Consider the following 115,343-nt stretch of genomic DNA (forward strand, 5'->3'; position numbering starts at 1 on the left):
CTTGATAACCCGAAGGTTTTCACCTTCATTCACCGCTGGTAACGCTTGGCGTCCCCGGCAGCGGATGCGTACTTTACGGATTCRCTGCCGGCTTGGCAAGGCCTTTTTGAAATTTAGCGGAAAAAGTTTCAGCTTTGCGGTTTGGCTTTGCGCATTACCGCATAGATAGGGCCCGAGAGCACATAGGCACCAAACAGTAAAAGCAGCATTACAGATGGTTCAACCGAAATCATGACAAACCCCAACACAACGGCCAGCAGCACTACAAAGGGCACAGGCTTCTTGAAGTCGAGATCTTTAAAGCTGTAATAACGGATATTGCTGACCATCAGAATGCCTGCTGCCGCCACTACTACCAACATCAGCAACTTGAAACCAAACGCATCGGCATCAAAGCTATGAAAGGTCCAAACGCTAGCGGCCACCAACGCTGCTGCTGATGGACTAGGCAGACCGATAAACCACTTCTTATCGACACTGCCGATCTGCACGTTGAATCGCGCTAAGCGCAGCGCCGCACAGGCGACATATAAAAACGCCACTACCCAGCCTGTTTTACCAATATCCTGAAGTATCCAGGTAAAGGCTACCAGGGCAGGCGCCATACCAAAGGAAATCATATCGGCCAGGCTATCGTACTCAGCCCCAAAAGCGCTCTGAGTATTGGTCATGCGCGCAACACGACCATCCAGGCCGTCTAGCACCATGGCAATAAAGATAGCAACCGCGGCAGATGTAAATTCGCCGTTAATGCCAGCGACGACGGCAAAGAAACCCGAGAATAAAGCAGACGTCGTAAACAGATTGGGCAGCAGATAGATCCCTTTACGCCGAATCTTCTTCCCATCCTCCAAGGCTTCTTCGACGACTTCTGTATCACGTAAGAAAGCAGCAGCCAGATCCTCATTACCCACCTTGTGATGGTCGTCCTGATTTTCCGGCAAAGGAGATGTGGCGTGCGCTTGATCGCGAGCGTCCTGAGTCATAGATGTCATCCGTTTGATATGAAATCACATAAATAGTGAACACTTTCATTCTACACGGTGAACCTTACTCAGCCAGCCAATTACATCAGGAAGTAATAAGAGGGGTGTTGGCAGCGCCTGTAAACAAAACGGGGTGCGCCTAAGCGCACCCCGTCAGCCAACTCACTTAGTACTTAGTTCTTGGACTTATCAACCAGCTGGTTGGCCGCAATCCACGGCATCATGCCGCGCAGCTTGGCACCTACCTGCTCGATTTCGTGCTCGGCATTCAAACGGCGACGCGCCGTCATGGAAGGATAGTTGGTGTTACCTTCCTGAATGAACATTTTGGCGTACTCACCAGTTTGAATACGCTTGAGCGCATTGCGCATGGCCGCACGTGATTCATCGTTGATCACTTCAGGGCCCGTCACGTACTCGCCATACTCCGCATTGTTGGAGATGGAATAGTTCATGTTGGCGATACCGCCTTCATACATCAGATCAACAATCAGTTTGAGCTCATGCAGACACTCGAAGTAGGCCATTTCCGGGGCGTAACCAGCTTCGGTCAGCGTCTCAAAACCTGCCTTGACCAGCTCAACTGCGCCGCCACACAGCACCGCCTGCTCACCGAACAGATCGGTTTCGGTTTCATCTTTGAAGGTGGTTTCGATAATACCGCTACGGCCACCGCCAACACCGGCTGCGTAAGAAAGCGCCAGCTCTTTCGCGTTACCGGACGCATCCTGATGGATAGCGATGAGGTCAGGAATACCGCCGCCTTTAACAAACTCAGAGCGTACAGTATGGCCCGGTGCTTTCGGCGCGATCATGATTACGTCAAGATCTTTGCGCGGCTCGATCTGGTTGTAGTGGATATTGAAGCCGTGAGCGAAGGCAAGGGTGGCACCTTCTTTCAAATTCGGCTCGATTTCCTGCTCGTAGATGGCTTTCTGGTTTTCATCCGGTGCCAGAATCATGACCACGTCAGCGGTTTGGCACGCTTCAGGAACACTTGCCACTTTAAGACCCGCAGCTTCGGCCTTGGCTGCTGAAGAGGAGCCTTTACGCAGCGCAACAGTGACATCTACACCTGATTCTTTCAGGTTATTCGCATGGGCATGGCCCTGCGAGCCGTAGCCAACAATGGTAACTTTCTTGGCTTGGATCAAGGAGAGGTCACAATCTTTATCGTAATAAACGCGCATGGCGAGGCTCCAGAAAATCGTTATCGAGTTAAGTCGTATCGTAGCGTGTCAGCGCTGATGGCCATCCGCGCCGTCTTGTGCGGCGCTGGGTAAGGCGTTGACGCTGACTCTACGTCACGCAGCTCTTTGCGTAAAACGCTATATTTGCAATACAATATTTCACATATTGAAACGACGGCATTTCTATGGACTTCCGCTTACTCAAGCACTTTGTGACGCTTTCCGACACGCTTCACTTTGGCCGCGCCAGCGAGCTCAGCCACATCAGCCCTTCTACCCTTAGCCGCTCCATTCAGCAACTGGAAAGCGAGCTTGCCACCCAACTGTTTGAGCGCGATAACCGCCACGTCACGCTGACGTCCCAAGGCCTCCGCTTTCAACGTTATGCCCGCGAAACGCTGGAACAGTGGGAAATGACCAAGCGCGGCCTGACAAGCACGGCGCAGCTCAGCGGGGAAATCAGCATTTACTGCTCCGTAACGGCAAGCTACAGCTTCCTGTATGAACTGTTGAGCGATGTGCGCACGCGTCACCCCGGCATCGAGCTTAAACTGCATACCGGTGACCCTGCCGATGCGATGAAGAGGGTGATGGAAGGCGACGATGATATGGCAATTACGCCGCGCCCGCGCATCCCTCCTAACGCGCTAGCGTTTAAATCGCTGACGCGCTCGCCGCTGGTGTTTATTGCGCCCACTGAGCCCTGCGACTGGCTCCCCGCCACCCCCGAAAGCTCGACTGCCAAGCAGTGGCAACAAGTTCCCATGATACTTTCCGAGGCAGGGCTATCGCGCGAATACGCCAATACCTGGTTCAAGGCGATGGGCGTTACCCCGCGCATCTATGCCCAGGTGGCGGGTCATGAAGCGATCGTCAGCATGGTGGGTTTGAGTTTTGGCGTGGGCGTTGTGCCCAAAATTGTGCTAGATAGCAGCCCGCTGGCCAACCAGGTCAGAGTATTGAACGTAAAGCCCGAACTCCCCCACTACGATGTAGGCCTGTGCGTTCTCAACCGGCGTTTGAAAAATCCGATTATTGACGCCCTATGGACTGCCATCAGCGAGCGTTAGGCTAAACATAAAAAAGCACCGCCTCAGTGAGACGGTGCTTCAAGACTTAGCGACAAACGCAGCTACGACGTTCTTTAAAGCGACAGCACCTTGTCACCACGTGCAATCCCGGATACTCCGGTACGCGCCACTTCGAGAATACCCACCGGCGCCATGGCCTGCAGAAAAGCATCCAGCTTGGCGGCATCGCCAGTAATCTGCACTGTGTAAAGACTCGGCGTCACGTCGACGATCTGCGCACGGAAGATATCCACGGTACGCTTGACTTCGTCGCGGGCAGCACCCAGTGCTTTTACTTTAACCAGCATCAGCTCGCGCTCAATGTGGTTGCCTTCGGTCAAATCCACCAGCTTGACCACATCAATCAGCTTGTTGAGGTGCTTGGTAATCTGCTCGATGACACGATCATCGCCGATAGTCGTTACCGTCAATCGCGAAAGCGACGGGTCTTCAGTAGGCGCCACGTTAAGCGTTTCAATGTTGAAATTGCGCTGAGAAAACAGTCCGACCACACGCGACAGCGCACCCGGTTCGTTTTCCAACAGAATCGAGATGATATGTCGCATCAGGTACGCTCCGTTTTAGACAGCAGCATGTCGCGCATGGAGCCTAATGGCACCTGCATAGGATAGACGTGCTCAAAGGGGTCAACCTTCACGTCAAGGAACACAAGCTCATGCTTGTCGGCAAACGCACGTTCAAGCGCCGGCTCAAGCTCTTCCATCGTATTGACGGTAATCGCGGTAAACCCGTACGCCTCAATCAGCAGATGGAAGTCAGGAAGTGACTCCATATAAGAGTGCGCGTGGCGTGACTTGTAGTTCAGGTCCTGCCACTGACGCACCATGCCCAGCGACGCGTTATTGAGGTTGAGAATCTTGACCCCCACCCCGTACTGCTTACAGGTTGAAAGCTCCTGCATCATCATCTGGAAGCTGCCCTCCCCCGTCACGCACACTACGTCGTCGTCCGGGAAGTTCTGCTTGATACCCATGGCGGCCGGGAAGCCAAAGCCCATGGTACCCAGGCCGCCCGAGGTAATCAGACGATTGGGCTTGTCGAACTTATAGTACTGCGCGGCAAACATCTGGTGCTGGCCCACGTCAGTGGTCACAAAGGCCTCACCACGGGTTATCCGACATAGCGCCTCAACCACTTCCTGAGACTTCAGCGCCTCGCCTGGCTTTGAGGGCTCGTAAAGCTTCCCCTCACGCTCGGCACGCCAGCCGTCAATCTTCTCCCACCACTCTTTCAGCGCTTCCGGATGGGTAATAGGATGCCCCTGCACCAAGCTGATCATCTCGCTGATGACGCTGTCGGCAGGGCCCACGATAGGCACATCGGCGCGCACGGTTTTGGAGATCGAGCTGGGATCCACATCCACATGAATGATTTTCGCCGTGGGGCAAAATTTCGACGTGTTGTTGGTCACTCGGTCATCAAAGCGTGCGCCAATGGCAATGATCAGATCCGCATGGTGCATGGCCATGTTGGACTCATAAGAGCCATGCATACCCAGCCAGCCAAGGCTTTGGTAGTCGCTTTGCGGATAAGCGCCAATGCCCATCAGTGTGGTGGTAATCGGGAAGCCCAGTTTCTTGACCAGATCGGTCAGGCCTTCGCTCGCTTTGCCAGTCACCACACCACCACCGGTATAGAACACCGGACGCTTGGCCTTGAGCATCAGCTCGACAGCTTTCTTGATCTGGCCGGTATGGCCACGCGTTACCGGGTTATAGGAGCGCAGCTTGACCTTTTTCGGGTAGACGTACTCATAACGCTCGGTGGGTGCGGTCATGTCCTTGGGAATATCCACGACAACCGGGCCCGGGCGGCCTGTTGAAGCCAGGTAGAACGCCTTTTTGAGCACTTCAGGAATTTCAGACGGATGACGAATCGAGAAGCTGTGCTTCACGATTGGTCGGGTGACACCCACGATATCGGTTTCCTGGAAAGCATCTTCGCCAATCAGATGACTCATGACCTGACCGCAAAGCACCACCATGGGAATGGAGTCCATATAGGCGGTGGCAATACCGGTTACGGCATTGGTAGCCCCAGGTCCTGACGTGACCAGCACTACCCCAGGCTTGCCCGAAGCGCGGGCGTAGCCGTCGGCTGCATGCGTTGCCGCCTGCTCGTGCCGCACCAGAATGTGTTTTACCTTGTCCTGACGGAAGAGCGCATCATAAATATGCAGCGCTGCGCCGCCAGGGTAACCATAAATATATTCAACGCCCTCATCTTGCAAGAAGCGGGCGATCATATCTGCGCCGGAAAGCAGTTCCACTGTGTTTCTCCCCTAGAGGTCTCGAGTGCGATCCGCAGGACATCCTGCGGTGTCGAGTGCGACGGTATGCCGCTGCCGGCCCATGCCGGCACCTGATGCCAAACCCTGGCATACGGCCCGGTTAGGGCCTGCACTCTTTGAAAGCGCCAATCAATAACGATATAAATCAGCCGCTCTCTATCGCGGCGGATTGCCGCGTCGGGGCGTTGGCCAGGTTGAGCGGTTAGCCCAAGCCCGGAAGTCCTTCGGCGGGTAAAGGCTATCGCCTACCCATCGCGCGGGAAAAAGGGGTTACCCGTCAGGTCCGCGCCCGCAAATCAGGAACCGTTAAGATTCCATTAGCATCCAAACATGTCAACCTTCAATGGCCTATGAATGGGCAAAGATAGGCATAAGAGCAAAAAAAGCCCCGCTGGCCAGGCCAAGCGGGGCATATGGGGTCAGAATAGTTTACGCATTGAAGACAAGCTTGCCCTCTTCTGCGCTGATATGGATGGTGTCGCCCGGCAGGAACTTACCGGCCAGCAAATCCTGCGCCAAGGGGTTTTCGATACGGCTTTGAATCGCTCGCTTGAGCGGGCGTGCCCCGTACACGGGATCAAAGCCCACCACCGCGAGCTGCGCCATGGCATCATCACTGACCTCAAGGCTTAGGCTGTGCTCCGCCAGGCGCGCCTTCAGGCGCTCCAGCTGGATACCGGCAATCGCCTGAATCTGCTCTTGACCAAGCGCGTGGAAGACCACCACTTCGTCAATCCGGTTGATCAGCTCCGGGCGGAAGTGGTTACCCACTACCTCCATGACCATAGTTTTCATGGTTTCATAATCGTTATCGTCACCCCCCATGCGCTGAATGATATCCGAGCCCATGTTGGAGGTCATCACGATCACGGTATTGCGAAAATCTACCGTGCGGCCCTGACCATCGGTCAACCGACCATCCTCCAGCACCTGAAGCAGGATGTTGAACACATCCGGGTGAGCCTTTTCCACCTCATCCAGCAGCAGCACTGAATAAGGCTTACGCCGTACGGCCTCGGTTAAGTAGCCGCCCTCTTCATAGCCCACGTAGCCGGGAGGTGCACCGATCAATCGCGCCACGGAGTGCTTCTCCATGAACTCCGACATATCGATACGCACCATGGCTTCCTCGGTATCAAACAGGAAATTGGCCAGCGACTTGCAAAGCTCGGTCTTGCCCACCCCAGTTGGCCCCAAGAACAGGAACGAGCCGTTGGGCCGGTTGGGGTCGGATAACCCCGCACGCGAACGACGCACGGCATTGGCTACCGCTTCAACCGCTTCATGCTGACCAATCACCCGCTCGTGCAATGCCTCTTCCATACGTAGAAGCTTATCGCGCTCGCCTTCCAGCATCTTGGATACCGGAATACCGGTCCAGCGCGAGACGACCTCGGCGATCTCCTCTTCGGTGACGTTAGAGCGCAACAGCTGATGGCTGGTAGTATCTGTCTCGCCCTCACCGCTTTCAGCGATTTTCTTTTCAAGCTCGGGAATCTTGCCGTACTGGATTTCCGACATGCGACCCAGATCGCCCTGGCGGCGCGCCTGTTCCAGATCGATACGAGCCTGCTCAAGCTCCGCCTTGAACTGCGCCGAGCCCTGGATACTGGCCTTTTCCGCCTTCCATATCTCATCCAGGTCGGCATACTCGCGCTCAAGCTCGTGAATCTGATTATTGAGCGCTTCAAGACGTTTCTTGGTCGCCTCGTCAGTCTCCTTCTTGAGCGCTTCCCGCTCCATCTTGAGCTGGATCAGGCGGCGATCAAGGCGGTCCATCGCCTCAGGCTTGGAATCAAGCTCCATACGAATCCGCGAGGCCGCTTCATCAATCAGGTCGATTGCCTTATCGGGCAATTGCCGATCAGTGATATAGCGGGTAGAGAGCTTCGCCGCGGCAATAATCGCGGAGTCGGTGATGTCCACTCCATGGTGAACTTCATAGCGCTCTTTCAGGCCGCGTAGAATCGCCACGGTATCCTCTTCGGTCGGCTCATCAACCAGCACTTTCTGGAAGCGGCGTTCAAGAGCGGCATCCTTTTCGATATATTTGCGGTACTCATCCAGCGTGGTGGCGCCCACGCAGTGCAGCTCGCCGCGCGCCAGCGCAGGTTTCAACATATTGCCCGCATCCATGGCGCCTTCGGCCTTGCCCGCGCCCACCATGGTGTGCAGTTCATCAATGAACAAGATGACCCTACCCTCCTCCTGGGAGAGTTCCTTGAGCACTGCTTTCAGGCGTTCCTCAAACTCACCGCGGAATTTGGCCCCCGCCAACAGCGATCCCATATCCAGTGAAAGCACACGCTTCTCTTTCAACCCTTCGGGCACTTCACCGTTCACAATACGCTGGGCAAGGCCCTCCACGATGGCGGTTTTACCCACCCCGGGCTCGCCAATCAACACGGGGTTGTTCTTGGTCCGGCGCTGAAGCACCTGAATGGTGCGACGGATTTCATCGTCACGGCCGATCACCGGGTCCAGTTTCCCGTCCAGCGCTCGCTGGGTTAAATCAAGGGTGTACTTGTTGAGTGCTTCACGCTGGTCTTCGGCGTTGGCATCATCTACGCTTGCGCCGCCGCGCAGGCTGTTGATGGCAGCTTCAAGGCTTTTACGGCTAAGACCTACGTCTTTCAGCAGTTTGCTTACAGCGCCGTTCATTTCAAGCGCAGCCAGTAGTACAAGCTCACTGGCGACAAACTGATCGCCGCGCTTTTGCGCTTCCCGGTCGGTCAGGTTGAAAAGCTTGATGAAATCGCGCGATGGCTGCACTTCGCCATCGAACTGGCTGACTTTAGGCAGGTTGTCAAGCTGCTGCAACAAGCCTTCACGCAAGCGCGTGCTGCTGCCTTCGGCCTTTTCAATCAAGGCTTTGATGCCCGTATCCCGGGTATCAAGCAGGGCAAGCAGAAGATGAGAGGGTTCCAACTGATTATGGCCGCGGCCCACGGCCAGCGACTGGGCTTCGGCGATGGCCGCCTGAAGCTTGGCAGTAAACTTATCAAAACGCATAGCGCTCCTCCTGGGGTAGCCCTGCGTTCGGACGCACGGCGTGGCCCAATAACCTGTCATTTATCGTGCTAATCACGATTAGCTTGACAAGTTAAATGGCGTCAGTTCCGCCGTTTTCAAGAGGCAATGCACCCTACCGGGCTAATTGTTGATCCAGATCACGCTGGCCATGCGTCCTGTCTTGCCGCCATCACGGCGGTAGGAATAAAAGCGCGACTCGCAGGCAGTGCAAAAGTGCCCACCGCTAATATGCTCAATTCCCAATGCTTCCAGGCGAAACCGCGCCAGCCGGTAAAGGTCAGCCATATAATGACCCATCCGATAAGGGCTATGGTCAAACGCCTCGGCGGTATCCGGGTGTACGGCAACAAAGGCACCATATACCTCAGGACCTACCTCAAACTGAGCGTTGGAGATCGCCGGGCCGAGCCATACGAGAATATCGTCGGGTTCAGTATTCATGGCCGCCACAGTCGCTTCCAGCACCCCACCCGCCAGACCACGCCAGCCAGCATGGGCCACGGCTACCTGGGTACCCGCGCGGTTACAGAACATTACCGGTAGGCAGTCGGCAGTCAGCACTACGCAGGCGTAGTCGGCGGAAGTGGCGATGGCGGCGTCCGCCTCTGGCGCATCCGCCTGATAACCTTGCTGCACCCGCGCCCCATGGGTCTGGTTAAGCCATAGCAGCGGGCGTTCGTCACCTACCTCCTTTTGCATCAGACGGCGGCAGAGTGTGACGTGCTCGGGGTTGTCACCCACATGGGAAGCCGGATTGAAGGCGGCAAAATTATCCTGACTGGGGCCGGTCTCGCGTGTGGTGACAAAGGCGCGTACGCTTTTGGGCGCAGGCCAGTCAGGAATCAGAAGCGTCGGCCGTAAATCGATGGCATCACTCATTGCATGGTCTCGTTGTCTTCACGCAGATAATCCAACAACATTAGTAGATCATCAGGCAAGTCGGCATGGAATGTCAGCGTTTCGCCGCTCACCGGATGCACAAAGCTCAGTTTCCGGGCATGCAGTGCCTGGCGTGGGAATTCACGCAGAATCTCCTTGAGCGGTCCGGCCGCACCTGGCGGCAGCTTGGCGCGCCCACTGTAAAGCGGGTCACCAATCAGCGGGTAGCGGGCATGGGCCATATGCACACGAATCTGATGGGTACGCCCGGTTTCCAGCTGGCAGCGCACGTGGGTGTGCGCGCGAAAACGCTCGACCACCCGGAAGTGAGTAACGGCAGGCTTGCCTGAAGCCGTCACCGCCTGGCGCTTACGGTCCTTGGGATGGCGACCTATTGGCGCATCAATAGTGCTGCCCGAAACAGGCTTACCGATCACCACCGCATCGTACTGGCGCGAGACGCTGCGCGCCTGAAGCTGCTCAACCAGCACTGTTTGTGCCGGAATGGTCTTGGCTACCATCATCAGCCCCGTCGTATCCTTGTCCAGACGGTGAACAATACCTGCCCGGGGCACCTCGGCCAGCGCCGGATGATGATGAAGCAGCGCGTTGAGCAGAGTGCCGTCCGGGTTACCTGCCGCCGGATGCACCACCATGTTGGTGGGCTTGTTGATTACCATCACCGCATCGTCCTCAAAGACGATATCCAGCGGTATATCCTGGGCTTCAAAACGCAGGTCTTCTTCAATGGTGGCTTTTAGCTCAAGCACTTCATCGCCATGCAGCTTCGCTTTGGGTTTCACTTTCGCGCCGTCCACGGTCAGTTCGCCGGCGTTGATCCATGCTTTTAGTCGCTCGCGAGAGTAATCACTGAACAACTCCGCGGCTGCTTGGTCCAACCGCGCGCCTGCAAGTGTTGCTGGCACACGTTGCATGGCTTCAACTATCCGGGGCATGACGTAACTTCCTTTGACGACACCCGGCAATACGCGACTAGGCCTGCGTTTTGCGTCGAGGTGATTTATAGTGGGCTAACTGCGACCTATTCTACCATTTCTACTTATGGCCATCGTCGCTTTTCGGTGATTGAGGCTTGTTTGCAACGAGGATGATGATGCGCGTTTTTTCTGCTGCCAACCGCTTTGGTGCCCTTGCGTTGAGCCTTGCCCTTTTGGCAGGCTGCGCCAGTAACGACACAGCTCCTGAAGACGAAGACGAGTTTTCCGGGGTACAGGAGCGTGAACTTTACGAGCTGGCGCGCACTGCGCTAGACAGCAACCGCTATCCGATTGCAATTGAGCGTCTCGAAGCGCTGGATACGCGCTACCCGTTTGGCCCTCACGCCGAGCAAGCACAACTGGAGCTTATCTACGCTTACTACGAAAATAGCGACTGGGAAAAAGCTCGGGCAGCAGCCAGCCGGTTTATTCGCCTGCATCCCGACCATCCTCAAGCCGATTACGCCTACTACCTGCGCGGCCTTTCCGCCTGGCAGGCAGGTCGTTTCAGCCTTGAACGCCTGCGCTTGATCGATATTTCCAAGCGCGACCTGGGTGCCTCACGGGATGCCTACAATGACTTCCGCGAGCTGATCCAGCGCTTCCCCCAGAGCGATTATGCCCCGGATGCCCAGCAGCGCATCGTTTATCTGCGCGACCTACTGGCCCGCCATGAGCTTCATGTTGCGGACTACTACCTGCGCCGGGGCGCTTATCTGGCGGCTGTCGAACGGGGCCGCTGGGTAGTGGAACACTACCCTGAGTCCAGCGCTACCCGTGATGCTCTGGCCACCATGATTGAAGGCTATCAAGGTCTAGGCATGGATGACCGGGCAGGTGAAGTACTTGCCGTACTGCGTGAAAACGCCCCTGACCATGAGCAGCTTCAGGGTGGCCGTTTTGTACCCAAGCACCTGGACTGAATAATTAATCGATTGGCAATAAAGCTGACGTCCTAACCGATTAAGTTATACAACTTTTGTTCTCCTTAAAAACCACGCCGAGGCGTGGTTTTTGTCTTTATGGCACAACCCTCTGCTTTAAGAAAACATAAGTTTCGTATAATTTAAACAAACTATCTATCCAATAGTTGTACAAATAAACTCCTGAGACTAATATTGCGGCCGACTACCATAAAAATGCGCCGCTACGGTGCCTAAGGGACTCTAAGATGCTGTCATTGGACGCTCGTTTTACTGGCACCAAAATAAGTACTCGCCTCGCATTTGCCTTCTCCACCCTACTGGCACTGCTGATCGTTTTAACCGCTGTCGGTATCTACCAAGTCAACCAAATCGACCGTGGCCTCACCGCAATCAACGATATCAATGGAGCCAAGCAGAGTTTCGCTGTAGACATGCGGGGAAGTGTTCATGACCGAGCCATTACCTTACGCGATATTGTCATTACCGCGGGGAACGGCAACCTCGATGCCCTGCGTGCTGACATTGATCGCTTACAGGAAAGTTACCAGAACGCCACGACGGGCATGCAGGGCGTTATCCAGCAATACTCAACCACACCGCAGGAACAGAATCTGCTGAACCATATCGCAAGCCAGGCGGAGATGGTCAGAGCACTTACCCTACAGGTGTTTGATGCCCGTGATACCGGCGACTATGAACTCGCCCAAACACTAATGCTTGAACAGGCCGGGCCCGCCTATAGAGAATGGTTAAACCGCATTAACCAGTTTATTGACTTGCAAGGCCAGATTAATAATGTCAGTACAGCACAGGCGCGTGCTACCGCTTCAGGCTTTCAAATGCTGATGCTGGGTTTAACGCTCTTTGCATTGGTGGTTGGCGGCGTTATCGCGATGTTTTTATCCCGCCAGCTGTTACGCGAGCTCGGCGCTGAGCCTCATGATGTAAAAACGTTTGCAGAAGCAGTTGGGCGTGGCGAGCTAACGACAAAGGGCCAGCTCAAAAAAGGCGATAATCGTAGCATTATGGCGTCTCAGGTAGAGATGGCTCGTCAGTTACAAACTATCGTTACCCAGGTTCGTGCTTCGGCAGAAGCCGTCGCTGCCAACAGCGAGCAGATTGCCGAGGGCAATAACGATTTGTCGTCGCGCACCGAACAGCAGGCCAGCGCCCTTGCGGAAACAGCTTCGGCCATGGAGCAGCTCAACAGCACAGTAAAACTCAACGCGGAAAACTCCGAGCAGGCAAGCCAGGAGGCGCAGAGCGCTTCACAGATTGCCACTAAAGGCGGTGAAGCAGTGCATCAAGTGGTGGGTACCATGAATGAGCTGAACCAGAGCTCTCAGGAAATCGCGGGCATTACCTCGACCATTGATTCCATTGCCTTCCAAACCAACATTCTGGCACTCAACGCCTCCGTTGAAGCAGCCCGAGCAGGCGAGCACGGCCGGGGCTTCGCCGTGGTGGCCGAAGAGGTGCGCAACCTTGCCCAGCGCAGTGCGGAGGCCGCGCGCGAAATCAATCAGCTGATCGCCAGCAACCTAGAGCGCGTCAAGCACGGCAACCAGCGTGCCGAAGAGGCGAGTAAATCCACCGAAGAGATCGTGGCGGCCATTGATCGCGTCACCACCATCATGCAGGAGATCAGCCATGCCAGCGCCGAGCAGAGCGCCGGCGTGCAGGAAGTTGGCCAAGCAGTTACCGAAATGGATCAGGTGACCCAGCAAAACGCGGCGCTGGTGGGGCAAAGCGCCAAATCCGCCGCTAACCTGCGCGAAAATGCCCGTCAGCTGCTGCAGATGATGGAAGCATTTAAGTTACCCCAGGCCGTTCAAGGCGCCCAGCGTGCGTCCGCACACAACATGGCACCCGCCCTCGCTAGCCCTAAGGCACGCCCGATGGCGACAAGCCCTACCCAGCATCAGCCGGAGCCCGAGTGGGAAAGCTTCTAAACCATAACCGCTACCCGCTGCGATAAAAAAGGCTCCTGAGTTCAGGAGCCTTTTGCGCTGGGCCTAGCTTAATACCTAGTCACCCGGCTGCCAGCCGTTAACGATCGGGTAGCGGCGGTCGCGTCCAAAGCCCCGGGGCGTTACCCGAACCCCCACGGGTGCCTGACGCCGCTTGTATTCACAGCGATCGACCAGTTTGACCACCTTGTAGACATCCTCAGAATCAAAGCCTGCAGCAATGATAGCCTCCGCGCTCATATCACCTTCGATATAGCTCATCAGAATCGCATCCAGCACGTCGTAATCAGGCAGCGAGTCGCTGTCCTGCTGCCCAGGGGCAAGTTCTGCGCTGGGTGGGCGCTCAATCACCCGTTCAGGAATCGCTGGCGACTGGGTATTACGCCACAGGGCTAATCGGTATACCCAGGTTTTATACACATCCTTGAGGGCGTTGTAACCGCCCACCATGTCGCCGTAAAGCGTGGCGTAGCCCACCGCCATTTCACTCTTGTTGCCCGTGGTCAGCACCATCAGGCCCTTCTTATTGGAAAGCGCCATCAGCAGCACACCACGACAGCGTGACTGCAGGTTCTCTTCGGTGGTATCACGCTCAGTGCCGGCAAAACTTTCCGAAAGTGTCGCCATAAACGCATCCACCATGGGCTCGATGGGCATCACCTCGTAATGCACGCCAAGCATTTCGGCCTGCTGGGCGGCATCCTGTTTTGAGATATCGGCGGTATAATGATACGGCATCATCACTGCCTGAACCCGCTGCGGCCCTAGGGCGTCTACGGCAATCGCCAATGAAAGAGCGGAGTCGATACCCCCCGAAAGTCCTAGCACCACGCCATCAAAGCCGCTCTTGTTGACGTAATCGCGCACGCCGGTGACCAGCGCGCAGTAAAGACTTTCTTCAGGCTCTACATCCGGCTCGATCTCTCCGTCCTGCGGCTCCCAAATGGCCGCACTGGTTTGTAGCAGCTGTACCGGCATCAGACCCGCCTGCCAGTAAGGCGCCAGCACCTTGAGCTGCCCTTTGGCGTCCACGCATTTAGAGCCGCCGTCAAACACCAGCTCATCCTGCCCGCCGATGGTATTCACATACACGATCGGCCGGTCGACCTCGAGCGCGCGCAGCTCTAGCAGCCGTAGTCGCTCGCCGGGCTTGTCCTGATGATAGGGCGAAGCGTTGAGGCTGATCAGCACCTCGGCCCCGGCCGCTTTGGCCGCTTTTACCGGCGCGCCTTCCCACAGGTCTTCACAAATCAAAAGCCCAAGCCTGGCGCCCTTATGCTCGTAAACCAGCGGCTCGGTGCCCGGTGTGAAGTAGCGCTGCTCATCAAACACCTGATAGTTAGGGAGCGCCTGCTTGGCGTACTCCGCCTCCCATTGGCCGTTGTACAACACGCCTGCCAGGTTATAGCGCTTGCCTTCGCGCACGCCGGGGTAGCCGATGATTACCAGTACATCGCGGGCGACCTTTTCGGCCATCTTGGCTCGCGCTTCGCGTAGCCGTGCTTCCATGGAGGCACGTAGCAATAAATCTTCCGGCGGATACCCTGATAAAAAGAGCTCAGGGAAGATAACGATATCCGCCCCATGCTCAATGCGCGCTTCGCGCACGGCTTCAATAGCACGCGCCGCATTGCCGGGAATATCCCCGACAAGCGGATCAAGTTGGGCCATTACCAGCGTTAAATCTTGCATGGGCGTTAAAATCTCTTGAGAATCTTTAGAATATTGTTAACTGCATCGATGCATTGTCCCGCAAGGGCCGCCTGCTGGCAAAGCCCGCACTCGCATTGACCGCTTTCATCTCCGTACCGGAGGGTCTACAAGGATGAACCTTTTGATCATTCGCCTGATTATTTTTGCCGTGGTGTTTTACGCTGGTTTAAAGCTTTACGGCATGTACCGCCAGCACAAGCTGGCCCGCGACGCCGAACACGAGACATTAAACCGCCACGATGGCGGTCAGATGGTGCGCTGCCGCTGGTGCGATGTTCACGTGCCGGAAAGTGAGGCGTTGCGCGACCACGAACAGTGGTTCTGCTCCAGCGCCCACCGCGATCGCTACGTTCAGGAGCAGGCAGACAAGAACAGCGGCGCCTAGACGCGGCTCATCCGCCTGAAGGTTCCAGCCGTTCAGGCGTGGGCCAGAACGGCGCGGGGTCTATCAACGGCTCCCGGTTAAGTAACTGGTCTGCCAGTAGATGGGTGGAAGCTGGCGCCAGCACCAGCCCATTGCGATAGTGTCCCGCGTTGATAAACACGTTGGGCATTCCTGGCAGCGCGCCGATAAACGGAAGGCCTTCCGGCGAACCGGGCCGCAGCCCCGCCCAGTGGTAGGCAACCGGGCACTCCTTAAGGGCGGGCACGATACGTTCTGCACTGTGTTTTAAAGAGGCCAGCGCCTCCTCATCGGTGGTTTTATCGAATCCGGCCTCTTCGAGTGTCGAGCCTACCAGCAGCAAGCCATCGCCTCTGGGAATAACGTAGCGGCCATCTTTCAAGACGACGCGTTGCACCAGCCCAGGCGGCGCTTGATAGGCAATCATCTGTCCTTTCACCGGGCGCACCGGTACACGCACACCAAGCGTGGCCAGAAGCCTGGCAGTCCAGGCGCCCCCGCAAACGACCACCCGCGCGGCCAAAAGCGCACCTTGGGAGGTATTCACCCCGGTGACGGCGTCTTCGCGCTTTACAAAGCCATACACCTCACACTGCTCACGAAGCGTAACCGTGGGCATGGCCAAGAGCCTGGCTCGCAGCGCCTGACCAAGACGTGGGTTGCGTATGCTGCCAAGCGTAGGCATCCATAGCGCGTTTTCATGGGCAATGGCGACATCAGACTCTTTCTGCTGAACGAAGTCAGCGCCCACGCGCACCAGCGGCTTGCCCATCTGGCGAGCCCAGCTAAGCGCCCTCTCCTCGTCATCGACATTCAAGTACAAAAGCCCTTTCTGACGGTACTCGGGATCGATGCCCGTTTCTTCAAGCAGACGCAGCGCAAGCGTGGGATAGGCGCCTTCCGACCAGCGTGACAGTTGCGAAATAGGCGGCGCATAACGCCACGGATAAAGCGGTGATACAATGCCTCCACCCGCCCAGGAGGCCTCTTTCCCGCAGGTGCCACGTTCAACAAGAGTAACCTGCTGCCCGGCATCGGCTAACTGCAGAGCGGTCATCATACCGATAACACCGCCGCCAATAATTAGAAAATCGCTCACTCAGATTGCCTGCTCTGGCTTACTTGATGGCCGGCACACGGCCGGAGTCGGACACAGAGCATAGCGAGGAGAGTGGGCAGGTCAAGCGACCGGGAGAATGCATGATCAAACGACCCTTTGTTCTGAAACCTTCCGCCAAGGGGTTTACCCTGCTTGAACTGCTGATAGTACTGATATTGGTAGGAGTATTGGCCGTGTGGGGCGTGCCGAGTTTCAATGCGCTAGGTGAGCGCACCGCTGTTACCAGTGAGATCAACCGTCTGCAGTCCGCACTTTCGCTGGCACGCAGCACGGCCATTACTCACCAGAAAGCCATCACACTATGCCCGGCCAACCTGGACCGTACGGCCTGCACAGGTGATTGGAGCAGCGAGCTGATGATTGTAAGCGCCGACAAGCTTCGAGGGATCAATGAACACGAGGTAGTACGGCTGTTTCCAGCCACTGCGGTGAAGGTGACCAAAAACGGCCATGACCGTATCCGATATACCCCGCTTGGCCATGCCACGGGGTTCAACAGCACGTTCTCTATCTGCCCTGCCAGCACACAGGACATCGTCAACGGGGCCAGCCTGGTGCTCAGTACGCTTGGCCGGGCCCGCGTTGAGAAGCAGCCTGCCAGTTGTTAGCGGCAGGCGCTTATCGTTTCCAGAGTGGCTTGATCAGGCAATGCCATCCAGATAGCGCTCGGCATCGAGTGCGGCCATACAGCCACTGCCCGCCGAGGTAATCGCTTGGCGATAGATATGATCCATCACGTCGCCACAGGCAAATACGCCAGGCACGCTGGTCGCGGTGGCGTTCCCTTCAAGCCCCGAGTTCACCTTGATATAGCCATCGTTCATGGTCAGCTGGCCTTCAAAGATACCGGTGTTGGGGCTATGGCCAATAGCGATAAACAGCCCCGGAGCGTGTAGCTCCTTGGTGCTACCATCAAGCGTTGACCTCAGGCGCACACCGGTGACACCGGTGTTATCGCCCAGCACCTCGTCGATTTCCTGAAACCACTCAAGCGCCATGGTGCCCGCCGCCACTTTTTCAAACAGCCTGTCCTGCAGGATCTTTTCTGCCCGCAGCGAATCGCGACGATGAACCAGCGTTACCTTGGACGCGATATTGGAAAGATACAGCGCCTCTTCCACCGCCGTATTGCCACCCCCGACCACGATAACTTCCTGGTTACGGTAGAAGAAGCCATCGCAGGTGGCGCAGGCTGAAACGCCCTGGCCCATGAACTGCTGCTCAGTCGGCAGGCCGAGATAGCGGGCGCTGGCGCCGGTTGCCACGATCAGGGCATCACAGGTATAGGTACCGCTGTCGCCCTTCAAGGTAAACGGCTTTTCTCTCAGGCTAACCTCGTTGATATGGTCAAACAGCACTTCGGTATTGAAGCGCTCGGCGTGGGCTTTCATGCGCTCCATCAGCTCAGGGCCCTGTACGCCCTCGGCATCGCCTGGCCAGTTATCAACGTCTGTCGTGGTGGTTAGCTGCCCACCCGCCTGCATTCCGGTAATCAGCAGCGGCTTCAAGTTGGCCCGTGCTGCATAGACGGCCGCTGTGTATCCCGCAGGACCGGAACCCAGAATAATCAAACGTTCATGACGTGTTTCCATGACACCACCTTGTAAATGTCTAGCTGATAAAGTCGCACTAACGAACTACGCGTACTAGCGACCGACGAGTCGCCAAGAGTCTGCCTGAAATGGCGCCAAGTACAAGCTATTGCAAGGGTTAACCTTCGCTATTAGGCGAAGACACCTTGAAACGGCCTTTATAAACACGCATGTACTACTACTATGTAGATCATACTAAAAGGAAAACAGTGACCGTCGCGCTGCGTTAACGACTCGCAATTCAGAGGAGAAAGGCATGAGCCACACACCCGATACGCTCCAGACGTTAGATGTAGGTAGCAAACAGTACCGCTACTACAGCCTTCCCAAGGCCGCCGATGCACTTGGCAACATCGACCGGCTTCCCAAGTCACTCAAGATTCTACTCGAAAACCAGCTGCGCTTCGCCGACGACGAAAGCGTTGAGCAGGATGATATGCAGGCACTGGTCGACTGGCAGAAAGAGGGCAAATCCAGCCGCGAGATCGGCTACCGCCCTGCCCGGGTATTAATGCAGGACTTTACCGGTGTGCCCGGCGTGGTCGATTTAGCCTCCATGCGCGCCGCGGTGGAAAAACTCGGTGAAGACCCGGCCCGCATTAATCCCCTCTCTCCGGTTGACCTGGTGATCGACCACTCGGTCATGGTCGACAAGTTTGGTAATGCCACGGCGTTTGAAGAGAACGTCGAAATCGAGATGCAACGCAACCGCGAGCGCTACGAGTTTCTGCGCTGGGGCCAACAGGCCTTTAACAACTTTAGCGTGGTGCCGCCCGGCACCGGCATCTGTCACCAAGTAAACCTTGAGTACCTGGGCCGAAGCGTTTGGACCAAAGAGGAAGATGGCGTCACGTTTGCCTACCCGGATACCCTGGTGGGCACCGATTCTCATACCACCATGATCAACGGTTTAGGCGTGCTGGGTTGGGGTGTCGGCGGCATAGAGGCGGAAGCTGCCATGCTGGGCCAGCCGGTCTCCATGCTGATTCCTGAAGTGATTGGCTTCAAGCTTACCGGCAAGCTACGCGAAGGCATCACCGCGACTGACCTAGTGCTGACTGTTACCGAAATGCTGCGTAAAAAAGGCGTGGTGGGCAAGTTTGTCGAGTTCTACGGCGACGGCCTGAAGGATTTGCCTCTTGCCGACCGTGCAACGATTGCCAACATGGCACCGGAATATGGCGCCACCTGTGGCTTCTTCCCCGTGGATGAGGAAACGCTCAACTACATGCGCCTGACCGGCCGTGAAGATGACCAGATTGCTCTGGTAGAAGCCTACAGCAAGACCCAGGGCCTATGGCGCGAGCCGGGCGATGAGCCGGTATTCAGCGACACCCTGCACCTGGACATGACCGAAGTGGAAGCAAGCCTTGCCGGCCCCAAACGCCCGCAGGACCGGGTAGCGCTAAAAGATATGGCCGCCGCCTTCGATAAGATCATGCAGGACGACGCCAAAGCACAGCCCACCGCCGAAAAAGGCAAGTTCGGCTCCGAGGGCGGTCAGGCAGCCGTAGGCATTAATCGCAGTCTTGAAGGTGATTTCAAGCACGCCGACAGCCAGAATGTCACCCTGGGTGATCAATCCTTCAGCCTTGACCCAGGTGCGGTGGTGATTGCCGCAATCACCTCGTGCACCAATACCTCCAACCCCAGCGTGATGATGGCGGCCGGCCTTCTCGCCCGCAAGGCGCGCGAAAAGGGCCTAACCACCAAGCCTTGGGTGAAGACCTCCCTGGCGCCCGGCTCCAAGGTTGTAACCGACTATCTGGCTGCCGCCAAGCTAAACGATGACCTGGACGCGCTGGGCTTTAACCTGGTGGGCTATGGTTGCACTACCTGCATCGGCAACTCAGGGCCCCTACCTGAGGCTATCGAAAAAGCCGTAAATCAGGGCGACCTGACCGTAGCCTCGGTACTTTCGGGTAACCGTAACTTCGAAGGCCGTGTTCATCCGTTGGTAAAAACCAACTGGCTCGCGTCACCCCCCCTGGTAGTCGCTTACGCCTTGGCGGGCAACGTTCAGCGCGATTTAACCAAGGATCCTTTAGGCGAGGACAGCGACGGCAACCCGGTTTACCTGAAAGATATCTGGCCTTCTCAGGCGGAAATCGCTGAAGCGGTTGAACAGGTCAATACCGAGATGTTCCGCAAGGAGTACGGTGAGGTATTCAAAGGCGACGAAACCTGGCAGGCAATCAACGTTTCTGAAAGCCAGGTTTACCAATGGCCAGAGTCCACCTACATTCAGCACCCGCCCTTCTTTGAAGGCATGGGCCGCGAACCGGATGCGATTGAGGACGTTCGCAATGCGCGCATTCTGGCCATGCTGGGCGACTCGGTTACCACCGATCACATCTCACCGGCAGGCTCCATCAAGCCCGACAGCCCCGCTGGCCGTTATCTGCAGGAGCATGGCGTCAAGCCCGTCGACTTCAACTCCTACGGCTCACGCCGCGGCAACCACGAAGTAATGATGCGCGGCACCTTCGCTAACGTGCGCATTAAAAACGAAATGCTGGAAGGTGTAGTAGGCGGCGAAACCCGCTATGTGCCAAGCGGCGAGCAGATGTCGATCTATGATGCGGCCATGAAGTACCAAGAAGCAGGTACACCGCTTGTCGTGATTGCCGGTAAAGAGTACGGCACCGGCTCCTCGCGCGACTGGGCTGCTAAGGGTACGCGGTTACTGGGCGTTCGCGCTGTGATTGCCGAGTCCTTTGAGCGTATTCACCGCTCCAACCTGATTGGCATGGGCGTGGTACCGCTTCAGTTCCCGGAAGGCGAGACGCGCGAAACGCTGAAATTAACCGGAGATGAGGAGATATCGATTGCCGGATTAAGCGATTTGAGCCCCGGCAAAACAGTCAAGGTAGTGATTAAAAACGGCGAGCAGGAACGTACCGTTGATGCCAAGTGCCGAATTGATACGCTCAATGAGCTGGCTTACTACCGCCACGGTGGTATCCTTCACTACGTGCTGCGCAAAATGATCGGCGCAGCCTAAGTAACACCAACCAATGCTTGTATGCCCCCACTTCGGTGGGGGCTTTTTTTGGCCTGCTAATTACTTGAGTAACACGACGACTTAAACGGCGCGACGGCGATAGGTACGATACACCGGTGACCAGCTCGCTTTTTCGATATCCTCGCGTAGTTTGGTCCCGCTGGTAGTCAAGGCAACGCCGTTATGCTGAGCGGTAGCCGCCACTTCAAAGGCAATCGACTGACTGATTTCACGGATCCGTGACAGTGGTGGCAACAGCGCGCCTTTGCCCTCTTTGACGATCGGCGCTTCACGCGCCAGCGCCCGTGAGGCGCTCATCAGCATCTCATCGGTTACCCGGTTAGCCTTCGCCGCAATAACGCCCAACCCAATGCCGGGGAAGATATAAGCATTGTTACACTGGGCGATCGGATAAGTACGGCCGTTATACACTACTGGGGCAAATGGGCTACCCGTTGCCACCAGCGCCTGACCGTCGGTCCAGCGAATCACGTCTTCCGGAACGGCTTCCGCCTGAGAAGTCGGGTTGGAAAGCGGCATGATAACCGGGTGCTCACAGCCCGCGTGCATGGTTTTCACTACTTGTTCGGTAAAGATACCGCGCTGTCCACACACCCCGACCAATACCGTAGGCTTCATCTGGGCGATGGTTTCTTCCAGGCCCTGACCATTCCAATCGGCGACCAAGGACGGGTCATGTGCCAGGCGGCGCTGGAAGTCACGCTGCCACTCCTGGTCTGAGGTCATCAGGCCTTCGCGATCGACAACGAATATCCGCGAGCGCGCTTCACTTTCCGTCAGGCCTTCGGCCTCCATCGCGACCACTACCTGCTCGGCAATGCCGCAGCCTGCAGAGCCGCCGCCGACAAATACTACGCGCTGCTGGGCGATGCTTTCCTCACGCGCTTGACAGGCCGCCATAAGCGTACCTACCACCACGGACGCCGTACCCTGAACATCGTCGTTGAAGCAGCACAGCTCGTTACGGTAGCGCTCAAGCAAGGGCACCGCGTTAGCCTGGGCAAAATCTTCAAACTGCAAAAGTGCGTTCGGCCAGCGGCGTTTCAGCGCCGAAATGAACTCGGCCATGAAGGCATCGTACTCCTCCTGCCCCACGCGCTTATGGCGCCAACCCATATACATGGGGTCATCCAGCAACGCCTGATTGTTGGTACCCACATCGATCATGATCGGCAGTGTATGTGCGGGGCTGATACCACCACAGGCGGTATAAAGCGCCAGCTTACCGATCGGAATACCCATCCCGCCGATGCCCTGGTCACCCAGGCCCAGAATGCGCTCGCCGTCGGTGACCACGATTACCTTGACGTTATCCTTGGTGGCGCTGCGCAGGATGTCATCCATATGCTCGCGATCCGGATAGCTGATGAATAGCCCCCGGTGGTTGCGGTAAATATTGGAGAATTCCTGACACGCCTGGCCCACCGTCGGGGTGTAAATGATCGGCAGCATCTCTTCCAGATGCTCGGATACCAGCCGGAAATACAACGTTTCGTTATCGTCTTGAATAGCTCGCAAATAAATATGACGATCCAGATCACTATGGCACTGCTGGTACTGGCGATAAGCGCGTTCTAACTGATCATCAATAGTTTCAACATTTTGCGGTAGCAGGCCAATCAGATTAAAGGCCAATCGCTCTTCTTGAGTAAACGCGCTGCCTTTGTTCAATAGCGGCATTTCAAGCAAAGAGGGACCAGCGTAAGGAATATATAAGGGGCGTTTACTCGTGGACATAGGCGCTCTCATTGATATCAATTTCTATTGCAATGCAGCAACGCTGGGCGTTGGCGGCGTTTGCCAATAATGTAACATGCTAGTACGACAAAGGTGGAAGCATCACGCTAATCGCTACAAAAACGCCCCGGCTTTTGGCCGGGGCGAAACATTAAATTGACGCGTTTGAAAAACTGTTAGCTCGTTTTGGCAACGGGCTTGCGGCCTTCCACACCATCAAAAAAGAACGGGCGAATCCTGACCCCCAGCATGTTGCCCGCAAACGCGGCCACCAGCCATACCCAGCCGTGCAGGCTACCGGAGGCGATCCCGCCAAAATAAGCCCCGATATTGCAGCCAAACGCCAACCGCGCCCCGTAACCCAGCATCAACCCTCCAATTACCGCGGCCAATACCGAACGTAGCGGAATTCTGAAGTTAGGTGCAAACCGCCCGGCCAGGTGCGCGGCAGCAAGCGCCCCAAGCATGATACCCACGTTCATGACCGTGGTGATATCGCTCCATACACTGGCCTCAAGCGCTGCGCTATTGCCCGCCGACTGCCAATAGCCCCACTGGCTGACATCGCCGCCTACCAGCTCAAAGCCCTTTGCGCCCCACAGTGCAAAGGCCGAGGTAATGCCCCACGGGCGGCCCGCCAGAGCCAGGGTGGCAAAGTTCAAAAGCGCCAGGGCAACAGCACCTGCAAGTAGCGGCCAGGGGCCTGTCAGCCAACGCTCAACGCCGTATTTTTCAACATGCGGCACCTTTTCCAGCTGACCGTGGCGACGCTTTTCCATCACCAACGTAAACGCAGCAATGGCGGCAAACAGCACCAGGCTAATCGCGATCCCGCCGCCCGTACCGGCAACATCAATCAACGAGGTCGGCTGAAAAGCGGGCAAGCTTTGCCACCAGGCAAAATGCGCGGTCCCGATCACCGAGCCAATGATGAAGAACACTAGGGTAATCAGCATGCGCGCATTACCACCGCCCGCCGTAAACAGCGTGCCCGAGGCGCAGCCACCGCCCAACTGCATGCCTATACCAAACAGAAAAGCACCGAACAGTACGGAAATCCCGATAGGCGATACAAAGCCACGGACCTCGGTACCAAACAAGGTACCTGCCCCCAGCGCGGGGAAGAACAACACAACGGCGATCGCCAGCATGACCATTTGCGCCCGCAAGCCGCGCCCACGACGCTCAGTAATAAATACCCGCCAAGCGGCGGTAAAACCAAAGGCAGCGTGATACAGCACCATTCCCAATAGACCGCCCACAATCATTAAAAGGCCGGTATTGGCTCCAAATATTACGCCAATCAATAGCGCGCCCAATACGATTGCCGCTGTCGCAATCAGCGGCACCCGATAGCTGGTGGTTACCGCCGGTGTCATCGTTGACATACATTCACCTTTTGCAATGCCAAAAGCGCCTATAAAAGGCGCTTTTGTCGGTAAGAATAATAGTTATAAGCTTAACGCTGAGTTCGATAAGCGTAAAATTATTTATGCAGCAGTGGTTATTACTTTTGGCTCTATCTACTCCGCGTCTTCCTCACGCGTCACGTAGAGACGATTAACCAGCACAAAGAGCACAACGGTTAGCGGTGCAGCTAACAGCACGCCCGCCACACCGAATAACGTGCTGGCCGCAAATAGCGAAAACAGCAGCATAGCAGGCGGTAGATGCACGGCACGCTGCTGTATCAGGGGCTGCATAATATTGCCCTCAATCTGCTGGATAATCGTATAAGCAATCAGCACAAACAGGGCTGTTTGCGGGCTTACCGTATAGGCCAGCAGCAGTGCGGGAATGGCCGCCACCAGAGGACCCAACAGCGGTACAAAATCCAGAATCCCGGCAATCAGCCCTAGGCCGAGCGGGGCAGGTACACCTAAAAGCCACATGCTGATCCCTACTAGAAGCCCGGTGACCACCATGGCAATCAGTTGCCCGCCTAACCAGAAACGCAGCGCCTTGCCGCTTTCGTCCAGCGCATCCGCCAACTTGGGCCGACTCTTGACCGGCGCAAGCAATAGCAGGCCACGCCGATACACTCCAGGTTGGGCAGCAAAGTAAACCATGCCGACAATCAATGCGAAAAAGTTGACGACGCTGCCCCCCATGGACACCACTACCATGCCCACCTGGGAAATACCATTTTCAAACAGGCTACCCGCCCGCTCAGCGGTGTTATCCAAAAGCGGCGCCAACGATGTTCCCTCAATGCGCTCCTGCAGCTGCGCCCAGGCATCGGGCAGCAAAGAGGTCAAGGCTTCCAGTTCAGAAGACACCTGCGCCCCAAACCCCCAACTGATCAGGCCCAGAACCAGTACTAACCCAATAATAACGATTAGCAGCGCAAGCCAGCGAGGCACCCCCAACCGCAGTAGCGGCGCCATACCCGTCTGCAACACACAAGCGCCCACCACCGCGCCAAAAATCAAGAGAAGCAGGCCCGCAAGCTGCCAAAGCACTAACGCCACAACACCCAGTATTAATACAATCAGCGTGTATTGTGTAAACGTCCGTTGTCGATCAGTGGAGTGCATTCACTATTCCCTTTGTAGATGCCATCGCCAAGCCCAAGGCACGCTTATAACGCGCCTAGCTTACGTGAGAAGCACTATAGAACATTAGTCCTACGCAACCGCAGGATATTCGCGTAAACCTACCGATATGTAACTTAAAACGACAAAACCCCTTCCAACTGGAAGGGGTTTTTAGTAAGTAACACTTAAAGGCCTTAAATAAAGCGCCCAAGCCCCACAGCACTACGCAGCCTGTCCATGGTAACGGCCGCTTCTTCACGCGCGCGCTGAGCGCCTTTTTGCAGCACGCTTTCGATATAGGCGGGGTCTTCCATCAACGCATTGTAACGCTCACGCGGGGCGGACAAGTGCGCGTTGAGATAGTCAAAGACCTGGTTCTTGGCATCTCCCCAGCCAATACCCGCCGCGTACTGCTCACGCATGGCCGCGGTTTCACTTTCGCTGGCAAACGCCGAGTAAATTTGAAATAGCGTACAGGTATCCGGGTCTTTGGGCTCACCTGGCTCCAATGAGTTGGTCTTGATTTTGCGCACCAGCTTCTGCAGTTTTTTCTCAGGCGAAAACAGCGGGATCGTGTTGTTATAGCTTTTAGACATCTTGCGCCCGTCCAGCCCTTTCAGCACCTCGCCTTTTTCACTGACCACAGCTTCTGGCAGAGCGAAATACTGGCCTTTATAAAGGTGATTGAAACGCCCCGCCATATCACGCGCCATTTCAATATGCTGAATCTGATCGCGCCCGACAGGCACTTTATTGGCGTTGAACATCAGAATATCGGCGGCCATCAGCACCGGATAGCCAAACAGCCCCATGGTGATCCCTTTATCAGCATCCTGATCGCCCGCCTCTTCATTCTCAGCAACAGCAGCCTTATAGGCGTGAGCCCGGTTCATCAGCCCTTTGGCGCATACACAGGAAAGCATCCAGGAAAGTTCCTGAACTTCAATCAAATCAGACTGCCGGTAAAAAATCGCGTTGTCGGTATCCAAGCCCAGCGCCAGCCAGGTGGCCGCAATTTCCAAGCGTGACTCTTGTACACGCTTGGGATCCTGGCACTTGATCAGGGCATGGTAATCCGCCAGAAAATAGAACGACTGCACGTTAGGGTCCTGGCTTGCTTCAATTGCCGGCTTGATGGCCCCAACATAGTTACCTAAGTGCGGCGTACCGGAAGTGGTAATACCTGTCAGGACGCGGGTTTTAGCAGTTTGACTCATTGTATTCAGGCTCTTGGGCAAATAATCCTATAATAACGCGCCACCTATCGCGTGGCGAATAGCATCAGTGGAAGCGGGCCAACTGCCAGTGTGATTCTGTATCCGTTTGAACAAACACCAGCTGTGCTTGGGGCTGAATGTCGGCTTGAGTATCAGCTTGCCCATGGCGGTTCACCGTAACGGCCATGCGTCTGCCATTGAGCTTCTTAACATCAACGGCAAGGCTATTTGCCCCCTGATTACCGTGGGCAGTCTCTTGATTAAACGGTAAATGGTTTAAAAGTGTTTTAAGCGTGCTCTCTCCAAGCAGCTCATGTAACTGCTTTTCTTGAAGCCGATAATGATCGCCACTGCCCAAGGATTCTGCCAACCGGGTAAAAAGGATATCCCGCTGAGCAGAGTGGCGATTACCCGCTACGGCGACTAGCAAGCTCTCCTCCACCATTTGCGTCTGTACATAGGCGCGAAAATTACCCGCCAAACGCTCATCCACCAAGGCGGACTGCATACTCGCCACACCCACCAGCAGCGCGGCAGAAAGAAGCCCCATCACAATCACCAGTGCAGCGCCCTGCTGATGCTTCATAACCCATCACCCGAGAGGGCATGGTTGGCTATCTGATCGCGCTGCATGACGCGCCATGAAAAGGAGCGCTGGCTATCGCCTGCAAACGTGAGCGTGACGCGGTGAAGCCCTGCGATACCCTGGGTATCGTTATCGAAAAGCGTAATGGACGAGCACTCATTACCGCCTTTATAAAGCCCTTCAATCAGCGGTTGGCTGTCCCGGCGCAATGCGCAGGTGGCATCGTCTACCAATGAGTCGTTGATCTCATAAAGATGCCCCTGGCCCCGGCGAATATCCCGCGTGAGCGTCTGGGCTGCAAAGATCAGCGCCTCTTGCTGACGGCTTAGCGCATCCACACGTTCAAAGGTGGTAAACGTAGTCAATAACAGCTGCCCGGCTCCCAGAATGATGACGGAGCCAATCACCATGGCGACCATCAACTCAACCAGGGTAAAACCTGCTTGCTCCCTCTGAAGCACTAGGTTTCCTCCCATGCCGGCAGAGTAAACACGTAGTCGAAGCGCTCCTCAGCATTTTCTGAGGCACGCGCTTTAACCACGATAGCAACCGTCAATTGGCAGCTGTCATTCACCACAGTACGACTGATCGTACCCACGGCGTCGCCAAGCGGCGCATGGGCATCTTCAAGCCACTGCGCTTGCCAATCACGCTCCAACGCTGCTAGGTCAATACGCCGACAGCTTTGCGCACTTGAAAGCCGCGCCCAGGCGCGCTCTTGAGCATCAATCGCCGCCAAGCTGGCCACGGAGCGTTGAAAACCGGCGGCGGCGCCCTGTAGTGACGCCAACTGCATTGCCGCAATGCCTATCAGCCCAAACGCCAACAGCGCCAGCGCGATCAACGCTTCTACCAGCGAAAACCCCGCCTGGCGCGGCATCTACCAGCAGGCCTCAGGCAAACGCTCGCCACGGCTATCAAGCGTTATGGCGCTCCCACAGCCATCATCCTGCGTCGAGGAGGCGCTTATCAGGTAGGTATGCGCTGTAATTTCTGCTGAAGAAAGGGCGTAGCGACGGTCTGGCGACTCACGCGTAATAGCACACTCATGGTAGGAAAAGGTACGGGTATGACAGCGTTCCAGCTCAGCGGCAGCTTTTAATAGCCCCGCATGGGCATCGGTACGCATGGATGATTGGATATGGCGGGTAAAGCTGGGGTACGCCATGGCAGCCAGCAGGCCAAGAATGGCCAACACCACCACCAGCTCAATCAGTGTGAAGCCGCGCTGGCTACCTATCGGGTAGCCAGCGCGTAACGGGAAGGGATAAACCAAAAATGCCAAATGAGGCTCCTGTCTCAGCCACCGCATACGTAGTGAGTATGTCGGTAACCAATACGCAGCGCATCAGCTGCTCACAATTACCTGCTCTCGAAGCTCTTTAGGCATGGAGAAGGTTATGTTCTCTTCCCGACCAAGCAGCTCTTCAGGCACAGCGGCGCCCAAGGATTGCAGCTTGGCAATCACTCCTTTTACCAGCACCTCGGGGGCGCTAGCACCGGCGGTAACGCCGATACGGCCTACACTTTCAAGCCAGGCGGCCTCAATTTGATCGGCGTTATCGATCAGGTAGGCCGGCGTGCCCATACGCTCTGATAACTCGCGCAGACGGTTGGAGTTGGAGCTATTGGGGCTTCCCACCACAAGCACCAAATCGCTGTCAGCGGCCAGCTCGCGCACCGCGTCCTGACGGTTTTGCGTGGCATAGCAAATATCGTCCTTGCGCGGCCCACTGATCTCAGGAAACTTCTCACGCAGCGCGTCAATCACCTTGGCCGTATCATCCATCGACAGCGTCGTTTGAGTGACAAAGGCAAGCCTGGAAGGATCGTTGACCACCAGATTGGTAACATCCTGCTCATCCTCCACCAGGTAGATATGCCCACCATACGAGGTATCATAGCGCCCCATGGTGCCTTCCACTTCAGGATGGCCCGCATGCCCGATCAACACACATTCATGGCCTCGCTTGGCGTAGCGCAGAACTTCCAAATGCACCTTGGTAACTAGTGGACAGGTGGCATCAAACACTTTCAGCCCACGCCTTTCGGCATCGGCTTGTACGGCTTGTGAAACGCCGTGAGCCGAGAAGATGACGATTACGTCATCAGGCACTTCATCGAGTTCTTCAACAAAGATAGCCCCGCGCTCACGCAGGGTTTCCACCACAAAGCGGTTATGCACTACTTCGTGGCGGACATAGATGGGCGGCCCAAATACATCCAGTGCCCGGTTGACGATATCGATAGCGCGATCCACGCCGGCACAAAAACCACGCGGATTGGCCAATTTGATCTGTATGGGCTGTGCTTGCGTCGATTGCATATTAGCGCCTTGATGCGTAAACGCATCGCTGATGAACAATAAACCAGAATAACTAATAAACTAGTGCGTGGTGACAGGCTTGACGTCGAGTACTTCAACCTCAAAGGTCAGCGTACGCCCTGCCAACGGATGATTGAAGTCTACTTCAACCTGGTCGCCTTCAATGGTTTTGACCACGCCGGGCAGTTCCGTTCCCGCCTTATCGGCAAATGACATGACCATTCCCGGCTCAGGCGCTTCGTCACCAAAGTCTGACCGTTTCAGCGTCTGAATATTCTGCGGGTTGTGCTGGCCAAACGCATGCTCAGGGGTTATTTGAAACGACCCGTTTTGGCCCGCGGCCATACCTTTAATGGGATGCTCAAAGCCCGGGGGCAAATTGCCATCGCCATACTGAAAGGTAGCCGGCGCCTTTTCCTTGGTTGAATCCACCACCGTGCCATCTTCAAGCTTCAAGGTGAAGTGTAGAGTCACTTCCATCCCGTCATCAATCAGGTAATCACTCATTACGCTGCTCGCTATATGGTTACGCCCTGGCTTAACACAACCAGGGCTTGGCCAGGCTTGGATCTGATAAGACCTTGCCTGACCTAAACAGTTTTAAACCGTCGTTCGATGGGCTTTTCTGCGCCGCCGGTCACCCATGATGGATTCCCAAATCAAGCCGATGGCTCCCAGGGTAATCGCGATATCCGCCACATTAAAGGCCGGGTAGTACCAGCCTGCCACATGAAACGACAGGAAATCGACCACATAACCGTGCACCAGGCGGTCATAAAGATTACCCAGCGCCCCGCCGATGATCAGCGGCAGTGAAATGGCCAGCACCTTTTCATCAGCCCTGATACGCGAAAGCCAGATGGTTAAGCCTACGCTTGCCCCAATCGCAATCAGCGCAAAGAACCAACGCTGCCAGCCAGGGTGGGCGGCCAAAAAGCTGAAAGCCGCGCCGGTGTTGTGCATTAACGTCAAATTAAAAAACGGCAGCACTTCCACCGGCTGTAGATAACCCAGCTGACTGCTGGCAATCGCCTTGGTGGCTAAATCCAGCGCGACAACGGCCACCGCCACCCACAGCCAGCGCAGCGGCTGCCGCATGGGCGGGAGCTGCGCTACTTCATCACTGCTAGACCGAGTATTAGGCATAGTAACGCGTCTCACCGTTGCCTTCCGGCAGGTTAGAAATACAGCGACCACACAGATCTGGGTGCTCAGGGTGCGTTCCTACGTCAGCACGGTGATGCCAGCAGCGTTCACATTTCTGATTCGCGCTGTCGCTAACCGCTACCTTCAGGCCTTCAAGCTCGGTACTTTCCGCGCCTTCCGCTTCGGCCAAGGGTGCCAGATACACTTCGCTGGTCAGCATGACAAAGCGTAGCTCATCACCCAGCTTGGAAAGCGTCGCGTTAAGCTCATCGCTCACATAAAGCGTCACTTCGGCAGCCAGGCTGCCCTTAATCACCTTGGCGTTACGCGCATCTTCCAGGCACTTATTAACCGCATTCTTTACTTCCAGCACCTGCTCCCAGAAGGCACGGCCCATATCGGCGCCGTCTTCCAGAGTATTCAGACCGGTGTAGTAGGTTTCCAGCAACACGCTGTCGCCATGCTCACCAGGGATGTGCTCGTAAATCTCTTCTGCCGTGAACGAAAGAATAGGCGCTACCCAGCGGGAAAGTGCCTCTACTACATGATACAGCGCGGTTTGCGCACTACGCCGCGCCAGGGAGTCCGTCTGCGTGGTGTACTGGCGATCCTTGATAACATCCAGATAGAAGCCGCCCAGCTCGCGGGCACAGAAGCCGTGCACCTGCTGGTAAACATCCAGGAAGCGATACTCTTCGTAGGCTTTATCAATACGCGCCTGCAGCTGCGCGGCACGATCCACTACCCACTGATCGAGGGCCAGCATATCGCCAAAAGCTACCGAATCCTTTTCCGGGTTGAAACCGTTCAGGTTGGATAGCAAGAAGCGTGCGGTGTTACGGATACGCCGATACACATCCGCCGTGCGCTTGAGGATTTCATCAGAAACCGCCATCTCGCCCGAGTAGTCGGTCGAGGCGACCCACAGACGTAGAATATCCGCGCCTAGCTTATCCATCACCGACTGCGGCGCTACCACGTTGCCCAGCGATTTGGACTGCTTGCGGCCCTGGGAGTCAACGGTAAAGCCGTGGGTCAGCAGCTGGCGGTATGGCGCATGGCCGTCAATTGCCGAGCCTGTCAGCAGCGACGAGTGGAACCAGCCGCGATGCTGATCGGAGCCTTCCAGATACAAATCCGCCCGCGGGCCGCTTTCGTGACCATGAGGATGCGAGCCGCGCAGCACATGGCGGTGCGTGGTGCCGGAGTCAAACCAAACATCCAGCGTATCGGTCACTTTGTCGTAATCGGCCGCTTCAGCACCCAGCAGCTCGGCAGCGTCGAGGTTAAACCAGGCGTCGATGCCCTGCTCCTCTACACGCTTGGCGACTTCTTCCATCAGCTCAACGGTGCGTGAATGCAGCTCGCCGGTTTGCTTGTGCAGGAAGAAGGGAATCGGGACGCCCCAGTTACGCTGGCGCGAGATACACCAGTCAGGGCGGTTGGCGATCATGCTATGCAGACGCGCCTGCCCCCAGGCGGGCGTAAACGCGGTCGCCTCGATACCTTTCAGGGCACGTTCCCGCAGTGTTTTGCCATCTTTACCCTGAATATCCATGCCCACGAACCACTGCGCCGTGGCCCGGTAAATAACCGGTGTCTTATGGCGCCAGCAGTGCATGTAGCTGTGCACGATGGGTTTATGCGCCATCAGCGCGCCGACTTCGGCAAGCTTTTCGATGATGTTGGGGTTGGCTTTCCAGATCATCTGGCCGCCAAAGAACGGCAGGTCATCGCCATACACACCGTTACCCTGCACCGGGTTCAGCATGTCGTCAAAGCTCATGTCGTGGGCGCGGCAGGTATTAAAGTCATCCAGACCATAAGAAGGCGCGGAGTGAACGATACCCGTGCTGCCTACTTCCGACTCCACGTAATCGGCCAGATAAACAGGTGATAAGCGATCATAAAACGGATGGCGGAAGTTGATCAGATCAAGCTTGGCGCCTTGGGTCGTCGCGATGACCTCGCCTTCTAGGCCAAAGCGCTCCAGGCAGCTTTCCACCAGCTCTTCGGCCAGCAGCAATAACCGCTCACCGGCATCTACCAGCGCGTAGGTAAACTCGGGGTGAACGTTCAGCGCCTGGTTGGCAGGGATGGTCCAGGGCGTGGTGGTCCAGATCACTACCGCAGCAGGCTTGGGTAGCTCGCTCAAGCCAAACGCGGCGGCAAGCTTGTCAGCATCTTCCACCGGAAAAGCAACATCAATCGCATCAGACTTCTTGTCCTGATACTCGACTTCCGCTTCGGCCAACGCCGAGCCACAGTCAAAGCACCAGTTAACCGGCTTCAGGCCTTTGAAGACATAACCCGCTTCGACCATATCGGCCAGAGCGCGAATCTCACCTGCCTCATTGGCGTAGTCCATGGTGCGGTAAGGATGATTCCAGTCGCCAATCACGCCTAGCCGCACAAAGTCGGCCAGCTGTGTTTCGACCTGAGCACCAGCGTACTCACGGCACAGTTCACGCGCTTTTTGCGGCGCCAGGTGCTTACCGTGGGTCGTTTCCACCTTGTGTTCGATCGGCAGACCATGACAGTCCCAGCCCGGTACGTAAGGCGCATCAAAACCTGCCAGGTTTTTCGATTTAACGATTATATCTTTTAAAATCTTATTAACGGCATGACCGATATGGATACTGCCGTTGGCGTAAGGAGGGCCATCATGCAGTACAAACAGCGGTGCGCCCGCACGCGCTTCGCGCAAGCGCTGATACAGGTTCATGTCCTGCCAGCGGGAAACGCGTCCCGGCTCCTGCTTGGGCAGCATGCCACGCATGGGAAAGTCGGTTTCTGGCAAATTTAGCGTGTGCTTATAGTCCATGGTTCGGTCAGCCGTTGTCAGCATCGGCGTCATCCGCCGAAGAAGGATCAGAAGAAGTTGTCTTGAAAACCACTGTATTAGAAAGCGGGGCCGAGGCCAGCGGTAGCGCGTTGTTACGGTCAGTCACTGCCGTCGCAAAATAGCGATGCGCCTGGCTCTGATCGCGCTCAATTTGCGCTTTTAGTGCATCAAAATTGTCGAATTTAACTTCACCCCGTAGCCGTGCACAGGGAAATACCGTCATACGCTGGCCGTAAAGATCACCCTGAAAATCAAACAGGTGAACCTCAAGGGTCGGCCGCTTGGCGCCTACCGTTGGGCGAAAGCCGATGTTGCCAACGCCCTGATAGCACTGTCCATTTTCAAGTGTTACTCCAACGGCGTACACGCCACGCAGCGTTAGCGGCTGGGGTAACAGCGGCAGGTTCGCAGTGGGCACGCCAATGGTGCGCCCCAACTGCTGGTCACGCACAACGCGCCCCGAAAGCGAGTACGCCCGCCCTAACAGGGTGGCTGCCGCCGCAAAATTGCCGCTGGCAAGCAACGTACGTACTCGCGAGCTTGAAACCCGCTCGCCTTCGACCGTGAAGGTCCGGGTATGCTCTACCCCAAAGCCGCACGTCTCACCCACTGCCGCCAGCAGCGAAAAATCGCCCTGCCGGTCACAGCCAAAGCGAAAGTCATCGCCTACCACCAGATGCTTGACGTTCAGCCCCTCGACCAGCACCTGATTAATGAATTCACGCCCAGTCAGGCTTCTCAGCGCATTGTTGAAGGGCAAGCACACCACCTGCTCCGCCCCATGCTGGCCCAGCAGGCGAACCTTTTCGCGCAGGCGCGTCAACCGCGGCGGTGCCTGATCGCCAGCGAAATACTCTCGCGGCTGGGGTTCAAACACCACGACGGTTAACGGCACGTTCAGGCGCGCGGCGTGTTCGCGACACTGCTGCAAAATTGCCTGATGGCCACGATGCACACCATCAAAATTACCAATAGTGGCAACGCAGCCGCGGGTGCTTGCTCCCAGATTGTGCAGACCTCGAATGACGCGCATGGCACCTCAGCCGTTGATAATTTGCAGCGCCCACGCTTTTTCAGGCTTGGACGAGCGTAAAAACTCCTGATTATAGCGAACCCGCCGTACTATATGTCTAACTCTGTGCATATCAACCTACAGATTTAACCCTGCATTTTGAAATGTCGTGGCCGCAAGCCAAGCGCCGCCAACCAAATAAAGTAAAGCGCGCCTCCCAAGCCGACCAGCCCTGCCACCCAACCAACCCGTTGCCACAGGTTAAATGCCAGCCACGTTTGCCACTCAGGCGACACCGCATAAAGTCCAGCCGTCATCAAAGCGCTTCCTCCCAACAGCTGTACCGCGTAACGGCCCCAGCCGGGTTGAAAGACCAGAACGCCCTGCTTGTGCAGCAAATACCCCAGCAGCCCAGCATTCAAGAACGCTGAAAGCGCAGTCGCAAGCGCCAAGCCAGCGTGGGCAAGCGGCCAGATCAAGACAAGGTTGAACACCATATTGGCCACCATGGCGATAATCCCCACCTTGACCGGCGTTTTAGTGTCCTGGCGAGCAAAAAAGCCGGGGGCCAGTACCTTGATCAGCATGAATGCCACCAAGCCAAACGCATAGGCACGCAGACTCATGGCGGCCATCTGGATATCAGTGTCGGTCATCGCGCCGTAGTGAAACAGGGTAATCAACAAAGGCTCCGCCAGCACCGCCAGTGCCAACGCGGCGGGCAAGCCAAGCAGTAACACCACGCGCAGCGCCCAATCGAGCATCGCCGCAAAGTGATCCTGAGACTGCTCGGCATGGCGTCGGGACAGCGCGGGCAAGATCACCGTACCAATCGCTATGCCGAACACGCCAAGGGGAAGCTCAACCAGGCGGTCAGAGTAATACAGCCAGGAGACGCTACCTGCCGTAAGCAGGGAAGCCAAGACGGTATCCAACAGCAGATTGATTTGCGAAACCGATACCCCGAACAGCGCAGGCGCCATCAGCTTCAAGATACGCTTGACGCCTTCATGGGCAAAATTGGGCCAGGGTGTGGGCATTAGCCCCAGACGCATTAAAAATGGCACCTGGAAAGCCAGCTGGGCCACGCCTGCAATCATGACGCCCCAGGCCAGCGCCATGGCAGGTTCATCCATCAACGGCGTCAAGAATATCGCCGCGCCAATCAGGGAGAGATTCAGCAGCACCGGCGTAAAGGCAGGCACCGCAAAACGGTTCCAAGTGTTCAGTACGCTACCCGAAAAGGCGGTTAACGAGATGAGCAGCAAATACGGAAACGTGAGGCGCAGCATATCGGCGGTCATGGCAAGCTTTTCCGGGTCACTGCCAAAACCGGGCGCAAACACCCAAATAAGCCATGGCGCGCACAGCATCGCCAAGGCGGTAATCAGCGCAAGCAAGGCGGTCAGGCTGCCCGCCACCGCGTTTAAAAGCTCGCGTATTTCCTGCTTGCTGCGCTTAGAGGAGTATTCAGAAAGCACCGGCACAAAAGCCTGGTTGAACGCCCCTTCAGCAAACAACCGACGCAGAAAGTTGGGTATTTTAAATGCCACAAAAAAAGCGTCTGCACCGTCACTGGCCCCCAACAGGGTTGCCACCACCACATCACGCACCAGCCCCATGACACGCGAAAGCATGGTCATGACGCTGACCACCAGCCCCGAGCGCATTAGCCCACGGCCAGGCGGAGCGATTGTCTCAGAGGAGGGTTGATTTGGAGGCGTGGTTGAGGTCATCGCTTGTATCCATTCACGCGGGCAGGTAATACCCAGTAACCTTCGTCAAAAACCATGTCAGGAAAAACCATCAGACACAAAAAAACCGGCCGCAGCCGGTTTTTTATGGCGCCTGCCGGCTTACGCCGCCAGAGCCTTAATACGCTTGTTCAAACGGCTTTTCAGACGCGCCGCTTTCTTCTTGGAAAGCACGTCTTTATCAGCAATACGGTCAACGACCGGCTGCATTACCTTGAACTCTTCCATCGCCTTGCCGTGGTCGCCGGTGTTGATCGCTTTGATCACACGCTTGATGTAGGTGCGGACCATGCTGCGCTGGCTGGCTTTCAGGACGCGACGAGTCTCGGCCTGGCGGGCGCGCTTGCGTGCTTGCTTGCTGTTCGCCACAGGTATCTCCTTGGAGAATAAAGGTTGCCGCTAATTCGGCAACGGATTAACTATTTGTTCGCCGCTGATATGTTCACTCATAAAGGTGCCCAACACGCGACTTCCGTAACAACCAATTGATTTGACAAGCAATTAAGCTCAATCAAATAGTGTGACCGGCAGTCAATTTAGCTGCCCGCCCACGGGTCTTGTCTGAGAGGATGGCGTAGTCTATCACGCGCAAAGCCCCCTTACTAGCGCGTCATCAAACACGCTTCAAGCTTTTTATGGCACCGTTTGCCCAGTAGGCGCGAGTATTTTACGTAAAAAGCGCTGGGTACGTGGATCTTTCGGTGCGGTAAACAGCTCGTCCGGCGGCGCCTGTTCAATGATCTGCCCTTCATCCATGAATACCACGCGGTCCGCCACGTCTCGGGCAAACTGCATTTCATGGGTGACGATAATCATGGTCTGCTGCTCAGCCGCTAGCTGCTTCATTAGATTCAAGACTTCTTCCACCCACTGAGGGTCCAGGGATGACGTCGGCTCGTCAAATAGAATCACATCGGCGTTAGCGGCCATGGCGCGACCAATACCAATACGCTGCTGCTGGCCACCGGAAAGTGCCGCTGGGTAAGCATCACTTTTATCGGCCAGACCGATGCGCTTGAGAATCTCCCTGGCGCGGGCGTGGGCCTTTTCCTTGGGCATCTTATCCACCACGATCATGCCCTCGCTGATGTTCTGAAGTGCCGTTTTATTGGCAAACAGCCCGTAATTCTGGAAAACAAACGCCGTCCTCCGTCGCAGCTTCAGGATATCCGCCCGGGTGGCGTGTTGGGCATCCACACGTAAATCACCTACGGTAATCCGGCCAGATTCGGGGCGTTCTAAAAAGTTGATGCACCGCAAAAGTGTTGATTTACCCGTGCCGGAAGGGCCAATAATGACGATGATCTCGCCCCGCTCAAGCTGTAAATCGATATCAGAAAACACGTTCTGCTTGCCAAAGCGCTTGGTAACCGCCTCAAGGGAAATCATCGTTGGTACGCCTTGTTCAGATAAACCTCCAAACGCCGCTGCCCCCAGGAGAGCAATTCCACCACCACCCAATAGATAATCGCGACCAGCAGGAAGGCTTCAAGGTACAAAAAGCTGCTGGAAGCCTCTTTTTGTGTTGCCCCCATCAGCTCGGTGACGCCCAGCGTAAAGGCCAGCGAGGTCGCCTTGATCATATCGATGAAGTAGTTCATTAATGTGGGCGTAGCCACGCGTGTCGCCTGAGGCAGAATAATGCGCCGCATTAGCTGGGATTGGGTCATGCCAATGGAGAGCGCCGCTTCCGTCTGGCTGCGGTCGATCCCTACAATCGCCGCGCGAATCGACTCGGCCATGTATGCCGAGAAATGCAGTGTCAGCCCCAGCACGGCCGCCGTGACACCGTTGATTGACACTAGCGCCTCCACCAGTTGAGGCAGGCCGTAATAGAACAGAAAAAGCTGAACCAGCAGCGGCGTACCGCGAAAAAACGAGATGAATAGCAAGGATAAGCCGTTCAACAGCGGCACACGGGACACGCGAATCACGGCCAATAGACAGGCGAGCACCAGCGCAAACAGCATGGCAATGGTGGCCATTTCAAGCGTCAGTGGCAGGTAACTCAGCAGGACCGGCAACAGATCCCACATGTATTCCAAGTTTAGCATGGCAGTTTCGCTTATAAGCAAACGGCCGTGGGTTGACCACGGCCGAGTTCAATACATAGACTTCAGGTTATAGCGTAGCGCTATTCCGGCTGCTGGGTGATATCCGTATCAAACCACTTCTCTGAAATTTCACGCAGCGTCCCGTTATCGCGAAGTTCTGCTAGCGCTGCATCGACGCGATCACGCTGAGCGTTGCCCGCTTCGTCATCACGAAACGGTAGTGCATTTTCAATCACTGTAAATGGCTGACCGGCAAGCTCCAGCGGCAGGCCACGCTCCTTGATGACCTGTGTGGCACTTACCCGGTCCATGATAAAGGCGTTGGTACGGCCTAGCGCTACGTCCTGCTCCACGTTGGATTCGTAGGTGCGGATATCAATCTCATCGGCGTTGGGTAGCTCACGCAGCAGCTGCTCATAGTTTGAACCCAGGTTAACCGCGACGGTTTTGCCGGAAAGATCTTCCACGCCGTTAATAGTGTCATTACCGGCCCGCACAACGACCTGAGCGCCGTCATATACATAGGGCGCGGTGAACACATATTTGGCTTCGCGCTCAGGGGTGATAGTGATCTGGTTGGCAATGGTATCAATGCGCCCCGAATCCAACATGCCCGCAAGGCCTGAGAAGCTCGCGGTCACGAATTCAATGTCATCCCCGGTGATCTCCCCTACCGCGTTAAGCACATCCACCTCAAAGCCCTTCAGCTCGTTGCGCTCAACAAAGGTAAACGGGAAATAGCCACCAGACATGCCGACTCGCAGGGTATCTGCCTGCGCTTGAGCGGCGGCAAAACCACTAGCGACACTTAATGAAAGCGCTGCAAGCAATGTGTTTAAACGGTGTAATCGTTTCATTTTTTGCATCCTCATCGGCAAATAGGAGCGGCCCTTCTGCTAAGGCAAAGGCAAGGCAGGCGCTAAACATCAGCGTATCCGCTATGCATACATCATAAGCACAAAAAAGAATATTAAAAATAGCTTTTATGCATCAAGGTTATTAAAAACAACCTAATACGGCACTAAGCAACATAGAGGAATACGAACAATGCCCTTGTTCACAAAGTGTAGACATAGATGAACGAGCGCGTTAGCCAGGGAGGTAATTAACCAGCCTAACCGCCGGTGATACTTTTAAATGTTTTGCGCGTGGCTGGCTGGCGTTCTTCATCGAGTATCGTGCCGCCCAAGGCAGCAAACTCTTCACTTAAGGCAACCAACTTGCCGAGCTGCACCTTATCAAAGCCGCGTTTGCGCTTGGGCTTATTGAGAATAACGCTGACCCCACCCAGCAGGTGGTCTTCTTGCTGGAATACCTCGTCTGGAGGCATCAAGCCCGGCGGGTACGCGTTGGCAATTCGTAAGGGGTTTTGCGGGGTAACGCCTGAGGCCATATAAATGTTCAGTTCTGCATCGAAGTAAGCTTCCCACTTATTCAGGACTAGCTTTATTTTCTGGTTAAGTTCGAGACCGGGCTGCTGAAACATTACATAAAATACATGTGTAGGAATTTCGTCAGGCTTGCTAACCGGCACCTCAGTGGCTTGCTCTTCTTGCTCAGGCAAATCCATGGGTGCACGTTCTTCTACAGGCTTTTCACTCGGCTGCGCGCGCGGGCACCGCTGGCGTTTTAGCGCGTTTACCCGCAACGGTTAGCCAAGAGCCATCCGGTGCGGCCAACCCTAGCACTTCTCTTTTGCTGACAAAGAAATAGCCAACGATCACCAACGTATTAAAGCTTAACCAACCTGCCGCAATGGCCAGGGTCAACGCCAACGTATGTGCGTTCATTGCTCAAGTCCCACTACTTTTTTTATAAGGCGGTAAGTATTGGCTAGATAAGAAAAAAATCAATTTTAATTAGCCTAGCAATTAGTACTATGAGGTAGTGCAAAAGAAGATCCAAAGTTCGAAGTATCAGTTACATGTGTTGAGAATTAACGACTAGTTGTCATCTTTTAGCATAGCTAGCGTATGTTCACGCTGCTGCTTGACAGCTTTATCGAGGATATCGAGAAGGTAGGCATAATCGGCAGGCATGGCTTTATCCAACCCGCGGGCTTCAGCCTGATCGATAGTTGCTTGAGTTTCTTGGATGAGTGTTTCTAGCTCAAGTATAACGCGCTCATGTTCATCAGGGCGCATAACCACCTCCTAGCAACATTTATAAATCGGTGATTTAGCTTAGAGAATAACTTCACGCTTGCTACTAGCACTTAAATAAAAACCGGCTCCAAAAGGAGCCGGTTCGTTAAGCCTTATGATGATATATTTATCTCATCTTAGCCAAAAGCTAGATTAACCCAGCAAAGACAGGACGTTTTGCGGCAGCTGGTTAGCCTGGGCTAGTACAGAAGTGCCGGCCTGTTGCAGGATCTGCGCACGAGTCATGTTGGCCACTTCCACCGCGTAGTCGGCATCTTCAATACGCGAACGGGCGGCAGAAAGGTTGGTTTCGTTAGTGCTCAGGTTAGTGATAGCAGACTCGAAGCGGTTTTGGATCGCACCAAGGTCAGAGCGCAGGGAGTCAACCTGATTCAAGGCAGCATCTAGCGCTTTAAGAGGATCTTCTGTCCGCCCTTCAGACGTTTTCAGATCAGTAGTCAGCTCACCGCTGGCCGTAATATTTAGAGTGCTACCTTTACCATCTGCTTCGGTAGTAAAAGTGCCGTCATCATTTTTATAAAGGTTAGTTGTGTAACTCGCGTCTGTGGTAACAGCAAACGTTTGGCTACTGCCATCGGCATATACTGCAGCACCGCCACTAGTAACGGAATTTTCACCAGCAATGACTACGTCTGTAGCAGTACCATCAACATCGGCTGCAGCGACAGTAATATTGTTAGTAGTGTTAGAGGCTGCTACCAGGTCAGAAGCTTTGATGCTTGCGCCTGTAACAGTTACACCACCAGCAGTATCAGTACCAGTAAAAGTAGTACCATCTTCTAATTTTAAGCTTGCATTTGAAAGGTTGTTAGTAGCATCAGTATCTAGCTTCGCCATTAAGCTATCAACAGTTGCAGCTACAGCATTTTCGCCACTATTTTGTGAAAGCTCTCCACTAGCAGTCACATAAAGATCTTTACCGTCAGCCGTTTTAATATTGCCTGAGCTATCGATGGATACATCAATTGTCTGGTTAGCGCCAAGCGAATAGGTAGCATTAACAGTACCTTCTTTCGGTACGATCGCGCCTTTGATATTACCTGAATCGCCAGTTGCAACGGCTACTCCATATGTAAAGGAGTCACTATCCTTGTCATACGTGTAACCAGGAGCAGAAGCGGCAACACCGAATGCTGTATTACCGGCAAACGTTACAGATGTATTATCCGCTAACGATGAAAGCAACTCGCTACCAGTAAGTTTCTGGTTATCAGTTGACAGTACATAGGCATGAGTATCAGTTGCAGCAGCCGTGGCGATACGACCGCCAGCTTGTGCCTTGATATCTGCTTCTGATGCTGCTTTATTTTGAACTTCTTTCCCATCCACATTGAAGCCAGCTAGCTTGAGTGTGTCTGAGTTAATTTCCTTCAGGTTTACAGTAATTGCTTCACCGTCATTAGCACCAACTTGGATCTTAAGGCCTTGATCAGAAGATAGAACCTTGACACCGTTAAAGCTTGTTTCTTCAGAAATACGGTTGATTTCATTCAAACGCTGGTCAATCTCATTCTGGATTGAGGTTAAATCATCAGAAGAGTTGGTACCGTTTTGAGACTGAACCGTCAGCTCACGAATACGCTGCAGGTTGTCATTAACCTGGTTCAGCGAGCCTTCGGCAGTTTGTGCCAAGGAAATACCATCGTTAGCGTTTCGCTGAGCAGTTGCCAGACCAGTAATCTGGGCGCTCATGCGGTTAGCGATGGCTTGACCAGCAGCATCGTCTTTGGCGCTGTTGATACGCAAGCCAGAGCTCAGACGCTCCATGGAAGTTTGCAGTGAAGACTGTGATTTGGACAGGTTGGACTGGCCAATCATGGAGGTGATGTTGGTATTGATCACTGACATGGAATGATTCCCCTTTCTAAAAGACTGGCCAGAAGGCCCGCTGTTCGACGTGTTGTGCGTCGTTATACTTATTAACGGCGCAGCGGGGGAAAGCTTTAGGGGAGTTAGTAAAAAAAAGATGTAACGTTTAGTAACGAAGGGGTTAGGGTATTTGACATGGAGGGGTGGCAGAAAGTTATCATGGTCGATGCTGGGTTTATTTATAGTGGCGTCAACTGGCCTTACCCCGGCAGCACGGTGTGCTGCTTTGCGGGTGCCTCGCGGTGCTCGTTACGCCGCACTACATGGCAACGGGCGCTATTGCTTTTTGCGGCATAGCTGGGCAATGTGGCTAAGCTGCCTGTTTTGCGTTTTACATTCATCCAATCGTTAGGAAAACCATAGTCCTCCTACGAGGTGGAAAAGGCCTATGGTTGGCTGGGCGCAGCGCTGTGGGTGCCAAGTAGTGCTCGTTATGCTGGGCTACTTGGCACCGCTGCCGCTATTACTTTTTACGGCCTAGCTGGGCATCCAGCGCGTCGAATTGCTGAGTAAGGTACGAACTCATGCTGTTCATTTGTGCCACCATGGCATCGAGCTGGCTAAACTGGGTACGGTAACGGGCGATTGTTCCTTCAATGCTTTTTTCCATGCGCGCATAGCGGTCGTCCAAGCTTTTTACGCTGTTCTCAGCGCCTGTAATAGCCCCTTTAAGTACGCCATTACTGCTGGTCATTTGCTCGATGGAGCTGCTTAATTTGCCTGCTAAACCACCATCTTTTTTATCGCCGGCAAAAAACGCACTTAGTGCTTGGGGGTTGTCGGCAATTAGCTTATCAAGCTTATCTTCCTCAACCTTTAGCGTTCCATCGCGCTGTAACGTAATGCCCAACTGACTCAGCGTAGAAAGCTCACCGCCTTCAACCCCGCTGGTTAAAGTGCTACGCAGCCGGGACTCAATCGTGCGAATTGCTCTGTCGCCCAGTAGCTCGCCTGCATTTCCGCTATTGGCATCGAAACTGGTGAGTTTGCTCATCGTGCCTTTTAAATCGTTAAACGCTTTGACAAAGCCATTGATCGTTTCACGCTGTTTTAGAGTATTGCGCTCAATATTAACCGTGCTGGTAGCTTTTTCACCTTCGGCAATGCTTAGCTCACCTAGGTTAAGCGTTACCCCTTGAATCGCGCCCTCTACCTGATTTTTAGCACTGGTAATCGTAATGCCGTTAACCGTTAAGGAGGCGTCTTTTCCCTGCTGTTTGGCGCCAACCTCTGTCGCTTCGCCGAACGGGCCTACCACCACTGCATTTTGCGCATCTACAAAGTCAAAGCTTTCGATGGATGCGTCTTTGCCAGTGGCCTTGGAACTTAGTGCCAAGCGATAGCCTTCGCCATCATTAATAATCGTGGCATTAACACCGGCGTCTTTATTCGCGTTGATCGCATCACGAATATCATTTAGCGAACTGTTGGCACCAAGCTCAATGTTGACCGACTCACCACCCCCAAAGTTTAATTTGAGCGCAGTAGCACCTTGCAAATCGAGTGGCTTGTCTTTCTCGGCAACACGGCTAGAGGCGAGCGAGCCGGATGTGGCCAGTTGGCTGACCTCCACCCGGTAGCTACCCGGCAGCGCACTTGCCGAGGCAGTAGCCTTAATGCCATCGCCACGCACATTGGCGGAAAGGCTTTGGTAAAGCTTTGGATCGTTGACCTTGGCAACCGCATCCTGGAATGCATTGAGCGAGGTTTGCAGCTGCCCGTAAGCGGAAATTTTGGCTTTCTGATCGGCTTTTTGCTGCGTAATCGGCGCTAATTTACCACGCTCGGCTTCTTGAAGCTGATCCAGTAAGCCGGTGAGATCCAACCCAGAACCTACGCCAAGTGAAGTAATCGTTGCCATGTGGTTCAGTCCTTTATAAGCGGTAGACAGAGGCAAGTAGTGATGGAACTAATTAGTTCGTTTATCGGCTGATGAAGACCAAACTTTAGCTATATTTTTTGGCTGCGACTAAAAATGCCTAGCACCTAGTACAAGGCATTTTGTAAGTCATTAAATTCGCCTATTTAATGAATCAACGTTGGTTGGCCTGTCCTAGCACTGCAAGCTGCTGGTTCAAGTAGGTACTGGCTTGGTTCATTTGCGCCACCATACCGTCCATGGCTGAAAGCTGCATGTGATAACGCTCCATGGTTTGACTGGTACAATTTTCAAAGCGCTCATTTAACGGAATAAAGTAGATTTCTGATGAGCCAAGAACACTTTCAGAACGATCGCCACCACCTACAAGACGCTCAAGTACTGATACCATTTGATTTGCCATCCATGTATTACCGCTTTTATCTAATATATTCAGAAAGATTTATATAAACAACACATTAGTTATACGTTTATTAGATACCGTATCTCATCATGTACCGCTACTTCGGCGGCTTTTGCCCGCTTTGCGTATAAATACTAAGAAGCTAATTTAAGAAACAACTAATCTTAGCCTGTATATTCTAGGCTATTAGACATGATATCTAAGTTCTATCGAGATTAATTAAGTATCAAATAGTAACCAAAGGTAAACTTAGCAAGTCTCAACCTTTCCAGCAGAGGTTTTATTTCTTCAAGTTATACGATTTACCATAAACAATAATTAACTTTTGCAATAAGTTACCTGTTAAATAATACAGAAAATGGATTTTATAAAATAAGCTGGCATAGCTTGGCGATAATCTATGACATTTATGTTAAAGCAATAAAAATTAAGAACTGCCATTGCGCATTAGACCTTGGTCTTACACCACCTATGCTCTACAATGCGCTGCAACACGCCCATTCAAGCGCCGTTTTGCAGGACGCCGTACTATGCTTTCTCAGCACTTAGATTACGCTAGCCAAGCAGCCATTCCTTCCAACGTTCAACGCAGCCTTCGTCACTGCCTGTCCTCCGCGGCGGAAATGCTTTATGACCAGGGCTACGTGCTTGAAAGTATTACGCTCGCGCAACGCGGCTTGGCTGAGCGTGAGCTTGATGCTTTGCGTACCCAGGCGCCTGAGTGGGCAGCATGTCAAGATACGCTGGAAATAAGTAACGCCGCCACTTTCAATGCGTATGGTCGCTTTGTGCTAACGCCTATGGGCCGAGAGCTGATGTTTGACATGTTTGGCCAGGGGGCGGCCGACTGCGCTTAGGTTCTGCCTGAAAAGTGCCTATGCTCGGCAATACGGCGTTAAAAATTGGCTCAGAATACTCATTTACAACGTGTAAACTCCGTTTCTTCGCCAATTTTTGCCTTGTCTTGCCTTCGCTCGCCGACTTTTCAGACAAAACCTAGAGAAGCCCTCACGTAAAAACAGACGTGCACAAAAAAGCCCACAGGTGCTGCCTGTGGGCTTTTTATTGGCGCGATTAACGCAGGCCGAGCATTGAAAGAATGAACAGTACAACGACAATCAGACCTACGATATAGATGATATTACGCATATTGGCGCTCCTTGCTAGTTTGCGTTTTGGATAAAATCAAAGGGTTGCTTACGTCTAAGTAACGCTTTCAGCCTAGCAGGCTTTTCAACTCTTTGCGTAATGCTCCTGTATTTCCCTTTTAGAAGGCAGAAAATGGCTAGGCTTGCGTGGCCGTATGTTAGCGTTATCCGAGGCGCTGGCGGTTCTCATCGAATGCTCGCTGAATTATTTTTTGCTGCTGGGTATCGATGTCTAATTCACGGCAAAGGAACGGCCATTCGGATAACGCATCAAGGGTTTGCTCAATATAGAGGTCCGGGTTCAAGTACTTGAAGGGAGCACAAACCTGTTTGAGCTTTTTACGGGTAGCCAAGCCTGCCCCACTGAAAGACGTTGTATGCTCATCTGCGTAGCCCCGAACAGGGGCGTAAGTCAGGTCGTACGCAGGGGCCAGTGTCCATCGCCCTTGATCATGCAAAAAAGCGAAGTTCTTAGCATGGTCATCGTGATTGTGGGTCAGGGCGTTGAACACCATCAACCTCGCCATGCGCTCAACGTCTTCTGCGTGGCGGGTGAACGCGCTGGTTGCTTTGAGTAAATCCAAATAGTCCAGCGATGGAGCGCTGTAATCGGCATAAAGAATGCCGCTAGCGGTCAGCATGTGAATTTTGCGATTACCGTTGCGATCAAAACGCTGAGTAGAAAAGAAACGCTCGGTTTTTGTTGAGGAATTAACCTCAATCAGCTTGCTCGCGGCCATTTTCACACCCGCCTGCTCTGCCAACACCGAGTAGGCGTACTCAATGGCTCCCGTATTCCTATGCTCGGTTGGTGCGCGGAATTTCACTAGCCAATGCTGATAGTCCGCAGGAAGCTCCTGAAAAGATGTAGTGCACTGCTTACCATCAGAAGATAACGCAACGACCACCTTGGGGTGGGCACCTGCTGGGGAACCACCAGCTAATCGCAAAGCATCCAGAGTGGTCGCGGTTTCACCTTCGTAGACAGCGTTAGCTGCTTGATAGAGTTGGGCCAGGTCAATATCACTGTCGTCCGAGGTACGTTCAATAACGGGACGATACTCCAATGCCCCCATTCCCTTGTCGGCCATATAAGCTAGCCGATCAAGAGGTGAAATATCTCTCCGGTCTTTTCCATGTTCGGCAAGGAAATAGCGATCCATGAGCAGCATTCCCCACCCATCTGGCAGTGAGTCAGCAAATGCGCCTGGTAGACCAGCAAAAAGAAGTGGATCGGGCGCCTTCTGTGGCTGGGTAGTAAAATCCATGTTCAGAGGCGATAAATTGAAGCCTTCCGCCACCCACTGAGGGTGATAGGCAAAGTAGATGCCCTGCCGGCTAGCGACCAACTCCCCTACAGGGTTACCTGCTAACAGCACCTCTACGGTGTTGATACGCTTCATTTTCGACCCCGAGCACGCCCTGTTTGCTTGATTTCTTCAAGTGATATGGGGCGCTCATGTTTGAATAGCTCGGCAATTTGGCGCGTGGTGCCCAACGCCGTGGCAATGAGCACCAGGCTATCGAGGGTTATTTGCCCACTGGATTCGAATCGTTTGATGGTTGACTCTGAAATACCTGTCATCTGCGCCAAGGTTTTACGGGAAAGGTTCTTCGCCAGCCGCGCTTCTCGTGCATTGGCACCAACCTGCTGAGACAGTTCGCCAGGGGCAAGCAAGGAGTGAGTCAGGGCCATAGGAAACCTTTAAATAATGGTCTATTTATAAACTATTATAAACTATAAACGATTATAAAATTCCAAATATGACCTTTTAATAGTTAGACACTAGGCTCCAGACCAAAACGGCTGTCTCGTTTTACTTCCAGCGGCTATCTGCTGCGGAACCTCTCCCGCTTCTAAACCTCGAACCTTTGCCACTAATACCGAAGGTGTCGTGATGCGCGCTACTGCCTTGTTTATTTCGTTTGCTGTTGTTTCCCTGTTACCCACCGTCTATGCAGCCGCTGATGCACCTTCTGCGCAGGCACTTCAAGCGTTAGATCAGCAAACCCGCCAACTACATCGCGTACACAACGTGATAGTGGCCTATGATGGCGAGATTATTCACGAGTTTCACCAAGGCGGCCAGGGTGTCGCATCGCCTGCCAATATTAAGTCGCTGTCAAAAACCGTACTGGCCGCCATTACAGGGGCTGCCATTGAAGAAGGCATTATTGAATCCACCGAGCAACCCATGGCGGCGCTTTTCGGTGAGCACTTGCCAGCAGGCCTTGACCCGCGCGTTGAGGATATTACCGTGGCGCATCTGCTTGCCCAGCAGGCAGGGCTTGAGCGTACTTCAGGCAGTAATTACGGCGCTTGGGTGGCAAGCGCCAACTGGATTAACGATGCGCTAACCCGCCCGTTCGTCGATGAGCCCGGCGGACGTATGCTCTATTCAACGGGCACAAGTCACCTGCTTTCAGCCGCACTAACCTATGCAAGCGGTGAAACCACCCACGCACTGGCACAGCGTTTGCTGGGCGAACCACTCAATATCGCCATTCCGCCCTGGCTACGCGATCCGCAAGGTATCTATTTTGGCGGCAACGACATGCAGCTTTCGCCACGCGCCTTGATTGAAGTGGGCGAGCTTTATCGCAACGATGGCGTCGTCGAAGGTAAGCGCATATTGCCCGAAGGCTGGGTGGAAGATTCATGGACACCGCGAGGCACCTCATCCTGGACAGGCGATGGCTATGGGTTCGGCTGGTTTATTACTCAGTTGGCTGAAGAGCCCGTGTATTACGGGCGCGGGTATGGCGGTCAGGCGCTGTATGTGATTCCAGAGCGTAATATAACGATGGTTATCACTTCAGATCCTACACCGCCTTCTCCGGGCGGGCAGTTTCAGCAGCAGTTAAATGAGCTGGTCATCAATTTGTTACAACCGCGCTAGCTATTCACCCTTGTGTGACTTGCCCATCAAATAAAGAGCGGCGGCAAGCGCCAGCACGGATAACGCTAGGTAGATAGCCTCCAGCGGGGTGGTAAAGCGGATATCCACCACAGCGCGGAAGAACTCGATAATGACCGCTAGAATAACTACACGGGCAATTTTATCTTTTAGCTGGTCGAGAGAGGCAACGTTAAAGGGGTGTTTGGGATAACGTGCTTCCGCCCGGTCAATCCGTGATACAAACAGCCGATAAATACCTAGCCCGAAGATCAGCAACACAATTGCGATCAGATAGATGTCGATTGCGATAATGATATCCGGCACCAGATTCTCGTGAATATCCTGGGAGCTCCCCACCAAGTAGTAGTGGATCACATCGCCAACGACCTTGAGGATATCCAGGGTACCCACCACAAACAGCGCCAGTGAGCCTAACAGGCTAGGTACAATCGCCAGCAGTACCAGAAATCGCGAGTTCCAGAGCGCAGCTTCAATACGCCGTTCCCAAGCCGACTGCTCATCCGGCGTTTTAGGTGGGGGTGTGGTTAACGGGTCAGACATTGCACCATTCCTGCCTTGGCCAATACATCATGAGCGCGCCTATATGCGTTATAAAAGATACATAAGCATCGCCACAAACGTGGCTGCGGTAATCAGAAAGCCTAGCGAAAGCACCAGCCCATCGCGTGCGACAAGCCCCAACCCAAACAGAGTGAGCGCGAGACCCGCGCCGTTGGCAGTAAAAGGAATAAATTCCATGGGAGGCATGGCCAGCGCGACTAGCAGGCAAGCAAGCGCCGTTGCGCGAATGCCCACATAGCCGGTCATCCACTTAAAGCGGGTGCCCAGTAGGCCATCTACCCACTTGGCGGGCTTTCTCATGGCGTGAATAGCTTTATCGAACCGCTTGCGGGATACCGAACGATTCAACATCCATTTAGGTAGCCAGAACGTTTTTCTGCCAGCCAGTAGCTGCGTTGACACCAAAAGCACCAGCAGCGCCATCAGGGTGGGCATACCGGGTATATCGCCAATCACCGGAGCCAGGGTGATGAGTCCGGCAATTAATAAAAGCGGCCCAAAGGAGCGGTGCCCTACGGCGTCCACGATATCTTCAACGCTTACCTTGGGCGCACCATGCTGCATCTGCTCCATCTTCTCAAGCAGCTCAGTTAGATTGGTTGCCTCAGTTGGTTCACTCATGCGCCTCTCGGTATTCCTTTACCTGTAGTTTGGTGCGAATAAAATCCCCGTGACTGACGTAAAGCAGATCCGCCAAGCGCCGGATACGGTGCTCCTCAAGCGGGTCCACGCTGCCATCGGCCCAAGCCAGTTGCCACATTAGCGCCACCAACTCACAGCGCTGTGCATAACTGTAGTGTTCTTTTACCAAACTGACGAACTGGTAGTGATCTACCGCCTCCTCCACCTCTGCTTCGGCAAGCGCCATGAGTTCTTCAACTTCACGCTCGCTCAGCCGGTAGCGGGCGAGGAGCATTTGACGTAACGCCGTGCGTTCTGCATCACTTGCATCATAGTCAGCGCGTATCACTTCGCAAAGCAGTGCCGCAGTGGCCAGTTCAAGAGTAAGCGTATGATTTTCGCGCCGCTCGGGCTCGGCCAGGGCACGTTGAAAGAAGTGGGTAATCGCATCCAGCATGAGGTTCCCCTGATGATACGTGTATTTGAACATTCGACGGCAAACAGCCTACTAAGTGCCGCCGCCATCGCCCACTACCCACTTTTATGCCTTTCACTACTCACACTTCACGACTTACGTTTGGCAAGCTGCTCTTTTAACTGTTTGGGCACCTGCTTGATGATCAGCCGGTCCTGGCCTTCGTCATACTCAATGCTGGAACCTAAAAGGTGCGAGTCAAAGCTGATGGATACGCCGCCGGCCCGCCCAGTAAACCGGCGAAATTGACTGATGGTACGCTTGTCCGGTGGGATTTCGTCAGCCAATCCGTAATCGATGTTACGGATATGCTCATAAAACGCCTTGGGCTGCTGCTCATCTACCAGTTCTGAGAGTGTTTCCAGGGTCATGGGCTCGCCCCGGCGCAGCTGCCCGTTGGCGTAATCCACCAGTGTGTCGGTTTTTTCGCGGCTGGCGTCTTCGTCAAGGTCCTCTTTCTCAACATAGTCGCTAAACGCTTTTAGCAGCGTGCGGGTCTCATGAGGGGCGTCAATGCCCTCCTCCATACCCAATAACACCGTCATGCCCTCGGCAAGCTTTTTGCCTCCACGATCTTTCAAAAAAGACACGTACTGGGTGCCAGGCGTTTCACTCTGCCATTGGGTCAGGTTGATACGGGCAGCGAGCGTCAACTGGCTGGTATTCAACTGCGCGGCGGGCACGGCTTGGTGGTCTTCGTTAATGCCAATGCCTTCACGCTGATGCACCAGGGCGATAAACAGGGTTTCGGTATCGCCTTGGCGAATATGCGCCAGCAACAAATAGCCACTTACCGAAAGCTGCGCCTGCAACTCGCGGGCCAGCCGCTCGGCAATGGCCGTAGAAAGCTGGGTAAAATCCTGCGTGCCTGCCATATAGTCACGCAGCCAGGCAAGCAAGGGGCCGGCTTGGTCGCCCTCTTCAGCAAAGCTTCCCCAGCCTTTGGCCTTGGTGTTGTATGTGTCATTCAACGTATTAACCAAGCTCGCCATGACCGGGTCATCGCTTTGGGCAGGTGCGGGCGCTGCGGTCAGCGTTAAGCGCTCACCATCAAGCGACGGGTCCAGGCGATGAACAATACTATGCAGTAGCGGCATAAGGGGGTATCAGCTCCAAACGTTAAAACATGAAGAACACCGGTTACGGCTTCAGGCGATAGCCGGTACGGAATATCCAGGCAATGGTGACAAGGCTCGCGACGAGAAACAGCGAAATCATGGCCACACTCGCCGCAACGCTTACATCGCTGATGCCGTAGAAACTCCACCGAAAGCCACTGACCAGATACACCACGGGGTTGGCAAGCGTGACGGTCTGCCAGAAGGGGGGCAGCATATCAATCGAGTAGAAGCTGCCGCCGAGAAAGGTGAGCGGCGTAATCACCAGCAGCGGTACCAGCTGGAGCTTGTCAAAACCATCCGCCCAGATACCGATAATAAATCCGAGCAAGCTGAAGGTGACGGCCGTCAGCACCAGGAACGTCAGCATCCAGAATGGGTGGGCGATCTCCAGCGGCACAAAGAAGCTTGAGGTGGCGAGAATGATCAGCCCCAGAAGGATCGACTTGGATGCCGCCGCCCCCACATAGCCAATCACCACTTCAAGATACGAAATGGGCGCTGACAATATCTCATAGATACTCCCCGAGAACTTGGGAAAGAAGATGCCGAACGAGGCATTGGAAACACTCTGGGTCAGCAGCATCAACATGATCAACCCCGGCACGATAAAGGCGCCGTAGCTTACCCCACCAATCTCACTGATGCGCGAGCCAATGGCGGCGCCGAATACCACAAAGTAGAGTGAGGTGGAGATGACCGGCGAGACGATGCTTTGCAACATGGTGCGTCGCGTACGCGCCATTTCCGCCATATAGATGGCGCGAACAGGGTAAAGATTCATGCGCGCTCCTTGACCAAATCGACAAAAATATCTTCAAGCGAACTCTGCCGCGTATGCAGGTCTTTAAAGGTGATACCTTCACGCTCAAGAGTAGCCAACAGCGCAGGAATGCCATGGCCTTCTTCTTCCTGCTGGCCATCATAGGTATACACCAACTCATGGCCATTGGCCGCCAGGCTCAGCGCTTCATGCTGCAGGGTACCGGGCAACTTGGTGAGCGGCGTCTGTAACTGCAGGGTTAGCTGTTTGCTACCCAGCTTTTGCATCAGTGCCGCCTTCTCTTCCACCAGCACGATTTCACCGCGGTTGATCACGCCGATACGGTCAGCCATTTCCTCAGCTTCTTCAATATAGTGGGTAGTAAGAATAATCGTGACACCGCTTTCGCGAAGCCCACGCACCACTTCCCACATATCCCGGCGAAGCTCAACATCCACACCCGCCGTTGGCTCGTCCAGAAACAAGATGCGCGGTTCGTGGGAAAGCGCCTTGGCGATCAGCACACGGCGCTTCATGCCGCCAGAAAGGGTCATCAAACGGTTATGGCGCTTATCCCATAGCGCCAGGGACTTCAGTACCTTTTCGATATGGGCTGGATCGGGCGCTTTGCCAAACAGGCCGCGGCTAAAGCTGACCGTGTTCCATACTGTTTCAAAGGCTTCGTTAGTCAGTTCCTGGGGTACCAGACCAATACGTTCCCGCGCCTGGCGATAGTCACTTACACTATCAAAGCCATCAATCAGTACTTGGCCCTGGGTCGGGTTCACCAACCCACACACCACGCTGATCAACGTGGTTTTACCTGCACCATTAGGCCCCAGCAGGGCGAATATTTCGCCACGCTGAATGGTTAAATCCACATGGGTAAGCGCCTGAAAGCCACCTTGGTAGGTTTTATTCAGGCCGGTAATCGAAATAATCGGATCGTTCAAGGCGTACTCCTTACACCACAGTGTAAAAGCCGCGACGTGTGAGCAGTTTTTACGCGAGACCACGCAGTTAAAGCGAAAAATAAGCCGTGCACGCCTTATGGCGATGCACGGCTATAGAAACACTAACCGCTTAGCCGCGGTCAGTGATTTCGAGCAGGTGGTAGCCAAACTGCGTTTTTACCGGGCCGTGTACTTGATTCAGTTCACCGCTGAAAACGACTTTATCGAACTCAGGCACCATCTGGCCGGGGCCAAAGCTACCTAGATCACCGCCTTGACGACCAGACGGGCAGCTTGAGTGCTGCTTGGCCACTTCGGCAAAATCACGGCCGTTTTCGATTTCCTGTTTAAGGGCTAAGCACTGCTCTTCACTGTTAACCAGAATGTGACGGGCGCTGGCACGTGCCATAACAAACTCCTTCATTTAACCATCATAGTGGGCCATTAGTTTACCACGCCCGCGTATGGGTTGTGGTGTCAGCCGAGATCAAGGCGCGCCAAGCGCACCGCTGTAACGCAGCGCCTCACCCACCCGAGCCAGGGCGCGTTCGTGATCGCTTACGGCGAGCGGGCCACGGCTACAGGTCACGATGACCCAAGGGCCAGCACGGGTATTTTTGTCGTCACGCGTCGCGATGCCAGCATCACAGCTACGCCGGTGTTGTGTACCGGTTTTATGCGCGAAGTTGACCGCATCGCCCATGCCCGCCTTTAAACGCTGTTCACCCGAATGGGTTCGCTGCATGACGTCCAGCAATGCTTGGCGCTGATCGGCGTTTAGACCGCTCTGCGTCCCGTTATACAAACTGGCCAGCAGGTCACCGTAAGCTCGCAGCGTGCCTACGTTTTCACCGGTGGCTTCATAAGCATCAAATGCGTAATCATAATCAGGCTGCAGGAGTGCTGATGAGTTAACGCCCAACAAACGGGCAAGTGCAGAGGGGCGCTGGTTCAGTCGGTGCTGGCGCAAGGCGATAAAATCCATACCGCTTAACGCTCGGGCATTCGGGTGCAATTGCCCATAAACGCCTTGGCGGACGCCCACTAACCGGGTAATCGGGCCGATATCCTCAGGCCGACCGCCATTTGCCGCCACCATGGCGTGGGCTCGGGTATTAACGGCATCAAGCCCTACCCGATTAATCAACATATCCGACGCCGTGTTATCGCTGATGGTAATCATCTGCTCCAGCAGGTAACGAATCGAGATCGGCGTGCCGGGGTCGTGCCAGTTCACCGGCCCAGCGCCGTCCACAAAATCGCTACGTGAAAGCGTTATACGCTCATCCAGGGTCAGCATGCCCGCCTGACGCTCGGCGAGCACTTGCGCCGCGATAGGCACCTTCACCAGCGAGGCGAGATACCAAGGCGTATCTGCCTGCCACGAATACGCCTCTCCCGTGGCCAGGTTTTGCACATAGACCCCAAGCTCGCCTTTAAAGACCTCTTCGATGGCGGCCATGCGGGCGTTTAAATCGCCTTGCCAAGTGCTCTGCTTATCGACTTCGTAGTACCAGTTGGCCTCGTACCCGTTAACATCGTCCCCATTAACATGGGCGCTCAGCGCCAGCAAAAATGTCAAACCGACTAGCCAGCGTTGTAGTAATCGCAACAAAAATCTCCTATTAACGGTGTGCGGAAATCCAGCGGGTTAACCAGATCCAGAAGGCGGCGCCAAGAATTAACACGCCACCAATGCCAAGCGCCTGTGGATAGGTGTACATGCCCTCACCCTGCAGGAGAAAACGCAGCACCAGAAAAATCATCACAATATGGAAAATAAACGCTTTAAGCGCATCGCTACCGACCACGGTAAGCGGCAATAGTGTCTTGGCGGCCAGTGCGCCACCTGCCAGGGCCAACCCCAGCAGCACAAGCGCGCCGCCAACGCTGAACAGCATGAACTCAAGGCCGGGCGGGTGTTTGCCAGCGTTATTGGCAACGGCAAGCATGGCGGCATAGGCATCCCCCTCGGTAAAGGCGACGCCATAAAAGGCAGCAATCATTAGCGCGCCTATCCCCAACAGCACTAGTACCAAACGGCGGCGTAATGGGGGCGTAAAGTAGCAGCGTAGCAGGGCTTCACCGATCAATAGCCCAATAAGAATCAGCGGTGCCCGGCTAATCTGGCCCCAGGCATAATGGTCCTGGTGATCTACCAGGAACGCTTTCAAAATGTCATTTCCGCCAAAGGTAAATCCCTGCAGCCAAGCAGCGAGCCCTGCCAATCCTGCAATCACGGCAAGACGACTCCAGAGAGGCGCCCGCGCCCAGAGCGGCAGGATTAACGGTACCCAAAGTAGTGCGATGGCATAGAACCCGAGGATCTCCACCCAAATGGCAAAACGCCCGTAAAGCAACGTATTAACAATATCAGCGGGGGCACTGAAGGGCAGCATTTCGATAATGACTAACGCCTTGTACCAGAACCAGACCTCTAGCGCGCGAAGCCACAGTTTCAAGCGCCGTTTGGGCCACCCATCCGTTTGCGTATGAGAAAGAAAAGCCACCGCCAGCGCGATGCCAAACACTAAAATGAACAACGACGAGGAGAATTTAGTTAAAAAATGCACGGGCACCATGCCCCAGTCGGGCACGTTTCGAATACCCACCAATCCGCTTACCGAGTGACTTACAATCATCAGGCCAATGGCGATACCACGGGCCAGGTCAATAGCCTCGATGCGCCCTTCGGCTTTGGGTAGCTGCGGTGTTTCCTTCCAGTTCACCACGATAAAGGCGTCCTTATTGTCGTTACGGATCAGGTGATTAATCACGTTTAACAATAGCCTATAAACCAGCCGCCTCTAAGCGGTCTTTAAACGCAAAAATGCCCCGCAATTGGCGGGGCATTTTGTGGCTCATCCTTGAGCCGAAAAAAGAGTCATTCCTTTAGCGGGCGGTATTACCACTGATTATCGCTGTCGGAATCCGTATCAGTGTCATACTCCTGCTCTTCTTCCTCTTCTTCATAAGTGAATTCTTGCTCTTCCTCTTCGTACTCAGTGGTTACATCTTGATCGCGCTCAGTATCGTAAGAGTTGAAGCTGCCTTGTTCATCCTGCATCGTCTCTTCTTGCGGCATGGGTTCTTGCTCGGTGCCACTTTCCATTTCAGCAAAAGCGAGCGGACTTGCCATCAGACCAAAAGATACGCCTAAAATACCTAGTTTTTTCAGAGCTTCCATTTTCATGTCGTGCCTCCTAAGTAATACGCTTTCTGTTACTTGATAAATTTAAATAAGAAACATCTAGCTAAGAACCATTCATCTTCCTAATGCTGCGTGCATCTCCCTGATGCTGTGTTCTTGATCTGAGTATTGCAGCAGGCATACCAACTCATGCCAGAAAAAGACAAAGTCTTTTTTATACAAAAGCTTAAATACAATAAATTAATACCAACTTATTAAATTCCCCTCTACTCACCTTTAGACTTTCTGGTTACCTTTGGCACATGAGCCCCGTTTGGTCGTGTCAACGGGGCGTCTAAGCCAAGATTTCTCAAACCGGCATCGTATTCATGCCTTGATAGCAGCTTTCAGCGAGCCACAGCACCTTTTAATGTGAGTGGCGCGGCACTTCAGCCCCACGACACCCCACCAGAAAATCGAAGTCGCAGCCCTCATCCGCTTGCAGCACCCGCTCGATATAGAGCTGGCGGTAACCGCCCTGGCTGGCGATTAACGTTGATGCAGCGGTGGGGTCGCTCTCGGCTAAGCGCGCGGCAAGTTCGGTATCGCTGATGTCCAGGTGCAGCCGACCATTGGCACAGTCGAGCTCAATCATGTCACCATTACGTACTGCAGCCAGTGGCCCGCCCGCTGCCGCTTCCGGAGCCACATGCAGCACCACGGTGCCATAGGCGGTACCGCTCATCCGCGCATCGGAAATACGTACCATGTCGGTAATCCCTTGAGCGAGGATTTTGGGTGGCAGGCCCATATTGCCGACTTCCGCCATGCCGTGATAACCGCGCGGTCCGCAGTGCTTCATGACCAGAATATCGTTGGCTTCAACGTCTAGGTCTGGATCGTTGATGCGTGCCTTGTAATCGTCGAAGTCCTCAAATACCACCGCACGGCCACGGTGCTGCATCAGCTCGGCACTGGCCGCCGAGGGTTTGAGCACCGCTCCGTTAGGAGCAAGATTGCCGCGCAGCACGCAGATACCACCGTCTTCGCGCAGCGGATTATCCAGTGGTCTAATCACCTCGTCATTATAAAGCGGTGCGTCTTTGACGTTTTCCCAAAGGGTTTTGCCGTTAACGGTTAACGCATCTTTAAAGGGCAGACGATCCGCATCACCCAACCGTTTCAGCACGGCGGGCAGACCACCCGCGTAGTAGAACTCTTCCATCAAAAAACGCCCCGAGGGCTGAAGATCCACTACCGTAGGGGTGCCGCGCCCTACCCGACTCCAGTCGTCCAACGACAGATCCACACCAATCCGCCCGGCAATCGCCTTGAGATGAATCACCGCGTTGGTGGAGCCGCCAATCGCGGCGTTGGTGCGGATGGCGTTATCAAAGGCTTCCTTGGTAAGGATTTTGGAGAGTCTTAGGTCTTCATGGACCATCTCGACAATCCGGTTGCCCGACAGGTGCGCAAGTACGTAGCGGCGCGAATCCACCGCTGGGATTGCGGCGTTATGAGGCAGCGAGGTACCCAAGGACTCCGCCATGCAAGCCATGGTTGAGGCGGTGCCCATGGTGTTGCAGGTACCCGCAGAGCGCGACATGCCCGCCTCGGCGGCCATAAAGTCGTGCAGTGAGATTTCCCCTGCCTTGACCTGTTCCGAAAGTTGCCACACCACCGTACCCGAACCAATATCCTTGCCCTTGTGCTTGCCGTTGAGCATCGGCCCACCGGTAACCACAATGGTGGGAATATCGCAGCTCGCCGCGCCCATCAGCAGTGCCGGGGTGGTCTTGTCACAGCCGACCAGTAGCACCACTGCATCAATCGGGTTACCGCGAATGGCTTCTTCTACATCCATGCTCGCCAGGTTGCGAGTAAACATCGCAGTCGGGCGCAGGTTCGATTCACCATTTGAGAACACAGGGAATTCGACTGGATAACCGCCCGCCTCCAATACACCTTTCTTCACATGCTCGGCCAGCTTTCGAAAGTGCGCGTTGCAAGGCGTCAGTTCTGACCAGGTATTGCAAATCCCGATGATCGGCTTACCCTGAAACTCATGATCAGGAATGCCTTGGTTTTTCATCCAACTGCGGTACATAAAGCCGTTCTTGTCGGCAGTACCGAACCACTGGGCAGAGCGAAGCGGACGCTTGAGATCGGACATGGGGTAGTCTCCGTAAAAAACGACAAGGTGTGGAAAAGGAGATAAAGGCGTAATCGTTAAGCCCGCTGACGACGGGTCTGTTTCCAGCGATCAAACATCACCGCTAGCAGTAGAATCGCGCCCCGCACCAGGTACTGGTAAAAGGTGGGTACGTTAAGCAGGCCCATGGCGTTTTGTACGCAGCCCATGATCAGCACCCCGACCACCACGCCGGTAATAGTGGCAACGCCACCCGATAGCGCGACCCCGCCCAGCACACAGGCAGAGATGACGGCAAGCTCCAGCCCCATGGAGGTATTGGGGTCGCCAAGCCCCATGCGCGATGCCAATAGCACGCCAACGACACCTGCCACCACGCCCTGAAGGCCGAACACAATAATCTTGAGGCGGCGGACATTAACCCCCGCAAGCGAAGCGGCTTCCGAATTACCGCCGGTGGCCAGTACATTGCGCCCAAAGGCAGTCATATTGAGCACCACACCAAAGACCACAAAACAGACCAGCATGGTCCACACCGGCAGCGTCAGGCCTAGAAAGGAGGCGCTGCCCAGGTCAAAGAAACCCGGCACGGTAATCATCACCGCGTCACCTCCGGACGTGATATAGGCAAGCCCGCGCACAAACTCCATTGCGGCCAATGTCGCAATCAGCGAGTTAATGCCAAACTTGGCAATGACCAGGCCGTTAAAAACCCCTACCGCGCCACCGGCAACAATGCCGCCCATCACGCCAATGAACACGCTACCGGTGCTGGTTGTCACTATCGCTGCCACCACGCCTGCAAAGGCCACCGTGGAGGCCACCGAGAGATCCACTTCGCCCAGTGCCAGCACCAGCATCATGGTGGTCGCCAGGCTGCCGATCAGGGTGATCGACAGCAGTAGACCGACCATATTCCGCCCCGTCAGAAAACCGGGGATGAACACGGCTAGCGCTACAAATAACAGTAGAAAAATGGCGATCAGTCCCGAGGTATCCAACAGCGTGCGCAGCGGCTTTATAAGCCCCTGGCGTCCTGCCGGACGCGTAGGCGTTGGTACATCGCCGTCGTAGGAGGTTGCTTTGTTCGTTGTCATTGTTGATGTCCTGAAAAGTCAGCTTACGCTGGCAACGCCAGCCCCAACAGTCGCTCAGGCGTGGCAGAATCACGCGACACTATGTCCACCAGTTCACCATCACGCATGACGGCGATGCGATCACAGATGGAACTCACCTCAGCCAGATCACTGGAGATCACCACCACGCTTTTCCCCTGTTCGGCCAGTTCGTAGAGCAGCGCGTAAATATCCCTCCGCGCGCCCACATCAATCCCACGCGTCGGCTCATCCATCACGAACAGGTCAATCTCCTCAGCGAGCCAACGGGCCAGAATCACCTTCTGTTGATTCCCCCCCGAAAGCTTGCCGATCGGCGTGCGGTGGCCGGGCGTTTTAACGCTGAGTTGCTGAATATAGGCTTCTGCATTGCGCCGTTCACGGCCTGGATGGCGAAAGGCGCCCCAGCGTTTAAAAAAGCGCCGACAGCTGATATTGAGGTTGTCAGCCACGCTCGCCACCGGAAAGATACCTTGGGATTTACGGTCCTCAGGGCACATGGCAATTCCCGCACGGATTGCCTCGGCCGGGCTTTTAAAACGTCGTGGTTCGCCCTTAAAGTGAACGCTGCCCGCCTTGGGGGCCTCGACCCCGCACACCAGCCGTAGCAGCTCGCTGCGCCCAGCGCCCACTAACCCAAACAGCCCAAAGACCTCACCGCGCTTGACGGAGAAGCTCACCGGCGCCTTGAGACCACGACCCTGAATCCCCTCCACATTCAAGACCACATCGCCCTGCTCACGCGTGCGGTACCCGTAAACATCGTCGATATCGCGGCCCACCATTTCACTGACGAGCAGGTCGTGATTCAACGCCGACATATCCTCATGGGTGCGAATACGCTGGCCGTCACGGAAGATAGTGACCGCATCGCACATCTCAAATACTTCTTCCATGCGATGGGTGACATAGAGCACCACCCGCCCTTCATCACGCAGCCGCTTGACGATGCGTTTAAGCTGGCGAATTTCCTGAATGGAGAGGCTACTGGTGGGTTCATCAAAGGCGATCACCTTGGCATCGCGCAGCAGCGCCCGGCCAATTTCGATCATCTGCTGCTGGCCGATAGAGAGTTCACGCACCTTGGTTGAGGGGTGGATAGCCCCCTCGCCCAGGTCAGCCAGTATCGCCAGCGCTTTCTGCTTTAACTGGCGGCGATCAATAAACCCTTTGCGCGTCGGCAGTTGGCCCAACAGCAGGTTCTCGGCCACCGACATGTTGGGCGAGAGGGTCAACTCCTGGTAGATAATGGCAATCCCTTCACTCAGCGCTTCCCTGGCGTTACTGAACACATGGCGCTGCCCGTTGATCCACAGCGCCCCTTCGGCAACCCGGTTAACACCGCTAAGCACCTTGAGCAGGGTAGACTTACCTGCGCCGTTCTCGCCCATCAGGGCATGGACCTGCCCGGCATGGGCGGCGAAGCTCACCTTATCCAGCGCACGCACGCCGGGGAAGACGACGCTAATCGTATCGAAACGTAGATAGGCATCAGACATGCGTAAGCACCCCAGTAGATAGTCCGTGACAGACCGCTGTTAAAGGCCTAGTTCTTCACGTACTTCTTCCCAGTTATCGCGCGTCATTAACGTACCGGTCGTTTCAGTGTTGGCGGATGGTTCCTGATCCTCGGCTATCCAGCGATAAAGATCTTCTGCCGTCTGACGACCGTGCATGGTGGAACTGACCGCAACGGTGCCGTGAAAGCCGGTAGGGTTATTTCTGGAAAACTCGGCAAACGCCGCGCCCGAACCGTTGATCCCCACGCCGATGACATCTTCCGCCGCCAGACCGTACTGTTCAGTTGCCCTAACACCACCGAGCACACTTTCTTCGTTAAGGGCATAAATGACCCAATGCTCGTACCCTCCACGCTGGGAAAGCACTGGCGATGCGGCCGAGAATGCTCCGTTGGTGTCGGTACTCTGCTGAGGTGCGTCGAAAATATTCTCTTCCGGGAAGCCTGATGCGAGCAGCGCTTGGGTGGCACCGTCTGTACGCTCTACGGCCGTCGGCAGCTCGTTGTTGGTAATACGCAGCGCGCCGACGTCCTGAGGATCCCAGCCACGCGCCTCCATTTCAGCGGCAATCGCTTCGCCTACCTGCTGGCCGATTTTGGTGCCCGACATACCCAGGTGCGGTACGCCTTCCATCGGTTCTCCGCTGGAGGTCACAAACTGATCATCCACAGTGATCACTTTCATGCCGTACTGCTCGGCACGGTTCATAATGGCAGGGCCCAAGCGTACATCGGGCGGGCAAATGACAAACCCTTGAGCACCTTGCGCATAGAGATTATCAATTGCACTAAGCACTTCCTGGCCGTCTTCTCCGCCTAAACGAACCACTTGAAAACCAAGTTCTTCACCTGCCTCGGTGGCCGCGCGCTGCTCGTTGATAAACCACGCTTGCTCCGGTTTTTTGACGATAAAGCCGATCTTCACGTCGTCACTTTGTGCCTGCACTGAACCTAGCGAAGCCAACATGATTGCGCTACCCAGCGCTAAACGCGTGAAAGTGGTTACGATACCCATTGTTGTGCTCCTAACGTTCTAGAGATTGTTAATGTTATTGTTGAAATCAGAGTCTGGTTTCGATCAGGCGTATGGGCTAAGTGTCCATTTCGTCCTGGGCAGAAAAGCGGAAGATCGTTCGTGAACGGTAAGTCTCTCCTGGCTCTAAAATCGTGCTGGGAAAGGTGTCCTGGTTGGGCGAGTCGGGGAAGTGCTGGGTTTCCAGCGCAAACCCGGAGCGCTGCGGGTAGGCTTGACCACTTTTACCGGTCAGGTCGCCGGTCAAGAAATTACCCGAATAGAACTGAATGCCTGGCTCGGTAGTTTCGATTTCCAGCATCCGTCCGCTTTGCGGCTCCCATACTTTGGCCGCTATCACTAGATCACCTTGTTCGGCGTCATCTCGGTTAAGCGCAAAGTTATGGTCGTAGCCTCCACCGAAAGAGAGCTGCTCGTTGTCCTGCTCAACCCGCTCGCCAATCGGTGTTGCCTGGGTAAAATCGAACGGCGTACCTTCAACTGGTTGCAGCTCTCCCGTCGGAATCAAGGATTCACTGACCGGTGTAAAGGCATCGGCGTTGAGCATAAGCTGATGATCAAGAATGGAGTCGCTTCCCTCACCCTTGAGATTGAAGTAGCTATGCTGGGTAAGGTTGATGGGCGTTGCCTTATCGGTCTCAGCGCGGTAATCGAAGATCAAGGCATCGTCATCGGTCAAAGTGTAGGTCACTTCAGTTTCCAGGCGACCGGGGTAACCCTCTTCGCCATCTTCGCTGGTATAGCGCAGCACAAGCCCCGTACCTTCATCATTCTTAAACGGCTCGGCCTGCCAAAGCACTCTATCGAACCCCTGTTGACCGCCGTGCAGATGGTTGTCGCCATCGTTGGTGGCAAGCGTATAGGTTTCACCCTCAAGCGTGAACTGCCCTTCGGCAATACGGTTGCCGTAGCGCCCGATGATGGCGCCGAAGTAAGGGTTAGCCTCGCGATACTCATCAGATAAATAGTCGTCCAACGAATCGAACCCCAGCACAATATCGTCGACATCGCCCTCCCGGTCAGGCGTCTTTAGCGACAGGATCGTACCGCCATAGTTGGCAACCCGCAGCTCAATGCCGTTGGCGTTAGTGAGCTGATAAACGTCAACTTGACGACCATCGGGCAGTTGGCCAAACACGGATTTGGTGACGCCATGCTCTGCTTCACTATTTGCCATGGGTTCCTTATCACTTTGAGCCTGAGCCACGTTTATCAGTAGCGCAGCGGTTCCTGCACTCAGCAGCAGTATTGAACCAGCGCGGCTTGATTTAAAGCGCATGAGAGGCATGTTATTTCCCCTGTTGAGGATGTTGTTATTAGCTCGACATCGTTGTTCTTGCGCAACATCGTTGTTATTGGCGCGATATGGTTGTCGCTATTACATGCCCCACAGTAGACAGCTCTACCATAACCAACCAATATGCAAATGCATCAATTTCGATATCTTTATTGCTATCAGTACCACTAGAAGGCTTATTTCATGGGTGTTCTTGACGAGAACTGGTTTCTTCACGCACGACTAAAGTTGCGTCACTTCCAGCTATTTTTAGCGCTTGATGAGCAACGCAACCTGCACCGCGCCGCCGCTCAGCTCAACATGAGCCAGCCTGCCGCGTCGAAACTCCTCAGCGACCTGGAAAACAACCTGGGCGTGCGCCTGTTTGATCGTCAGCCGCGGGGGCTAACGCCTAATTGGTATGGAGAGGTGATGATTCGCCACGCGCATAGCGTGCTGTCAGCGTTGCGTCATACCGGTGAGGAGTTAACCGCGCTACGTGATGGCAACCTGGGCACTGTCGCGGTCGGCACCGTGATGGCGCCTGCGGTTACCTTACTCACCAGTGCTATTGAGCGTGTTCACCGAGACCGCCCGGAACTTAAGATCAGTGTGGAAGTAGATGTTAGCAAAGCGCTGGTGCCGCGCTTACTGGAGGGAGAGCTGGACTTTGCCATCACACGTATTCCTCCAGGCAGCAATATAGAGCATTTTGTGTTTGAAGAGATCGGAGAGGAAGAGCTGTGTTTTGTCTGCCGCGAAGGGCACCCTTTGGCAGGTAAAAGGTCTTTGCATCTCGCCGATATGGCCGCCTATCCGTGGTCGCTGCAACCACCCGGCGCACTGATGCGCCAGCGTGTTGACAGCCTGTTCCTTCATCATCAGGTAGCACCGCCCCGCCAAATCGTCAACACTGCCGATTTGCTGGTGTCGCTGGCGCTGGTAGATAAATCCGACACCATCACGGTGACTACTCGCGAGACCGCTGACCTGCTCTGCCCGCCGCAGCGCTTTCATCTACTCCCGTTCAGCGAAACGCTCAGCGTGCAACCTTATGGCCTGGTAAGTTTACGTCACCAGCGACTTTCCCCCGGAGCGGCGGCATTGATGAGCACGCTTCGAGAGGTTATCTCGCAAGCGTCTTTACGCACCTCAACCGCTCCACCATCAAAGTAGCAGCAATCAATTTGAAAGCAGATGCTCGTTTTATCATAGAGAGGCTCGCTCGGTTTTCTGCTTTTGATAGCGATAAGCTTTAATCAAAAGCGGTGAGCACCACAGCAAGATGACCGCGACACCAAGTCCTGCACTGATGGGTCTTGCAAAGAAGCTGGTTAGGTCGCCACCGGTTCGCAGCATGGCACTCATAAAGTTGTTTTCAACAACAGACCCTAGCACCAAACCGAGTATGGCGGGCGCCATAGGGAAGTCATTGACGGCTAGTAAATAGGCCACCAGCCCAACGATTAGCATTAACCAGATATCTACAACACTATTATTGATAGCGAAAGCACCCACAATGCAAAAGCACAATATAATGGGCATCAATACTCGGCTGGGTGTCAGAATGAATAACTTTGATAATCTAATAGCCATATACCCAATAGGTAGCATCATCAAGTTAGCCAAGATAAATACGATAAAAAGTGCGTAGATGAGTCCACTCCCATCCATAAAAATGGTGGGACCAGGATTCATCCCTTTCATATATAAAACGCCAATCACGATAGCGGTGATGGAGTCGCCAGGAATTCCAAAGACCAGGGCGGGTACCCATGCACCACTGATACCGGAATTATTAGCCGAACTGGCATCCACGATGCCTTCAACATTACCGGTGCCATATTTGGCACTGTCTTTTGACCTACCTTTCCCCACACCATAGGAGATCCAGGCCGCAATATCCGCACCCGCTCCAGGTAATGCCCCAATCAATGTGCCGATTGAGCTGCCACGCACCATATTGCGCCAATAGCGCTTAATGTGTCCCGGCACATTGTGGAAAACACTATCTTTATCAACAACGCTGATGGTTTTTTTCTCGGATTTTGAGCCGTAGTAACTCATCAGTTCATTGAGGGCAAACATACCGATCATAACGGGTATGAAGTTAATACCTGCCATAAGATCGGGCACTCCAAACGTGAAGCGAGGAGCGCCACTCATCATATCCAGCCCTACCGTTGACAGCAGGATGCCAAAAAGCAGTGAAAGAAATGCTTTTGTTCTAGAGCCTACAGAAATAAAAATTGAGCAGCTTAGCCCCAATACCGCGAGCCAAAAGTATTCGAAAGCACTGAACTTGAGCGCTACTTCCGCGAGTGACTGAGCAACGACGATTAAAATGATGGTGCCAAAAATACCGCCAAAAACGGAACAGACCAGATTAATACCCAGAGCTTCTCTCGCTCTGCCTTTTTTGGCTAACGCATACGATTCACCCACATAGGCGGCGGAGGCAGGTGTGCCCGGTATATTGAGATACGTACCGGGAATGTCCCCCGCAAATATTGCCATGGCCGATGTGGTTACAATGGCTGCAATAGCGGGAATAGTGTCCATATAGAAGGTTAAAGGGACTAACAGTGCGACAGCCATTGTTGCCGTAAGCCCGGGGACTGCACCAACAAATATGCCAAATAATGAAGCTGCCAAGATAACCAATATGGTTTCAAAATTCAAAACCAGCCCTACTCCATTCATCAAGATATCCATGGCAGGCTACCCCCTAATAAAACCCCTTGCGGCAATGGAATAAGTAAATAGTGAGAGAAAATAAAATAAATAGCTGATGACATAACCACAGAGGTTATCAGGGCCACGTAAATCTTTGTTTTTCTCAACAACATGAGCGAAAACATAATGATTATTATGGTGAGCATTGCCCCCAGATAATCGCTTGCCAGGATATAAAAGACGATCGCTATGGGGGGCAGCACCATCGCCCAGCCCATTTTTTCAGGCGGCGAGGTAGCGAGTGTCGGATCATCCTGTACTGCTTGGGCGGCCGCTTTTCTTCTTTGCCATAGCGCATTCAAAGTAAGTACCGCACCGCCGATGCAAAATCCCCCTCCAACGAGAGAGGGGAACAGTGAAGGCCCATACTGAAGGCTGGGTAGAGTAGGAAATTGCTGAGCTGTGATAATCGTCACAATCCCTGCAATCATAAACCCTATACCGGCGAAAACGTCTCTCATTGTCATTCCTTAGTTAGCTAAGCCAACTTGTTCAACAATTTCACCGAGAATGCCGTCCATCTCTTCCATCATTTGGCCAAACTCTTCCGCATTGCGCCATTCGGTTCCAAACCCTCTCTGCGTCATGAAATCCTGGTACGTATCACTTTGATAAGCAGCCTCAAGAGCTGACTCAAGCGTTGCGACAACCTCTGGGTCCATGCCTTTAGGCCCAACGATGCCTCGCCACGCACCTACTTGGTAGTCACTACCCACAAGTTCGTTGGTAGTAGGAATATCGGGGAAGGCTGAAAGACGCTCTGCGGCCATGACGGCAAAACTTTTTACACGTCCCGCATCCATCATCGAACGAGCTTCAGGCACCGACGTAGAAACAATATCAATCCCTCCCGATGCCAGCTCCGTCATCGCGGGCGCCGAGCCTTCGCTGGGGATCCAGATAACCTGATCGGCGGGAATGCCTTGATCCATCAAAAAGCCTGTAAAGGCCAGATGCCAGATACCACCCTGTCCGGTTCCCGACGCGGTGAGGCTGCCTTTGGGCTCGGTACGAATGGCTTCCATTAACGCATCAAGACTCTCAAATTCTCCATCGGTGGCGACCTGAATGCCGGGAGAGTCGTAGTTGATTTGCGCAATGGGGGTAAAGTCTTCGTAAGTTAAATCCGTCAATCCTTGCCAATGCATAGTGTTAACTTCAACAGTGGCTAAGCCGAGCGTGTAGCCGTCAGGCGCTGCGTTAAGCATGGCGGTATGCCCAACTACGCCGCTGCCGCCAGTACGATTCACCACGTTGACGTTCTGGCCCAATTCCTCTTCCAAGGCGCGGGCAATGGTGCGCGCTGTTGCATCAGTACCGCCGCCCGCAGCCCAAGGCACAATCAGCGTAATGGGGCGTTCTGGATAATCCGCCAGGGCAGAGCTAGAGGCAGCCATAACGGCTGCTGCTAAACTTGAAATACAGAATGTTTTAAGAGAATGGTTTGTCATTATCATTTTCAATATCCTCTAGTAATTGCTTACCTACGTTTTATAGTTATAAAGACGGTTTAAAGCGCCTTATATCAGTACGTTCTGGTTGACGGCTGAGGAGGTAACTCTTTATAGCGGGCAAGCGTTGTTAGTGCCCCCTGACGGAGCAGGCTAATATCGATACCTACCGCAATAAACTGGCAGCCTAACGCCTGATAGCGGCGAGCATCCTCTTCTAGCGGCGCGAGTATCCCTACCGGCTTGCCTGCTGCATGAACCGTGTTAATCACTTTCTGTATCGCACTCTGGACATCGGGGTGGCCAGGATTGCCGGGATACCCCATTCCCACCGAAAGATCTGCCGGACCAATAAAAACCGCATCGACGCCGTCGGTGGCGGCAATCGCTTCTACCTGCTCAACCCCTTTAGGTGACTCAACCTGGACAATCAGACAAAGCGACTCATGCGCCTTATTCAGGTAGTCATCCACGCCATCCCATCGGGTTGCACGCACCAGCCCACCGCCCACACCGCGTATGCCATGCGGTGGATAGCGCGTCGCCCGTACCAAGGCGGCCGCTTGCTCCGCACTTTCTACCATCGGCACCATCAATGTTTGTGTGCCTATATCTAGCAGTTGCTTAATCAACGCAGGATCATGATTAACGCTACGCACAACAGGCGCGGATGAATAAGGTGCTACAGCCTGTAGCTGGGCCAGAATAGTGGGTACCGTATTCGGGGCATGCTCGCCATCGATCAGCAGCCAATCAAACCCCGTGTTGGCGATTATTTCCGTGGCATACCCAGTCGCAAAGCCTGCCCAGCAGCCCCACATGGGTTCTCGCTTGATCAGCATGTTCTTGAATGGATTAATGGGCAATTGCATGCGTTGACTCCTTCGAAAGGCGGATGAAAACCACTGTCTGAAGATCATCTACGTCGTTAACTGATCAAGATTTATGAGCACTTTCTTCTTGAGCGTTACGTCTTCGTTTATGCCATAGGGTGAATACGGTCTCTTTGAGACATACTCCTCCCGGTCAGGGAGGAGGAAAGTGAACGTCGTATAAACGTGGCATATCAGGAAACGGTTGAGTAATAGCGGTTTCTACAACAACAAATTCTATTGCGGAGAAACCGCCTACATTGTCGTGCCTCAGTTAGCTAAGCCAACCTGTTCAACAATTTCACCGAAGACGCTGTCCATCTCTTGCATCAATTGCCCGAACTCTTCCGCATTACGCCATTCAGTACCAAAGCCTTGCTGGTCCATAAACCCTTGGTAGGTGTCACTGTTGTAAGCAGCTTCCAGCGCAGACTCCAAGGTTGCCACTATTTCTAGGTCCATGCCTTTAGGACCGGCGATACCGCGCCACTCGCCCACTTGATAGTTGCTGTCGATTAACTCGCTCGTGGTAGGAATATCGGGAAAGCTGGGTATACGTTCAGGCGACATGACCGCAAAGCTTTTAACCCGACCGGCTTCCATCATGGAGCGGGCTTCAGGCACAGAACTTGGTACGATATCAATACCCCCGGATACCAGCTCGACCATTGCTGGCGCCGCGCCTTCACTAGGAATCCAGGTAACCTGGTCGGCGGGAATACCCTGATCCATCAAAAAACCCGCAAAGGCTAAATGCCAAACACCGCCTTGTCCGGTACCGGAGGCAGTAAACGTGCCCTTGGGCTCAGTACGTATAGCATCGAGCAGCTCTTCAAGGCTCTCATAAGGGGAGTCTGCGGCGACCTGTATGCCGGGGAAGTCATAGTTGATTTGCGCAATCGGAGTGAAGTCTTCATAGGTAAGGTTGGTTAAACCCTGCCAATGCATCATGTTCACCTCCCCGGTCGCCAAGCCAAGGGTATAACCATCTGGCTTGGCATTGATCATGGCAGTATGGCCGACAACGCCACTGCCACCGGTGCGGTTAACAACGTTGACGTTCTGTCCCAACTCCTCTTCCAATGCACGGGCGATGGTGCGCGCTGTCGCATCAGTGCCGCCGCCAGCAGCCCACGGCACAATCAACGTAATAGGGCGTTCTGGATAATCCGCAAGGGCTGAGCCAGAGGCCACCAGAACCGCTGCTGCTATGCTGGAAGTGAGGAGTGTCTTGATCTTGAGAGAATGGTTTGTAATTGTCATATCCACTTTCCTTTGGTCGTTACTGCCTGGATTTGATTATCGTTTTTTGAAACTGCTGGGTTCCATCTTTTATTACTTTCCTGTTAAAAACTTCCTTTATTTCTATTAAGCTGATCAACCTTATTTTTTAGAAAACCTCTTTAAGCATTTTGAAGAAATCTTCCTTAGAAGGAGCACGCGGATTGGTAGCCGTGGAGTGATCTTCCAATGCCCACTGCGCCACTTGATTTAGATGCTCTTCCTTAACGCCCATTTCACTCAGGCTGGAAGGCATCCCTAACTTAATATTGAGCTTTTCAAATGCTTCGGCTAAATCGTCATCCGGGGCAAGCCCCATCGCATCCTTGAGGCGAGCGTATTTTTCCTCGCAATCGCGCTGGTTAAACCTGAGAACGGTCGGCATTAGCACGGCATTGAGCGTGCCATGGTGAAGTTTTAGCTCATGCAGACCACCTAACGCATGGGATAGAGAGTGCACTGCTCCCAGCCCCTTCTGAAACGCCATGGCGCCTTCAAGGGCCGCCATCATCATTTCATTTCTAGCGGTTAAGTTAGCGCCGTTTTCAACCGCCTCTACCAGATAGGTGCTCGCGCGCTTCAGACCATCCAATGCAATCGCTTCAGCCGGTGGATTCAATTTTGGGCTTAAAAAGGTTTCAACGCAGTGAGCAATCGCATCCATACCCGTTGCGGCAGTCAAAAAAGGCGGTAAACCGAGCGTCAAACGTGGGTCGCAGATAGCAACAGCGGGAATCAGATAAGGAGAAAGAAAACCCAGTTTTCGATTATCTTTCATGGTAATGAGAGAGGCTCGCCCCACCTCACTGCCCGTCCCCGCCGTTGTGGGTACCGCAATCAACGGCAGCACATTGGCATTAATCTTAGCTACGCCACCCTCAATCGCAGCGTACTGGCGTAATGGCGCAGGGTGGTTAAAAAGTAAAGCGACCGCTTTAGCCAAATCAATGCTGGAACCGCCGCCAACGGCCACAATGCCATCACACTCGCTTTCTCGCAGGAAAGTCAGCGCTTGTTCTACGGCGGTTTCAGTAGGGTTGGAAGGTGTTTCATCGAAAATGCAGGCTTTTTCATTAATCTCTTTAGAAAGTTCTGCAGATTCAATTACTTGCGTAATAATAGGCGTACTACTCAGCCCCTTATCAGTCACAAACAAAGGCCTTTTCACCTTAAGCAACTGCAGCTCATTAGCTAACTCCGCAATCGCATTCTCGCCAAACTGGATTTTTGTTAAGTAGTTGATGATGTAGGGCATTTTAATTTCTCGTTATTGTTTTGCTTGAAACCAAATATGCATCTATCTAAAGGTGTCATACAGCATACCTGCATGACAATAGTTATGAGGTTATTTTTGGCCACTCATGTTTTCAAGAAAACGCTTTATTCAAATAAGCTATTGTTAAATAGTTACTTTATTTTCATAGCAAAAGTATCAACCGGACCGCAGGCTATCGACATCACTTTTCCATAGGTGCCCATATTCAATACCTGAAAACAATCTAGGACAAATGAACATTGCATTCAATGATCATTACATAGGACGATAGTATAATCGACGTACACAGCTTAGTTGCTAAAGTGCATCAACAGTGACCGCTTACTAGCTAGCTTGCGCGTAGCTCTTACCCAAAAAGCCAATAATAAATTTGAGGTAAACAATGGATCTCATTAATTCCCCGTCCGTTATTATTCAGCTCAATCCGCGGGATAACGTGGGCGTAGCCTCAAAAGCGGTGCCCACAGGATTTCCAATTGATAAAAATGGCACACTCGCTAAAGAGAATATCGATGCAGGTCATAAAGTTGCGTTAACTGGGATCAACAAAGGCGACGCCATATATAAATACGGCCAGCTAATTGGGATAGCGGCGCAAAACGTAGAACCCGGTGAGCATGTACACACCCACAACCTCGCCATGATAGAGCTTGATTCTTCGTTAAAGGATTTCCAGCCTCACCCGCAAACAGACACCACAAGTAGTTCACGAACCTTCCAAGGTTTTCAACGTGATGATGGCAGCGTAGGCACGCGTAACTACATTGGTATTCTATCTACCGTCAATTGTTCCGCGACGGTAGCTAAAGCAGCGGCAGACAAACTCAACCAGTCTGATGAACTAAGCCAAATGGGGTTCGATGGCGTCGTCGCAATCACCCATGGCTCGGGCTGTGCCATGAACACAGACTCAGAGGGTTTTTCCTTTCTTGAGCGCGTCATTGCAGGTTATGCCCAGCACCCCAATTTTGCCTTCGTGCTTATTATCGGTTTGGGCTGTGAGACCAACCAGGTCAAAACACTGGTCGCAAAAAAGGGGTTAGAAGACGCTTCGCGGCTTGCTTACTTTAATATTCAGGATGCGGGAGGAACTCGCACCAGTATAAAAACAGCATGTGATCACATCATGCGGATGGCTTCTCAGCATGGGCAGATGCAGCGTAAACCTGCTTCCCTAGAGCACTTGGTGGTTGCACTGCAGTGCGGCGGTTCAGACGGTTATTCAGGGATTACGGCAAATCCTGCGCTTGGCCACGCGGCTGATCTTATCGTGCAACACGGAGGCAGCGTTATCCTTGCAGAAACTCCTGAGATTTACGGTGCTGAGAACCTTTTAATAGACCGCTCTATCAACGAAAACGTCGCGCAAAAACTGCTTGATCGTATTACATGGTGGAAGCATTACACCGAAATAAACGGTGCCGAGCTAAACAATAACCCGTCGCCGGGCAATAAAGCGGGAGGGCTTTCAACGATTCTTGAAAAATCCCTAGGGGCCGTTGCGAAAGGTGGCAGCTCAAGCCTTAACGATGTACTGCACTATGCCGAAAAGATAACCACTCGTGGCTTTAATTTTATGGATAGCCCGGGCTACGACCCAGTCTCTGTTACCGGTCAAATTGCCTCTGGGTCAACGGTTATCTGTTTTACTACCGGGCGAGGATCGGTTTCAGGTTTTAAACCCGCCCCCTGCCTGAAGCTCGCAACCAATACCTCCATGTATGAGAAAATGCATGAAGACATGGATATAAACTGTGGCGTTATCGTCGATGGCACTGCCAGTGTAGAAGACGTCGGAGAACAGATTTTTGAGCGCATTATCGCCATTGCCTCAGGCGACATGAGTGCTAGCGAGTCACTGGGTTATGGTAGTAATGAGTTCGTTCCTTGGCTGGTCGGTGCCATCACCTAATCGTTCATTCAAGGACAATGGATTAACCATGACACAAACGCTGCGCGACCAGCTCTATACGGCTCTTAAGCAGGGTATTGTTGGAAAACGTCTGGAACCCGGCCTTGTGCTGCTTGAAGGGAATATAGCCGAGCTGTTTGGTATCAGCCGCTCCCCTGTTCGCCAAACCCTGAGCCGGTTACACGAAGAGCAGTATATCTGCCGCTTTGAGGGGCGCGGCTATCTAGTGGGGACGTCGCCTCAAGAAGTAGTACGGCGCTCCCTCAGTGAGAGTGATTTCAAACAACGCGGCGACACCCCCAAAGTAGACCGGACCGTTTCCTGGCGCGCCCACATCGACAGCGTCGAGCATGCCATTGTCCTATGTTCAATTAAGGGCGCTTTTGAACTCAATGAACTGCAGCTGTCCAAATCACTGAATGTCAGCCGCACGGTTACCCACCAAATTCTTCTCTATTTGCAGTCCATCGGCCTGGTCGAAAAGATTAAATACAACAGCTGGAGCGTAGTCCCTTTAGATGACAAGCGACTACACAACCTTTATGAAGCACGCCGCCAACTAGAGCCTTACATGATTGCGCGTGCCGCCCATCATATTTCAGAAAGTGTACTCAACGGCTATATTGCCAAACTCAAGCACGCCGCCAACAGTTATCCAGATATTAGCGGTGAATTACTGGATGAGTTAGAAAATGACCTTCACCACTCCGCCGTCAGCCTAGGTGATAACCAGGAAGTAATGAATATGCTACGGCGTACTCATCCTATCTTATTAATCAGCAAGCATTTACTTGGGCGAGTACTTAAACTTCCCGATCAAGACCCTTTTTTCGATGAGCACTTGTGGGTATTCGAAAAAATGCGTCTACAACAGCCAGAGCAAGCTGCAAAAGTATTGGTGGCTCACTTAGAGCGCTCAGAGTCTAAAGTACTCGAGCGTCTTATCAATTTCAGAGAATCAGGTGATATCAATATACCGCTTTATTTAAGAGGATAAGCCAATAGCAACGCATTCCCTCAACAAGAACAATATTAATAAAAACAATATCAATAAGAACATATAAAAGCGGTTTAACAGCCTGTCTGGCAAGCGCCACGCGACATTTCAACAGCCTACCCACCGTTAGAGGAACCAACAATGACAATTTCACGGTCTATCGGCTTTATTGGCACCGGCATTATGGGCGCCCCGATGGCTGGGCGTTTGGCCCGCGCAGGGCACCAAGTGCGCGCCTGGAACCGGACAAAAAGCAAGGCCGACAACCTGGCATCTGTGGGTGTCGAAATAGTGGAAAAGCCTGAACAGGCAGTTACCGCAAGCGACGTCGTGATCGTTATGCTCAGCTCTGGGCCGGTGTGCGATGAGTTACTTTTAGGCCCTGATGGCCTGCTCAACGCCATGCAGCCTGGTGCTACCCTGATCGTCATGAGTTCTATACCGGTCGAGACGGCACGCCGCCAAGCGGAGGAAGCCGCAACGCACCAGATCCACTACTTAGACGCGCCGGTATCCGGCGGTGAGCAGGGTGCGATTGATGGCACTCTGGCCATTATGGCGGGCGGCGATTCTGCACGCTTTAAAGCGGTTGAGCTCATCCTTTTATCGCTCGGCAGGCCGGTACATGTTGGCCCAGCGGGCAGTGGTGAACTGGTCAAGCTCGCCAATCAAATGATTGTGGCCAATACCATTGCCACGGTGGCCGAAGCCATATTGCTGGCAGAGCACGGGGGAGCTAACCCGGCGCAAATGCTTAATGCGCTTGAAGGCGGCTTTGCCGACTCAACCATTTTGCGTATCCACGGCCAGCGCATGATCAAGGAGGATTTCACCCCCGGCGGACCGGCGAAATGGCAATTGAAAGACACCCAAACCGCCATGGCCTTAGCCCAAGAATTGCAGCTTAAGCTACCCGTATCTTCATTGGTCAACGGGCTTTATGAAGCGCTTGTCGCCCAGGGAGAGGGAGACCTCGACCATAGCGCTCTGATACGCCAGCTCAGACGACAAAATCAATAAACAATCCGTCCACCCATAACGCCGGGAAAATAAATACAATGAGCCAACATTACGATGCCCAGGAAATAACGCGATTCAGCACTGACTTACTTTTAGCAGCAGGGCTTGATGATGATAAAGCCCATGCCGTGGCTGAGGTACTGGTTGAAGGCGACCTGATGGGACACACCACTCATGGGCTTCAACTCCTCGCACCTTACCTTGAGGAAATTCAGTCAGGCCGCATGCCGGTCACCGGCGAGTATGAGGTAATTTCTCAACGTGCCGCCGTACAGACCTGGGATGGCCGTTATTTACCCGGGCCGTGGCTGATACTCAAAGCCATGGAAGCCGCGGAAGCCATGGCGCGTTCCTGCGGTACTGGTACGGTGGTAATTCGGCGCTCTAATCATATTGCCTGCCTGGCTGCCTATCTAAAACGTGCCACCGATCAAGACCTCGTAGTGGTGATTGAATCATCCGACCCGGCGACTAAATCCGTTGCCCCCTATGGCGGGTTAGAGGCTACTCATACCCCCAATCCTATTGCCGTGGGCTACCCCACTGATTCAGGCCCTGTCCTTTTGGATGTCAGCACATCCATTACCACCAATGGCATGGTGGGACGGCTTAACAAGCAAAACAGCCGTTTGCCTTATCCGTGGCTTAAAGACCATCAGGGCCAGGCAACCGACCGCCCCGAGGTGCTTTTCGACGAACCCAAAGGCAGCATTATGCCCATCGGTGGTCTAGACCACGGTCATAAGGGTTACGCACTAGGGCTCATGGTGGAAGCATTGACGTCTGGCCTGGCAGGATTCGGACGCGTCCAGGCGCCTACGCAGTGGGGTGCCTCGGTCATGGTGCAGGTGCTGGACCCGGAAGCCTTTGGAGGGCTTGAAGCGTTCAAGCGCGAAACCGGCGCACTGGCTGATGCGTGCCGTAACAATCCAGTCGCTGAAGGCGATCCTCAGGTACGCATTCCGGGAGAGCGCGGGCTCGATTTACATAAGCGCTACTCACAGCAAGGCGTTCCGCTTCCAGAGGGCGTTCCCGAAGCGCTTCATAATTGGTCAGAGCGTTTAGGCGTTACTTTTCCCCAGGCACGCCAGTAAACGCTTTCTGCTTAGGGTGCAGGTTCAGACAAGCGAGCGTTATCTAAAACGTAATCAAATAACTGATCGGAGATCACCATGAAACAGGAACGTATCGGATTCATCGGGCTCGGCTTAATGGGTAAGGAAATGGCCCGCAATATAGTGCGTAACGGCTACCCGCTGACCGTTATGGCTCATCGCAATCGCTCGCCTTTAGAGGTGCTCTCTGCCGAAGGTGCCATTGAAGTCGATAGCGCCGCCGAGATGGCCAAAACCAGCGATATTGTTTTTATCTGCGTCAAGACATCCGAACAAGTTAGCGAGATTGTGACCGGAACCGATGGTTTGATGGCTGGGGCCCATGAAGGGCTGATTATTATCGACTGCTCTACGGCTCATCCTGAATCAACCGAGCGCCTTGCTGAAACTGTCGCGGAGCGCGGCGTAGTGCTGGTTGACGCGCCATTAGCTCGCACGCCACGCGAAGCCCGAGAGGGGCGGCTCAACGTCATGCTAGGAGGCGATGCCTCTACGGTTACGCGTATTACGCCGGTCATCGAAAGCTTCGCCGAGAACATCTTTCATGTCGGTGCGGTCGGGTCAGCGCATAAGTTGAAGCTGATTAACAACTTCCTGTCGCTGGGCGCAGCGGCGCTCGTTAGCGAAGCTGCTACCATGGCTGCTGGAATGGATGTCCCCCAGGATAAGCTGCTGGAAATCTGTTCTCAGGGCGGCGCCAATAGCGCCATGCTGGCCCCGGTTATGGAGTGGGTGCTGCAGAAAGAGTGTACAAAGCTGCAGTTCAGCCTCGGAAATGCCGAAAAGGACATGCGCTACCTAGCTGAAACGTTAACCGAGTACCGGCTAACCTCCAACATGCTTTCCCCACTTTGCGAATTCCTTAACCTGGCTCGAAACGATGTGGGAGAAGAGAGCTTCGTTCCCCAAGCTTACGACAGCTGCATGCAGCGTAATGGTATGGCCTCAGACGGCAACAAGCGTTGAGATAGACCGTAGGCTGCCTCGCTATCGCGGCTTAACTTCCCACCGCGACTTGGCAGCGTTCACTCCACAAACGCGTCGGTAGCCTCGCGGTAACCATATAAAAAGGCGTCAGCCACTTGGCGTAGTGGCGCTACATCCACGTCACTACGCCCACTGGCGACAAGCTCAACAAAGTGGTTATAAAGGCCGGCATACTCGCGCTCCTCCTCATCCACTATCAACTCGTCGTTAATCAGCAGGCGCCGCCCCCCCTGGGTCAGGCTTAGATGGCCGTTATCCGTATCGACGCGGATATCCCAGGTTTGCGGGCCGGTTTGGCGAAAATCAAAAGCCGCCTCAATCTCGACACCGTATGGATCGGTAAAAGAAAGCTCTGCGGCAATCGGGGTCTGGCAGTTAGTCGGCACCCATAACTGGGCCTGGCGCAGAAAAAATGGCTGGGGGAGAATGGCGGTGACGATCGAAAGCGCGTTAATACCTGGATCAAACACCCCCATGCCGCCCGGCTGCCATATCCACGCCTGACCTGGGTGCCATACTCGCACGTCTTCTTTCCATTCAACCTCAACGCGCTGAACCTGGCGCTCTGAAAGCCACTGCTTGGCTTGCGCAACGCCGGGTGCAAAGCGTGAGTGCCAGGCGGCAAACAGGCTAACGCCCTGCTCGGCAGCAAGTAGCATCAAGCTTTCCACTTCACTAAGTGTGGCCCCGGGTGGCTTTTCCAGCAGCACGTGCTTGCCGCGCAGTAGCGCAGCACGCGCCTGCGAGTAGCGCAAGTGCGTCGGCGTACAGATTGCCACGGCGTTTATTTCCGGGTGGGCGTCGAGCATCGCGCCCAAGTCTTGATAGCCGGGAACGTCTGGTAACGCAGCGTAAGGGTCTGCCGTGGCGACAAGCTGGCAGTGAGGGATGGTGGCTATCGCCGGAAGGTGCTGGTCGCGAACGATTTTACCCACACCCACTAAGCCGAGGTTGAAGTCAGACATGTGCTTGCCTTTGTTTTAATTTAAGAGCTTAACGGGAAATGGATTCAGAGAGCAGCGTGGGGTAGCTCAACGCTGCGCCCTAATGAGCTAACGCTATGTTCAAGCCCTAGCGCTTCTGCCGTCCCTGCCAATACCGCCTGGGCTGCCAGAAAAGCCTCTCGGGGGCGGCGCAGCCGGATACTTTCCATCAGCTGTCGATGACGCTCCAGGCTCTCTTCCGGATCAGAGGCGCTTTCGTTCGACATCGAGACCAGCAGATAGATCGAGGGCCGCAGGATATGCGATAGCTGCGCCCAGACGATATTATGAGTCGCTTTGAAGATCGCCTCGTGGAAGGCAATATCACATTCGCTGTGTAAACGCCGCTCCTCTTGGCAGGTCGCATTGCGCAGGTTCTGCCCTAACCCTTCAAAGGCCTCTTCGATGGCTACTAAATCACGTGCCTTGGCGCGCTTGGCGGCGGTCATCGCTACATAGGGCTCAACATCCAGGCGAAACGCGAGAATTTCGCGTTGAATATCTGGATTAGGGGCCGCATAGCGGGTCAGCCAGTCGGTCACCTGAACATCGAGAATATGCCACTCTGAGTACTCCCGCACCTTGGAGCCGTGGCCTGAGATACGCTCGATAATGCCCGCCTCAACCAGCTGACGCAAATCACTACGCACCGCCGAGCGATTAATAGCAAAGCGTTCGCATAGATCCAGTTCACGCGGCACAAAGTCGCCGGGGCGGTAGCGTCCTCCGAAGATCTCCTCGGCGAGGTATTCAGCGATACTGGGGCGAGCCGGCGACTTAATGAGAGATGATGTCACTGCGATAAAACCCTATTTCAATTCCAGCCAATCATAACGTACTTGACCGGTCTACTGTGACAGGCGGCGTCGTTTCATCGACGGCCCTAGTTTCATCGACGGTAATAGTTTCAAGCCCTGCACGCTGCCTGAGTTCCAGCCGCCGTTCATAAAGGCCTTTAGCACTTAGGGTGCCGAGCACCAGGGCGCCGCCCACCATGGCAACTGGTGCGGGCTGTTCAGCCAGAATCCACCAGGCCAGCAGCGTGCCCACCACGACTTCCAGCAACAGCAGCAAGCCCACTTCAGCGGAAGGCAGATACAACGGCCCACGCTGCAAAAGCGTGACACCGCAAGGCACAATAAACAGGCAAAGCAATACCACCACCGCAAGTTGATTTGTGGCGGGTAAGGACGGCTCGCTCCCCGCCAGCCAGAAAAGCCCGGCGGTGCTGCCCACAATAAGGCCGTTGAATACCAGCATCGGGCTCATATCCACCCCCGGACGCGTACGGCAGAGGGTAAAATTAATCGCCAGGGTCGTCGCTGTCACCAAGGCAAAAGCGTTGCCTACCCATGAGCCTGCGCCTGAGTCATCTAACGCAATCATGGCGACACCCGCCATGCACAAACAGATCGCCAGCCAAGTGCGCCGGGGCAAACGCTCCTTGAGAATGATCCAGGAGAGAATTGCCGCGATTAGCGGCGCGCTGGCCAGTATCATCAACACGTTGCCTGCCTTGGTGTACTGATTGCCAAGCACGAAACCGCAGGTTGTCAGACTAAACAACAGCGCCACGGCGATCCCGGTCCAGCCGCAGCGGCGATAGGCTGCCAACGTGCCGCGGCCATAGCGCGCCAGAGCGATTAGCAAAAAACCCAGCGCAGAGAGAAAACCGCGCCACATCAGTATCTCTGCATCGGGCAGGTCAGCTACCTTGATCAGCAAAGCATCCGGCGCCATGATTATCGCGCCGCCACCGGTCAGCAGCAGCCCCTGCTGGCGATGCGACAAAGCTTTAAAGCGGCTCATGCTAATGATTATCCCTTGGCGGATGCTGGCGGGCCACATCACGGTACTTGGTCGCAGGCTCCAAGGTCATGCCACGATCCAGCGGCTCGACCATACTGCGCTGAATCTCTTGCCAAGGGGTCTGGTGGCCTGGATAACGGTAGCCGCCCTGCTGGGCCAAACGTTCGCGGCGTGCTTCCAGCTCACTCGCGTCAATCAGCAGCTGCACTTCGCCACGTTTAAGATCAACTCGCAGTCGATCACCGCTTTCAAGCAGCGCAAGCCCGCCCCCTGTGGCCGCTTCCGGCGACGCATTGAGTATCGACGGCGAGCCGGAAGTGCCCGATTGACGCCCATCGCCCAGGCAGGGCAGCGACTCAATCCCTTGTTTGATCAGCGCCTCTGGCGGCTGCATATTGACCACTTCGGCGCCACCCGGATGCCCCACCGGACCAGCGCCGCGCATCACTAGAATGGTGCGGGCGTCGATATTCAGCGCCGGATCGTCGATACGAGCGTGATAATCCTCCGAACCATCAAACACTACCACCTTGCCTTCAAAGGCTTCAGGGTCGCTTGGATCATTCAGGAAGCGATCGCGGAAATTCTGGGAGATAACACTGGTTTTCATCAGCGCTGATTCGAACAGGTTGCCTTTGAGATTTAGAAACCCTGCATGGGCTACCAACGGCTCGGCGTAGCGGCAAATCACGTTGGAATCCTGTGTTTCCCGGCCCTGCAGATTATTACCCAGAGAGCGACCATTCACCGTCAGCGCATCGCTGTGCAGTTTGCCGGCTCCCTGGAGTTCATGAAGGATCGCGGGCACGCCCCCCGCGCGGTGAAACTCTTCACATAGAAAAGCGCCGGCAGGCATCACGTTGGCCAACAGCGGAATCTCATGGCCCAGGCGCTGCCAATCGTCATTATTCAGCTCAACGCCTGCATGACGGGCGATCGCGTTAATGTGAACCGGCGCGTTGGATGAGCCGCCCAGCGCCGAACAGGCCACAATGGCGTTCTCAAACGCTTCGCGGGTCAGAATATCCAGCGGACGCAGGTCTTCCCAGACCATATCGACGATTCGCACGCCGGTGTCATAGGCCGCCATCGCGCGCTCTTTATAGGGCGCGGGGATGACCGCCGAGCCCGGCAGGCTCATTCCCAATACCTCAGCCATGGAGTTCATGGTAGACGCCGTGCCCATGGTATTGCAGTGACCAATCGAGGGCGCTGAGTCACTGGCGCGTGACAGAAACTCTGCGTAGTCGATATCTCCCGCTGCCAGGCGTTTACGCAGCTCCCAGATAATCGTCCCCGAGCCCACCCGCTCGGCGCCTCGCCAGCCGTTAAGCATCGGCCCACCGGACAGCACAATCGAAGGAATATTTACCGTTGCCGCGGCCATCAGCGCGGCGGGGGTGGTTTTGTCGCAGCCGGTGGTTAGCACCACACCGTCCAACGGATAGCCATGGAGCACTTCCACCAGCCCCAGGTAAGCGAGATTACGATCCAGCGCCGCGGTAGGCCGACGCACATTCTCATGAATAGGATGCATGGGGAACTCAAACGGCACGCCACCCGACGCACGAATGCCGTCTTTAACCCGCTTGACCAGATCAATATGGTGACGGTTGCACGGGGTTAAATCAGACCCCGACTGGCAGATACCGATAATCGGTTTACCGCTCGTCAATTCATCCAACGTAATGCCGTAATTGAGGTAGCGCTCAACGCACAGCGCCGTAGTGCCGGGGTGGTCAGGGTTATCGAACCAATAACGTGAACGCAACTGCTCAGGGGTTATTCGATGAGGGTTGGCCATGGCTACGCTCCACGCCTAAAGTGAAGGTAAAACGTCAGTAGGCGTACCTAAGCCACTCAACCGGCCCTACTAACATTCCCAGTTAAATAATCTCCTTCAAACACAAGGAGGGGGTCGCCATGACGGTACGCGTTCTCCACCGCATCGTCGATACATACAAAAGTATATGTTGAACATATACGCAAAACGTTACACATTCACCTGAGGGCTTGTGGCGCTTAACCCAAAAGGCAGTGCCGCTGACATACAACAACAGACAATAGGCTGCAGCTCGTTTGAAGAATACCCTCAGCGAAGCGCCCTGCAGCACGCCAGGAGAGTGACGACTATGCATCATCTTTTAAAGCGCACCCTATTAGTAACCGGTGCTACGCTGCTCAGCTCAGGCATGGCTTACGCGCAAACGTCCAAGCCCGACCTTTCTGAACCACCCGAGATCGAAGGCGGCGTTGTAGGCGATCACGGCAGTGTGACCCTGCGCATGGGACTTGGCCTGGCCGAAAGCTCGCCTCAGTACATCTCCAGCCAGTACTTTGCGGATATTCTTGACCAGCGCAGCGAAGGAAGAATCAGCGTCAACATCTTCCCCAACAGCCAGCTCGGTGACGACGTGCAGATGATGGAAATGCTCCAGACCGGCACGCTGGACATGACCTACCCTTCCTCCTCCCCCGCAACCGGCTACGTTGAAGAGCTAGCCGTTTTCGACCTGCCGTTCCTGCTCCCTACCCGTGAAGCCGCCATTGAGGCCATGCGTAGCGACGCCGCTCAAGAGATGCTCGACGCGTTTGATGGCACCGGCATCAAGGCACTGGCCTTTGCTGAAAATGGCTTCCGCCAGCTTTCCAATAGCGCACGGGAAGTCTCATCGCCGGAAGACGTAGCCGGTTTGGACGTTCGCGGCCTTTCCGTACGCACCATGGAAAACCCCGTTCACCTGGCTATCTGGCAGGCGTTAGGTGCCAACCCGACACCCATGGCGTTTGGTGAGCTGTTTTCGGCCATGGAACAGGGCGTTGTGGATGGCCAGGAAAACCCCTGGAGCACCATCCTGACATCCAATTTCTATGAAGTGCAGGACTACGGCTCCGAAACCCGCCACGTTTATACCCCCTTTATCAAAATGATCTCCCAGCGCACCTGGGATCGACTCGACCCTGAGTATCAGGAGCTGGTTCAGGAGGCCGCTCTGCAGGCCGCCGATTACGAAATCCAGCTCTCCTCCGAATACGACGATTGGGCACGGGAGCAACTTGAAGAGCGTGGCATGCAAATTACCCGTCTTAACGACGAACAGATAGCCGCTTTCCAGGAAGCCGTACAGCCCGTTTATGACGAGTGGGCACCGCGCATTGGTGAAGATCTGGTGGCTGAGTTCCAGCGGCTCGCCGAGTCGGCAGCAGCCCAATAGGCACCTGCTGATACGTCGGCTTGCTCTCGTGCACCTTTGCCACGACTAGACCATGCAAGAGGCAAATGCCTCTTGCATGGTCGTTATCTGTCTTTTCGGAGAGCTCATGGATACACCTGATACCCCCATTCCGGATACTGCGGCCTTCTTCGATGATCCCCAGCGCCAGCCGCTGGAGATCGATACCGAGCAGCGCCGTGGTCCTGCGCTGTTTCGTTGGCTGACACTTGCGATGGAACACGCGATTGCGGCTCTTCTGGTAGCGCTCATCTTGTCGGTATCGGCCAACGTGGTGGGCCGCGCCGTATTGAATCACTCACTGCCCTGGGCCGATGAGCTGGCACGCATGCTGTTTATCTGGCTGATTTTCCTGGGTGCTGCGGCAGCGTTCGCCCGCTATGAGCATATTGCGGTGGATATTTTAGTGCGCAGATTAAAACCGCGCGCCGCCCATGCACTGTATCTGTTTCAGCATTTGGTGATTACCGCGTTGATGGGAATCATCGTCTGGGGTGGTTTTCTGGTGATGTCGCGTGCCTCGGGGCGCACCGCAATCCTTGGCGTGCCATGGAATATGGTGAATGCCTCGCTGGTACTTTGCGCCGCCTTTATTGCCGCTGTGGCCATCTGGCGCGCCTGGCAAAGCATTTTGCAGATACGCTCGCCGAACGTCATGCCCACCGCTGATGGAGACCGTTAGATCATGCTATGGATTTTTCTAGGCATCCTGTTCGCCTCGCTGGCCCTGGGCTTACCCATTGCCTTTGGCTTGGGCGTTGCGGCTGTGGTGATGGCGCTACTCTCTGATATTCCTTTGTCCATCATGATTGAGCAGTCAATACGCGGGGTAAACAGCTTCCCGCTGCTGGCCATACCGTTCTTTATTCTGGTGGGCGAAGTAATGAGCAACGGCGGCATTGCCCGCCGCTTAATGGAGCTTGCAGGGGCCTTGGTCGGTTTTGTACGCGGTGGCCTGGGCCAAGTCGCGATTACCGGTTCCATGTTCTTTGGCGGCATTAGTGGTTCTGCCGTGGCCGATACCGCCGCGACCGGCGCGATGATGATTCCCTCCATGACCAAGCAGGGCTACACCGCCCCGCAGGCCACAGCGATCAATACCGTTTCCTCGGTCATCGGCATCATTATCCCACCCTCTATACCACTGATTTTGTTCGGCATTGTGACCGAAACCTCCATTAGCCGCCTGTTTATCGCCGGCATCGTGCCGGGGATATTGATCGGCTTCGGGCTGATGGCCACGACCTTCATTATGGCTACCATCGGCCACGCCGGGCAGACTCGAAAGTTCCGCTTCGATTTGCTATGGCAAGCGTTCAAGGCAGCGTGGCTTGCTCTGGTGCTGCCGGTGATCGTCATCGGTGGGATTATCGGTGGCATATTTACCGCCACTGAGGCGGCTGTTGCCGCGCTGCTCTACTCGCTGTTTATCTCGCTGGTGATCTACCGTGAATTCCACATCCGCGAGCTGTGGGGCATGTTGATTCGTACTGCTCGATTGACTGGGATGGTCTTGCTTCTGCTGGCGTTTGCTACCGTCATTGCCTGGTTTCTAACCATTAATATGGTGCCGCAAACGCTGGTTACCCAGGTCCAGGCAATCACTCAGGACCCTTTTCTACTGCTGTTGATCGTTGCCGGCTTACTGCTGCTCGTGGGGTTCGTGATGGACCTGACCCCGGCCATGGTAATCATGGCGCCAATGTTGACACCCATCGTTACCTCGGTGGGCGTTGACCCGGTCTACTTTGGCGTACTCATGGCGTTCATTCTTGGCATTGGCCTTTTAACACCGCCGGTGGGCACCTGCCTGTACGTTGGCTGTGGGGTCGGCAAGGTTTCCATGGAACAGCTGGTTAAGGCCATGCTGCCTTACTACGCCGCCTTGCTGGTAGTGCTGGTTATATTGATCGCCTTTCCCGGCATTGTGACGTGGCTACCTGACCTCACCGCTGTGCGCGGCAACTAACCACCGACATTATATAAGGAAATCATATGCGCTTGATTCAGTACCTCGACCAGAACCATGTTCGGGTCGCCGTGGTGGAAGATGCCCAGATCGTACGCCCTATCACGATCGAAGGCGGAACCTATGCGTTGGCCAAAGCCGCTATTGCCGCCGGTGAGTCCCTTGAGCAAGCCATTAAATCACGACTCAGCGACGCTCAGGTTGATTACCAAACGTTAATCGACGAGCAGCGCCTACTACCGCCGCTCACTCATCCCGATCCCGCTCACTGCCTGGTGACTGGTACCGGCCTCACTCACTTGGGCAGCGCCGATACGCGATCTGCCATGCATGCCAAAACTCAGGTGGCCGAGGAGGAGCTGACCGACTCCATGCGTATGTTCAAACTCGGCGTCGAAGGTGGAAAGCCCTCAAACAACGCCGAAGGGGCACAGCCGGAGTGGTTCTATAAAGGTGATGGCGACTGCATCGTTGCCCCGGAAGCGGAGATGCCTTCTCCAGCATTTGCCCAGGATGCCGGTGAAGAACCTGAGCTTGCCGGGCTTTATATTGTCGCTGACGACGGTACGCCATGGCGGATCGGCTACGCCGTGGGCAACGAATTCTCCGATCATGTTACCGAGCGTTTTAACTACCTGTGGCTTGCACACTCCAAGCTGCGCGCTTGCAGCATCGGGCCTGAACTGCTGATCGGTGAACTTCCCGCCCATCTCGAAGGCACCAGCCGTATTGTGCGCGATGGGCAAACGCTGTGGGAGAAGCCGTTTTTAACGGGCGAGGCCAATATGGCTCACAGCCTCGATAACCTTGAATATCACCACTTCAAATACCCCGGTTTTCGCCGCCCTGGCGATGTCCACGTCCATTTCTTCGGCACCGCCACGCTGAGCTTTGCCGACCAGATCCAAACCCGAGATGGCGATCGTTTCGAGATTACGCTTAACGACTTTGGCCGCCCGCTACGTAACACGCTGCGCATGCTCTCGACGCACGAGTACGAGAAAACCACCGTCAACGCGCTTTAACAGGAGGCTACATGACACTGCAAGGTACACTGCTGATCGGCCAACAGGCCGTCACCGGTTCTCAAGCCGATATTTATGCCGTCAACCCCGCCACCGGCGAGACGCTGCCGCCGCGCTATCCCGGTGGTAGCCGCGCCGACGTTGAAAAAGCCTGCCAGCTTGCCGAGGCGGCGTTCAGCCAATACCGCGAAACCACGCTTGAAGCGCGCGCCCAATTTCTGGAAACCATTGCCGATGAGATTGAAGCGATAGGTACTGAGCTAACCCAACGCGGCGCGGCGGAAACCGGCCTGCCTGAAGCGCGCCTTGAAGGTGAGCGTGGCCGGACCTGTGGCCAGCTACGGCTGTTCGCCTCGGTGGTGCGTGCAGGTGAATGGCTAGACCTGCGCCTTGACCCGGCGCAGCCTGAGCGCCAGCCTATGCCGCGTGCGGATTTACGTCAGCGTCATATTCCTCTTGGCCCAGTGGCCGTATTTGGTGCCAGCAATTTCCCGCTGGCTTTTAGCGTAGCGGGGGGCGATACCGCCTCCGCCCTGGCGGCGGGTTGCCCTGTTGTGGTCAAGGGCCATTCAGCCCACCCCGGCACTTCTGAACTGGTAGGCCGCGCCATTCAGCGTGCAGTTGCCAAGTGCGAAATGCCTGAAGGCGTATTTTCGCTGCTCTTCGGTTCAGGTCGAGATATTGGTCAAGCATTGGTCTCGGACCCACGTATTAAAGCCGTCGGCTTTACCGGCTCGCGTAGCGGCGGTATGGCCTTGATGGCCACAGCCCAAGCCCGTCCTGAGCCAATTCCCGTCTATGCGGAAATGAGCAGCATTAACCCGGTATTCCTCTTCCCCGAGGCATTAAAAGCGCGCGGTAACAAGATTGCCGAAGGCTTTGTCGCCTCGCTGAATATGGGCGCAGGCCAGTTCTGTACCAACCCAGGACTGGTGATTGGCCTTAAAGGCGCCGACCTGGATGCATTTATCAGTGCTGCTGGGGAAGCTGTTAAAGCCAGCAATGCCCAAACGATGCTGACACCCGGTATTCACGAAGCTTATCAAAGTGGTATATCCGCCCTTTCGGACCATTCCAACGTCAAGGAGATTGCTCGCGGCCAAGCAGGCAGCGGCCCGCATAGCTGCCAAACAGGGCTATTTGTGGCCAGCGCGCAAGATTTCCTGGCCGACGACGCCTTACAGGGAGAAGTCTTCGGTGCTTCCTCGCTGGTTATTGAGTGTCAGGATAGCGACGAAATTCAACGCATTGCAGAGCAGCTCGAAGGCCAGTTGACCATTACACTGCAAATGGACGATGGCGACCTGAATGCCGCCAAGGCGCTCCTGCCGACGCTCGAGCAGCGCGCTGGCCGCATTCTGGCCAATGGCTGGCCTACGGGTGTCGAGGTGGGGCACGCAATGGTGCATGGCGGACCTTACCCGGCAACATCTGATAGTCGTACCACGTCAGTGGGCAGCGCCGCGATTTACCGCTTCCTACGTCCGGTCTGCTACCAGGACTTGCCTACTGACTTACTGCCTGAAGTGCTACGCGACGATAATCCTTTGAACGTTTCCCGGCTGGTTGATGGGAAGCGTGAGAGCTAGCAACGGCAACATCAAGAAGCATCCGATAGGCGTTTTTTAAGCTGCCTATAGGTACCGTAATGACGGTCGAGGTGGCGCCGCATGGCCGCCTCGGCCGCATCGGGATCCCGGGACTCAATAGCTTCGATAATTTCAGTATGAGCAGCAGTGGCTGCCTTATCTTCATCCTTTTGCTGCAGAACGTGGGCACGCCTATCGTCCAGCCACTCGGAGAGCGCTACGTGAATAGCATCAAAGATCGGGTTGCGGCCGATACTTGCCAACACTCCATGAAAATCGTTATCGGAGCGCTTGAAACGAGCCTCATCCCCGATGGCATCGCGATTGGCTGTCAGCGCATCGCGCAATCGCGTCAAATCCTCATCGCTTGCGTGGCGTGCAGCATTACGCGCCAGCGATATCTCGAACATCGCCCGGGCTTCCTGAAAATACTGCTGCCCATCAGGCTTGGAAAGCAACTGCCGGGTGACGCCAGAAAGCCTCGCCATGACGGCTTCGGCGGTAGGGCGGATCACCCTGGCACGCGTGCCGCTGTTGATCGCGATTAGCCCAAGCTGTTGCAAATGGAACAGCGCTTCACGCACGGCGGGTCTGCCCACACCAAACTGCTCCATCAATTCCCGTTCTGAAGGCAATTGATCATTTTCGCTTAGCCGCCCCTCAAGAATCTCCGCCTCGAGCTGTTCGGCGACCTGTTCAGACAGCGTTTTACGCTCGATCCGGTATCTGCTCATAGGCAGTCACTCCTGGTTAACCTGGAATTCACCGCCACTTTACTGCATTTCCCGTTGCGATCCTTCAACTGTACCTTCAATCGAGTCGAGATAGCGGCGCTAGCTGGTACTGCTTGGCGATCTCTGCATAGGCCGACTGATTGGCAGAATCCAGTGGAATGCCATCTGCATCGCGCTGCGCTTGGCAGCGCCATTCGCGATCACCTGGCGCCATAACCCGCGCATCTGGAGTGGCAGGCTGGGCACGTAGGTCCGCTAAATACTCGGCCAACCCGCGTGCAAAAGTGCCCTCTTCCACAAACGCATCAGGTTTCATCGCTAAAAAGAAATGCCCCACGCCACGAGGCGTCGCCATATCCGGTCCGCCCATGGGGAGAAGTTTGAAGCCGTGCTGCATTCCCGACAGCACCGAACTGAGTATCTCGACCATCCCGGCAAGCCCTGCGCCCTTAAACCCAAAGCTACTGCCTCCTAACGGCAGCAAAGCTTCAATCTCGCCAGGCACGCGACTCACCTTTCCGGCCGCATCAGCGGCCACTTGATCCGGAAGCTCGCGACCAATGGCACCGAACTGCTGCACGCGATTCCAGGGAATCGAGCTGGTTGCCATGTCCAACAAATACGGCGCGCCTCCTTCTACCGGTGCTGCAAAGGCGATGGGGTTGGTACCATGAAAGGGCTTGGCCCCGTCGTGTAGTAGCACGAATGGGTCCGAGTTACAGAATGCCATGCCCAGGTAGCCCCGCTCGGCCGCCGCTAACGCATAACATCCCGCTGCCCCAAAATGCGATGAGTTACCTACCGCCACAGCCCCCATCCCCACTTCGCTGGCCATTGCCATGGCGTGCTCAATGGCGGTGAAGCCCGCTAGATGGCCTAACCCATCATCCGCATCTAAAAAGCCCGTTGCCGCTAAGCGCTGGTGAAACACCATGTTAGGCGCGCCGTTAATGCGCCCGCCATTAAGTGCCTTTAAATAATGCGGCAATAGACGCAACCCATGGCTGTCGGTGCCCATGCGTGAGGCGGTTACCAATGCGCGGCTCACGGCATCCGCAGATGCTTGATTGGCACCGGCTGCCACAAGTGCCGCTTGCATAAAGCGCGTTAAATCCTCACGGGTAACGCGAAAATCCAATGACGTGTCGGTCATTAACAAATACTCCAGATCCTAATATTGTCGTTGGCGGCAAATCAGCCGATAGTGCTCAACGGTATATCAGCGTGGGAAGCCACATGGAAATAGCCGGAATAAAAGTCACTAATAGCAAACAGATCACCAGAGGAATAAGAAACGGAATGGTTCCTCGCATGCAGCGCTCAAAGCTTACGTTGGCGACTCGGGAAAGTACGTAGAGCACCATTCCCACCGGTGGCGTCAACAGACCAATCATCAGGTTGAGCACCATAATCACGCCGAAGTGAACGGGATCGACACCCACAGCCACCGCCATGGGCAATAGAACCGGCACTAGAATAGTGATCGCGGCAATGGTTTCCATAAAGCAGCCGACAATGATAAGTACAATATTGGCCATCATCAGTACGGCAAGCTTGCTATCAGCAAAGGGCCCCATTAAGGCAATCACGTTCTGGGTAACCTGATTGCTAGTGAGTATCCAGGCAAATATCGATGCTGAAGAGACAATGAACAAAATGACTGCGGTTGTCTCGATGGTTTCCATACTGACTTTTAATAATTTCCGCCAGGTCAGAGTGCGGTAAACCACGACACCTAGTATCAGCGCATAAAACACCGCAGCGACCGCCGCTTCGGTAGGTGTAAAAGCGCCGGTAATAATGCCGCCCACGATAATGACGGGCGTCATTAGCGATAAAAAAGCCCGCTTAAAGGTATGTCCAAGCACGCGCACCGAAAATACCGCGTCACGCTGATAACCCCGTCGACGCGAGATGATAAAGATCATCAACATTAACATCGCCCCCATTAACAGCCCAGGAATTAACCCGGCTGCAAATAGTTGGCCCACGGAGGCGGATGCCATGACGCCGTAAATGACCATCGGTAAACTAGGCGGGATGATCGGCCCGATGGTCGACGAAGCGGCGGTAATGCCCACCGCAAATTCCTCATCGTAGCCAGCATCTTTCATCGCTTTCACTTCAATCATGCCAAGGCCACCGGCATCCGCCACGGCCGCCCCTGACATTCCAGAGAACACGATGCTGGCGCCTACATTCACGTGACCCAGCCCACCGCGCATCCAGCCCATCAGGGCCTTGGCAAAATTGAAGATCCGCTCAGTGATGCCGCCGTTATTCATTAAGCTGCCAGCAAAGATAAAAAACGGAATGGCCAAGAGTGGAAAGCTATCGATGCCGTTGATCATACGGTGCGCAATTACGATATTGGGCACTTGGCCTGTGATCAGTACAAACATCAAGCAGGCGCCTGCCAAGCTAACCGCAATGGGGACCCCGAGCACCAACATAGTGAATAAGGCAAAAAACAAGAAGCCGAGGTGATACCCCATCAGCGGTAATATTACGCAACCCAGCACGGCCAGTGCCGACAGCAGCGGTGACACTAACGGCTTTTGCCAGCGCATCATGGAAATTCGGGACATGGCAGGCCTCTTGATAAAAATGGCATGACGGGAAACCACTTCTCAAACGACATCGTTACGATCCCGGTACTTCAGATAGAGCCGCTGAATGGTACGTAGCGCCATTAATACAAACGCCGCACAGACCGTGAAATAGATAATGCTCTTGGGCAGGTCAACCGACACCATCAAGCTATTGGTACGTGATGCCAGCTGATAGGCGATCCATGCCATCGCTATGTAAAAGACAAGGCTTACCAGGTTCACCAAGCGCTCCAGCAAGCGCGCCTGCCACTGCGGCATGTAATGGTAGAAGAACTCCACCATAATGTGGCTGCCGTTGCGGGCGGCCATTACGCTGCCCAAAAAGCCAACACCAATCAGCAGATAACGGGCAATTTCTTCGGTCCAACCGATAGAACTGCCCAGCACATAGCGGCTAAAAAACTGAGTGAATACCACCAGAATAAGCGCCCAGAACAGCGTCAGGGTCACAAAGTCTTCAACTCGATAATCACTCAGTTTGAAGGGGGCATCGTCGAAGGCGGATTCAAAATCCACCATCGGATCAATGCTGGGAGGTGCATCTTCGCGTGCGTCACTCATGGCACAATACTCCAGACACTTCGCTAGGAAGATAGCGAAGTGCTCGCTGAGGTTGGATTATTGGCCGATAGCCTGCAGACGATCGTAGGTTTCCTGATCCCAAGTGGCGGCGCTGCCGTTATGAGCGGGCACGACGGCTTCACGGAAGATGTCGCGATCTACTTCGTTGATGGTATTACCCTGCTCCTCAAACCAGGCTACCAACTCTTCCTCAGCCTGCTGGATATCTTGGGTATTGTTCTCAGCGGCTTCCTGGAATACCTCACGGAATATCTCCTGATCCTCTTCGCTCAACTGGTTCCACCGCGGTCCACCTACGATCGTGATCAGCGAATCGGTAATGTGGCCGGTCAGGTTGATGTAATCCTGCACCTCATGAAAGGCCTTGGCGCGAATGGTTGGCAGCGGATTTTCCTGCGCGTCGACCACGCCTTGCTGCAAGGCCAGGTAGACTTCATCGAAAGCAATCGGGGTGGGGTTAGCGCCTACTGCGTTAGGCATCATCATGTACATCGGCGCATTGGGCACACGTATCTTGAGACCTGCCATATCCTCGGGTGTATTGATCGGCGTATTCGACGTTACATGGCGTTCGCCATAATAGTTAAGAGCCAAAGGCACATTGCCGGTTGCATCCTGATAGCCCTGGGCAATTTCCTGGAAAAGATCACTATCAGCAAAGGCCTGCCAGTGATCAAAATCACGGAACATATACGCAGCACCTGCAATGCCGATGGGCCCGTAACCGCGGCCAGCAAACTGCGTGCCGGTATAGATGACATCCACCGTGCCTAGCCCAAGCCCTTCGTTAATGTCTTCTTCTTTCCCTAAAGAAGAGGCAGCGTATACCTGCATGGTGTAGCGCCCTTCAGTCCGCTCTTCAATTTCATCCGCCGCCCACAGCGCCCACTTATGGAAGGGTTCCGACGTTTCATAAACATGTGCGAAACGTAGATTTTCGGCGGCTTGTACGGCCCCGGCGAAACTAACGCCTGACGCAATTAACGTAGCGATTAGCACGCGGGACATAGTAAAGCGCTGCTGACGTTTGTGGTTCATTGGGTATTCCTCACAACGATTGAATTTATTATTAGCTGTTGTTGCGTGTGGCCGAAGCCAAGGAAGCTGACCATCTTTTTGTATACGTGTCATACCACCAAGCTAAAATTTAGTTGGTAGTTTTAGATCGTGCAACTATCTATAGTCGCATTTTATTTTTTTAGCACCGCAATGAAAAACGAAATAACACTCTGATATTAATTAAATTTTTGATATCTACGTAAAGCTAGCTACAGCCAATATAACTAAATGCTTATGGCATTAGCTGTCCGCCGTTCACCTCGACTATTTGCCCAGTCACATAGCCGCTCAAAGCTTCGGTACCCAGAAAGACGTAAGCACCAACACACTCTTCAGCAGTTCCCAAACGCCCCATGGGGATTGAAGCGCAGGCGGCTGTTAAAAAGGCCTCACTAGAGTGCCGCTCATGAAAATCCGTTGCAATAACACCCGGCGCCACGGCATTAACTCGAATCCTCTCTCCGGCTAACTCCTTGGCCATATTGCGCGTCAGCGTACTAACAAAACCTTTAGCTGAAGCATATAAACCGGCCCCGGCTCCCCCGCCGTTACGTGCAGCAATTGAAGTAGTGTTAATGATATTTCCTTGTCCGGAACGCCGAAAATGTGGCAAAGCGGCACAGCTCGCCATCATGACTGAGCGCACATTGAGATCCAATACACGGCTGTACTGGTCGTCATCCATATTGTCTAAACTGACTCGCCCCAGCATATCGCCCGCGTTGTTGATCAAAAGATCCAGACCTTGCAGCCGTTCGGCCGCATCATCAATAAGCCGGCGTACTTCTGATGACTGGCTGACGTCCGCTCTTAAGGTAAAAGCATCGCCACCCGAATCGCGAATAGTGCTAGCCACCGCCTCAGCGGAGGATTCGCTACTATGATAATGCACCGCCACATGTGCTCCCAGTGCACCTAGCTGCTTCGAGACAGCAGCCCCTATTCCACGGCTGGCCCCCGTAATCAGTACCCTCTTGCCTTTCCACTCTTCTAACATGACATTCCCCTTAAAACCTGCGTATATAAAATTTACTCAACGCTTGTGTTCATTTAATGCACTTTCGCTATCGACCCGAAATGCAGCGGTGCGCTAGAGTAAGTCATGATCTGGTATACCTGTCATACATAACAATATCTATAACATCATAGGCGATAAGGTATTAACTGCCAGTCGCTTAGTAACCCGGAGGCGATCATGGAACTACTTTCCCTGACTGACACCCTTCCCACCGACTTGGATCATGCCCTGCTCGTTGGCCGCGTATGGCTGGACGGCACGCATCCAGGCCCCGCATTGGTCACGGTGCATGATGGCAACGTTATCGATATTACCGAGTTTGGCCCCACCATGGCCGACCTGCTAGAACGCGATGATATGCTGGAAGTTGTGCGGCGCGCGGAAGGTATATCGTTGGGCAGCATCGAGGTGCTGCTGGCGAATTCTCAGCAGGCTCAACCACAAGCACCCTACCTGCTCGCCCCTTGCGATGTTCAGGCCGTTAAAGCCTGCGGCGTTACCTTTGCCGTCAGCTTGCTGGAGCGGGTCATCGAAGAGCAGGCAGGCGGCGACCCGGCTAAGGCCGTTGCGCTGCGCGATGACCTGCAGGCGCTGATTGGCACTGATCTTTCCAAGATTTCCCCCGGGTCTGTAGAAGCCATGGCGCTTAAGACAGCACTTCAGGCGCGCGGTGGCTGGTCACAGTATATGGAAGTAGGTATCGGCCCCGATGCGGAAGTGTTTACCAAAGCCCAGCCGCTCTCTTCGGTCGGTTTTGGCACACCAGTGGGGCTGCATGCGTCCTCGCAGTGGAATAATCCTGAGCCCGAAATCGTGCTGGCCGTGGACAGCCGCGGTCAGGTACGAGGCGCTACCTTGGGCAATGATGTCAATTTGCGTGATGTTGAGGGGCGCAGCGCCCTACTGCTTGGCAAAGCGAAAGACAACAACGCCTCCTGCTCAATCGGCCCCTTTATTCGCCTGTTTGATGACCACTTTGACATCGACAGCGTGCGCAATTGCCAAGTCTCACTGCGTATTGAAGGCAAGGATGACGACTTCCTGCTTCAAGGCGAGAGCGATATGCGTGAAATAAGCCGCGACCCGCTGGATCTGGTACGCCAAACCATCGGTGCCCATCACCAGTACCCTGATGGTTTCATGCTGTTTCTGGGTACGATGTTCTCCCCTATCAAAGACCGCGATGGGAAAGGCCAGGGCTTTACTCATCACCTCGGTGATCGCGTCACTATTTCTACCCCCGCCCTGGGTGCCCTGGTCAACTCGGTGGGCAGAAGCGATCAGCTGCCGCCGTGGACCTACGGTATTCGCGAGCTGATGCGCCACTTGGCTCGCCGCTGATCCCATCTCTGCTCACACTACACTCCAGGAGAACGCAATGACAACAATTACGCACGTCGAGATCCAGGATATCCGTTTTCCCACCTCACGCTCGCTCGATGGCTCCGATGCCATGAACGCAGCACCCGATTACTCAGCCACGTATGTCATCCTGCATACCGATGACGGCAGCCCAGAAGGCCATGGTTTAACCTTTACAATCGGCCGTGGCAACGAAATTGTAGTCACCGCCGTGCACTCCCTGGCGCCGCTGATCGAGGGTCGCGAGCTTGCCTCTATTACCGATAATATGGGCACTTTCTGGCGCGAACTCACCGGCGACAGTCAGCTGCGCTGGATTGGCCCTGATAAGGGCGCGATTCACTTAGCCACCGCAGCTATCGTTAACGCCGTATGGGATATGTGGGCGAAACGCGAAGGTAAACCGGTATGGAAATTGCTGGTGGATATGACTCCGGAGCAGTTGGTTCGCTGCCTCGACTTCCGCTTTGTCACCGACGCGCTAACCCCTGAAGAAGCGATTTGCTTGCTGCGCCGTCAGGCCCCTGGTAAAGCGGCACGTGAAGCCGAAATGCGCCGCGATGGCTACCCCGGCTACACCACTTCCGCAGGCTGGCTGGGCTACAGCGATGAAAAAGTGCGCAGCTTGGCCCGCGAAGCTCTGGCAGAAGGCTGGACCCATTTTAAACAGAAAATTGGCGGCGACATTGAAGAGGATGCGCGCCGTGCAGCGCTACTACGTGAAGTGATCGGCTGGGACAACGTGCTGATGATGGACGCCAATCAGGTGTGGGAGGTCGACGAAACAGTCGCCAAAATGCGCCGACTGGCTGAATTTGACCCACTATGGATCGAAGAACCCACCAGCCCCGACGATATTCTGGGTCACGCCGAGATCCGCCACCGCGTCGCGCCTATCGGGGTCGCTACCGGCGAACACTGCCACAACAAAGTGATGTTCAAGCAGTTCTTTCAGGCGGACGCCATTGATTACTGTCAGCTGGACGCTGCCCGCCTGGGTGGGCTCAATGAAGTGATTCTAGTAGTGCTCATGGCTGCCAAATTCGGCGTACCGGTTTGCCCGCATGGCGGCGGCGTTGGGCTGTGCGAATACACCCAGCACATCTCGTTGTTTGATTACATCGCAGTATCCGGCGAACTTGAAGGGCGCGTACTTGAGTATGTAGACCATCTTCACGAGCACTTTATCGACCCGGTAGTGATCAACCATGGCCGCTATCAGGTACCCGATGCGCCGGGCTACAGCATTGCCATGCACGCGCAGTCCCAGGCACAGCATCGCTACCCGGAGGGTGCAGCATGGCAGGAAGCGGGCCAATGATAGATACCACTAGCTTTCTAAATGAACTCGCCAGCCTGCTTGGAGAGCGCGGCTTGCTGCGCGAGCCGGATGCCATGGCGCGCTACGTAAGCGACTGGGCAGGTGTCACGCTGGGCATGCCGTTGGCCGTGGCACGCCCGGCAAACACAGAGGAAGTCGCTGAAGTTGTTCGGCGCTGCTACGCACAAGGTATCGCGATGACGCCCCAAGGCGGTCACAGCGGCCTGGTGGCAGGCGCCTTGCCCGCCGCAAGCGGTCAGGAGCTGGTGATCAGCCTCGAACGCCTGGATAACGTGCGCGCCATTGATCCCATCAACTTCACTATCACGGTGGACGCGGGCTGTATTCTCGAAAACGTCAAACTGGCCGCAGCGGAGCATGACTGCGACTTTCCGCTTTCGCTAGGCGCGCAGGGCAGCTGCCAGATTGGCGGCAACATCGCCACTAACGCAGGCGGGCTCAATGTACTGCGCTACGGCATGATGCGCGAGCTGGTGCTCGGCCTTGAGGTCGTGCTGCCGGATGGGCGCGTGCTGGATAGCTTGAGTGCCCTGCATAAGGACAACCGCGGTTACGACCTTCAACAGCTGTTTCTGGGCAGTGAAGGCACCTTGGGGATTGTCACGGGTGCTGTGCTCAAACTTTCCCCTCGCCCGACCCAGAACCGCACCGCCCTGCTCGGTCTGCCGTCGGTACAAGCGGTGATCGATCTATATGGTTTAGCGCGGCGCGACTGCTGCGATTTGCTGACGGCTTTCGAGCTCATTCCCCGGCGCTGCATTGAGCTTGCGATAGAGGCAACGCCCGAGCTACGCGACCCGCTGGAAAGTGCTTACCCCTGGTACGTATTGATGGAAGTCGCGGCCACAGGGCCGGTGGACCTGGGCGCTATGCTGGAGCAACTGCTGGAAACCGGTATGGCGCGTGACCTGGTGCTTGATGGGGCACTGGCATCCAGCGCTACCCAATCCGCGCAGCTGTGGCAGTTTCGTGAAAGCATGCTGGAAGGGCAGAGGCGGCGCGGTGAGCATTTACGTACCGACATTTCGATACCTATCTCAGCCATTCCTGACTTTGTCACTCGCGCCAGTGAAGTCGTAATGGACGCTTCTCCCGAGTGCGAAATTATCGCTTACGGGCATGTGGGCGATGGCAATCTGCACTTCAATATACTGCCGCCCATTACACTTTCTAACGCGGATAAAAAAGCCCATCTGCACGCCTTGGAAGAGCGGCTTTTTGAAGTGCTTGACGATTTCCACGGCAGCATCAGCGCCGAACACGGTATTGGGCGCACCAAGCAGGCAGCCTATTTGGCTCGGCTTTCACCAATAGAGCGGGAGTTGATCAGCGGGGTTAAAACCCTGTTCGACCCGAAAGGGTTGATGAACCCCGGGCGTATTCTGCCTAACGATGGCTAATCGCCAATCCAACCCCGCCCCGCTGGTTTTTTTCAGTAGGGCGGGGTTGGTCATATCAATACCCCATCACCCCAGGCAGCCAGGTGGCCAATCCTGGCACCGCAATCAACAGCAGAATGGTCGCTATAATCGGCAGTAAAAACGGCAGTACCGCCTTGACCACTTGGCCGTAACGCAATCTGGTAATACCCACCATCATGAACAGCACCGTGCCGAATGGCGGCGTAATGACCCCGACCGACAGGGTAATCACCATTACGATACCGAAATGCACCGGGTCCAGCCCTGCACTCAACGCGGCAGGCACCACAATGGGAGTAAAGATCAGGATGCTTTCAATCACCGACATAAAGCAGCCGATCAGCAAGAAGAACAGCGCAAAGCAGATCAGCAGCGCAATAGTGGGCATATCGACACTGGCCACTTGACCGGCCAGCGCCTGGGGAATACCCATACGCACCAGAATCCAGCCATAGAAGCTTGATACCGCAATAATCAGCAGGATGACAGCGCTGAACATCAATGTACGCCGAAACGCGTCGTACAGGCTCTTCCAGCTCAGATCGCGATAGATCACCCCGCCCAATATCACCGCATACAGCGAGGCAATCGCGCCGGCTTCTGTCGGTGTGAAGAAGCCTCCCCAAATACCGCCAACGATTATCGCGGGCATCATCAAGGGTAAAATGGCCCGCTTGCCGGTCCGCACGACTTCGCCTGCATTGAAGGGCACGGGAGCGGGCATCACGACTTTACCTGTGGCGCCGAGTAAAACGGTCATGCCCATTAGCAGCAGCGCCATTAAAATACCCGGCACAAGCCCCGCCATAAAGAGTCCACCGATACTCACATTAGCAAGCCAGCCGTACACTACCAGCGCGATACTGGGCGGCAGGATCGGGCCGACCACACTCGAAGCAGCGGTAATCCCGGTCGTGTAGTCGAGCGCATAACCGCGCTCTTTCATCGCCTTGATTTCGATACTGCCAAGCCCCGCGGCATCGGCCACCGCAGTGCCTGACATAGTGGCAAAGATAGAGCTCGCCACCACGTTGGCGTGGCCCAGCCCACCCTTGGTAAATCCTACCAAGGCGGTTGCAAAATCAAATATTCGGGTCGTGGTCGAACCCAGGTTCATGATGTTGGCCGCCAGGATAAACAGCGGAATCGCCATCAAGGTAAAGTTGTTAAGCGTTTGCACCATGCGCAATGAAAGCAGCTCGACCGGCAAACCACCGGCCCCGGTTACCGCCAGCGCAATAAACGAGGTAACCCCGATCGACACCACCACGGGCAGGCCGATCATCATTAAAAACAGCAGCCCGCCGACGAATATCGCAAGTTCCATCATGGCGTTATCTCCTCGTGCGCGGGTTTATTCAACCACGTGACGGGGCCACGTAAGGTCTGCCAGGTGGCGGTCATCGCCATGGCAACAAAACTGAATAACAAGCCGTAATAGAGATAGGAGAAGCTGATACTCAACGAGACTGTTTTATTGTTGGCGCTCATATCGGACATGATCCAGGCGCCCCAGCTGGCTAGCACAAAAAAGACGACGGAGATGATGGCCGTCAGCCGATACTGCACCTGATGCCCCAGCGCACTTAGCCGATGACTAAACAGATCCACGACCAGATGGTCGCTGCGTACCCAGGCTGAGATCGAGCCGAAACCAATGGCGTAAATAGCCAGCAGCGAGACAACTTCCTCGGTCCAGGGCATACCCCAGTTCAACAGATCGCGGGCAACCACGGCGGTCACGATCAACCCTAAAATGCCGACCAGTAGTGCTACACCTACGGCATCGCATAAACGGGTGACATGGCGCAGGACATAAAAAGCCAAACGATCGGCTCCGTTTGCGGGTGGCAGTGCTCCATCCACAAGATAACTCCTTACCTAAGACGGTGGCGGCATCAGAATGCCGCCACCTGATGATGATCAGTCGCTTACTTGGCTCGCGCTGATAGCGTCGTCGCGTACACCGTCGGCCATTTCTGACAGCACACGATCAATGGCGGGCATGGCCGCTTCGCGGAAGGCTTCGATGTCCGGCTCGATTACCGTCATGCCCTCTTCCTGAAGCGCATCCAGGTAAAAATCATCCAGTTCGCGCTCTTGCTCGGTGCCATAGGCTCGCGCAACATCAACCGCCTCAGAAATCAATGCCTGATCCTCTTCCTCCAAACCGTCCCACCAGCGCGCGCTGGCGACCCAGCTCCAGGGGAACTGCACGTGGCTGGTGGTAATGAGGTAGTCCTGCACTTCCCACAGGCGCCGCGTGTAGGGCGAAGAGAGCGAGTTCTCATGACCATCGACCTGGCGGGTCTGCATGGCGAGATAGATTTCCGGCGCGGGTACGTTTACCACCTGTGCACCCAGTTCTTCCCAGACCGCTAGCCAGATCGGCAGTGACGGAAGGCGTAGACGGAAGCCCTGCAAATCCTCTGGCGTATGAATCTCTTTATTGGCGGTCATATGGCGCGGACCGCGGTGTTGAACACCGAGAAACTTCAGGCCGCCCTGCTGTTCTGCCTGCTCAATCAGCGTCTGGCCCGATGGGCTATCGATATAGCTATCCACCTCATCCCACGTTGTAAACAGGAAGGGCACGGTAATGGCGTCGTATTCCGGCGCGTATTGCTGGCGCCAGTTGCCACCGGTGAGTGAAAGCTGGGTCTGGCCCAGGTTAAGCAGCTCCAGTACGGAATCTTCACCGCCCAAGGAGCCCGCCAGGAAAGGCCGTACGTTGAAGCGTCCAGGTGCCTGCTCTTCCAGGTACTGTGCAAAGCGCTCAACCGCAGCGCTTTCAGAGCCGCCTTCACTCATGGTGTTGTTAACTTGAATTTCAATCGGGTTGGCCAGCGCGAAGGGAGCAACCGCTAAAATGCCTAACGCGGTGAGCGTGGCAAGCAGTGATTTTTGCATGAGATGTACTCTCTCAATTTGTCGTTATAGGCAGGATGTTGCGATGTTGTCCTATGGATCTTGAAACAAGCCGCCGATACGCTCAAATCGACGTTCGAGAAGGCAGCCTTCGTATAATACGATGGCTATAGAACCCATGAACGCGGGCGTTTGAGGGCATATACGAATCAGCATACGACTAAAGATGAAGGAACATCGGCAGTCGTTAGCCAGGTTTACTCCGGAGTCGGCCTGTAATGGAGGATTCAGCAAGCCTACGAGCATTCTCCAAACGCGAAGCCGACAAGTATGTGTGGCGTCTAAAAAGGCGCCGTTTCCGCTTTAACCAGATGATCCACTAAATGACGAGCAGTGGCCGGTAGCGTGGCATAGCGGCGCATACCGATAACCAGCTCACGTTGTGCCCAAGGATCGCTAAGCGGAATACTTTTTAACTCCAGATCTCCAAGATCTCGGTAGATGGTCTGTTCAGGCAGTATGCCCACGCCCATCCCATGATGAATCATGCGACAAATAGCGTCGAAACTACGCACCTGAATACGCATGCGCAGCGCTTTATCAGCTAAATTGGCCTGCTCATGCAGCAGCGCTTGCAGCGAGGCATCCTGCTGGAGGCCGATAAAATCGAAGTCGAGGGCTTCATTGAAGGCAATGCTTTCACGCTCCGCCAGCGGGTGATTACCAGGCGTCACTAATACTAGCCGGTCATGTCGGTACGAAAGCTTCTGAAGATCAGGTGCCGCAACATGCCCCGCGAAGATGCCGATATCGGTCAATCCATCGCGCACGGCAGCCACAATTTCACTACTTACTCGTTCCTGAAGGTCAATTTTAATATCGGGGTAGTGGCGGGAAAAAGTACTGAGGTCCTGGGGAAGAAACGCAATGATTGCCGAGGTATTGGAGTGAATACGCACATGGCCGCGCACCCCTTCGCCATATTCACTCAGCTCCGCTTCCAGGCGCTCGATATTATCCATGATGCGTCGGGCGTGGTGTAAAAACGCCTGGCCTGCGGGGGTTAGCTCGACGCCTCTGGGGCGGCGATAAAGCAGCGTCGTGCCGACCAATGCCTCCAAGTCGCTAATCCGTTTACTTACCGCGGCAAGGGCCAGATGCTCACGCTCGGCCGCAGCCGTCAGGCGTCCTTCATCCGCCACAGAAATAAACAGCTTAAGGGTGACAAAGTCGAAGCGGCGCATGATCACATCTCTTACCCAACAGTCTGCTTATGCTAACGCATACCTTCGCCAGCCACGAATCCTTTGTTACCCATTGCCTAATTGTCGACCCAAAACGGCTGCCCCATGCTGGCGCTCACTGCGAACAACGATAAGTAGAGGAGAACCTTGATGAATGCTCCTGAAGCGCGCCAGCTGCCCTTGCAAGACCTAAAGGTGCTTGAATTAGGCCAGCTGATTGCTGGTCCCTTCGCCACCAAGTTGCTAGGTGAATTTGGTGCTGACGTGATCAAGATTGAGCCGCCCGGCACCGGAGACCCACTTCGTAAATGGCGAATGATTGAAGACGGCACCTCGCTTTGGTGGCATGTGCAGACCCGCAATAAGCGATCGGTAGCGCTGGATTTACGCAGCGAAGAAGGCCAGGCCTTGGTGCGCCAGCTTGCCGCCGAGGCAGATGTTGTCGTGGAGAATTTTCGCCCCGGCACGCTGGAGAGCTGGGGGCTAGGCTGGGAAGCGTTATCAGCGCTCAACCCACGGTTGATCATGGTGCATATTTCGGGTTACGGGCAGACAGGCCCCTACCGCGACAAGCCCGGCTTTGGCGTGATTGGCGAAGCCATGGGCGGGCTACGCTACCTTACCGGCCAACCGGATGAGCCTTCGGTACGGGTGGGCGTAAGCATTGGCGACTCGCTTTCCGCCCTTTACGCGGTCATCGGCACTTTGCTGGCCCTTCAGGAGCGTAACCGCAGTGGCCTGGGCCAGGAAATCGACGTTGCGTTGTACGAGTCCGTGTTCGCGATGATGGAAAGTCTCCTGCCGGAGTTTGATGCCAGCGGTCATGTCCGCGAGCCCAGCGGCAGCGCCCTTCCCGGCATCACCCCTTCCAATGCCTACCGCTGCCAGAACGGCGACTATGTGCTCATCGCTGGCAATGGTGACAGCATCTTTAAACGTCTGATGGGCGTGATTGGCCGGGAGGATTTAGCCAATGATCCCGCACTTGCCCATAACGACGGGCGCAGCCAACAAGCCGCCATGATCGATGCAGCCATTGAAGCCTGGACGCTAGAGCGCCCGCGCAGTGCCATTCTACAAGCTCTGGATGACGCCCGAGTGCCCGCCGGCTACCCCTACACCGCTAAAGATATCGCCTTTGACCCCCACTACCTGGCACGGGAGATGATCCAAACCTTTACCCGCCCTAATGGCCAACCGTTAAAAGTGCCCGGCGTATTGCCCAAGCTAAGCGCCACACCTGGACGTTTGGGCAATGGTGGCCCGGCGTTGGGTCAGCATACCGACGACGTATTGGACGAGCTAGGTATCGACCAGGAAACCCGCGCCAAACTGCGCCAAGCAGGCATCATTTAAGGAGTTTGTTATGAGCCAGTTATCAACCTGCCCTTTGAGAATCGAGATCAACGAAGTGGCCCCGCGTGACGGCCTGCAAATCGAGTCGCGTTTTGTACCTACCGAAGACAAAATCCGCTGGATTGACGCACTCTCCTCCACGGGTCTTAAACGCATCGAAGCGACGTCGTTTACTTCCCCCAAGGCGATTCCCAACCTGCGCGACGCTGCCGAAGTTGTCACCGGCATTCAGCGCCGGGAAGGCGTGGATATCACCGTGCTGGTACCCAACGTAAAAGGTGCCGAGCGCGCGCTTGCCTGCAACGTCGACGAAATCAACCTGGTCATGTCGGCAAGCGATAGCCACGGCCTAGCCAACCTGCGCATGACGCCCGAGCAATCCCTTGAACAATTTGCGGCTATCTTGGACGTGACCCAGAGCAGCGGCGTATTTATCAACGCCTCGCTCTCCACCACGTTTGGCTGTCCCTTTGAAGGCGAGGTACCCGAAGCGCGGGTGCTGGGATTGGTTGAAAAGCTGATTGCGCTGGGCATTCAAGGGATAACCCTTTGCGATACCACCGGCATGGCCAACCCGACCCAGGTCAAACGGCTGTGTGACGCCGTACTTGAACGCTGGCCCGAAATGCCGTTTACCCTGCATTTTCACAACACCCGCGGCATGGGCCTGGCCAATGCCCTGGCGGCCTGGCAGGCAGGGATTACCCGCTTTGACTCAGCACTCGGTGGGCTGGGCGGCTGCCCCTTTGCTCCCGGCGCCACCGGCAACGTATGCACCGAGGATCTAGTGCATATGTTTGAAGCCATGGGCGTGGACACCGGCGTTGACCTGGATGCCCTGCTTGACGTCGCCGCTACTCTCCCAGAGCTTATCGGCCATGAGGTACCGGGGCAGGTGGCGAAAGCAGGAAAATCGACGCGGCGTTATCCGATGCCAGTATCAGCTCTTCAATAATGAACCACCCTATTCTCCTGCTGCGTTGAAGTCTTTAGCCAAGAGGGCTATATAACGATTACCTGACACAACTCCGCCATATAATCGTCACACGACAGCAACATTTTCACCGCAAGCTGGCCAGCAGTAATTAACAGCTGGTGGAATAGATATGAGCCTGTGTGTATGAGCCAATCGCGTATCCGCCTGGAGCGCGTGACGAAACGCTGGAGCACGACAACCGCTGTCGATGCCATTTCCTTTGATGTGACGCCAGGCCAGTTTGTCATTCTGCTGGGTCCGTCGGGCTGTGGAAAATCCACCACGCTGCGCATGATTGCGGGCTTGGAAGAGGCAAGCGACGGGAAGATCGATATCGGTGAGCGCGATGTTACGCGCCTGCCACCAGGCGACCGCGGCTTAAGCATGGTGTTTCAATCCTATGCGCTGTTCCCGCACTTAAGCGTTGCCGACAACATCGTGTTCGGCCTGCGCAGCCGCAAAGTGCCTAAAGCTGAACAGCGTGAGCGGCTGGCCAAAGTGGCTGAGCTTGTCGACCTTACCGCTTACCTGAACCGTAAACCTGCCCAGCTTTCCGGTGGCCAACGCCAGCGAGTGGCGCTTGCGCGCGCAATAATTTCTGAGCATCCGATCTGTTTGATGGATGAGCCGCTCTCCAACCTGGATGCGCGCCTGCGCAGTGATATGCGTCGGGAAATCAAGGCACTACAAAGCCGTCTGAAAATGACGGTGATTTACGTAACCCACGATCAGGTCGAGGCCATGAGCATGGGGGATCGTGTGATTCTGATGCAGCATGGCCGCATCGTTCAAGACGGTACGCCTGACGAGCTTTATAACCGGCCTGCCAGCGCCTTTGCCGCTAGCTTTATAGGGAGTCCTGCCATGAATTTGTTGCCACTTGTAAAAGGCGATCAGGGTGCTGTTATTGACGGCGAACCCACCACCACGGTAGCGCCGCTGGAAGCCGCTGGCGGGCAATTAGGCATTCGCCCAGAAGATATTGAGCTACGCCCGGCATCAGAGCCTGGCGTTCCGGCCACCGTACTTAGCGAGGAGTATTTGGGCGCCGATACAATCGCTCACGTCACCGTAGGCACCCATACCCTGCGGGTTCGGCTAAGCGGAAAGCATGCGCTAACCGGCCAAGCGTGCCGCCTGCATTGGGCGGCGGAAAGTGCCCACCTGTTTGATACCGATGGGCTGCGACGTCATGACCTGACGCCGACCCTACTGCCGTCTGCACACCGCTCAATCCCCCGTCCACCTGTGGTGGGCTCTTTCCAACATTAATGTTCGTGGAGTCTTTTATGCGTTTGCGTATCCCTTTTGCTACCACAGCCCTGGTGGCCGGACTGTTAAGCGCCGCCCAGGCAAGCGCTGATACCATTGATTTAACCATGTACTACCCCGTATCAGTTGGCGGTGCACTGACCGACGTGATCGATAACCTCGTGAATGAGTTTGAGAGCGAGCATCCCGAGATCTCGGTAGAAGCCATCTACGCTGGCAACTACGACGACACCCGCGTGCGGACAATGTCGGCGATTGAGTCAGGCGACACGCCGCAGCTATCGGTCATGTTCTCCATCGATCTTTACGAACTGATCGAGCAGGACGCCATTGTGGCGTTCGATGATCTGGTCGAAACCGATGAGGAGCGCGACTGGCTCAATAGCTTCTACCCCGGCCTGATGGAAAACGGCCAGTTGGATGGCAAAACCTACGGTATTCCTTTCCAGCGCTCCACCATTGTGCTGTTCTGGAATAAAGAGGCGTTTGAAGCGGCTGGTTTAGATCCTGAAACCCCGCCGGAAAACTGGCAAGAGATGGCCGACATGGCGGCGACGATTCGCGAAGCCTCCAACGGTGAGCAATGGGGCGTGATGGTGCCGTCTACCGGCTACCCCTACTGGATGTTCCAGGCGTTCGCATTCCAGAACGGCCACCGTTTGATGAGCGAAGACGGCACCGAAGTCTATTTTGATGACCCCGCCGCAGTTGAAGCCCTTGAATACTGGGTATCACTGGCAACCGAACATAACGCTATGCCGGATGGCACCATCGAGTGGGGCACGCTGCGGCAGAACTTTATTGAGCAGTCCACCGCCATGATGTGGCACACCACCGGCAACCTGACCGCCGTGCGCAATGAGGCCGGTTTTGATTTTGGCGTCGCCATGCTGCCCATGAATACCCAGCGCGGCAGCCCCACAGGCGGCGGTAACTTCTACGTCTTTAAAGATGCTTCTGAAGAAGAGCAGCGCGCTGCGATGACGTTTATCCGCTGGATGACCGCACCTGAGCGCGCCGCCGACTGGTCGATTGAAACGGGCTACATGGGCGTAAGCCCCGCCGCTTACGAGACCGATGCGCTGCGCGAATACGTGGAGAGCTTTCCGCCCGCCGCCGTTGCCCGCGACCAGCTGGAACACGGTACTGCCGAGCTTTCCACTTACCAGGGTGGCCGCATTCGTCGCACGCTGGATAACGCCGTTCAGGCAGCCTTGACTGGTCAGATGGAACCAGAAGCCGCACTTAGCCAAGCCCAGCGGGAAGCGGACGCCATACTGCGTCGTTACGCACGTTAAGCCCTTCCTTATCCATTCGCCGGGGCTCGCCCCGGCTTTTCTTCACTTGCGGTAGTTATCCATGGCATTAACCGCCCACCACAAAATGCAGATGTATGGCGCGCTGCTGTTACTGCCAGCCGCCGTGCTGTTAGCCGCTTTTGCGTATCTGCCCACTATTACTACCGTGATTAACAGTTTGTTTCTGCCCGGATTTCGCGGCGCACCGCCGGAATTCGTCGGGCTTGAGAATTATCGTTTTCTGTTCGATGACGCCAAGTTCTGGAAAGTAGCGCGCAATAACCTGATTTACGCGCTGGGCACGATCCCTACCTCCATCGCCTTGGCGCTGGGCATGGCACTGTTCGTTAACGGCAAACTGCCGGGGCGCGGCCTTGTGCGTATGGCCTACTTCACACCGACTATTTTGCCTATGATTGCCGCGGCCAATATCTGGATGTTTTTCTACGCCCCGCAAATTGGCCTATTTAACAAGCTGCTCGGGGCGCTGGGGTTTTCTGGGGTGAATTGGTTGGGCGACCCAAGTGTCGCTCTGGGCTCGGTGATCGTGATGTCAGTCTGGAAAGAAGCCGGCTTCTTCATGATTTTCTATCTCGCGGCACTTCAAGGCATACCGCCCGAGCTAAAAGAAGCCTCCGACCTTGAAGGTACCAGCCGCTGGAGTTTCTTCTGGCGAGTGACCTTTCCGCTCTTGATGCCGACCACACTGTTTGTGCTGATCAATGCGTTAATCAATGCAGTACGCGTGGTCGACCATCTGTTTATTCTGACCAAAGGCGGGCCCAATAACGCGACCAATTTGCTGCTGTATTACGTCTACGAAAATGCCTTCTCGTTTTTTGACCGCACCACGGCGGCCACTATTACGGTGGTGATTCTGCTGGTACTTGCGGTGGTTGCCACGCTGAAGTTCACGATTCTAGACCGCAGGACGCATTATCAATGAGTTCAACCACAACACACTCAAGCTTCAGGAACTCTACGTCTCGATCTCGCCGGCTATCCATCCCGTCGCTTGAAACCGTGGCGGCGTGGCTATTGGCAGTGATTTGGATTTTTCCATTACTGTACGCTTTTTGGGCCGCCTTTCACCCCAGCGAATTTATGGTGCGTTTTGAGCTGTTTGCCCCACTGACGTTGGATAACTTCGTTAACGCTTGGTCACAGGCGCCGTTTGGCCGCTACTACCTCAACACCTTTGCTTTGGTGACAGGTGTGGTACTTGCTCAGTTTGTGGTGTGTACGCTGGCGGCATTTGCCTTTGCACGGTTTCCCATTCCAGGTAAAAACTTGCTGTTTATGCTGGTGCTCATTCAGTTATTTGTATTCCCCGAAGTGCTGATCGTGGAGAACTACCGTATCGCCAGCGAGCTAGGGTTAATCAACACCATCACCGGTATTGGCCTGCCTTATGTCGCCAGCGCCTTTGGCATTTTTCTATTACGTCAGACGTTTAAGACCATTCCCCGCGAGCTTGAAGATGCCGCGCGTATCGAGGGCTGCAGCTGGCTGGAAATTCTCTGGAAGGTCTACGTGCCTCTGGCCAAGCCTACCTACCTGGCCTATGGGCTGGTTTCAATCAGCCACCATTGGAACAACTTTTTGTGGCCGTTGGTGGTGACCAACTCAGTATCAAGCCGCCCGTTAACCGTTGGCCTAGGCGTATTTTCCGCCCCTGAAACGGGGGTTAACTGGGCAACGGTCAGCGCGGCCACGCTGCTCAGCATCGCGCCGCTGTTGATTGCTTTTCTACTCTTTCAGCGCCAGTTTGTGCAGTCGTTTTTAAGAGCAGGCATTCGCTAGGCAAACGCGTAAGAGGCTTTTTCGTGCGACAATCCCCCCTCGGCAAAAAGGAGAGTGAGGATGCACGGCGAATCCAACCCGGCGGCCCTCAAGGTGCTGCAGGAAGTCTTTGGCTTTGAGCACTTTCGCGGTCCGCAGCAGGCGATTATTGATCATGTCATTGCCGGGGGCGATGCGCTGGTACTGATGCCCACTGGCGGCGGCAAATCGCTGTGCTACCAGATCCCCGCGCTGTTACGCGAAGGCACCGCCATCGTGGTATCGCCCTTGATCGCGCTAATGCAGGATCAGGTGGCGGCACTCGTTCAAAATGGCGTACGCGCCGCCTATCTCAACTCCAGCCTCGACTATCATGAAGCGGTCGAGGTGGAGAATCGCCTGCGCTCAGGCGAGCTGGACCTTTTGTATGTGGCCCCCGAGCGGCTCGCCACGCCGCGTATGCAGGCGCTTCTGGAGCAGGCCCGGATAGCACTGTTCGCCATTGACGAGGCCCACTGTGTTTCCCAGTGGGGACATGACTTTCGCCCCGAGTACCGCCAGCTCTCCCAGCTTCACCAACGCTTTCCCCAGGTGCCGCGCATCGCACTCACTGCCACCGCCGATGTGCCCACTCGGGGCGATATCATCGAGCACCTGCAACTGGGTGAGGCAGCGCTTTACAATAGCGGCTTTGATCGTCCCAACATCCGCTACCATATCGCTGAAAATCAGGGCAACGCCCGCGAGCAGCTGCTGCGCTTTATCCGCGAAAATCACAACGGCGAAGCCGGAATCGTCTACTGCCTATCCCGACGCAAGGTGGACGACACCGCCGCCTGGCTTGAGCGCCAGGGGCTAACCGCTCTGCCTTATCATGCAGGGCTTCCCCCCGAACAGCGCCAGCATCACCAGACTCGTTTTCTACGTGAAGATGGCGTAATCGTGGTGGCCACCATCGCCTTTGGTATGGGCATCGACAAGCCGGACGTGCGCTTTGTCGCGCATCTCAACCTGCCCAAGAGCATTGAAGCCTACTATCAGGAAACCGGCCGCGCCGGGCGCGACGGCCTGCCCGCAGATGCATGGATGGCTTACGGCCTGCAGGATGTCATCACGCTGCGCCAGATGCAGCAGGACTCCAGCGCTCATGATCATCAAAAGCGCATTGAGCAGCAAAAGCTCGACGCCATGCTGGGGCTTTGCGAGATCATCAGTTGCCGCCGTCAGGTGCTTTTGCACTACTTCGGCGACCACCTGGATGCGCCCTGCGGTAACTGCGACAACTGCCTGACCCCGCCCGAGACCTGGGACGCCACGGTGGCGGCGCAAAAGGCGCTTTCGTGTGTCTATCGCACCGAGCAGCGTTTCGGCGTCACCTATCTGGTGGATGTGTTGCTGGGTAAAAGCAACGAGCGCATCACCCGCTTTGGCCACGACAAGATCAGCACCTTTGGCATCGGCAAGGATCTCTCGGCCAGCGAATGGAAAGCGCTCTTTCGCCAATTGATTGCGAGCGGTCTTCTAAGTGTGGACATGGAAGGTCATGGCGGGATTCGCTTAACGGCAAACGCTAAGCCAGTGCTGCGTGGTGAGGAATCGCTGACCCTACGTAAGCCGAGCAAGGTTAAGGCCGCCCGGCGCAGCAGCAAGGGCGGCTCGGGCGCTCAAGGCCACGGCGCCCTTTGGGAAGCGCTGCGCCAGCACCGCAAGGCACTGGCCGACGCTCAGGGCGTACCTGCCTACGTCATCTTCAACGACGCCACGCTTGCCGAGCTGAGCGAGCAACGCCCGCAAAGTCTGGCGGCACTAGGCGGCATCACCGGCATTGGTGCCCGCAAGCTTGAGGATTATGGAGAGGGATTTCTGGCGGTCATCATGGCGCATAAAGACGCGCCCTCAAGCGCCCCCGTGGGCGATAGTGCTCTGGAGTCCGCCGCCCTCTTGCGCCAAGGGCTAGCGCCTGAGGAAATCGCCCAAGCGCGGGGGCTTGCCCCCAACACCGTTTACCGCCACCTGGCCGATGTGATCGAAAGCGGCGCGCTGGCGCTCGATCAGGTGATCCAGCTCGATGAAAACACGCTTAACCAAATTCGCGCGGCGTTCGAGCAGCACGCAGGCCTGGGTATGAAAGCGGTGTTCGATGCGCTGGATGGACGTTTCGATTACAACGTGCTGGCTTGCGTGCGGGCCTGGCTGGCAGCTAGACCCAAGAGTTCATAGCCTTCATGTGGCTCCTTGAAAGCAGGCCCGGCTCAGCACTGCTGGCGATTGACGCCGTGACGAAGGCGCAGATAGCCGCGTAGCCGCCGGGCGAGTACATCGACGCCGATATTGATCAGCGCGGTGATCAATATCAGTACCATCGCCCGGTCGAAACGAATCTCCTGGATGGCGCTGTCGACATAGAAGCCGAGCGTAGCGATGCCCAGAATGCCCAGGATCGCCGTCTCCCGCATGATGATTTCCCAACGGTAGAACACAAGCGCCAGGAAGGGGCCGTAAAGCCTTGGGAGCATTTCAAAGGCGTAGCGGTCGATGCCATGCGGCGCATCCTGGCGAAGCTGTATTTCGTTGCTGCGCCGACCCACCAGGTGCGCGATGATGCCACCGTTATGTAGCGCCAACGCCACCACCGCCGGCAGCATCGATGGCCCCCAGAGCTGAAGCAGAATGAATGCCAGCATGTACTCTGGCGTCGAGCGCATGATGACCAGCACTACGTGCCCCGCCGCCCCGCTTGCGCGATGGGTAAAATGGCGCGAAATCACCGGAAAGAGCGCAAGCGCAAGCACCCCGGTGGCCACCAGAGCAACCTGTGTCAGCAGCAGCGTATTTAATATGCCGGGCAGCGCCTGATTCATGAACAGCTGGGCGAACCACTCCCAGAGCGCGGACAGCCCCTCGCCCCTTTTGAGCGGCGAGGGCACGATATCCTCGGTGAAAAACCGCGTGACGTTCGACCACGTGATGGGAAGCCCAGTGCCTAGCAGAAACGGCGCGACCAGCAGGTAAACTGGCAAAAGTCTTGGGCGTACCCACCAGCGCAGCGTGCCGATCAACAGGTAGAACAGCAGCAAAAGCGCACCCACCGTCGAATAGTGGCCTTGGGCGAAGGCAGCCATGAGGTGATAGCCGATGGTCGGCATGCCCACAAAGCCCAACACCGCACTCGAGCGCAGACCGCACTCCAGCCGGTAGGCCGTGTAACTCACCAGGTGCGGCCAGGCCTGGCTGAGGCGCGCGTAGACGAGCTTTGAGAGCCGCCCGGCGCGCCGGGGAAGCACATCAAGGGGGAGCGGGTCGGTCTCATCGAGTATTTCGGCGTACACCTTGGCGAAAATACCCGCGTAGGGAATGGCGATGGCCAGCAACCCGGTCACCGGGTGCAGACCAAAGCTCTGCAGAAAGATCAGCGCCCAGAAAAGTTCGTGGATGGCGCGAATGAAGGCGCTGAAGGTGCGTACCCACCAGCGGTGAAAACATAGCGCCAGTAGCATTCCCCCCCCCGCGCCCAGGCCCACGCCGACAAACGCGAAGGCAACGGTGCGCAGGAGCGCCTCGCCCAACGAATCGATACCGCTGAAATCCGGCTGGACCAGACCCAGCAGCAGTTGGCCGACAGAGCGCCACGGGTCGTGCGCGCTGATCTCGAAATCGCCAAGCGCAAAGCATACCAGCGCCAGCAGAATAAAGCCCAGCGTGACGCGGGTGGTGGCACGCAGCGCCATCAGTAGAGGTCCTGAAGGGTGGCGCTGGAGAGCGCCTCGCTCGGGGCATCGAGCACGATCGCGCCGTCCTTGAGACCGACGATGCGCGTACAGAACGCAAGTGCAAGCTCCAGGTCGTGCATCGCCAGCACCGCCTGCGGGTAGCCCTCGGTCAGCATGGCCATTACGTGACTTGCTTGAGGGCCGTCGAGGGCCGAGACCGGCTCGTCGGCCAGCAGCAGATCGCCCTGCTGGTAGAGTACCCGGGCTGCGGCCACACGCTGGCGCTGGCCACCGGAAAGCTCGCCGCAGGGCGTCCAGCGCTTCTCACCGATGCCCACCTCGTCAAGCAGCGCTTTGATCTCATCGATATCGCGGCGCCACGGTTTTGCCAAGGTGGCAAGGTTGCGCCACCACCGGTGGCGGTCGAGCCGCCCCATGTAGACGTTGTGAAACACCGAGAGCGTATCGACGAGCCCCAGCGCCTGGGGCATCAACGCCACATTTTGCGCCTGCCAGCGGTCGAACATCAGCGAGAGCAGCGTCGACTTTCCCGCCCCACTCTTGCCGATGAGCGCGACACGCTCACCGGCGGCAATACGCATCGACAGCGGCCCGAGCACCCGCGTGGCGCCGTAGTGCGCCTCGGCGTCCTTGAGAGCGAAATCGCTCACCGCTAGAGCAGATCCAGCGATACGGCGACGTCGTGTATGGGCTGAAAATCTTCATTGGAGGCCGGAATGAAGCCCGAGCGCGGGAAGCTCGCCAGAAGGTCCGGGTCATCCATGTCGATCAGCGCCTGCTTAAGCCGCTCGGTGAAGCCCTCGCCGAAGCGCTCGTCCACGTCGCCGCGCACGGTCCAGTGGTAGTCCGGGTAGGTGGGCGATTCCCACACGACCTGCACCCGTTCGGGGTCGACGTTGCCCTGCTCGACCTCGTTTTCCCAGGCGGTGTAGCTCAACACCCCCGCCTGGTAGGCGCCGGACTGCACCAGCGACACCGTGCGGCTATGGTTGCCGCTGTAGCCCACGCGCTTGAAAAGCTCGTTCGGCGAGGCGCCCAGGTCGCGAGTCAGAAAGTACTCCGGCATCAGCCGCCCGGAGGTGGAACTTTGCGAACCGAAGGTAAAGGTGAGCCCTTTTAGCGCCTCGGGGGAGGTATCGGACTCGACCGGCTCGATACCGGTGGCCTGGTTGGCGATAAAGTAGCTCTTGTACTCCGGGTCCTCGACCCCCTGGGCGATCGCCTGAGAGCCGGGCACCAGCTCGCGCGCCTGAACGCCGGTAAAGCCGCCGAACCAGGCCAACTGAACTTGGTTGTTGCGAAACGCGGTAACGGAGGCGGCGTAGGACGTCACGGGGATGAAACGTACATCCACATCGAGCTCATCGGCGAGGTAGCCGGCCACCGACTGAAAACGCTGCTGAAGGCGGGTTTCGTCCTCGTCGGGAATGGCGGTAAATACGAGCGTATCGGCGGCGGCAAGCGGAGAGACAAGCGCAAACAGAACGGCCGCACGGGCCAGAAGCGGTTGGCGGAGCATAAGAACACCCTTTGGCGATGATGGGAAAATTGGCGCGAGGCGCCAAAGCAAACCTCGCCAAAGCATAGCAGCTCCTTACCTATATAGATGGGCGAACGCGACAATGCTGCGCGCGGCCTTGCCCAGCATGCAGGCCTAGTATTTCAGGCAAGCCGTTACCGGCAGTGCTCGCCCCGGGCGATGGCGGCTTTGTCGAACACGCCGGTATCCAGCACCCAGCCGGTCACTAAGGACGCCGGCGTAACATCAAAAGAGGGGTTCCAAACCGGCGCGTTTTCCGGTGCCCAAACGATATCGCCAAAGGCGCCGGTGGCGCCTCGTATCTCAGCAGCGTCGCGCTGCTCGATCGGAATGTCATCGCCCGTGGCGCAGGCCGGGTCTACCGTGGTGTACGGCGCTACCACATAAAACGGCACCTGGTGGTAGTTGGCGACGACAGCAAGCATATAGGTGCCCACTTTATTGGCAAAGTCGCCGTTGGCGCAGATGCGGTCGGCGCCGACCATCACTTTATCCACTTTGCCTGCTGCCATCAGGCTTGCGGCCATGCTGTCCGCAATCAGCTGGTAAGGAATATCCAGATCGGCCATTTCCCAGGCGGTTAACCGGCCGCCCTGAAGCAGCGGGCGGGTTTCGTTCACGTACACGTGCAGTGTTAGCCCGCGCTTTTTGGCAACCGCCAGCGCGCCAATTGCCGTGCCGACACCGGCCGTCGCCAGAGCGCCGGTATTGCAGTGAGTGAGCACTCGCTCACCCTCTGCCAACAAGTCCGCGCCATACTTAGCCATCCGCAAACACAGCTCGCGGTCCTCTTCAAACAGCGCGGTGGCGCGCTCAGAAAGCGCAGCCGGCCCCTGGGAAAAGCAAGCCTCCATGGCATCCAGGCAGTACATCAAATTAACCGCCGTGGGGCGTGTAGCGCGTAAGCGATCGCTTACCCGTTGCCACTCGTTCTCCCGCCCAGGGTGTTGCGCGGCATACTGCGCCAACACGAAGGCAGCGCTTAAACCAATTAGCGGCGCGCCGCGAATCGCCAGGCTTTTCACCGCTGTCTGCCACTCATCAGGCGAGCTACAGCGCACCCATGTTTCGGTTTGCGGCAAGCGCGTCTGATCCAGATACTCAAGCGAGTCGGCATATACCCGCAAACTGCGTGACTGAAGATGAGGCATCAGGGCTCCTTGAGTACTTAGGGAAAGAACGGATGAGAAAGAAAGGATACGGCGCGCGACTTATCAGCCGCGGAGCATATCATATAGAATGAATACCTTTAAAAGCGACGCGATGCTGACCCTACGATGACCTCACAAGACGAACTGCTAGCGGCCATTTCGTGGGCGGCCCAGCAAGGCTGGACACCCGCCACGGGAGGCAACTTTTC

At 55.1% G+C, this 115,343-nt stretch carries 105 protein-coding genes (1 of these 105 running past the window's edge); 30 read left to right on the forward strand and 75 right to left on the reverse strand.

Translation table 11 applies throughout. The features are described from left to right. Positions 1-128 precede the first annotated feature (128 nt). Both pssA and ilvC read right to left on the reverse strand, forming a co-directional pair. Positions 129-986: a CDP-diacylglycerol--serine O-phosphatidyltransferase gene (gene pssA / locus ELY38_RS05405; RefSeq protein ID WP_127060486.1), complete on the reverse strand. Its 858-nt coding sequence runs from the start codon at positions 984-986 to the stop codon at positions 129-131. Positions 987-1,159: 173 nt separating this feature from the next. Further along, positions 1,160-2,176 (reverse strand): ketol-acid reductoisomerase, encoded by a 1,017-nt coding sequence (gene ilvC / locus ELY38_RS05410; RefSeq protein ID WP_127060487.1) that lies wholly within the window; start codon positions 2,174-2,176, stop codon positions 1,160-1,162. Between the two features lie 185 nt (positions 2,177-2,361). Between ilvC and ilvY the strand changes: the two genes are divergently transcribed. Then, positions 2,362-3,246, forward strand: a complete 885-nt coding sequence (gene ilvY, locus ELY38_RS05415) for an HTH-type transcriptional activator IlvY (protein WP_127060488.1) — start codon at positions 2,362-2,364, stop codon at positions 3,244-3,246. A gap of 74 nt (positions 3,247-3,320) precedes the next feature. Here ilvY and ilvN read toward each other — a convergent pair whose 3' ends face one another. The 5 genes from ilvN to rluD all read right to left on the reverse strand — a co-directional run bounded on the left by ilvN (position 3,321) and on the right by rluD (position 10,425). After that, positions 3,321-3,812 carry an acetolactate synthase small subunit gene (gene ilvN, locus ELY38_RS05420; protein WP_127060489.1) on the reverse strand — a complete coding sequence of 164 codons (492 nt, stop codon included), beginning with the start codon at positions 3,810-3,812 and terminating at the stop codon, positions 3,321-3,323. Continuing rightward, complete coding sequence (locus tag ELY38_RS05425; protein ID WP_127060490.1) at positions 3,812-5,536, reverse strand: acetolactate synthase 3 large subunit; 1,725 nt, start codon at positions 5,534-5,536, stop codon at positions 3,812-3,814. Before ELY38_RS05425 ends, ilvN begins: the two co-directional genes overlap by 1 nt. Before the next feature lie 450 nt (positions 5,537-5,986). After that, entirely contained in the window at positions 5,987-8,569 is a 2,583-nt protein-coding gene (gene clpB, locus ELY38_RS05430; RefSeq protein ID WP_126950191.1) for an ATP-dependent chaperone ClpB, read from the reverse strand. A gap of 141 nt (positions 8,570-8,710) precedes the next feature. Then, complete coding sequence (gene pgeF, locus ELY38_RS05435; protein ID WP_127060491.1) at positions 8,711-9,469, reverse strand: peptidoglycan editing factor PgeF; 759 nt, start codon at positions 9,467-9,469, stop codon at positions 8,711-8,713. Next, on the reverse strand, positions 9,466-10,425 hold the full coding sequence (gene rluD / locus ELY38_RS05440; protein WP_126950189.1) for a 23S rRNA pseudouridine(1911/1915/1917) synthase RluD: 960 nt from the start codon (positions 10,423-10,425) through the stop codon (positions 9,466-9,468). The genes pgeF and rluD overlap by 4 nt, the downstream gene beginning before the upstream one ends. Positions 10,426-10,583: 158 nt before the next feature. Here rluD and ELY38_RS05445 point away from each other — a divergent pair, with 158 nt between their 5' ends. Both ELY38_RS05445 and ELY38_RS05450 read left to right on the forward strand, forming a co-directional pair. After that, positions 10,584-11,390, forward strand: coding sequence for an outer membrane protein assembly factor BamD (locus ELY38_RS05445; protein WP_127060492.1), 807 nt, complete (start codon positions 10,584-10,586; stop codon positions 11,388-11,390). A gap of 248 nt (positions 11,391-11,638) precedes the next feature. Continuing rightward, the gene (locus ELY38_RS05450) at positions 11,639-13,345 is read left to right on the forward strand and encodes a methyl-accepting chemotaxis protein (protein WP_127060493.1); all 1,707 of its coding nucleotides are present in this window, start codon (positions 11,639-11,641) and stop codon (positions 13,343-13,345) included. 75 nt (positions 13,346-13,420) lie between these two features. Here the strand turns inward: ELY38_RS05450 and ELY38_RS05455 are convergent, their stop codons facing one another. After that, a complete protein-coding gene (locus tag ELY38_RS05455; protein WP_127060494.1) occupies positions 13,421-15,055 on the reverse strand; it encodes an NAD+ synthase in 1,635 nt (544 codons plus the stop codon). 133 nt (positions 15,056-15,188) lie between these two features. Here ELY38_RS05455 and ELY38_RS05460 point away from each other — a divergent pair, with 133 nt between their 5' ends. Continuing rightward, positions 15,189-15,461, forward strand: coding sequence for a PP0621 family protein (locus tag ELY38_RS05460; protein WP_127060495.1), 273 nt, complete (start codon positions 15,189-15,191; stop codon positions 15,459-15,461). 7 nt (positions 15,462-15,468) lie between these two features. Here the strand turns inward: ELY38_RS05460 and thiO are convergent, their stop codons facing one another. After that, positions 15,469-16,578, reverse strand: a complete 1,110-nt coding sequence (gene thiO / locus ELY38_RS05465; protein ID WP_127060496.1) for a glycine oxidase ThiO — start codon at positions 16,576-16,578, stop codon at positions 15,469-15,471. A gap of 101 nt (positions 16,579-16,679) precedes the next feature. Between thiO and ELY38_RS05470 the strand changes: the two genes are divergently transcribed. Then, positions 16,680-17,207, forward strand: coding sequence for a GspH/FimT family pseudopilin (locus ELY38_RS05470; RefSeq protein ID WP_127060497.1), 528 nt, complete (start codon positions 16,680-16,682; stop codon positions 17,205-17,207). Positions 17,208-17,240: 33 nt separating this feature from the next. Here the strand turns inward: ELY38_RS05470 and trxB are convergent, their stop codons facing one another. Beyond that, positions 17,241-18,191, reverse strand: a complete 951-nt coding sequence (gene trxB, locus ELY38_RS05475) for a thioredoxin-disulfide reductase (RefSeq protein ID WP_127060498.1) — start codon at positions 18,189-18,191, stop codon at positions 17,241-17,243. Positions 18,192-18,447: 256 nt separating this feature from the next. On the opposite strand from trxB, the gene acnA reads away from it, so the two are divergent. Further along, complete coding sequence (gene acnA, locus ELY38_RS05480; protein ID WP_127060499.1) at positions 18,448-21,195, forward strand: aconitate hydratase AcnA; 2,748 nt, start codon at positions 18,448-18,450, stop codon at positions 21,193-21,195. A gap of 81 nt (positions 21,196-21,276) precedes the next feature. On the opposite strand, the gene ELY38_RS05485 is transcribed toward acnA, so the two are convergent. The 24 genes from ELY38_RS05485 to ELY38_RS05600 all read right to left on the reverse strand — a co-directional run bounded on the left by ELY38_RS05485 (position 21,277) and on the right by ELY38_RS05600 (position 44,734). After that, a complete protein-coding gene (locus tag ELY38_RS05485) occupies positions 21,277-22,953 on the reverse strand; it encodes an NAD-dependent malic enzyme (RefSeq protein WP_127060500.1) in 1,677 nt (558 codons plus the stop codon). Between the two features lie 176 nt (positions 22,954-23,129). Next, positions 23,130-24,341 (reverse strand): YeeE/YedE family protein, encoded by a 1,212-nt coding sequence (locus tag ELY38_RS05490; RefSeq protein ID WP_127060501.1) that lies wholly within the window; start codon positions 24,339-24,341, stop codon positions 23,130-23,132. Positions 24,342-24,476: 135 nt separating this feature from the next. Beyond that, on the reverse strand, positions 24,477-25,490 hold the full coding sequence (locus tag ELY38_RS05495; RefSeq protein ID WP_127060502.1) for an AI-2E family transporter: 1,014 nt from the start codon (positions 25,488-25,490) through the stop codon (positions 24,477-24,479). Positions 25,491-25,684: 194 nt separating this feature from the next. Then, entirely contained in the window at positions 25,685-26,707 is a 1,023-nt protein-coding gene (locus tag ELY38_RS05500) for a tryptophan--tRNA ligase (protein ID WP_127060503.1), read from the reverse strand. A gap of 64 nt (positions 26,708-26,771) precedes the next feature. Beyond that, the gene (locus ELY38_RS05505) at positions 26,772-27,293 is read right to left on the reverse strand and encodes a pilus assembly PilX family protein (protein ID WP_127060504.1); all 522 of its coding nucleotides are present in this window, start codon (positions 27,291-27,293) and stop codon (positions 26,772-26,774) included. After that, positions 27,290-27,754 (reverse strand): PilW family protein, encoded by a 465-nt coding sequence (locus ELY38_RS05510; RefSeq protein ID WP_246009072.1) that lies wholly within the window; start codon positions 27,752-27,754, stop codon positions 27,290-27,292. The genes ELY38_RS05505 and ELY38_RS05510 overlap by 4 nt, the downstream gene beginning before the upstream one ends. Next, positions 27,754-28,173, reverse strand: a complete 420-nt coding sequence (locus ELY38_RS05515) for a type IV pilus modification PilV family protein (RefSeq protein ID WP_127060506.1) — start codon at positions 28,171-28,173, stop codon at positions 27,754-27,756. Before ELY38_RS05515 ends, ELY38_RS05510 begins: the two co-directional genes overlap by 1 nt. Continuing rightward, positions 28,174-28,578: a type IV pilin protein gene (locus tag ELY38_RS05520; RefSeq protein WP_246009073.1), complete on the reverse strand. Its 405-nt coding sequence runs from the start codon at positions 28,576-28,578 to the stop codon at positions 28,174-28,176. Positions 28,579-28,641: 63 nt separating this feature from the next. Then, the gene (gene ispH / locus ELY38_RS05525) at positions 28,642-29,619 is read right to left on the reverse strand and encodes a 4-hydroxy-3-methylbut-2-enyl diphosphate reductase (RefSeq protein WP_127060508.1); all 978 of its coding nucleotides are present in this window, start codon (positions 29,617-29,619) and stop codon (positions 28,642-28,644) included. Positions 29,620-29,679: 60 nt separating this feature from the next. Next, complete coding sequence (gene fkpB / locus ELY38_RS05530; RefSeq protein ID WP_127060509.1) at positions 29,680-30,126, reverse strand: FKBP-type peptidyl-prolyl cis-trans isomerase; 447 nt, start codon at positions 30,124-30,126, stop codon at positions 29,680-29,682. 93 nt (positions 30,127-30,219) lie between these two features. Further along, complete coding sequence (lspA, locus tag ELY38_RS05535; protein WP_127060510.1) at positions 30,220-30,765, reverse strand: signal peptidase II; 546 nt, start codon at positions 30,763-30,765, stop codon at positions 30,220-30,222. Then, the gene (gene ileS / locus ELY38_RS05540) at positions 30,758-33,613 is read right to left on the reverse strand and encodes an isoleucine--tRNA ligase (protein ID WP_127060511.1); all 2,856 of its coding nucleotides are present in this window, start codon (positions 33,611-33,613) and stop codon (positions 30,758-30,760) included. The genes lspA and ileS overlap by 8 nt, the downstream gene beginning before the upstream one ends. Further along, on the reverse strand, positions 33,597-34,643 hold the full coding sequence (gene ribF / locus ELY38_RS05545; RefSeq protein WP_127060512.1) for a bifunctional riboflavin kinase/FAD synthetase: 1,047 nt from the start codon (positions 34,641-34,643) through the stop codon (positions 33,597-33,599). The genes ileS and ribF overlap by 17 nt, the downstream gene beginning before the upstream one ends. 125 nt (positions 34,644-34,768) lie before the next feature. Then, positions 34,769-36,358 (reverse strand): murein biosynthesis integral membrane protein MurJ, encoded by a 1,590-nt coding sequence (murJ, locus tag ELY38_RS05550; RefSeq protein ID WP_127060513.1) that lies wholly within the window; start codon positions 36,356-36,358, stop codon positions 34,769-34,771. Positions 36,359-36,478: 120 nt separating this feature from the next. After that, positions 36,479-36,745, reverse strand: a complete 267-nt coding sequence (gene rpsT / locus ELY38_RS05555; protein WP_009097974.1) for a 30S ribosomal protein S20 — start codon at positions 36,743-36,745, stop codon at positions 36,479-36,481. Positions 36,746-37,009: 264 nt separating this feature from the next. Then, positions 37,010-37,765, reverse strand: a complete 756-nt coding sequence (locus ELY38_RS05560) for an amino acid ABC transporter ATP-binding protein (RefSeq protein ID WP_127060514.1) — start codon at positions 37,763-37,765, stop codon at positions 37,010-37,012. Further along, the gene (locus ELY38_RS05565; protein WP_127060515.1) at positions 37,762-38,430 is read right to left on the reverse strand and encodes an amino acid ABC transporter permease; all 669 of its coding nucleotides are present in this window, start codon (positions 38,428-38,430) and stop codon (positions 37,762-37,764) included. Before ELY38_RS05565 ends, ELY38_RS05560 begins: the two co-directional genes overlap by 4 nt. 80 nt (positions 38,431-38,510) lie before the next feature. Further along, complete coding sequence (locus ELY38_RS05570) at positions 38,511-39,287, reverse strand: amino acid ABC transporter substrate-binding protein (protein ID WP_127060516.1); 777 nt, start codon at positions 39,285-39,287, stop codon at positions 38,511-38,513. A gap of 257 nt (positions 39,288-39,544) precedes the next feature. Continuing rightward, positions 39,545-40,000 (reverse strand): hypothetical protein, encoded by a 456-nt coding sequence (locus ELY38_RS05575; RefSeq protein WP_127060517.1) that lies wholly within the window; start codon positions 39,998-40,000, stop codon positions 39,545-39,547. A 25-nt stretch (positions 40,001-40,025) separates the two neighbouring features. Then, positions 40,026-40,220, reverse strand: a complete 195-nt coding sequence (locus ELY38_RS05580) for a hypothetical protein (RefSeq protein ID WP_127060518.1) — start codon at positions 40,218-40,220, stop codon at positions 40,026-40,028. A 153-nt stretch (positions 40,221-40,373) separates the two neighbouring features. Then, on the reverse strand, positions 40,374-40,574 hold the full coding sequence (locus tag ELY38_RS05585) for a hypothetical protein (RefSeq protein WP_127060519.1): 201 nt from the start codon (positions 40,572-40,574) through the stop codon (positions 40,374-40,376). A gap of 153 nt (positions 40,575-40,727) precedes the next feature. Further along, the gene (locus tag ELY38_RS05590; protein WP_127060520.1) at positions 40,728-42,443 is read right to left on the reverse strand and encodes a flagellin N-terminal helical domain-containing protein; all 1,716 of its coding nucleotides are present in this window, start codon (positions 42,441-42,443) and stop codon (positions 40,728-40,730) included. A gap of 484 nt (positions 42,444-42,927) precedes the next feature. Continuing rightward, positions 42,928-44,325: a flagellar filament capping protein FliD gene (gene fliD / locus ELY38_RS05595; protein ID WP_127060521.1), complete on the reverse strand. Its 1,398-nt coding sequence runs from the start codon at positions 44,323-44,325 to the stop codon at positions 42,928-42,930. 172 nt (positions 44,326-44,497) lie between these two features. After that, positions 44,498-44,734: a hypothetical protein gene (locus ELY38_RS05600; RefSeq protein ID WP_127060522.1), complete on the reverse strand. Its 237-nt coding sequence runs from the start codon at positions 44,732-44,734 to the stop codon at positions 44,498-44,500. A gap of 542 nt (positions 44,735-45,276) precedes the next feature. Between ELY38_RS05600 and ELY38_RS05605 the strand changes: the two genes are divergently transcribed. Beyond that, entirely contained in the window at positions 45,277-45,603 is a 327-nt protein-coding gene (locus ELY38_RS05605) for a hypothetical protein (protein WP_127060523.1), read from the forward strand. Positions 45,604-46,058: 455 nt separating this feature from the next. Here the strand turns inward: ELY38_RS05605 and ELY38_RS05615 are convergent, their stop codons facing one another. Together ELY38_RS05615 and ELY38_RS05620 are read right to left on the reverse strand one after the other, a co-directional pair. After that, positions 46,059-47,297 carry a type II toxin-antitoxin system HipA family toxin gene (locus tag ELY38_RS05615; RefSeq protein WP_127060525.1) on the reverse strand — a complete coding sequence of 413 codons (1,239 nt, stop codon included), beginning with the start codon at positions 47,295-47,297 and terminating at the stop codon, positions 46,059-46,061. Further along, positions 47,294-47,590, reverse strand: a complete 297-nt coding sequence (locus ELY38_RS05620; protein ID WP_127060526.1) for a helix-turn-helix domain-containing protein — start codon at positions 47,588-47,590, stop codon at positions 47,294-47,296. The genes ELY38_RS05615 and ELY38_RS05620 overlap by 4 nt, the downstream gene beginning before the upstream one ends. Before the next feature lie 202 nt (positions 47,591-47,792). On the opposite strand from ELY38_RS05620, the gene ELY38_RS05625 reads away from it, so the two are divergent. Further along, positions 47,793-48,794: a serine hydrolase domain-containing protein gene (locus ELY38_RS05625; protein ID WP_127060527.1), complete on the forward strand. Its 1,002-nt coding sequence runs from the start codon at positions 47,793-47,795 to the stop codon at positions 48,792-48,794. Here ELY38_RS05625 and ELY38_RS05630 read toward each other — a convergent pair whose 3' ends face one another. The 15 genes from ELY38_RS05630 to ELY38_RS05700 all read right to left on the reverse strand — a co-directional run bounded on the left by ELY38_RS05630 (position 48,795) and on the right by ELY38_RS05700 (position 63,543). After that, positions 48,795-49,355, reverse strand: a complete 561-nt coding sequence (locus tag ELY38_RS05630; protein WP_127060528.1) for a YqhA family protein — start codon at positions 49,353-49,355, stop codon at positions 48,795-48,797. A 48-nt stretch (positions 49,356-49,403) separates the two neighbouring features. Then, the gene (locus tag ELY38_RS05635) at positions 49,404-49,997 is read right to left on the reverse strand and encodes an exopolysaccharide biosynthesis protein (RefSeq protein ID WP_127060529.1); all 594 of its coding nucleotides are present in this window, start codon (positions 49,995-49,997) and stop codon (positions 49,404-49,406) included. Next, positions 49,990-50,454, reverse strand: coding sequence for a tellurite resistance TerB family protein (locus ELY38_RS05640; protein ID WP_127060530.1), 465 nt, complete (start codon positions 50,452-50,454; stop codon positions 49,990-49,992). The genes ELY38_RS05635 and ELY38_RS05640 overlap by 8 nt, the downstream gene beginning before the upstream one ends. A gap of 107 nt (positions 50,455-50,561) precedes the next feature. Beyond that, positions 50,562-51,569, reverse strand: coding sequence for a nucleoid-associated protein YejK (gene yejK, locus ELY38_RS05645; protein ID WP_127060531.1), 1,008 nt, complete (start codon positions 51,567-51,569; stop codon positions 50,562-50,564). A gap of 43 nt (positions 51,570-51,612) precedes the next feature. Beyond that, entirely contained in the window at positions 51,613-52,374 is a 762-nt protein-coding gene (locus ELY38_RS05650; RefSeq protein WP_127060532.1) for an ABC transporter permease, read from the reverse strand. Next, complete coding sequence (locus ELY38_RS05655; RefSeq protein ID WP_127060533.1) at positions 52,371-53,306, reverse strand: ABC transporter ATP-binding protein; 936 nt, start codon at positions 53,304-53,306, stop codon at positions 52,371-52,373. Before ELY38_RS05655 ends, ELY38_RS05650 begins: the two co-directional genes overlap by 4 nt. Before the next feature lie 130 nt (positions 53,307-53,436). Beyond that, positions 53,437-53,715 (reverse strand): peptidylprolyl isomerase, encoded by a 279-nt coding sequence (locus ELY38_RS05660; RefSeq protein ID WP_127060534.1) that lies wholly within the window; start codon positions 53,713-53,715, stop codon positions 53,437-53,439. Positions 53,716-53,793: 78 nt separating this feature from the next. Continuing rightward, on the reverse strand, positions 53,794-54,921 hold the full coding sequence (locus tag ELY38_RS05665) for a serine hydrolase (RefSeq protein ID WP_127060535.1): 1,128 nt from the start codon (positions 54,919-54,921) through the stop codon (positions 53,794-53,796). Between the two features lie 10 nt (positions 54,922-54,931). Next, positions 54,932-56,038, reverse strand: a complete 1,107-nt coding sequence (locus tag ELY38_RS05670) for an acyltransferase family protein (protein ID WP_127060743.1) — start codon at positions 56,036-56,038, stop codon at positions 54,932-54,934. A 173-nt stretch (positions 56,039-56,211) separates the two neighbouring features. Further along, the gene (locus tag ELY38_RS05675) at positions 56,212-56,499 is read right to left on the reverse strand and encodes a hypothetical protein (protein WP_127060536.1); all 288 of its coding nucleotides are present in this window, start codon (positions 56,497-56,499) and stop codon (positions 56,212-56,214) included. A gap of 364 nt (positions 56,500-56,863) precedes the next feature. Then, positions 56,864-58,609 (reverse strand): IlvD/Edd family dehydratase, encoded by a 1,746-nt coding sequence (locus tag ELY38_RS05680; RefSeq protein WP_127060537.1) that lies wholly within the window; start codon positions 58,607-58,609, stop codon positions 56,864-56,866. Positions 58,610-58,665: 56 nt separating this feature from the next. Continuing rightward, a complete protein-coding gene (gene araH, locus ELY38_RS05685) occupies positions 58,666-59,685 on the reverse strand; it encodes an L-arabinose ABC transporter permease AraH (RefSeq protein ID WP_127060538.1) in 1,020 nt (339 codons plus the stop codon). Between the two features lie 23 nt (positions 59,686-59,708). Then, positions 59,709-61,202 (reverse strand): L-arabinose ABC transporter ATP-binding protein AraG, encoded by a 1,494-nt coding sequence (gene araG, locus ELY38_RS05690; RefSeq protein WP_127060539.1) that lies wholly within the window; start codon positions 61,200-61,202, stop codon positions 59,709-59,711. Between the two features lie 39 nt (positions 61,203-61,241). Beyond that, a complete protein-coding gene (locus ELY38_RS05695) occupies positions 61,242-62,237 on the reverse strand; it encodes an arabinose ABC transporter substrate-binding protein (protein ID WP_127060540.1) in 996 nt (331 codons plus the stop codon). Positions 62,238-62,313: 76 nt separating this feature from the next. Beyond that, positions 62,314-63,543, reverse strand: a complete 1,230-nt coding sequence (locus ELY38_RS05700; protein ID WP_222845109.1) for an aldose epimerase family protein — start codon at positions 63,541-63,543, stop codon at positions 62,314-62,316. A gap of 192 nt (positions 63,544-63,735) precedes the next feature. Here ELY38_RS05700 and ELY38_RS05705 point away from each other — a divergent pair, with 192 nt between their 5' ends. Then, complete coding sequence (locus tag ELY38_RS05705; RefSeq protein ID WP_127060541.1) at positions 63,736-64,707, forward strand: LysR family transcriptional regulator; 972 nt, start codon at positions 63,736-63,738, stop codon at positions 64,705-64,707. Positions 64,708-64,740: 33 nt separating this feature from the next. Here ELY38_RS05705 and ELY38_RS05710 read toward each other — a convergent pair whose 3' ends face one another. The 6 genes from ELY38_RS05710 to ELY38_RS05735 all read right to left on the reverse strand — a co-directional run bounded on the left by ELY38_RS05710 (position 64,741) and on the right by ELY38_RS05735 (position 71,126). Beyond that, positions 64,741-66,246: a tripartite tricarboxylate transporter permease gene (locus tag ELY38_RS05710; protein ID WP_127060542.1), complete on the reverse strand. Its 1,506-nt coding sequence runs from the start codon at positions 66,244-66,246 to the stop codon at positions 64,741-64,743. Then, complete coding sequence (locus ELY38_RS05715; protein WP_127060543.1) at positions 66,234-66,728, reverse strand: tripartite tricarboxylate transporter TctB family protein; 495 nt, start codon at positions 66,726-66,728, stop codon at positions 66,234-66,236. The genes ELY38_RS05710 and ELY38_RS05715 overlap by 13 nt, the downstream gene beginning before the upstream one ends. Positions 66,729-66,737: 9 nt before the next feature. After that, complete coding sequence (locus ELY38_RS05720; protein ID WP_246009074.1) at positions 66,738-67,664, reverse strand: tripartite tricarboxylate transporter substrate binding protein; 927 nt, start codon at positions 67,662-67,664, stop codon at positions 66,738-66,740. A gap of 128 nt (positions 67,665-67,792) precedes the next feature. Then, entirely contained in the window at positions 67,793-68,590 is a 798-nt protein-coding gene (locus ELY38_RS05725; protein ID WP_127060545.1) for an HpcH/HpaI aldolase family protein, read from the reverse strand. Between the two features lie 270 nt (positions 68,591-68,860). Continuing rightward, complete coding sequence (locus ELY38_RS05730) at positions 68,861-69,853, reverse strand: tripartite tricarboxylate transporter substrate binding protein (RefSeq protein WP_127060546.1); 993 nt, start codon at positions 69,851-69,853, stop codon at positions 68,861-68,863. A gap of 127 nt (positions 69,854-69,980) precedes the next feature. Further along, complete coding sequence (locus ELY38_RS05735; protein WP_127060547.1) at positions 69,981-71,126, reverse strand: iron-containing alcohol dehydrogenase; 1,146 nt, start codon at positions 71,124-71,126, stop codon at positions 69,981-69,983. A gap of 403 nt (positions 71,127-71,529) precedes the next feature. Here ELY38_RS05735 and ELY38_RS05740 point away from each other — a divergent pair, with 403 nt between their 5' ends. From ELY38_RS05740 to ELY38_RS05760, 5 genes are all read left to right on the forward strand, one after another. Beyond that, complete coding sequence (locus ELY38_RS05740; RefSeq protein ID WP_127060548.1) at positions 71,530-73,059, forward strand: UxaA family hydrolase; 1,530 nt, start codon at positions 71,530-71,532, stop codon at positions 73,057-73,059. A 28-nt stretch (positions 73,060-73,087) separates the two neighbouring features. Next, positions 73,088-74,056, forward strand: a complete 969-nt coding sequence (locus ELY38_RS05745) for a GntR family transcriptional regulator (RefSeq protein ID WP_127060549.1) — start codon at positions 73,088-73,090, stop codon at positions 74,054-74,056. A 141-nt stretch (positions 74,057-74,197) separates the two neighbouring features. Further along, positions 74,198-75,076, forward strand: a complete 879-nt coding sequence (locus ELY38_RS05750; RefSeq protein ID WP_127060550.1) for an NAD(P)-dependent oxidoreductase — start codon at positions 74,198-74,200, stop codon at positions 75,074-75,076. 38 nt (positions 75,077-75,114) lie between these two features. Beyond that, entirely contained in the window at positions 75,115-76,170 is a 1,056-nt protein-coding gene (locus tag ELY38_RS05755) for an Ldh family oxidoreductase (protein WP_127060551.1), read from the forward strand. A gap of 78 nt (positions 76,171-76,248) precedes the next feature. Further along, a complete protein-coding gene (locus ELY38_RS05760) occupies positions 76,249-77,157 on the forward strand; it encodes an NAD(P)-dependent oxidoreductase (protein ID WP_127060552.1) in 909 nt (302 codons plus the stop codon). 59 nt (positions 77,158-77,216) lie between these two features. Here ELY38_RS05760 and ELY38_RS05765 read toward each other — a convergent pair whose 3' ends face one another. The 4 genes from ELY38_RS05765 to ELY38_RS05780 are packed head-to-tail and all read right to left on the reverse strand — an operon-like array spanning position 77,217 to position 81,774. Beyond that, positions 77,217-78,143 (reverse strand): Gfo/Idh/MocA family protein, encoded by a 927-nt coding sequence (locus tag ELY38_RS05765; protein WP_127060553.1) that lies wholly within the window; start codon positions 78,141-78,143, stop codon positions 77,217-77,219. 44 nt (positions 78,144-78,187) lie between these two features. Then, positions 78,188-78,958 (reverse strand): FadR/GntR family transcriptional regulator, encoded by a 771-nt coding sequence (locus tag ELY38_RS05770; RefSeq protein ID WP_127060554.1) that lies wholly within the window; start codon positions 78,956-78,958, stop codon positions 78,188-78,190. Positions 78,959-78,989: 31 nt separating this feature from the next. Continuing rightward, on the reverse strand, positions 78,990-79,970 hold the full coding sequence (locus tag ELY38_RS05775) for a DMT family transporter (protein ID WP_127060555.1): 981 nt from the start codon (positions 79,968-79,970) through the stop codon (positions 78,990-78,992). Position 79,971: 1 nt separating this feature from the next. Further along, entirely contained in the window at positions 79,972-81,774 is a 1,803-nt protein-coding gene (locus ELY38_RS05780) for an IlvD/Edd family dehydratase (RefSeq protein ID WP_127060556.1), read from the reverse strand. A gap of 328 nt (positions 81,775-82,102) precedes the next feature. Here ELY38_RS05780 and ELY38_RS05785 point away from each other — a divergent pair, with 328 nt between their 5' ends. From ELY38_RS05785 to ELY38_RS05805, 5 genes are all read left to right on the forward strand, one after another. Further along, positions 82,103-83,185: a TRAP transporter substrate-binding protein gene (locus ELY38_RS05785; RefSeq protein WP_127060557.1), complete on the forward strand. Its 1,083-nt coding sequence runs from the start codon at positions 82,103-82,105 to the stop codon at positions 83,183-83,185. Positions 83,186-83,291: 106 nt separating this feature from the next. Then, positions 83,292-83,885, forward strand: coding sequence for a TRAP transporter small permease (locus tag ELY38_RS05790; RefSeq protein ID WP_127060558.1), 594 nt, complete (start codon positions 83,292-83,294; stop codon positions 83,883-83,885). A 3-nt stretch (positions 83,886-83,888) separates the two neighbouring features. Further along, positions 83,889-85,172, forward strand: coding sequence for a TRAP transporter large permease (locus tag ELY38_RS05795; protein ID WP_127060559.1), 1,284 nt, complete (start codon positions 83,889-83,891; stop codon positions 85,170-85,172). Between the two features lie 26 nt (positions 85,173-85,198). After that, positions 85,199-86,197, forward strand: a complete 999-nt coding sequence (gene araD1 / locus ELY38_RS05800) for an AraD1 family protein (protein ID WP_127060560.1) — start codon at positions 85,199-85,201, stop codon at positions 86,195-86,197. A gap of 11 nt (positions 86,198-86,208) precedes the next feature. Then, complete coding sequence (locus ELY38_RS05805) at positions 86,209-87,786, forward strand: aldehyde dehydrogenase (NADP(+)) (protein ID WP_127060561.1); 1,578 nt, start codon at positions 86,209-86,211, stop codon at positions 87,784-87,786. A gap of 11 nt (positions 87,787-87,797) precedes the next feature. On the opposite strand, the gene nanR is transcribed toward ELY38_RS05805, so the two are convergent. From nanR to ELY38_RS05835, 6 genes are all read right to left on the reverse strand, one after another. Next, the gene (nanR, locus tag ELY38_RS05810; protein ID WP_127060562.1) at positions 87,798-88,520 is read right to left on the reverse strand and encodes a transcriptional regulator NanR; all 723 of its coding nucleotides are present in this window, start codon (positions 88,518-88,520) and stop codon (positions 87,798-87,800) included. Between the two features lie 76 nt (positions 88,521-88,596). Next, positions 88,597-89,673 (reverse strand): Ldh family oxidoreductase, encoded by a 1,077-nt coding sequence (locus ELY38_RS05815; RefSeq protein ID WP_127060563.1) that lies wholly within the window; start codon positions 89,671-89,673, stop codon positions 88,597-88,599. Between the two features lie 55 nt (positions 89,674-89,728). Then, positions 89,729-91,108: a TRAP transporter large permease gene (locus ELY38_RS05820; RefSeq protein ID WP_127060564.1), complete on the reverse strand. Its 1,380-nt coding sequence runs from the start codon at positions 91,106-91,108 to the stop codon at positions 89,729-89,731. A gap of 42 nt (positions 91,109-91,150) precedes the next feature. Next, entirely contained in the window at positions 91,151-91,693 is a 543-nt protein-coding gene (locus ELY38_RS05825) for a TRAP transporter small permease (protein WP_127060565.1), read from the reverse strand. Between the two features lie 57 nt (positions 91,694-91,750). Further along, the gene (locus ELY38_RS05830; RefSeq protein ID WP_127060566.1) at positions 91,751-92,752 is read right to left on the reverse strand and encodes a sialic acid TRAP transporter substrate-binding protein SiaP; all 1,002 of its coding nucleotides are present in this window, start codon (positions 92,750-92,752) and stop codon (positions 91,751-91,753) included. A 253-nt stretch (positions 92,753-93,005) separates the two neighbouring features. Further along, a complete protein-coding gene (locus ELY38_RS05835) occupies positions 93,006-93,770 on the reverse strand; it encodes an SDR family NAD(P)-dependent oxidoreductase (RefSeq protein WP_127060567.1) in 765 nt (254 codons plus the stop codon). A gap of 198 nt (positions 93,771-93,968) precedes the next feature. Between ELY38_RS05835 and ELY38_RS05840 the strand changes: the two genes are divergently transcribed. From ELY38_RS05840 to ELY38_RS05850, 3 genes are read left to right on the forward strand one after another with little or no spacing between them, the layout of a single operon-like run. Further along, the gene (locus ELY38_RS05840; protein WP_127060568.1) at positions 93,969-95,132 is read left to right on the forward strand and encodes a fumarylacetoacetate hydrolase family protein; all 1,164 of its coding nucleotides are present in this window, start codon (positions 93,969-93,971) and stop codon (positions 95,130-95,132) included. 37 nt (positions 95,133-95,169) lie between these two features. Next, complete coding sequence (locus ELY38_RS05845) at positions 95,170-96,474, forward strand: L-fuconate dehydratase (RefSeq protein ID WP_127060569.1); 1,305 nt, start codon at positions 95,170-95,172, stop codon at positions 96,472-96,474. Continuing rightward, positions 96,471-97,895, forward strand: a complete 1,425-nt coding sequence (locus ELY38_RS05850; protein ID WP_127060570.1) for an FAD-binding oxidoreductase — start codon at positions 96,471-96,473, stop codon at positions 97,893-97,895. The genes ELY38_RS05845 and ELY38_RS05850 overlap by 4 nt, the downstream gene beginning before the upstream one ends. 55 nt (positions 97,896-97,950) lie before the next feature. Here the strand turns inward: ELY38_RS05850 and ELY38_RS05855 are convergent, their stop codons facing one another. From ELY38_RS05855 to ELY38_RS05870, 4 genes are all read right to left on the reverse strand, one after another. Then, positions 97,951-99,246, reverse strand: a complete 1,296-nt coding sequence (locus ELY38_RS05855; protein ID WP_127060571.1) for a TRAP transporter large permease — start codon at positions 99,244-99,246, stop codon at positions 97,951-97,953. Further along, positions 99,243-99,782: a TRAP transporter small permease gene (locus tag ELY38_RS05860; protein WP_127060572.1), complete on the reverse strand. Its 540-nt coding sequence runs from the start codon at positions 99,780-99,782 to the stop codon at positions 99,243-99,245. The genes ELY38_RS05855 and ELY38_RS05860 overlap by 4 nt, the downstream gene beginning before the upstream one ends. 57 nt (positions 99,783-99,839) lie before the next feature. Further along, on the reverse strand, positions 99,840-100,826 hold the full coding sequence (locus ELY38_RS05865) for a TRAP transporter substrate-binding protein (protein WP_127060573.1): 987 nt from the start codon (positions 100,824-100,826) through the stop codon (positions 99,840-99,842). A gap of 299 nt (positions 100,827-101,125) precedes the next feature. Beyond that, positions 101,126-102,028, reverse strand: a complete 903-nt coding sequence (locus ELY38_RS05870) for a LysR family transcriptional regulator (RefSeq protein ID WP_127060574.1) — start codon at positions 102,026-102,028, stop codon at positions 101,126-101,128. A 150-nt stretch (positions 102,029-102,178) separates the two neighbouring features. Between ELY38_RS05870 and ELY38_RS05875 the strand changes: the two genes are divergently transcribed. The 7 genes from ELY38_RS05875 to recQ all read left to right on the forward strand — a co-directional run bounded on the left by ELY38_RS05875 (position 102,179) and on the right by recQ (position 110,932). Then, the gene (locus ELY38_RS05875; protein ID WP_127060575.1) at positions 102,179-103,384 is read left to right on the forward strand and encodes a CaiB/BaiF CoA transferase family protein; all 1,206 of its coding nucleotides are present in this window, start codon (positions 102,179-102,181) and stop codon (positions 103,382-103,384) included. 10 nt (positions 103,385-103,394) lie between these two features. Beyond that, complete coding sequence (locus tag ELY38_RS05880; RefSeq protein ID WP_127060576.1) at positions 103,395-104,339, forward strand: hydroxymethylglutaryl-CoA lyase; 945 nt, start codon at positions 103,395-103,397, stop codon at positions 104,337-104,339. A gap of 129 nt (positions 104,340-104,468) precedes the next feature. Continuing rightward, positions 104,469-105,632, forward strand: a complete 1,164-nt coding sequence (locus ELY38_RS05885) for an ABC transporter ATP-binding protein (protein ID WP_281274319.1) — start codon at positions 104,469-104,471, stop codon at positions 105,630-105,632. Between the two features lie 17 nt (positions 105,633-105,649). Next, entirely contained in the window at positions 105,650-106,930 is a 1,281-nt protein-coding gene (locus tag ELY38_RS05890; RefSeq protein WP_127060578.1) for an ABC transporter substrate-binding protein, read from the forward strand. 61 nt (positions 106,931-106,991) lie between these two features. Continuing rightward, positions 106,992-107,876, forward strand: coding sequence for a carbohydrate ABC transporter permease (locus ELY38_RS05895; RefSeq protein ID WP_127060579.1), 885 nt, complete (start codon positions 106,992-106,994; stop codon positions 107,874-107,876). Beyond that, positions 107,873-108,733: a carbohydrate ABC transporter permease gene (locus ELY38_RS05900; RefSeq protein WP_127060580.1), complete on the forward strand. Its 861-nt coding sequence runs from the start codon at positions 107,873-107,875 to the stop codon at positions 108,731-108,733. Before ELY38_RS05895 ends, ELY38_RS05900 begins: the two co-directional genes overlap by 4 nt. A 60-nt stretch (positions 108,734-108,793) precedes the next feature. Further along, on the forward strand, positions 108,794-110,932 hold the full coding sequence (gene recQ / locus ELY38_RS05905; RefSeq protein WP_127060581.1) for a DNA helicase RecQ: 2,139 nt from the start codon (positions 108,794-108,796) through the stop codon (positions 110,930-110,932). 32 nt (positions 110,933-110,964) lie between these two features. Here the strand turns inward: recQ and ELY38_RS05910 are convergent, their stop codons facing one another. The 4 genes from ELY38_RS05910 to mtnA form a co-directional block, all read right to left on the reverse strand. Further along, positions 110,965-112,440, reverse strand: a complete 1,476-nt coding sequence (locus tag ELY38_RS05910) for a PhnE/PtxC family ABC transporter permease (RefSeq protein ID WP_127060582.1) — start codon at positions 112,438-112,440, stop codon at positions 110,965-110,967. Continuing rightward, positions 112,440-113,093, reverse strand: a complete 654-nt coding sequence (locus ELY38_RS05915) for a phosphonate ABC transporter ATP-binding protein (RefSeq protein WP_127060583.1) — start codon at positions 113,091-113,093, stop codon at positions 112,440-112,442. Before ELY38_RS05915 ends, ELY38_RS05910 begins: the two co-directional genes overlap by 1 nt. Positions 113,094-113,095: 2 nt before the next feature. Beyond that, complete coding sequence (locus tag ELY38_RS05920) at positions 113,096-113,962, reverse strand: putative selenate ABC transporter substrate-binding protein (RefSeq protein ID WP_127060584.1); 867 nt, start codon at positions 113,960-113,962, stop codon at positions 113,096-113,098. 155 nt (positions 113,963-114,117) lie between these two features. Continuing rightward, positions 114,118-115,134: an S-methyl-5-thioribose-1-phosphate isomerase gene (gene mtnA, locus ELY38_RS05925; protein ID WP_127060585.1), complete on the reverse strand. Its 1,017-nt coding sequence runs from the start codon at positions 115,132-115,134 to the stop codon at positions 114,118-114,120. Positions 115,135-115,260: 126 nt separating this feature from the next. Between mtnA and mtnB the strand changes: the two genes are divergently transcribed. Then, on the forward strand, positions 115,261-115,343 hold the 5' end (the start) of the coding sequence (mtnB, locus tag ELY38_RS05930; RefSeq protein ID WP_127060586.1) for a methylthioribulose 1-phosphate dehydratase. Its footprint extends 505 nt past the window's final position; the window shows 83 of its 588 coding nt (coding positions 1-83); the start codon lies at positions 115,261-115,263; the stop codon falls past the right edge of the window.

The sequence above is a fragment of the Vreelandella nanhaiensis genome (assembly GCF_003990185.1).
GTDB classification, from domain to species: domain Bacteria; phylum Pseudomonadota; class Gammaproteobacteria; order Pseudomonadales; family Halomonadaceae; genus Vreelandella; species Vreelandella nanhaiensis.

Excerpts from the sequence above, each read along its gene's own strand:
- ELY38_RS05750 (WP_127060550.1), top strand. The coding sequence starts at position 74,198 with ATGACAATTTCACGGTCTATCGGCTTTATTGGCACCGGCATTATGGGC.
- ELY38_RS05635 (WP_127060529.1), bottom strand. The coding sequence starts at position 49,997 with ATGAGTGAACCAACTGAGGCAACCAATCTAACTGAGCTGCTTGAGAAG.
- ELY38_RS05560 (WP_127060514.1), bottom strand. The coding sequence starts at position 37,765 with ATGATTTCCCTTGAGGCGGTTACCAAGCGCTTTGGCAAGCAGAACGTG.
- ELY38_RS05825 (WP_127060565.1), bottom strand. The coding sequence starts at position 91,693 with ATGAGTGACGCACGCGAAGATGCACCTCCCAGCATTGATCCGATGGTG.
- ELY38_RS05780 (WP_127060556.1), bottom strand. The coding sequence starts at position 81,774 with ATGGCCAACCCTCATCGAATAACCCCTGAGCAGTTGCGTTCACGTTAT.
- ELY38_RS05640 (WP_127060530.1), bottom strand. The coding sequence starts at position 50,454 with ATGCTGGATGCGATTACCCACTTCTTTCAACGTGCCCTGGCCGAGCCC.
- ELY38_RS05855 (WP_127060571.1), bottom strand. The coding sequence starts at position 99,246 with ATGATGGAACTTGCGATATTCGTCGGCGGGCTGCTGTTTTTAATGATG.
- ELY38_RS05720 (WP_246009074.1), bottom strand. The coding sequence starts at position 67,664 with ATGGCTGCCTCTAGCTCTGCCCTGGCGGATTATCCAGAACGCCCCATT.
- ELY38_RS05660 (WP_127060534.1), bottom strand. The coding sequence starts at position 53,715 with ATGGCACGTGCCAGCGCCCGTCACATTCTGGTTAACAGTGAAGAGCAG.
- ELY38_RS05805 (WP_127060561.1), top strand. The coding sequence starts at position 86,209 with ATGACACTGCAAGGTACACTGCTGATCGGCCAACAGGCCGTCACCGGT.
- ilvN (WP_127060489.1), bottom strand. The coding sequence starts at position 3,812 with ATGCGACATATCATCTCGATTCTGTTGGAAAACGAACCGGGTGCGCTG.
- ELY38_RS05600 (WP_127060522.1), bottom strand. The coding sequence starts at position 44,734 with ATGGTATCAGTACTTGAGCGTCTTGTAGGTGGTGGCGATCGTTCTGAA.
- ELY38_RS05490 (WP_127060501.1), bottom strand. The coding sequence starts at position 24,341 with ATGTCAACGATGACACCGGCGGTAACCACCAGCTATCGGGTGCCGCTG.
- ilvC (WP_127060487.1), bottom strand. The coding sequence starts at position 2,176 with ATGCGCGTTTATTACGATAAAGATTGTGACCTCTCCTTGATCCAAGCC.
- ELY38_RS05900 (WP_127060580.1), top strand. The coding sequence starts at position 107,873 with ATGAGTTCAACCACAACACACTCAAGCTTCAGGAACTCTACGTCTCGA.
- ELY38_RS05575 (WP_127060517.1), bottom strand. The coding sequence starts at position 40,000 with ATGGATTTGCCTGAGCAAGAAGAGCAAGCCACTGAGGTGCCGGTTAGC.
- acnA (WP_127060499.1), top strand. The coding sequence starts at position 18,448 with ATGAGCCACACACCCGATACGCTCCAGACGTTAGATGTAGGTAGCAAA.
- ELY38_RS05500 (WP_127060503.1), bottom strand. The coding sequence starts at position 26,707 with ATGAGTCAAACTGCTAAAACCCGCGTCCTGACAGGTATTACCACTTCC.
- ELY38_RS05840 (WP_127060568.1), top strand. The coding sequence starts at position 93,969 with ATGGAACTACTTTCCCTGACTGACACCCTTCCCACCGACTTGGATCAT.
- rluD (WP_126950189.1), bottom strand. The coding sequence starts at position 10,425 with ATGCCCCGGATAGTTGAAGCCATGCAACGTGTGCCAGCAACACTTGCA.
- ELY38_RS05470 (WP_127060497.1), top strand. The coding sequence starts at position 16,680 with ATGATCAAACGACCCTTTGTTCTGAAACCTTCCGCCAAGGGGTTTACC.
- ELY38_RS05450 (WP_127060493.1), top strand. The coding sequence starts at position 11,639 with ATGCTGTCATTGGACGCTCGTTTTACTGGCACCAAAATAAGTACTCGC.
- ELY38_RS05565 (WP_127060515.1), bottom strand. The coding sequence starts at position 38,430 with ATGCTAAACTTGGAATACATGTGGGATCTGTTGCCGGTCCTGCTGAGT.
- ELY38_RS05870 (WP_127060574.1), bottom strand. The coding sequence starts at position 102,028 with ATGCGCCGCTTCGACTTTGTCACCCTTAAGCTGTTTATTTCTGTGGCG.
- mtnA (WP_127060585.1), bottom strand. The coding sequence starts at position 115,134 with ATGCCTCATCTTCAGTCACGCAGTTTGCGGGTATATGCCGACTCGCTT.
- ELY38_RS05755 (WP_127060551.1), top strand. The coding sequence starts at position 75,115 with ATGAGCCAACATTACGATGCCCAGGAAATAACGCGATTCAGCACTGAC.
- ELY38_RS05695 (WP_127060540.1), bottom strand. The coding sequence starts at position 62,237 with ATGGGTATCGTAACCACTTTCACGCGTTTAGCGCTGGGTAGCGCAATC.
- ELY38_RS05740 (WP_127060548.1), top strand. The coding sequence starts at position 71,530 with ATGGATCTCATTAATTCCCCGTCCGTTATTATTCAGCTCAATCCGCGG.
- ileS (WP_127060511.1), bottom strand. The coding sequence starts at position 33,613 with ATGCTGACAACGGCTGACCGAACCATGGACTATAAGCACACGCTAAAT.
- ELY38_RS05865 (WP_127060573.1), bottom strand. The coding sequence starts at position 100,826 with ATGCAAAAATCACTGCTTGCCACGCTCACCGCGTTAGGCATTTTAGCG.
- ELY38_RS05515 (WP_127060506.1), bottom strand. The coding sequence starts at position 28,173 with ATGCCGCGCCAGGCGGGGTTTTCGCTGGTAGAAGCGTTGATCGCGCTG.
- ELY38_RS05715 (WP_127060543.1), bottom strand. The coding sequence starts at position 66,728 with ATGAGAGACGTTTTCGCCGGTATAGGGTTTATGATTGCAGGGATTGTG.
- ELY38_RS05445 (WP_127060492.1), top strand. The coding sequence starts at position 10,584 with ATGCGCGTTTTTTCTGCTGCCAACCGCTTTGGTGCCCTTGCGTTGAGC.
- ELY38_RS05730 (WP_127060546.1), bottom strand. The coding sequence starts at position 69,853 with ATGACAATTACAAACCATTCTCTCAAGATCAAGACACTCCTCACTTCC.
- ELY38_RS05460 (WP_127060495.1), top strand. The coding sequence starts at position 15,189 with ATGAACCTTTTGATCATTCGCCTGATTATTTTTGCCGTGGTGTTTTAC.
- ELY38_RS05705 (WP_127060541.1), top strand. The coding sequence starts at position 63,736 with ATGGGTGTTCTTGACGAGAACTGGTTTCTTCACGCACGACTAAAGTTG.
- murJ (WP_127060513.1), bottom strand. The coding sequence starts at position 36,358 with ATGACCTCAACCACGCCTCCAAATCAACCCTCCTCTGAGACAATCGCT.
- clpB (WP_126950191.1), bottom strand. The coding sequence starts at position 8,569 with ATGCGTTTTGATAAGTTTACTGCCAAGCTTCAGGCGGCCATCGCCGAA.
- ELY38_RS05920 (WP_127060584.1), bottom strand. The coding sequence starts at position 113,962 with ATGCTCCGCCAACCGCTTCTGGCCCGTGCGGCCGTTCTGTTTGCGCTT.
- ELY38_RS05745 (WP_127060549.1), top strand. The coding sequence starts at position 73,088 with ATGACACAAACGCTGCGCGACCAGCTCTATACGGCTCTTAAGCAGGGT.
- ELY38_RS05775 (WP_127060555.1), bottom strand. The coding sequence starts at position 79,970 with ATGAGCCGCTTTAAAGCTTTGTCGCATCGCCAGCAGGGGCTGCTGCTG.
- araD1 (WP_127060560.1), top strand. The coding sequence starts at position 85,199 with ATGCGCTTGATTCAGTACCTCGACCAGAACCATGTTCGGGTCGCCGTG.
- ELY38_RS05820 (WP_127060564.1), bottom strand. The coding sequence starts at position 91,108 with ATGTCCCGAATTTCCATGATGCGCTGGCAAAAGCCGTTAGTGTCACCG.
- fliD (WP_127060521.1), bottom strand. The coding sequence starts at position 44,325 with ATGGCAACGATTACTTCACTTGGCGTAGGTTCTGGGTTGGATCTCACC.
- recQ (WP_127060581.1), top strand. The coding sequence starts at position 108,794 with ATGCACGGCGAATCCAACCCGGCGGCCCTCAAGGTGCTGCAGGAAGTC.
- ELY38_RS05650 (WP_127060532.1), bottom strand. The coding sequence starts at position 52,374 with ATGAATCTTTACCCTGTTCGCGCCATCTATATGGCGGAAATGGCGCGT.
- ELY38_RS05630 (WP_127060528.1), bottom strand. The coding sequence starts at position 49,355 with ATGTCTGACCCGTTAACCACACCCCCACCTAAAACGCCGGATGAGCAG.
- fkpB (WP_127060509.1), bottom strand. The coding sequence starts at position 30,126 with ATGAGTGATTACCTGATTGATGACGGGATGGAAGTGACTCTACACTTC.
- araH (WP_127060538.1), bottom strand. The coding sequence starts at position 59,685 with ATGACAACGAACAAAGCAACCTCCTACGACGGCGATGTACCAACGCCT.
- ribF (WP_127060512.1), bottom strand. The coding sequence starts at position 34,643 with ATGCGCGTCATTCGAGGTCTGCACAATCTGGGAGCAAGCACCCGCGGC.
- ELY38_RS05725 (WP_127060545.1), bottom strand. The coding sequence starts at position 68,590 with ATGCAATTGCCCATTAATCCATTCAAGAACATGCTGATCAAGCGAGAA.
- ELY38_RS05790 (WP_127060558.1), top strand. The coding sequence starts at position 83,292 with ATGGATACACCTGATACCCCCATTCCGGATACTGCGGCCTTCTTCGAT.
- ELY38_RS05485 (WP_127060500.1), bottom strand. The coding sequence starts at position 22,953 with ATGTCCACGAGTAAACGCCCCTTATATATTCCTTACGCTGGTCCCTCT.
- ELY38_RS05845 (WP_127060569.1), top strand. The coding sequence starts at position 95,170 with ATGACAACAATTACGCACGTCGAGATCCAGGATATCCGTTTTCCCACC.
- ispH (WP_127060508.1), bottom strand. The coding sequence starts at position 29,619 with ATGCAATCGACGCAAGCACAGCCCATACAGATCAAATTGGCCAATCCG.
- ELY38_RS05620 (WP_127060526.1), bottom strand. The coding sequence starts at position 47,590 with ATGGCCCTGACTCACTCCTTGCTTGCCCCTGGCGAACTGTCTCAGCAG.
- ELY38_RS05785 (WP_127060557.1), top strand. The coding sequence starts at position 82,103 with ATGCATCATCTTTTAAAGCGCACCCTATTAGTAACCGGTGCTACGCTG.
- ELY38_RS05615 (WP_127060525.1), bottom strand. The coding sequence starts at position 47,297 with ATGAAGCGTATCAACACCGTAGAGGTGCTGTTAGCAGGTAACCCTGTA.
- trxB (WP_127060498.1), bottom strand. The coding sequence starts at position 18,191 with ATGGAAACACGTCATGAACGTTTGATTATTCTGGGTTCCGGTCCTGCG.
- ELY38_RS05570 (WP_127060516.1), bottom strand. The coding sequence starts at position 39,287 with ATGAAACGATTACACCGTTTAAACACATTGCTTGCAGCGCTTTCATTA.
- ELY38_RS05890 (WP_127060578.1), top strand. The coding sequence starts at position 105,650 with ATGCGTTTGCGTATCCCTTTTGCTACCACAGCCCTGGTGGCCGGACTG.
- ELY38_RS05910 (WP_127060582.1), bottom strand. The coding sequence starts at position 112,440 with ATGGCGCTGCGTGCCACCACCCGCGTCACGCTGGGCTTTATTCTGCTG.
- ELY38_RS05760 (WP_127060552.1), top strand. The coding sequence starts at position 76,249 with ATGAAACAGGAACGTATCGGATTCATCGGGCTCGGCTTAATGGGTAAG.
- ELY38_RS05700 (WP_222845109.1), bottom strand. The coding sequence starts at position 63,543 with ATGCCTCTCATGCGCTTTAAATCAAGCCGCGCTGGTTCAATACTGCTG.
- ELY38_RS05830 (WP_127060566.1), bottom strand. The coding sequence starts at position 92,752 with ATGAACCACAAACGTCAGCAGCGCTTTACTATGTCCCGCGTGCTAATC.
- ELY38_RS05895 (WP_127060579.1), top strand. The coding sequence starts at position 106,992 with ATGGCATTAACCGCCCACCACAAAATGCAGATGTATGGCGCGCTGCTG.
- ELY38_RS05815 (WP_127060563.1), bottom strand. The coding sequence starts at position 89,673 with ATGACCGACACGTCATTGGATTTTCGCGTTACCCGTGAGGATTTAACG.
- ELY38_RS05880 (WP_127060576.1), top strand. The coding sequence starts at position 103,395 with ATGAGCCAGTTATCAACCTGCCCTTTGAGAATCGAGATCAACGAAGTG.
- ELY38_RS05455 (WP_127060494.1), bottom strand. The coding sequence starts at position 15,055 with ATGCAAGATTTAACGCTGGTAATGGCCCAACTTGATCCGCTTGTCGGG.
- ilvY (WP_127060488.1), top strand. The coding sequence starts at position 2,362 with ATGGACTTCCGCTTACTCAAGCACTTTGTGACGCTTTCCGACACGCTT.
- araG (WP_127060539.1), bottom strand. The coding sequence starts at position 61,202 with ATGTCTGATGCCTATCTACGTTTCGATACGATTAGCGTCGTCTTCCCC.
- yejK (WP_127060531.1), bottom strand. The coding sequence starts at position 51,569 with ATGCCGCTACTGCATAGTATTGTTCATCGCCTGGACCCGTCGCTTGAT.
- ELY38_RS05850 (WP_127060570.1), top strand. The coding sequence starts at position 96,471 with ATGATAGATACCACTAGCTTTCTAAATGAACTCGCCAGCCTGCTTGGA.
- ELY38_RS05680 (WP_127060537.1), bottom strand. The coding sequence starts at position 58,609 with ATGTCCGATCTCAAGCGTCCGCTTCGCTCTGCCCAGTGGTTCGGTACT.
- ELY38_RS05580 (WP_127060518.1), bottom strand. The coding sequence starts at position 40,220 with ATGAACGCACATACGTTGGCGTTGACCCTGGCCATTGCGGCAGGTTGG.
- lspA (WP_127060510.1), bottom strand. The coding sequence starts at position 30,765 with ATGCCTAATACTCGGTCTAGCAGTGATGAAGTAGCGCAGCTCCCGCCC.
- ELY38_RS05765 (WP_127060553.1), bottom strand. The coding sequence starts at position 78,143 with ATGTCTGACTTCAACCTCGGCTTAGTGGGTGTGGGTAAAATCGTTCGC.
- ELY38_RS05590 (WP_127060520.1), bottom strand. The coding sequence starts at position 42,443 with ATGTCAGTGATCAATACCAACATCACCTCCATGATTGGCCAGTCCAAC.
- ELY38_RS05495 (WP_127060502.1), bottom strand. The coding sequence starts at position 25,490 with ATGCACTCCACTGATCGACAACGGACGTTTACACAATACACGCTGATT.
- ELY38_RS05710 (WP_127060542.1), bottom strand. The coding sequence starts at position 66,246 with ATGGATATCTTGATGAATGGAGTAGGGCTGGTTTTGAATTTTGAAACC.
- ELY38_RS05735 (WP_127060547.1), bottom strand. The coding sequence starts at position 71,126 with ATGCCCTACATCATCAACTACTTAACAAAAATCCAGTTTGGCGAGAAT.
- ELY38_RS05605 (WP_127060523.1), top strand. The coding sequence starts at position 45,277 with ATGCTTTCTCAGCACTTAGATTACGCTAGCCAAGCAGCCATTCCTTCC.
- ELY38_RS05585 (WP_127060519.1), bottom strand. The coding sequence starts at position 40,574 with ATGCGCCCTGATGAACATGAGCGCGTTATACTTGAGCTAGAAACACTC.
- nanR (WP_127060562.1), bottom strand. The coding sequence starts at position 88,520 with ATGAGCAGATACCGGATCGAGCGTAAAACGCTGTCTGAACAGGTCGCC.
- ELY38_RS05675 (WP_127060536.1), bottom strand. The coding sequence starts at position 56,499 with ATGAAAATGGAAGCTCTGAAAAAACTAGGTATTTTAGGCGTATCTTTT.
- ELY38_RS05505 (WP_127060504.1), bottom strand. The coding sequence starts at position 27,293 with ATGAAGCATCAGCAGGGCGCTGCACTGGTGATTGTGATGGGGCTTCTT.
- ELY38_RS05795 (WP_127060559.1), top strand. The coding sequence starts at position 83,889 with ATGCTATGGATTTTTCTAGGCATCCTGTTCGCCTCGCTGGCCCTGGGC.
- ELY38_RS05835 (WP_127060567.1), bottom strand. The coding sequence starts at position 93,770 with ATGTTAGAAGAGTGGAAAGGCAAGAGGGTACTGATTACGGGGGCCAGC.
- ELY38_RS05875 (WP_127060575.1), top strand. The coding sequence starts at position 102,179 with ATGAATGCTCCTGAAGCGCGCCAGCTGCCCTTGCAAGACCTAAAGGTG.
- pgeF (WP_127060491.1), bottom strand. The coding sequence starts at position 9,469 with ATGAGTGATGCCATCGATTTACGGCCGACGCTTCTGATTCCTGACTGG.
- ELY38_RS05625 (WP_127060527.1), top strand. The coding sequence starts at position 47,793 with ATGCGCGCTACTGCCTTGTTTATTTCGTTTGCTGTTGTTTCCCTGTTA.
- pssA (WP_127060486.1), bottom strand. The coding sequence starts at position 986 with ATGACTCAGGACGCTCGCGATCAAGCGCACGCCACATCTCCTTTGCCG.